The organism is Kingella negevensis, assembly GCF_030177895.1.
Taxonomy (GTDB): Bacteria; Pseudomonadota; Gammaproteobacteria; order Burkholderiales; family Neisseriaceae; genus Kingella_C; species Kingella_C negevensis.
This window is the reverse complement of the sequence record NZ_CP123448.1, coordinates 57672-172539: the sequence shown is the minus strand read 5'-3', so window position 1 is coordinate 172539 and position 114868 is coordinate 57672. Positions and strand designations below refer to the sequence as shown.

Below are 114868 nucleotides of genomic sequence, written 5' to 3'. Positions count from 1 at the left end.
GTGATGCGTGCCATGGGCGAAGCAGGTGGTTTCCAAGTGGAATTTTCCCACAAACCTTGGGATAGCTTGTTCCCATCATTGGCAAATAGCGACGTGGACGCGTTAATTGCCGCAATTACGATTACAGACGAACGCAAAGCAACCGTAAACTTCACAGAGCCATACTACAAAATCACACAAGTGGTAATGGTTCCTCCAAGCAAAACCGTGAACTCTATTGAAGATCTGAAAAAAATGTCAAAAGTAGGCGTGGTAACAGGCAATACTGGCGACTTTGCAGCACAAAAAATCTTTGGCGCGACTAGCTCACAAATCGCACGTTTTGACAGCGCACCAGTAATGATTAAAGAAGTAGAAAACGGCGGCGTGGACGCTGGCATTAGCGACAGCGCAGTGGTTGCATACTACATCAAGAACAATAATAAAACTGATTTTAAAATGCTTGAAGTGCCTGATTTCACAGTTGAAAACTATGGTATCGCTGTCCGAAAAGATGATGAAGCAACATTAAGGTTGCTGAACGACTCGTTGAAAAAAATCCGTGAAAACGGCAAATACGCTGAAATTGAAGCGAAATATTTTGCCAAATAATTCGGTATAAATTCTTTCAGGCTGCCTGAAATATTCACGCAGCCTGAAAACCAAATCTTTTTCGGATAGCTGTGGTTCTTGATTTAAGTTTGTAGCTATCACTTTGCTTCAAATTAAATAAGGAAACAATCATGAATACCAACAAATGGTTAGCCGTATCTTTTGCCACACTTGCGCTTGCAGCTTGTGGTAATCAATCCTCTTCTCAAAACGCCGCTTCAGGCACAAACACGCCCAAAGTTTTAAAAGTCGTTACCAATCCACAATTTGCACCGTTTGATTCGCTCAACGAAAAACAAGAAGTGCAAGGCTTTGACGTGGATTTGATGTACACTTTAGCAGATGCTGGCAATTTCAAAATTGAATACAGCACCAAACCATGGGATAGCTTATTTACCGCCTTAAGCACAGACGATGCGGACATTGTGGCAGGTACAGTAACCATTACTGAAGACCGCAAAAAAACTATGGATTTCTCCGACCCGTATTATCAGGTACGCAAGTGGTTTTGGTTTCACCAAATAAAACCATCGCTTCGCTGGGCGAACTGAAAAACGCGCAAAAATTGTTCGGCGCAACCAGTGAAAAAATCGCACGTTTTGAAAATGTGCCGTTGCTGATGAAAGAAGTGGAAAGCGACGGACTGGACACGTCGATTAGCGATAGTGCAGTGATTGAGCATTACGTTAAAAACAATGGCAACAAAGGTTTCAAAACACTGACCATTCCTGATTTTGCAGTGGAAAACTATGGTTTAGTCGTGAGAAAAGGCGACACGCAAACGCTTGCGTTGCTCAATAGCTCACTGAAGAAAATCCGTGAGAACGGTAAATATGATGAAATTAAATCTAAGTATTTTGCAAATAAATAGCATTTTATTTTAATTTTCAGGCTGCCTTATCTTTTCAGGCTGCCTGAAATTTTTGCAAAAATGGGTAAATATTTTGTTGCAGAATTTCATATATATCAGGTATATTGATGAATTAGCAGACACGGTTTAACCGTGCTTTTCTTTTTCAATTTTTCAGCAAAGGTATTTTATGCAAAACAGCCCACAACAATCAGAAGGATTGCAGCGCAATCTCAAAAATAGGCATTTGCAACTTATCGCCATTGGTGGCGCAATTGGTACAGGTCTATTCATGGGTTCAGGTAAAACAATTAGTTTAGCTGGACCTTCTGTCTTATTAACTTACGTTTTGATTGGTTTTTTCCTGTTTTTCGTGATGCGAGCGATGGGCGAACTGTTGCTTTCAAACTTAGAATACAAATCGTTCACCGATTTCACTTACGATATTTTAGGTCCAGGCGCAGGTTTCTTTGTCGGCTGGACTTACTGGTTTTGCTGGGTAGTCATCGGGATTGCCGATATTGTCGCCATTACAGGCTACGTTCAATTCTGGTGGGCTGATGTACCGCTTTGGTTGCCAGGTCTCGTCTGCATTCTGTTCATGGGTCTGATGAACATGCTGACGGTAAAATCATTCGGCGAAATGGAATTCTGGTTCGCATTGGTTAAAATTTTGGCGATTGTGGGCTTGGTACTCGCAGGCTTGTATTTAATCTTCACAGGCTTTGTTAATCCGAAAACAGGCGTTCAAGCGTCATTCACACACTTGTGGTCGCGCCCTGGCGGTATTTTCCCGCATGGCATTGACGGTTTCTTCTCAGCGTTCCAAATCGCCGTGTTTGCCTTTTTAGGTATTGAATTGGTGGGTACTGCCGCCGCAGAAACACAAGACCCTTACAAAAACTTGCCAGCCGCCATTAACCGCATTCCTGTGCGCATTATGATTTTCTACGTGTTGGCTTTGACCATTATCATGACGGTTACCCCTTGGGACGAAGTAAATCCCAAAGTCAGCCCATTTGTGAACATGTTTACCCTGATTGGTGTGCCAATCGCTGCCAGCTTGATTAACTTGGTGGTACTCAGCTCAGCCATGTCCTCAGCTAACGGTGGTGTGTTCTCAACAGGCCGCATGCTGTACGGTTTGGCGCAAAACCAAGCCGCACCAAAAATCTTTGGCAAACTGAACATTAACGGCGTGCCAGCCCCTGCCCTATTGTTCTCTTGTGCATTGTTGCTGGCAGGTTTGGTTTTGACGTACCAAGAAGGCGATATCATGGAAGTCTTCACGATTGTTACCACAATTTCCAGCATTGGTTTCATTTTCGTGTGGAGCATGATTTTGCTGGCATACATCAAATACTACAAAACGCAGCCTGAACAACACGCGAAATCCACTTACAAAATGCCAGGCGGTGCAGTGATGGCGTGGGTGTGTTTGGGGTTCTTGTTCTTCGCATTGTGCTTATTCTCACGCGATGCGGACACACTCAAAGGCATGCTTTACACCCCAGTTTGGTTTACCATTTTGGCGATTGCTTACTTGTTAAAATTCAAGAAAAAATAATTTTGCACAATAAAAGCAGCCTGAAATTTTTTCAGGCTGCTTTCCTATCACACAGTCATAAATCCCATGTCATTATTATTTGCTACTATTTTCATCATCGAGTCCTTTCGCACACGCCAATTCAGTTGGCTCATCACCAGCTTATTGCTGTGGCTTAGCGCATATGTGTTACTTGCCTACCAGTTTCCGCCCTTTTTGCACTTCACCACTCCCTTGCAACTCAATATCACGCACGCCTTTATCTTTATCAGCAGCCTGATATTTTGGTGCAACCAACTTCATCGCTATACGCCCCAAAAATGGCAATTCAACAGCAGCCAACTGTTAAGCCTGATTGCCCTGTCTAGCCTCATCATGCACATTGTGTATCTGCTGCTCATCGCAATGGTATGGGCGACTTACCCAAACGGCGTGAGTGGCTATCTGGTTGCCAAACTCCTTGAATTTTATATGCTTAACCCAAGCGCATGGTACATCATCACCGCCACGCTAATGCTGATGTTGCACCTGCACAGCAAAATCAATCAAGAACGCAGCAACATCTTCAGCCGTGAACAATTTGAATACGGTATTTTGTTCACGCTATTTATGCAAAGCGGTTACATCATCATGTCTCTCACAAACCCATTCCGTTAAAAGTTTTCAGGCTGCGATGAATATCCATCGCAGCCTGAAAACTTATTTATCGCGATTGCTGCCTGAAACCATGTCAAACAAGAATAAACGACAATCTAAATTACCGTTAAATAATGGAATTTTACGCTTCGGTTTCAAACGCATCAGTTTCGGCATTTCCATATCGCCCGTGAACATACCAGCCGTCCAACCAGCATAATGCTGTTTCAACCACGAACCGAGCTGCGGATAAAGCGCGTGCAACGCCTGCACTTCTGCCAATCGCACCCCATACGGTGGATTGGACACAACCACGCCATTTTCGCCATTCGGGCGCGTGTCTTGCGCGTCTAGTGTGTTGATTTCAATAAACATATCTACTTCTGCCGCTTGCGCGTTTTCTTTGGCGGCGCGTGTCATAAAACGGTCGTTGTCTGACGCGCTAATTTTTGCCAACGGTTTGTCTTTGATTTGCGAACGCGCTTCGGCTTTCAATTTAATCCATAACGCTTTGTCAAAATTCGCTAAATTCTCAAAACCAAAACGGCGATTTAATCCAGCCGCACGGTTCAGCGCAATCAAAGCTGCTTCAATCGCAATCGTGCCACTACCGCAAAATGGGTCTTGAAATGGCTGCGAGCCGTCATAGCCAGCCAGCAACAGCAAACCTGCCGCCAAATTTTCGCGCAATGGGGCTTCGCCTGTGCCTTGGCGGTAGCCGCGTTTGAACAAGGCTTCGCCGCTTGTGTCAATGAAAATGGACACGTTGCGGTCGTCCAAAAAGGCGTGAATGCGGACATTTGGGCGCGCTTTGTCAATGCTTGGGCGTTCGCCGCAATGGTCGCGGAATCGGTCGCATACACCGTCTTTGATTTTTAGCGCAATAAAATCAAGGCTTTTAACGTTAGCGCGTTTGCCTTCCACTTTCACGCGGAATGTTTGATTGACGCTGAACCAGTCTTGCCATTTCAGATTTTTGGCAGCTTTGTAAATGTCGTCTTCGCCGCGATAGGTGGCGCGTGTGAGTTGCAGCAACACGCGGCTGGCGGTGCGCGAATGCAAATTCACACGGTAAACGTGGGCAAGTGTGCCTTTGCACGATACGCCGCCGTCTGTCGGGGTGATGTCGGTGCAGCCTTGTTGTTGTAATTCTTGCGCCAAGATGGGTTCTAAACCGCGTGGGCAAGTGGTGAATAGGGTGTAGGTGGTTGTCATAATTTCTTGTACTTTATTGTTAATTAACTATATTTGATTCCAATTTTGAGATATTCTCCCAAAATACATTACGTATGGAACAGGTAAACGCCTTTTGCATTCCCTTTGTGCAAATCCTAAGAAACTAGTATATAAATAAGCCTAATGCGTTTTCATCATCATTTGCATATAGCTCTTGACCTGGATTAATTATTCCTTTATCTAGAATGCAAACCCTATCAAGTTTATTGTGATTGATATTTAATCTACTTGAAACTGTCATAATTCTCTTATGCTCTGAAATTAAATCCCCTTTTATATCTGATGCATATGAAAATATAATAGCTTTTTGTATTAACTTAACAAAATTATCATTAGGATTTTTATTTCTAGATTTATAATATTTTTTCATAATACTAAGCTCTCACGCAACACAATTTCCCGAAAACTATCAGGCAAACTTTTCGGCGTATGAATATCCACTTCCATGCCCGTCAATTCAATCAATTCGCTGCGAATTGCGCCCAAATCAAACAAAGCCATGCCTTTTTGCGGTTCAATTAAAATATCCAAATCGCTGTTTTCGTTCTCCAAGCCTTGTGCAACCGAACCAAAAACACGCGGATTTTGAGCGCGGTGTTGCAAAATAATACTGTGAATTTGCTGGCGGTGTTGCTGCAAAATTTGGCTAGGTTTCATGTTTTATTCCTTACGGTTTCAGGCAGCCTGAAAAATCAATCGCGATAAGAATCTTCTGTTGCATTAGGCATTAGCACCCAAAGCACTAAGTAAATCAGCATCCCTGGCACGGCAACGCTGGCGCAGGAAATGATGATAAAGAAAATGCGAACCAAAGTGGGCGACCAACCCAAATATTCTGCAACGCCACCCATCACGCCAAATAATAAGCGGTGGCGATATGAGCGGTGTAATTTAACTAATCTTGCCATGTTTCTTTCTCGTGTTTTTTCAGGCTGCCTGAAAATAGTTTGAACTGCTATAATTGTAGCATTTTTTAACAAAGGAATTTTTATGTCTTTCGCGTTTTTCTTCCCAGGACAAGGCTCGCAAAGCCTGAATATGATGAACGGTTTTGACGGCGTTGCCGAAGTCAAAGCCATATTTGACGAAGCGTCTGCCGTGCTGAACCAAGATTTGTGGGCGATGATGAATGGCGATGACGCTGAAATCATCGGTCAAACCGTGAACACACAGCCTTTAATGTTGGCGGCTGGCGTAGCAACTTATCGCGCTTATTTGGCGGCTGGTGGCAAAAAACCATCTGTTGTAGCTGGGCATAGTTTGGGCGAATATTCTGCTTTGGTGGCTTCAGGCAGCCTGAAATTTACGGACGCGGTGAAATTGGTACGTTTGCGAGCAGAATTAATGCAAGCGGCTGTGCCACAAGGCGTGGGCGCAATGGCGGCGATTTTGGGCTTAGACGATGACGTGGTTCGCCAAGTGTGTGCGGACGCGGAGCAAGGTGAAGTGTGCGAAGCGGTAAACTTCAACTCAATCGGTCAAATCGTGATTGCGGGCAACGCGGCTGCGGTGGAACGTGCGATGACAGCAGCAAAAGAAGCAGGCGCAAAACGTGCGTTGCCGTTGCCTGTGTCCGTGCCTTCGCACTGTCGTTTAATGAAATCTGCGGCGGAAAAATTAGCGGTTGCCTTGCAAGAGATTGAGTTCACGCAGCCTGAAATCCGTGTGATTCACAATGCAGATGTGCAAAGTCATGCAGATGCAGCGGCGATTAAAGATGCTTTGGTGCGTCAGTTGTATAGCCCTGTTCGTTGGACGGAAACTGTGCAATTATTGGTACGCGAAGGCGTTACTCAATCTGCCGAATGTGGACCAGGTAAAGTGTTGGCTGGTTTGGCTAAGCGCATTGAAAAAGAAGCGGTTTGTACGGCTTTGATTTCTCAAGAAACTGTGACTGCTTTTATTGAGTCGAATAAATAATGAACCAACCCACTGTTATTCTCGCTACACCCTTTCTTTAAGAACTTGATGTTTGCATTGAAAAAAATTTGCGACAAATGGGCTATAACGTCATATCTTGATTACAAAAAGAGGTGGTGTCCTGAAAAGTGTGCTGTAAAACTAAACAATGCCAAAATGAATATCAAAGAAAGCCAAATCAAAAACTTTCTTGTGATAAAACATACTTTTAGAAAAGCAACACGTTTTTCTAAACGCTCGCCTTACTTTGTGCCGTAAACGACAGTTATTACCCTCAATGCCAACGGTGTGTTGCTTACCAACTAGATGCCATTCTTCATTTGAAAAGACATTTAAAAATGCAGCCCAGTCGTCTGTCGCCATTCTGTCATAGGTTACACGCAACTCTTTCAAACGCCGTTTGAGTGCTCGCGCTGTTGCTAAATCGCGCTTACCCCAAACGTAAGCGACAATTTCGCCACTTTCTCTGTGATAGGCATAGACTAGCCATACTTTATTAGACTTGTTACCGACAAATGTCCAAAACTCGTCTATTTCAAGTGTAGAGTAATGTTTTTGTTTAGGAAATGGCTCAAACTCATGGCGTTTTAAGGCAGCCTGAACTTTGTCTTTGCTGTAACCCGTAATTGCTGCAATATCGCGAATGCCACAACCTCTAACGGTCATTCTCCAAACCTGTTCATCAGCTTTGGAATGACAACCCTTATAGGTAAGGTTATGGTCGCCAATAAAATTACGGCAGCAATCTTTACAAAAATACTTTTGTTTACGATTGCCAGAGTAGCCATTTTTCTTTATATTTTGTCCTTGGCAGCGAGGACATTTCAGAGTTATTTGTATTTTCACACATTCAATAATACTCTGTTTTCGCTGCTTTTTTATTGCTTATTTTTTACAGCACACTTTTCAGGACACCACCTAATATTTTTATTTGGAATGGTCAAAATATAGACGATTTAAGTACATTTTTAACCCTACCCTACCACCCTGCAACACCCGAAATAAAAGGGTATTACTCGTTTAAAATTGGGTTGGTCGTGCCTTCTAGACCACTTCCTCTTCAAATTAAAAGAGAAATAGCATGAGAAAACCACATATTCTTTTAGGAATGCCAAATCATAATAAAATATACGAAATATTATTAGAGAATTTGCTACTCCAACAATTTGAAGTAACACTTATTTTATCTAATACTATCCAGTTTCATTATCCAAATAAATGGGAACATATTAAGACTAAATTTCGTCAAGTTATTTTATGTGACAAATTTGCAAAAGATAAACTATTAACCAAAATTAATCGCAATCACTGCCTATCTGCTTTTGAACATAATATTACTTTTGACTACGCTCTGTTTATTCGAGGAGACTTATTTCATAATGATGTTCTAAAAAAAGCACAGGAAAATAGCCTATATGGTGTATATAACTATCAGTGGGATGGAATGAATCGTTACCCTAATATATGGGATAAATTAGGATTTATAAATAAAATCTATGCATTCGACCCAACAGATATTATTAATCACCCGACTCAATTATTACCCGCGACCAATTTCTATTTTGATCATCCATTTCCTTTACATAACAAAATAGAATACGATTTTTACTTTTTAGGTTCACATATCACAGAAAGAACGCCTGCCATCATTAGCTTCATAGATTATATTCGTGATAAATCTTTAACCTATCACTTTACGCTTGTATGTGCTAATTCCACACAATTTAAGAAAATACAAACACTTTGCCAAAATCAAAATATAAATCTAGAAAAAGAATCATCCACTTTTTCAGAGAACTTAGAATTAGTAAAAAAAGCAAAAATATTATTAGATTTCAAAAATGATATCCACAATGGTTTATCATTCCGCCCATTTGAAGCATTAGGTTATCGCAAAAAGCTAATTACGACACATGCAGATATTGTGAAATACGATTTCTATCACCCAAATAATATATTTGTGTGGGACGGAAAAACTTTTGACGGCATAGACGAATTTCTCGCAGCTCCGTATCACGAATTAGCCCCTGAAATTTATGAAAAATACAGTTTTGGCAACTGGATTCGTTATATTCTGAATATTGAGCCACACCATAAAATAGAATTGCCCAGATAATTTCAGACAGCCTGAAAATTTTTAACACAAGGAGAGTTATATGAACCCCCAAAACCTAACAGGCAAAATCGCCCTAGTAACAGGCGCATCACGCGGTATCGGTGCAGCTATTGCCGACACACTCGCCCAAGCAGGCGCAACCGTGATTGGCACAGCCACCAGCGAAAATGGCGCAGCAGCCATCACAGAACGCCTAACACAATATCAAGGCACAGGTCGCGTATTGAATGCAGCCGTTTCAGGCAGCATTGAAGAACTGATTGCCAGTATTGAAAAAGAGTTCGGCAAACTAGACATTCTAGTAAACAATGCAGGCATCACGCGCGACAATCTGCTCATGCGCATGAAAGAAGAAGAGTGGGACGAAATCATGGATATCAATCTGAAGTCCGTATTCCGTGCCAGCAAATCTGTTATGCGCGGCATGATGAAACAACGCGCAGGTCGCATCATTACCATCACTTCCGTAGTCGGCACAATGGGCAACGCAGGGCAAACCAATTATTCTGCTGCTAAAGCTGCACTGCAAGGTTTCAGCAAATCATTGGCGCGTGAAGTCGGCAGCAGAGGCATTACCGTAAACTGTGTTGCCCCAGGTTTCATTGACACCGACATGACACGTGTGCTGCCTGAAGAAACACGCAAAACCTTTGAAGCACAAACCGCGCTGGGTAAATTTGGCGAAGCGCAAGATATTGCCAACGCCGTATTATTCTTGGCTTCAGACCAAGCCAGCTATATCACAGGTCAAACACTGCATGTAAATGGTGGCATGTTAATGCCATAAAACAAAAAGGGTTAATGAACAAATCATTAACCCCTTTTTTCAGGCTGCGACAAATCACAACCCACTCAATTATTTTTTCAAAGAATCACGAATTTCGCGCAACAACAAAATTTCTTCACTTGGAGTAGGCTCTGCAGGAACTTCTTCCACAGGAGCAGGCGCTTTTTTCAAGCTGTTCAACGCTTTTACCACCACAAAAATCGCGCTGGCTACAATCAAAAAACTGATAACGGTGTTGATAAATGAACCCACATTCATCGTTACCGCACCATCTGCCTTAGCAGCTGCCAAAGTAACATATTCCGCGCCAGCCGTTTTACCTTGTTTCAAAGTCAAGAATAAGTTTGAGAAATCGATACCACCTAAAATAATACCGATTGGTGGCATAATCACATCATCAACCAAAGACTTTACGATACCTGAAAACGCAGTACCCACAACCATACCGACTGCCAAATCAATTACGTTACCACGCATAATAAAATCTTTAAACTCTTGCTTAATAGACATATTGCTTCCTTAAATAAATGTTGTAAAAAAGTTTCAGGCTGCCTGAAACCAAGCGCGGCATAATACAGAGGTTTACATAACCTATCTTTTGTTATTTTTTATTACTTGCAATTCTTCATTATTAATTTTAATTATTATTGCAGCTATGTGAATTTCCCACATATAATGGTTAATTATTGTAAACAAGGACGATAAAATGGCTTTCATCACCAAAAAAACCGTATGGCTCATCACCAGCGCATTACTGGCAACCAGTTCCGCTTGGGCATGCACAGGCGTTTACGTTGGCAAACAACTCACCAAAGACGGCTCAACCATTTTCGGGCGCACGGAAGACTTAGAAACCGACCACAACAAAACGTTTATCGTATTCCCAGCGCACGACAACGCAGCAGGGGCAGTCTTAAAAGATGAATCCACAGGCTTCACGTTCAATCTGCCCAGCCACAGCTATCGCTATACCGCGCTGCCTGACGTAACCCCGAAAGACGGCTTGTATCATGAAGCAGGCACAAACGAATTTGGCGTGATGATGGACGCAACCGTCAGCGTGTATGCCAATGATGCTGTGTTGAAAATCGACCCACTTGTGAAAACAGGCATCACCGAAAGCATTATGACAACTGTGGCTTTGCCCCACGTAAAAACCGCGCGAGAAGGCGTGGAACTTTTGGCGCGTGTGATTGACGAAAAAGGTGCAGGCGAAGCCAACAGCTTAATCATCGCCGACCAAGACGAAACGTGGTACATGGAAATTGTGTCGGGGCATCAATACGCCGCAGTGTTGCTGCCTGAAAATAAATTCATCGTTTTCCCAAATGGCATGCTTTTGGGCGAAGTGGACGTGAGCGACAAGCAAAATGTGATTGCTTCGCCGAAATTGGTTGAAGTAGCGCAAAAAGCAGGCACATTAAAATTGTCGGGCGACAAAATTCGCGTGGCGGATTCGTATGCTGCGCCAATGAAAGACAGCGTGAAATCGCGCTATTGGGCTGGTGTGAAACGACTCAATCCGCAAGCCACTGTGAATCAGCAAAGCACAGAAACGCCATTTTTTCACACCACCAGCAAAAAAATCAGTCTGCAAGATGTGATGGCATTGCAGCGCGACCGCTTTGAAAACACGCAATACATTCCCGATGATTGGGCAAACAAAAAAGACCCGAAAGCCGCAAATGCGTTGTATCCGATTGGCAATAAAAACACGATGGAAGCACATATTTTCCAAGTGAAAAAAGGTATGCCAAAAGACGTGCCCGCCGTGATGTGGTTGAGCGTGGGCAGTCCGTTGGTTTCACCGTATTTGCCGTTTTATAGCAACATTGAGCAAACTGCCGCGCCGTATCAAGTGGCTGATAAAACCTTCAACGCACAGTCTTATTATTGGGTAACGAGCCGCTTATTGGAACGCTTGTTGGCAAATGAAAGCAGCCTGAAAGAGCCGTTGCGTAAAACCGTGAACCGCATTGAGCAGCCATTTATCGCGCAAGCCAATGCGGAAGCGAAACAGCTCAGCGTGTTGCACCGCAAAAATCCTGAGCAAGCCACGAAATGGATAACGCAACGCGCGGAAAACCGTTCGTTGTATTCATTTAAACAATTGCAACGCATAACGGCTGAATTGAAATAAAAAAGTTTTCAGGCTGCAATAATTTAAATTGCAGCCTGAAAACTTATTTGCGCTTACGAGAAACCTTTTTCGGCTGCCCACTTTTAATTTTTACTTTAGCCTTTTTCTTCTTTTCAGGCTGCGCTTTATTGCCAGACTGATTGCGATTTTCAGGCTGTGATTTGTTTTTCTTTTTCGTTTTTTTCGCCGATTTTTCAACCAAATGCAACGCCTCTTTCACCATCACATCAACATTGATTTCAGGCTGCTTTTTGCCACGTTTTTTCGGTTGCGTACCGCCAGTAATCAACACCAAATCAATCTTACTGGTTTCCAAATCCGCACGCGCCACTTTTACCGTTACCATATCACCCATGCCAAATCGCACACCGCCACGCTCGCCCACCATCGCCAACAAATCCGCACGATAATTAAAATAATCCTCACCCAATTCGCTAACGTGAACCATGCCCTCAATATGCACATCGTCCAGCGTAACAAAAATGCCAAAATTCGCCATGTGCGTGATTTTGCCCGTAAAAATTTCGCCAACTTTATCACGCATATAATACGTTTTCAGCCAGCTTTCCACATCGCGGCTCGCGTCATCGGCACGGCGTTCACAATACGAACAATGCACGCCCAACTCCTGCCAACTGCTGACATCATACGTTTTCTTCGCCAAAACCGCCTTAATCGCCCGATGTACCAACAAATCAGGATAACGGCGAATCGGCGAAGTAAAATGCGCGTAATGCTCATACGCCAAACCAAAATGTCCCACATTTTCAGGCTCATACATCGCCTGCTGCATAGAACGCAACAACATCGTTTGCAACAATTCACGGTCGGGACGGTCAGCGATTTTTGCCGCCAACTCCCCATAATGTTTCGGCGTCGGATTATCGCCGCCGCCCAAACTCAAACCCAGCAACGCCAACTGTTCGCGCAACGTCGCCAATTTTTCAGGTGTTGGACCCAAGTGATTGCGATACAGCGCATTGTGCTTGTTTTTCAACAAGAAATCCGCCGCGCACACATTCGCCGCCAACATACATTCCTCAATCAACTTATGCGCGTCATTTCGCACCACAGGCACAATGCGCTCAATTTTACCGTTATCGTCAAAAATCATTTGTGTTTCAACGGTTTCAAATTCCATTGCGCCACGTTTTTGGCGTTTTTGCTGCAACACTTGGAATAATTTGTACAACACGTTCAGGCTGCATGAATATTCATTTTCCGTTTTATTTTCAAGCCATTGCCAAACTTGGTTATACGTCAAACGCCCATGCGATTTCATCACCGCAGGGTAAAACGAATACTCTTTCACATTGCCTGCGTAAGTAATCGTCATGTCGCACACCATGCAAAGCCGCTCAACATCAGGGTTCAGCGAACAAATGCCGTTAGACAAACTTTCAGGCAGCATGGGAATCACACGGCGCGGAAAATACACACTTGTTGCCCGTTCACGCGCATCAAAATCAATCAAATCATCAGGTTGCACATAATGGCTCACGTCCGCAATCGCCACGACTAAACGATAATTGCGCCCCACTTTTTCCGCGTAAACCGCGTCATCAAAATCGCGAGACGTTTCGCCGTCAATCGTAACCAACGGCAAATCACGCAAATCCACCCGATTTTTACGGTCAGCCACGCGAACTTTATCGGGGATTTTCGCCGCCACTTTCAGGCAGCCTGCACTAAATTCATGCGGCAGACGATGTTTCCGCACCGCAATCTCAATTTCCATGCCGCTATCTGCGTAATCGCCTAATACTTCAACGATTTTCGCCACCGCAGGACGATGATTTTCAGGATAACTTTCAATTTCCGCTACCACCACTTGCCCCGATTTCGGCGAAAATTGCGCCACGCTATCAGGCTCTAAAATAATGTTTTGATGCAAACGCTTATCTTCAGGTTCCAGCACCGCCACGCCGCGTTCCAAATAAAAACGCCCCACGACAGATGTTTGCGCCCGTTCCACAATGTCCAAAACCTGACCCTCGCGGCGACCGCGTCTATCCAAACCCAATGGACGCACCGTAACAATATCGCCGTGCATTACGCCGCGCATTTGGCGTTCATACAACACTAAATCGCCGTCGCCAGTCGGTTTCAACGGCACAGCAAAACCAAAGCCGTCCTTATGCGCTTCAATGCGACATTTCACGATGTCCAATTTTTCCGCCACGCATACTAAACCGCGACGGTTAATCAAAATCTGACCGTCTCGCGCCATCGCTTTTAGGCGGCGTTCAAAAAATTCCTGCTCGTGTTCTTCAATGGATAATTTTTCAGACAGCGCTTCCATTTTTTGTGGTACGCCAAGTTCTTCTAATAATTGAATAATCCACTCGCGGCTTGGTAAGGGATTATTGTCGTATTTCGCACGTTCACGCGCCAAATACGGGTCTTTTTCTCGTAAATTCAATTCGTTGATATTTTTCTTTTTAGCCATTCTTGACAATCCTTTTGTAGTATTTATATAATGCAATCTTTCTTGATTGCGACACTTTAACGCAAACACAATAGAAAAGCAAAGCCCAGATGGCGGAATTGGTAGACGCGCTAGTTTCAGGTACTAGTGTCCGTAAGGACGTGGAAGTTCGAGTCTTCTTCTGGGCACCAAACACCCAAATCAACACCCTATTAAGGGTGTTTTTTACGTTCACAGTGCTATGTAACTACTGATTTCAAGCAGCCTGCAATAACAAAAGCGACTGCAACGTCGCTGTTGAATAGATGGCATGGATTAATGAACACGTTCTTGGGAAATTTCCTGCAAAACTTGTTTTAATCTAGGTGTACGCTGAGCTTGTTTTTTGATGCTGTATGCAATGACGGCGTGAGCTGTTTCATCATCATATAGCATATATTCAGCAAACCTGCGACCAGCCTTGCTGTCCAAGAAAATGGCAATGTCACCTAAATGTTTATGTATTTATGTTGAGTGATTTCGCTAATGATAACAACCGCAGTGTCCCAATGGATTGAGTATTTAAGCCTAAGCGTGCGATTGTGCCAAAGAAGCCATATTCAGGATTGTGGGTATTAGGGATATTCATCATCCTGTCTCCATTAATTGATGACTGCATGATGCCTTTGGTTTATGGTAATAGCTAGCGATGAGATTGCTCAATTTGCACAGTTGTAAAAAATCCTGCTTGTAATAAGCAGGATCTGAAACTTTGTTGCACGGTATGAAATAAATAGTAAGTGGGTTTATCTTGCAAAATGTGGGGAGAATTTCGCGCGTGGCATCAGCCTGCGCGGTTTAGCCCGAATGGTTTAGCGCAATCTTTTAATTAAAAATAAGAAAAAAAGCAGCCTGCACTTGGGTTTATGCCCTGTTGCAGGCTGCTTTTTTGCCCCAAAGCGTTAAAAGCGCGGTTAAACGCCTTTGCCAGCAGCCAAATCGAATCAAAACGGCATAATAAACGCTATTTATTGTTGCTTTTTGATGAGGACGCATTATGGCAAAAGCAGCCCGACACCACGGCATTACCACCAAAGAATACACCACAGGCGCACGCGCCATTGACGACATTTCTACCGCCATTATCGGCATGGTTTGCACCGCAGACGATGCCGATAACAGTGTATTCCCACTCAACCGCCCTGTTTTTTACACATCAGCCAACGAAGTTTTGGGTAAAGCAGGCAACACAGGTACGCTCGCCAAATCGCTCGATGCCATCATCGACCAAGCAGACGCGCAAATTGTGATTGTGCGCGTACCACATAGCAATAACGCAAACGAACTCAAAGCCAACATCATCGGCACATCAACAGGCAACACCCACACAGGCATTAAAGCCCTATCACGCGCCAAAGCCACATTGGGCTACACCCCAAAAATCTTGGGTATTCCCGAGTTGGATAGCTTGGACGTATTGAAAGAATTGGTGAGTGTTGCCGAGCGCACACGCGCCTTTGCATATGGCAGCGCAGGCGGTACAGCCGAATTGACCAAAGTAGCAGAATACCGCAAAAACTTTGGCAACCGCGAATTGATGTTGATTGACAACGAATTCATGGCATTTTCCACCGCCACCCAAACCAGCACCACCGCCGCCACCATTGCCCGAATTTTAGGTGCGCGTGCCAAGTTGGATAAACAAATCGGCTGGCACAAATCCATTTCCAACACCGAAATCAACGGCGTAAGCAGCCTGCAATTCTCACGCAGCTTTGATATTTTAGATTCCAACTGCGATGCCAACACCCTGAATAATGCCGATGTAACCACGCTGATTCGTGAAGACGGTTTTCGCGTGTGGGGCAACCGCACCTGCTCCAACGACAAAATAATGGCGTTTGAAGTGGCAACCCGTTCCGCGCAAATCATTCAAGAGACCATTGCCAGCGGCTTTATGTGGGCAATGGACAAACCCATGCACCCGAGCTTAATGGAAGACATCATCATGATGATTAACGCCAAATTAGCCGAATACGTTGCCAAAGGCTACATTTTGGGAGCGCGTGTGTTTGTGGACAAGAGCAAAAATACCAGTCAAACCGTGCAAGCAGGACAGTTCACATTCAGCTACGAATGGACATACGTTCCGCCGTTAGAAAACATGGTGCTTGAGCAATACAACAGCGACACATTCTTTGTGAACTTGGTGGACAAAGTGATTAGCTTTGCCAATAGCTTCAAAGCAGCAACCGTTTAACAACAAGCAGCCTGCACAAAACAAAACGCCGTTAAGCGGGAACTTAACAGCGTTTCTCAATCCATACCGATGAAAGAATGAATAAGCCAAATAGTAACCCCATTAAAATTGACTGTAAAGCGAATTTCAATATGGAAAATTAAGGATACCAAAACAAATGAAAATGCCCAAACAACTCAAAGGTTTCAACCTGTTTACAGACGGTGAAAATCAATACGGCGTGATTGTCGATATTTCGCGCCCTAAAATTTCGCGCAAAACCGAAGACTACACACCTGGTGGCGCAATGGGCGAATTAACCGTTGCCCACGGTTTTGAAAAATTAGAAATGGAAATCACGTCCAAAGGTTATGACGCAGATATGCTCAAAACGATGACCAGCGCGATTAACGGTAAATTATTTCGCTATCAAGGCGCATTGCAAGAAGAAGACGGTACAGGCTATCGCATTTTAAAAGGCGAAGGGCGCGGTCGCATTATTGAAGCCGACCCTGGTACAGACAAACAAGGCGAAGGTGGCGAACACAAGTTCAAAGTTGCCCTGACTTACTGGAAAGAAACGCTAGACGGCGAAGAAATCTTGGAACTGGATTTTATGCAAAACAAAGCCAGCTTTGGCGGCGTGGACGAGCGTAAAGAACTGCGTCAGGCATTGGGCTTGATGTAACCTAACAACCATGCAGCCTGCAATCCAAACAGAAAGAAACACCATGAATCCCACCATTAAAATCAACCCAGACAACACCGTAACCGTAGCCCTGACCAGTGGCACATTTGTTTTGCGCGAACCAATCGGCAAAGACATGGACGGCATGGGGCAAGACTTAATCAAAATTAAACACACCGACACCGTGCAAAAATTGCTATCGCGCATTGCCACGCCGTCTATCACACGCGCAATGTATGGCAAACTCACGCTGCCCGAAACGCAGGCATTGAATGTGGCTATTGATTTTTTTTCAGCGTCCCCGAATGCGAAAGCGGAAATGCATGCTGCTTTGACGGAATTGGGCTACCTATCGGAATCCGATTCCGAGCCAACCAATTTGCTGCAATAATCAGCCAGCAGCCCAATGTGTGGGAAGTCGCTCACACAAAAGAGCTGAAATACTACAACGCCATCGCCGATTGTCTCGCTCAATGCGCGGCAGCTTTTGGCGGTGGCGTTGCCGCATTTGGGGACTACCCACTACTCGCCTTGCTGCGTTGGACGCATCGCGCGGTTTTGGTAACGCACGGAGATGATGAATGAATAAAAAAGCAGCCTGCACAAACAAGCTGCCTAAATCAACCAAAAAAATTAACCCAAATGAATGTCAAACACAACCATGATAAGGGTTGCTAAAAATGCCAAACTTAAAACCAAAGCAACCAAGGCATTCAAAATCATGCCCAATAAAACACCCCAGCCAAAACCAACAATATTTGCGGTGGCAATTTCTTCTGTTAGGGTGGTTTTTTTTGGTGTGTTCATCATCGTTCTCTGGATTCGTACTCAATCATGTATGCGTTTTAGCACAAATACCATATCAGAACAAGGATTAAATAATGGCGCAAGATTTAGTTATGAAAATTATCATGCAAGCGACAGACAAAGCCAGTGCAGCATTTGGGCGCATCAAAGCAGCCAGTAGCGGATTATCGGGCAGCCTGCACGCAACACAAAAAACATTAGCGCAGACCAATGACTCATTAAACAAAATGAAAAGATTTGCCGATTTGCAACAAAAACTCCAAGGTGCAGCAGCCCAAAGCGATAAATTAACACGCGAAATTCATCAGCTTTCACAAGAAATCCAAAAGGCAGGCAAAGCAAGTGAGCAGCAAATTCGGCAAATGGCAAAACTGGAAACCGCATCACAAAAAGCCAGCATGAATCAGCAAAATTTACGCGACCAAAGCCAACGATTGTCTTTTGAATTGCGTAAAGCAGGTGTGAATACACAATATTTTGCTACCGAGCAAGTTCGCTTGCATGATGCCGCAGCCAAAACCACAGCACAACTGGCACGACAACGCGAAGCCTTAATCAAAATAGAAAACGCACGCAGCAGCGCAAAAAAAATGATGTTAATGAGCGCAGGTGCAAAAGGGGTTGGCTGGCTGGCAAAAGACAATGCCGTATCCATGGCAACATCTTTGCAAGGAAGCGTAACCAGTGCCATGAGCGAAGAAGATGCCATGCAAGGCGTGATTCGCCAAGTGGGTAGCCTAAAAAATGCCGATGGCAGTTTAAATCATGCCGAAATCGCCAAAATGCGCCAAGAAATCCAAGCATTAAGCAACGAATTGCCAATGGCAACGGTGGAAATTATCAAAATGTATGCCGCAGGTGCAAAAATGAATGTACCGCGTGAAGAGTTGCGCGGCTATGTAACCGAAGCCGTCAAAGCTGCCAACGCCTTTGAATCGGATAATCCAGAAAAATTAGCCGAAGAATTGGGCAGAATCCGTGCTAATTTCCAGTTGTCCAAACAGGCGGCTAGTGAATTGGTTAATGTATTGAATTATTTAGATGACAATGCACTTGTGTCGGGTGACCAGTTGATTGACTACATGAACCGCGTTTCGGGTAGTATGGGTTTAGCTAAAATGAGCGAAAGACACGTTGCTGCCTTGGGGTCGGCATTGATGAGCGCAGGCACAGAAGCCAGCACCGCAGCCCAAGCGGTTGGCAGCTTAATGACACGTTTGGCAACCGCGCCCGAGACAAAAGAAGTGCGCAATGCCATTAAGGCGATTGGACTGAATGCTCGAGTGGTGCAAAAAGGCATGGTAACCGATGCCCAAGGCACATTAGAAAAAATTGTAGCGGCGGTTAAAAAAATGCCAAAAGAACAGCAAGCAGGTATTTTAAAAGGCTTGGCAGGTGGCGAATACAACCGCGTTTTTGCTGGATTGATTACCGATACCAAAGCGTGGAACGAACAAATCAAACTTGCTACGTCACAAGAAGCCTTGGGCAGTTTGGATAAAGAGTTTGCTATCCGCGTGGAAGCCATGAGCGCAAAATGGGAGATGTTTAAAAACAAATTTTTCAACGCTCAATCAGGCTTTGGGCGTGGCTTATTTGACGGCTTGCAATATGGTATAGATATATTAGGTGGCTTGCTAGAACGCTACAACGCTTGGGCAGCGCAAAATCCGCAACAAGCGACTATGTTATCCAAAATCGCAGCAGGTGCGGTATTGCTAATGGGCGCGGTCGCTGGCTTATCTTTGGCATTTAGCGCAGTGTTGCTGCCCATTGCAGGCGCAAAATTTTTATGGGCAAGTCTATTTGCCAGCATGAGCGGTGGCACAGGTATTTTTACAGCCATTGGCAGCGGCATTCGCATCGTTTCCTCCGCCCTGCTCGGCTTTGGGCATGTCGCCAAGGCATTTTTAGTCAGCAATCCATTTGGTTGGGCGATTCTTGCTGTGTCCTTATTGGCAGCGTTGTATCTCAACTGGGAAAAAGTCAAAAACGCCATTGCATCAGGTTGGGCATGGTTGCGCGGTATTTTGCGCGATAACCCATTGATTGGCGCATTTGCAGGTCCAATCGGCATGATTGCCAGCTTAATCGCCAATTTTGACCGCTTAATTGCCAAAGTGCAGGCTGCTAAACACGCGATTGCCCATTCCAGCTTTGGACAAGCAGCAGCAGGCATTTGGAATAAAGTAAAAAGCGTGGCAGGTTTTTCACGCGGTGGCTACACAGGCGCAGGCGGCGTGAACGAAGCCGCAGGCATTGTCCACAAAGGCGAAGTGGTGTTCAGTCAGCGCGATGTGGCACGTTTTGGCGGCTGGCAAATGGTTGAGCGTCTGCGACAAGGCGGCGCGAATCTGTTAGCCAAAATGGGCGGTTCAAGCAGCCTTAATATGGGTGCAATGGCAGTTCGTGCAGCCGAAAAATTAGGTGGCATATTTTCAGGCAGCGAAAACAAACCCAGCGTATTGCCACGCCCGACCGTGTTTGCACCGCCCCAAATAGCAGGAATGGGCAGCCTGCACATGGGTGGCGACAACATTACCATTCACATTCACGCCACGCCCAATCAAGACCCACGCAGTATCGCAGATTTAGTCTTGCAGAAATTGCAGCAACGCGACCAAGCCAAACGCCGCCGCGCCAACAGCAGTTTTATGGATAAAGACTAAAACCGTAGGGTATGCCACGCGCACCAAACCTTTCAGGCAGCCTGAAAAAACGGTGCGCACGGCACACCCTGCATCAACATAAGGAAACCCAAAAAATGGCACTTGCAACCTTGGGGTTGTTCGTATTTCACATGAACACAATCCCCTTTCAAAACATCAGCCGCAGCCAAACATGGAAACACCCACATCAAAATATCGTTGGCAGCATGCCACCGTCCCAATTCACAGGCAAAGACCCCGATGAAATCAACATCAAAGCCGAATTACGCCCTGAAATCACAGGCGGCGAAAACACCGTTGAATTTGTGCGCCAAATGGCAGACACAGGGCAAGCACACCCCTTAATCATGGGAACAGGTAAGCTAATGGGTAGTTTTGTGATTACCAACATTCAAGAAGACCAAAGTGAGCTGATGTGGGACGGCAAACCGCGCTCAATTTCATTCACCATGACCCTAAAAAAAGTATCCGACCACGCATTCGGCGTGGACGGCGAAGCATTGGGTTTAGCCGTGGGCATGGTGCGCGCACTCGCAGGGGTATGATATGGCTTTTGATTTAGACACGCTCGCCAACACCACCCGAAAAGTCTTTGACCAATTATTTGACGACCAAGGGCGACATCTGACCCCAATCGCAGAACTCACAATCAACGGCAAAACATTTGGCACACAAACCCTATCGCGCATTATCAGCCTAGATTTAACCGACAAGCGCGGCTTTGAAGCAGACGAATTAACCATAGAGCTAGACGACCGCGACGGCGCAATCGCCATACCCAAAATGGGCGACAAAATCACACTCGCGCTGGGTTATGCCGAAACAGGCGTAGTGGATAAAGGCGAATACCTGTTTTCCGAATTTACCCATTCAGGCAGCCCTGATACATTGAGCATTACCGCACGCGCCGCCGACCTCGCCGAAAGCCTAGCTGAGCAAAAAGAAAAATCGTGGCACAAACAAACCCTGCATCAAATCGTGCAAGCCATTGCCACGCAAAACAGCTACACAGGCGAAAAATGCAAAATTGCCGAAAGCTACAAAAACACACGCATTGACCACATAGACCAAACCAATGAAAGCGATGCCAGTTTTTTAAGCCGACTAGCCGAGCAATATGGCGCGATAGCCACCGTAAAACACGGCATTTTTCTGTTCACGCCCGAGGGCGAAGCGCAAACCGTAAACGGCAAGCCCATTCCAGCCTTAACCATTACACGGCAATCGGGCGATAGACACAGCTTTACCTATTCCACCACCGACAGCTACAGCGCCGTTCGCGCGTTTTACACCGACAAAAAAACAGGCAAGCGCAAAGAGGTGGTGGTGGACAAAACCAACGTGCAGCCCGAGCGTAAAACCAACCGCAACGGTAAACAAAAACCGCCCAAAGCCAATGCCAACCGCAAAATTGACACCGCAGGGAAAAAAGTCAAAACCCTGCGCCATTTATATGCCCGCAATTCGAGCGCATGGAGCGGAGCGCGAACCGCATTCAAAAAACTGCAACGTGGCGCAGCACAATTTAGCATTACACTCGCCGCAGGTCGCCCCGATTTATTCCCCGAAACGCCTGTGATTGTGCAAGGCTTCAAGCCCGAAATTGACCGCGAAAAATGGCTCATCACAGAAGTGCAACACCATTTGGACGACGGCGGCTACACATGCAGCCTGAAACTGGAAGCGATGTTGGATTTTGAGGGCGGTGAAGAATAAAAAAGCAGCCTGCATGTGGGTGCAGGCTGCCTTTGGGTTAAATTCTTGGTAAATTTTGGCGAGCATGAACAATCGCCACAATTTCCACTTTATCAGCCAAAACGCGATACAAAATAATATAGTTTGGGTGTGCCACCAATTCGCGCAGTCCTTTCACGCGAGAACTCATAGGAAACATATACGGCATTTGCGCCAGTTGCAAAACAACCGTTTCCAAGCGTTCACGCATTTTAATGGCGGCAGGCAAATTTTCTTGCGCGATATACGCCACAATTTCCAGCAAATCATCAGAAGCGCGAGCATTCCACTCAATCGGCAACATTATTCTTGCCCTTGTTGCGCTGCTTCTAAAATCGCATCTAAACGCGCCATTAACAAATCATGTGGCACATTAGGGCGCGTATCGGCTAGATTATGCGCCACTTTGTCGTTTAGCCATTGATTGTATTTATTTTCTTGCGCTTCATCGGCAAAAATAGAAGTCCAAGGATTAGTAGGATATGCTAACATGATTAACTCCCAATTTTATTGACACAGAAAGGTAACGCTATGACTTATTCTACACAAGAAGACTTAATGCGACTAATGCCACAACGTCGCGCAGCCAGTCAATATTTGCAGCAGCTCACGCAGTCAGACAATGGCGATTCTATCAGCTATGCTTTTTTAGTTATTCCAAAAGACTGGAAGGATAATCCCCCGCCTGAATCTGTTTTAGCAGCTCTTCGCAATAGTGGCTATGAGCTGCATTGGCTAGCCGTGGCAGATTCTGTTCCAGCCATGATGTTGCTGCCAAGCGCAGAGTTTCGTCCGCAAGCATGGCATACAACAAATGAGCGTGAACTTCAAGGCGATTGCCCACACTCGGCTTAATCTCGGTTGTGCCTTCGGCTAATCCTAAGGCCTCGTCTTTGGTTGCCATAATCATAATGAAGATTACCCTTTATCGTTTTTTATATTCAAATTTTCAATGTGTCCGTTGCCTGCATTGGCTTGACCGACATTGCCACCGCTAATGTGAATGGTAGGTTTTGAATACACGATTTCTTCTCCGTGAACGAAACGGCGGATAAACGTGAAAATACAATCTTGCTGCTCGCTGGTTAAGCTATCAAAACCTGTGAGCAGCATTTTTTGTTCTGGGTTTAATTGATTATTTTGAATATCGGTCTGCTGCTCAATTTCATCAACTGGATATTCAAATTTACGCTTTTCTAAATTAGTAAGCAGTTTCACTAAATTAGGATTAGCTTGATGAAATTTGATTTCGCTTATTTCTGCAGTAACTTTCTTTAATAAACAAGCTAACTTGGTTTCAGATTCAGTTAACGGTAAATCTTGATTGCCTAAATCATAACTAAGCATTTCAAGCCAAATTCTATGCTCTTTATCTTTAAGCGTTAATAATTGCTTGGGAGTAGGTTTATGAGAGGCTGGGACACCGTATTTATTACCCTTATTCAAAATCAACCAATCCAAAGAAACCGAACTAATTTGAGCAATTTTTATACACTGCTCCAACGGTAGCGATTTGCGTTTTTTATATCCGCTCATTGCTGCCGTTGTTACGCCCAATTTCTGTGCTAATTCATAATCAGATTTAGCATTCATGGCTTCTTTTGCTCGCTCCAATACTGGAACAATTAAAGTTTTTTCGCTCAAAAGAAAATTCCTAAATAAAACAAAAGTCTAACTTTGAATTAGTTAAATAGCTTACATTTAGTTATTGAATAGCTAATTAAAGGTGGTATGTTATCAACTCTGTCAAAGGCAATATACAAGCAACCTAAACGAAAGAAAGGGCTTCAAACTGAAACCAGTTAATCAATATTTCCGCGCCAAACGCATCGCGCTGCACAATTTATCTGTTTGCGGGATGTTGGCTATTTCTCAATCTTCTGTGAAAGTGGCACATGAGCAATTTAAGAAATTGCGCGTTCTCTGCAAAATATTCTGGATTTTACGCGATGTAGGTGTTAATTGCTTCATCAAATTCTGAGCGTGAATCGTTTAAATATTGGGATTGAAACATTCTGCTCTCACTTATTCACTTGTTTGATATATCTGCAACAATATACAAACAGCATACAAGAGAGGTTATTTTATCATGTCTTCTGAAAATATCAATCGTGCGTCTAATAAAAAAGGCGCGTCTCCTATCGTAAATGTGCGTGTTCCTGTTCAAAACAAGGACATTATTTGCCGAGCGGCTGAATTAAGCGGTATGCCAATCGCTGCTTTTATTCGCATGGCTGCCATAGACCGTGCTTATGAAGTGGTTAAGGCACGCACCGCTGTGTGATGAAGGGGCAAATCATGGATAAAAAGGAATTTCTGAAACAACTCAAAGCTATTTTAAAACCTATCCCTGAAAAAGGGCTGCGCGACAAACTGCAAGCACGGCGTATTGAATGGTTTAAAGAAGGTGATGCTACGCCTGCTCAATTACTTGAATCTGCTCAAATCGAAGCGAGAACTTATCGCTTTTTGCCTGCGGATTATCCGCAAGAACGCGAGCTGTATGAACAAGCATTGCGCGAAGAATATGGCGAATTTTGTGGCATTCGTCTTGATAAATATGGCTACGATACTGCCTTGATTGACCGTATTCAATGGCAAGTTTTTTTACGCGGTGTGCAGTTAATTCGTGGCGAGAGTTTAGACAAAACGGTGCAATCTGAACACCAAAATAATAAGGGGTAAATCATGAATAACCAAATTCAACTGTCTTTGCGTGAAATGGCAAAATCGCCCAACGGTGGTCATGCCACCACGGCTGCTATGCTGGGCTTGACGCTATCGGCGTTGGAAAACCGTTTGTATCAAATTAAGGGGCAGGCGTTGAGCATTGAGCAGGCAATGATTATGCAGCGCATGACCGAACGCACGGATTTTGCCGAAGCGGTGGCGCGCGAAAGCGGTGGCGTGTTTGTGAAGTTGCCTGAACTGGACGCAGCTGCATTGTTGGGCTTGGATATTACCGAAGACTTTTTGCACACGTTCCGCGATGTGGGCTTGCTGTGGGACGAATGGCGCGAAATGACCGAAGACGGCAAATTGGAAAGCGAAGAAAGTGCGCGTTTGTGGCGCAGAGTGCATTTATCGGTTCGCAGGCTGCTTGGTATTGCGGTGCAAAGCGACCGAATTTTTGGAGCAAAGCATGACGAAAATTAAATACAGGGTGGTCATTGATTGCCCTGTTTGCGGTGGTCCTACGGCAATTAAGCGCAGTCAGCGTGTGAGTAATTTATCGCGGCAATATAGTTTGGTGCAATGCGTGAATCCGCTGTGTGGTTGGTCGGGTTGTGGCGTGTTTGAAGTCACGCACACGTTAAGCCAGCCCAGCGCGAAATATCAAAGCAAGCGACTTCCACCCATGGCAAATGGCGATGTATTGAGCGAATTGGATTAGGGGTATGGCAATGGCGGCTGGACTTGATGATGTTCTGGAGGATTTGGACGTTGGGGTGTTGGTGGCGGAAATGTATCGAGTGTGTGACGAAGCAAAAATGAAAAATGCCAAAATTATGCGCAACTTGAATGTGGGTGCAGCAAAACAAGTCAAGGTATCCGAGCCTATTTTGTTTGATGTGTTGCTAAAACCCATGCAGATACAAGCGATTAAGCAGATGCAGGAAATTTTGACACAAATGGCACGTTTGGCACGACAAGCAAACCATTTGGCGGTGCAAAGTGAATTGGCGTGGGCGTTGCCAACTTTGTTTTTGATTGAATTGAGCGACTACGCACATCGCGTGGATAAGTTGTTGAAGTCGTCAGAGCGAACGGCGCGGATGCGTGGTTTGAATGTGGAGCGTGAAGTATGAATCATCCAATCAATGGGGCGATAAATGGCTGTGTGCAGCGCGAAGCGGCGCGGTTGTTTCGCTTGGCAAAATGCTATGGTGAGCAGTCGTTTGATGGCGATGCGATTGCTGCCAACAAGGCGCATGGTTTGTTTGAGCGGTTGCGCGGCATGGAGCAAAAGCAATGTGTCAAAGAGTTTGATGCATACAACGCGAAATTGATGCAGAAATTGAATTTAAATCAACCAAACAATGATATGGAGTAACAACATGGGATTTTTGACTTGGGCTTTATTAGTGGTAACGGTGGCATTGGTGGCGGTAGTGCTGTTTGTGGTGGGGTTTGTGGCAGGTCGTTTGCATTGCAGACGCGATTTGCGCCGCACAAGCTGCTTGGTGGTGAGTGGCGAGTTGTTTAAAACGGTGGCAGGACAAATGGAGCGCGAGCCATGAAACATTGCTATATCCGTAAAGTGGCGAACATGTTGTGGTTGGCGGTGTTTTTGGCATTGGCAGCCTGCACAGGGCAAACGCAGCAACGTACGGCATACGGCAATAAACGCGGTGTGTATGTGATTAAAGATAGCGACACAGGGCGCGAATTTGTGGGTATTAGTGGGGTGGGCATTGCCGAATTGGGCAGTCATGCCAACCCGAGTGTAAAACGTGAAGTAGAGCAATAGGAGCAGTCAAATGGCGGTGGTGGCAAGCAAAAAAACGCAATCGGCAAGCCGATTTTTGCAGCAAAATCAAGTCAGCAATTTATACCCAAAGGTAGAAGATTTGCTGAGCTTGGCAATGCAGCAGCGTTTGGATAGCTTGCCCAATTATTTTGCCCAAGTGGCGCGTGCAGGCTGGTTGAGCCGTGCCGACAAGTTACGCAATCCCGATGCGCTGAAATTGACTTATAACGTGAATAACGTGTTTAGCGTTTGGGAGGCGGACGACTGGCTGGATAATTTGTTGCGTCCGTTTGAGCAGCATAATTTGCCATTGGATTTGAATGCCAGCGATGATGAAATTGTGCAACTGGCAGAAAACACCGCCAAACGCTTTGAACAAGGCATTGTGTACTACGGCTGGGATTTGGATACACAGCGCGAAAAGGCACAAGCGTTGGGTGTGGATTGGTTTATGCGCTTTGCCAAGCAAATTGAGCTTGGTTTTTTTGACGCGATTTCGCTGCGTTTGCGTGATGCGCGTTGGTGGAAACGGCATTTTAGACGTGTGTTTATGCGCCGTTTGGAGCATGTGTATCGCGGTCATTGCAATTTGGTTCACGCTAAAAAATGGCTTTATACATCGCGCGACAATGTGCAACGCAGACGGCAGCAAAAAGCGCGTAATGCGGCTGTGCTGGATATGATGTTGATGGTAAATGAATTGGGGCAGGAATTTAAATTGGCGGAGTTGGTTGAAAAATCCAATGCTAATCCTGCGATTCGCCGTGCGGAATTAATGGTGCGGATTGCTGGCTTTGAATCGGTGGCACAGGATTTGGGTCATGCTGGCGAGTTTATGACTTTGACTTGTCCGAGCCGTTTTCATCGCGCACATCGTTTGAGTGGTGCGGAAAACAGTAAATACGATGGCAGCACACCGCGTGATGCGTCGGTTTATTTGAACCGTGTGTGGGCGCGTGTGTTGGCGGAATTGAAGCGCAACGATATTCAGATTTATGGTTTTCGCGTGGTTGAGCCGCACCACGATGGCTGCCCACATTGGCATGGTTTGTTTTTTATGCCAACCGAGCAGCGCGATTTGTTTCGTCGCATTGTGGCAAAACATGGCTGCCGCGATAGCCGCGAAGAATTGGGTTTGCGCTATTTTTTGCGCAAAGGCGAGCGTTTGCAGCACGCGCGTGAAGTGCAGGCTGCTTTGTTGAGCTGCGGCGAAGCGAAGCAATCTTTAAGCGAGATTGCGGCGCGTTTTGCGGTGGAAGATGAATTTTGGAGCAAGGCAAATTGGCGTGTGTTTCACGATGTGAAAGCGCGAGTGGATTTTAAGGCGATTGATTGGAATCGTGGCACGGCTGCTGGCTACATCGCTAAATACATTGCCAAGAATATTGACGGCAAAAATGCGCTGGGGCAGGAAATTGGCGATGATGACGAGAGTTTGATAGGGGAAAGTGCGGCGGCAACGGCGGCTTATGTGGACGCTTGGGCGAGCTTATGGGGCATTCGTCAATTTCAGCAAATTGGTGGGCCGCCTGTGTCGGTGTGGCGTGAATTGCGCCGTGAGTTTGCCGATAAGCAGCCTGATGAAGACAGCGAAATTTTGCGTGCGGCGCGTGCGGCGGATTTGGGCGACTGGGGTAAATTTGTGCAAGTGATGGGCGGTGTGCATGTGAAACGTGCCGACCGTCCTGTGCAGCTGTATAAAGAATTGCCCATGGAATCGGGCGAAGTGGCAAAAAATCGTTATGGTGAGCCGTGCGATAAAGCGATTCGTGGGGTTTTGTGTGCAACAACAGGCGAAATTCGGTTCACGCGCATTCATGAGTGGGTGTTGTGTTTCGATAAAGGTGGCGTAGCCACCCCTTGGACTGGTGTCAATAACTCTACGAATTTGTTGGACGATGAAAAACCGCGTCAAAAATCGGCAAAAAATCCAACCGTGGCAGAAAGTGTGCGCCATGTATTTGGTCCGACTGCGCGTGCAGGTTGGGCAAAACAGCGCGATTTTATACAGGCTGCTTTGGCGCAAGATTCGGAAGTGCCACCAGCGGTACAACGTCAATGGCGCGAAGAAATGTCGGCTTTGGACGAGAGCTTGCGGTTGCCTGAATGGAATGCGGAGCGTTGGTTGGGTTGGGTGCAACATCATGCCGATGAACAGCAAGAATGGGTGCGCCAAGCGCATGAACAGGCGAATCGCGCTAAACAGCAAAGCGAGCAAACGCAAGAATTGCGCGATTATTTGGCGACTTTGCGAAGCATAGGAACGAGTGCATGGGACGCTTCGGGCTTTGGTCGCTATGAGAAAAAAGTGCAGGCTGCTTTGCGTGAACAAAGCCGTGCGCCTGCGGTGCGTCCTGAAAAATTTACCAAGCCAAAACAATACGATAGTTTGGAAAGCGTGTTGCGCGATGCTGCTGCTTTGGAGCAGAAATTGGCGGCGCAATGGGTGGATTGGTTGAATGATTTTTAATCTGCCATATGCTATATCAAAAGGCGGTGCAGGCTGCTTTGGTTGGCATGAAATGGGCTGGAGGTATGATGAATAGCTTGTTTTTGAATAAAGATGAAATGGTGGTTTTGACAGGCAAGGTGCGTGCCAAACCGCAAATTCGGGCATTGGCAGAGCTGCGTATTCCGTTTTTGGTTAATGCGGCTGGTCGTCCGATTGTGGCACGTGCGGCGGTGGAGCGTGTGTTGGGTGCGGTGGTTGTGCCTACGCAGTCGCCTGAATCGATGCGCTGGAAAAGTCATCAAACAGATGGTTAAACTGGCTAAATTGGGGGGGAGCATGGCAAAAAAGCGGTCGTTACCTGCGCGTTTGCGTGAAAAGGTTATGAAAAATGGTAAGGTGTATTATTACTATGATACTTGCCAAAAACCGCGTAAATGGTTGCCATTGGGCGCGGATTTTTACGAAGCGTTAAAGCAATATGCAGATTTGGAGCGTGAATTTAATGTGCAGGAAATGGCGGCACGTGTGAGCGATGTTTTGACTTTTGCTTATGTGACAAAGCGGTATGTGCGCGAAGTGTTGCCGACCAAATCGCTGGCAACGCAAAAGTGTAATTTTCGTGAACTGGATAATTTGTTGTTGTTTTTTGATAAACCGCCTGCGCCTATCAATGCGATTCGCCCTGTTCACATTCGGGAGTATTTGGATTGGCGCAGTAAAGCGGCGAAAACTCGGGCAAATCGTGAAGTGGCGTTGTTTAGCCATATTTTTAATAAGGCGCGTGAATGGGGTTATGCGGATAATGAAAATCCTGTGCGCGGTGTCAAGAAAAATGTGGAAAAAGGGCGCGATGTGTATGTGTCGGACGATATGTTTTGGCGTGTGTTCAATCGTGCAGATAGGCATAGATGAGCGGTCGATTTCGTATAACCAGTTGCGCTATGGCATGGACAAGGCGCGGCGATTGGCTGGGGTGGATAAGGCGGATTTTCAATTTCGGGACTTACGCGCCAAGGCTGGTACGGACAAGGATGAGGAACTGGGGCTAAATGCGGCGCGTGATTTGTTGGGACATAAAAATAGTAATATGACGGTGCAGTATGTGCGGCATCATAAGGGTAAATTGGTGCAACCGACCAAGCTGGATTGGGGCAATTCATTGACGTGATTTTTGGGTGTTTTTGAGAGAAATGTAGAACAGACGAAAAAATGTAGAACGAATCACGCTGTTTTAAAAATAAAGCAACCGCATGAAAAGCTAGATTTCATGCGGTTTTTTGTTTGGTGGGTCGGGTGGGTTTCGAACCCACGACCAAGGGATTATGAGTCCCCTGCTCTAACCCCTGAGCTACCGACCCGTGTTCAGAAAGTTAAGCTGCGCATTATAATAGATTTACAAAAACACAGCAATATCACACAGCACAATTTCAGGCTGCATTCAAACCATTCAATCGCCGCCTGAAAAATTATGGCATTTTCCCAACACATTCACGCAGCCTGAAAACAAAGATTTGCCATTTTCAGGCTGCGTGGATTACACTCTTTAACGTTTCATTTTGAAACGATTTTTTTATTTTATAGACTGGAAAGGACGCAAGATGCGATTTCCCCCTCCTGAAAAATTTTATTGAGCATTTTAACGGCTGCAATGTTAAGTGTGGCAATGCCTGTTTTGGCAAATAATGATGACCAAGGTTTGGCTGCTTATAACCGACAAGATTACACAACTGCATTTAAAATTTGGAGCGAATTAGCTAATCAAGGCAATGCAGCAGCGCAACACAATTTGGGCGTAATGTATGAACAAGGACAAGGCGTAGCGCAAAATTATCAACAAGCCGTTCAATGGTATCAAAAAGTTGCTAATCAAACAGCCGATGAAGATGCTAGAGAAAATGCAAAAGGACATCTGGAAACTTTAAAATAAAAGGGCAAATAACCCCATAAAAGCAGCCTGAAAACAATCCCAGTTCTCAGGCTGCCTTTTTTGCTAAAATACCGCATCTTTCAATCATTCAGGCAGCCTGAAAAACATGAACTACCCCATTCCCAAACCCACCCAAAAAACCTACTGGACAGAACTTTCTTCAGGCAGCATTGCCTACTTACTCGCCCAAAATCTTCCCTCAAACCCACTCAAAATCATCTTAACCCCCGATTCCGAAACCGCCCAACGCCTACAAGCCGAGTGGCAATTTTTCCGCCCCAGCGACACCGCGCTCTATCTCCCCGATTGGGAAACACTCCCCTACGAACACTTTTCGCCACACCAAGACCTTGTTTCCGAACGACTTTCCGTCTTGTGGCAGCTCAAAAACGGCAACGTAAACGCGCTCTTTCTGCCCGTTTCCACCGCCATGCAAAAAGTTGCGCCGACTTCGTTTATTTCGGGACGCACCTTTTGGCTCAAAGTCGGGCAAAATTTAAACGTCGAGCAACTTCGCGCCAATCTCGTGGACGCAGGTTACAGCGCGGTTTCCAACGTGGTGGCGGCTGGCGAATTTGCGGTGCGCGGTGGGATTGTGGATTTGTTTCCAATGGGAAGTGAGTTTCCGTATCGCATTGATTTATTTGATAAAGAGATTGATACGATTAAAACGTTTGACCCCGAAACGCAACGAACAATCCAATCCATTGATGAAATCCGCCTATTGCCAGCGCACGAATTTCCCACCGACAGCAACACGCAAAAGATTTTCCGCAGCCGTTTCCGCGAAGAAATTGACGGCGATTTTGCCAACGCGGTGGTTTATAAATCGGTCGGCAACGGACAATTTGGCGCAGGCGTGGAATATTATTTGCCGCTCTTTTTTGAAAATGGCTGTGTTCAACTATTTGATTATATTGATGATGATGCGATTGTGGTTTGCACGGACGATGTTCACGCCTACGCCAACCGTTTTTGGGGTGATGTGAAATCGCGCTACCAAATGGCGCAGGGCGATTCGCATTATCCGCCGCTTGAACCGCAGCATTTGTTTTTGTCGCCCGACCAATTTGCAGGCTGCCTGAAAAAATTTCCGCAAATTTGGACGCAGCCGTCTGCCGTTCACGATTTGCCGAATGTGGCGGTTAATCGTCAATCGGACGAGCCTTTACGCAATTTAGCGAATTTTGTGAATGGGTTTGACGGCAAAATTTTAGTTTGCGCGGAAAGTTTGGGGCGGCGCGAAACAATGTCGGCGTTTTTCAGGCAGCATGGTTTGGAATTGCAACACGTTGAAAATTGGCGTGAATTTATTTCAACAAGCAGCCTGCAACTTGGGGCGTGTGTCGCGCCTTTGTCGCAAGGTTTCAGGCTGCCTGAAAATATGGCAGTTATTACTGAAAACGATTTATATCAATATGTTAGCAAACCACGCACACGCCGCCGCAAACACGCCAGCGTGTCCGACACCACGTTACGCGATTTGGCAGAAATCAACATCGGCGACCCAGTCGTCCACCAAGAACACGGCATTGCGCGATACATGGGCTTGACTGTATTGGATTTCGGCGACGGCGCAAATGAAATGATGTTGCTGGAATACGCCAACGAAGCGCAACTCTATGTTCCTGTTGCACAATTACATTTAATTAGCCGCTACGCAGGCAACGCCAGCGAAAAAATCGCGCTGCACAAACTCGGCACAAACGCTTGGAGCAAAGCCAAACACAAAGCTGCCGAAAAAGCGCGAGACACCGCCGCCGAATTGCTCAATTTATACGCCCAACGCGCCACGCAGACTGGTTTTAAATTTGAAATCAATGAATTGGATTATCAAGCATTCGCGGACGGTTTCGGCTACGAAGAAACCGAAGACCAAGCCGCCGCCATTTTAGCCGTGATGAAAGATTTGACCCAAGCCAAACCAATGGACAGGCTGATTTGCGGCGATGTCGGTTTCGGCAAAACGGAAGTGGCGTTACGCGCCGCGTTTGTGGCGGTCATGGGCGGCAAACAGGTGGCGGTGCTTGCGCCTACCACGTTGCTGGTTGAACAACACGCGAAGAATTTTGCTGACCGTTTCGCCGATTTTCCTGTAAAAACGGCGGCGTTATCGCGTTTTAACAGCAGTAAGGAGACGAAAGCGACACTTGACGGCATGGCGAATGGCACGGTGGATATTGTGATTGGCACGCATAAATTGGTGCAAGATGATATTGTGTTTAAAAACTTGGGTTTAGTGATTATTGACGAAGAACACCGTTTTGGTGTGCGCCAAAAAGAGCAACTGAAACGACTTCGCGCCAATGTGGATTTGCTAACTTTGACCGCCACGCCGATTCCGCGTACGTTGAGTATGGCGTTGGAGGGCTTGCGTGATTTTTCGCTGATTACGACTGCACCGAGCCGCCGCCTTGCCGTCAAAACATTTGTGAAACCGTTTAGCGAGGGCAGTATTCAGGAAGCCGTTTTGCGTGAATTGAAACGCGGCGGACAAGTTTTTTTCCTGCATAATGAAGTGGATACGATTGAAAATATGCGCGATAAATTGGAAAACTTGCTGCCTGAAGCGCGAATTGGTGTGGCACATGGTCAGTTGCGTGAACGTGAGTTGGAACAAGTGATGCGTGATTTTTTAAATCAAAAATTCAATGTGTTACTCTGTTCCACAATTATTGAAACGGGGATTGACATTCCGAACGCGAACACGATTATTATCAATCGGGCGGATAAATTTGGCTTGGCGCAACTGCACCAACTGCGCGGACGTGTGGGGCGCAGTCATCATCAGGCGTATGCGTATTTGCTCACGCCCGAATTTATCACGAAAGACGCGGAAAAACGCTTGGACGCGATTGCGGCGGCGGACGAATTAGGCGCGGGTTTTGCGCTTGCCATGCAGGATTTGGAAATTCGTGGCGCGGGCGAAATTTTAGGCGAGGGGCAATCGGGCGAGATGATGCAAGTCGGTTTGACGTTGTACACGGAGATGCTAAAACAAGCGGTGCGGGATTTGAAAAAAGGGCGTGTGCCTGATTTGGACGCGCCGTTGGGCGTGAGTACAGAGATTAAATTACACGCGCCTGCGTTGCTGCCTGAAAGTTATTGCCCTGATATTCACGAGCGTTTGGTGTTGTACAAACGCTTGGCGGCTTGCGAAAATATGAATGAAATCAATGCAATTTTTGAAGAATTGGTGGATAGATTCGGGCTGCCTGAAACGCCTGTGAAGACTTTGGTGGACAGTCATCGGCTGCGTTTGGCGGCGAAAGCGTTGGGTGTGGTGTCGGTTGATGTGAATGCGGCGGCGGCAACTTTGACGTTTGGCAAATATATGACGGTTGAGCCAGCACATATTATCGGCTTGATGCAGCGCGAAAAGGGCTGGCGCATGGCTGGGGCAGATAAGTTGCGCGTGGAAATTGACGGCGAGACGGTGGAGCAGAGAGTTGATGCGGTTTCGCGGATTTTTAGATTGTTGGGGAAATGAGTTTTCAGGCAGCCTGAAATCGATTCCCCCACATGAACCTACTCTTCATATGTTCCCGCAACCAATAACGCAGCCCAACCGCCGAGCAGCTTTTCCGCCAACACCCACATCACACCGCGCGTTCTGCTGGCACAAGCCCAAACGCGCGGCGCACCGTTTCCGCTACCGATATTGCATGGGCAGACCACATTTTTGTGATGGAAGAAAAACAGAAATTGCGCCTAAAAGCTGCATTTCCACGCGCTCTACAATACAAATCTCTTATCGTGTTAGACATTCCCGACAACTATCACTACATGGACGCAGAATTGATTAAACTGCTCCAACAAAGCCTGCAAGATTACTTATAATACAACCCCATTCCCTCACACTCAGCCTGAAAACCATGCCAGACAAAACCCATTCCCCAGCCCACGCCGCCCAAACGCTTTTCAACCAAATCGCCCCCGAAGCCGCGTCAATCGTCGCCCCATTTGTGGAACGACTCTTCGCTGCCTTTGCCAATGGCGATACCTTTATCTACATCAGCCCCACCGACAGCGAAACACTCGCCCAAGCCCAGCCCATTGTGGGCAACGACAGCCGCTCCCCCATCGTGCTACACAAAAACCAATTATTCATCGCACGAAACTGGCAATTAGAAAATGACTTAGCCAAACAAATCAAACGCCTATCCACAAACAATTGCATCACGCAGCCTGAAAACCACACTAAACACCTACGCGAATGGTTCAAACTTTCAGGCAGCGAAGACCAACAAGCTGCCGCCGCACTCGCCCTGCAAGAAAACTTCATCTTAATCAGCGGCGGACCTGGCACAGGCAAAACCACCACAGTTGCCAAACTGCTCGGATTACTATGTCAAAATAAAACCTTGCCGCACATCGCCCTAGCCGCACCCACAGGAAAAGCCGCTGCACGTCTATCCGAAGCCTTGCAAAATGCCGTTCATCAAATCCCCAATTTGCCCGAAGCCACCGCCGAACATCTCAATGCATTATCAGGACAAACCGTCCACCGACTGCTCGGCTTAAAACCGCCGCAAATGCAGCCTGAATACCACTCACACAACCGCCTTTCGCTGGATATTGTATTGATTGACGAAGCGTCCATGCTCGACAACCATTTGCTGCTGCAACTGCTGCTCGCCCTACCCGACCATTGCCGCGTGATTTTGCTAGGTGATGCCGACCAATTACCGTCCGTAGGTGCAGGCGCGATTCTTGCTGCCTTGTCGCACAGCAAACCTTTGCAGCCTGAAAACATCGCCCAACTCAACGCCCTGTTACCTGAACGCACCGATTGGCACACGCTCGCGCAGCAACACGCCAAACTCACGCTCAGCCACCGATTTGGCAGCGATAGCGGCATTGGCAACCTAGCGCGCGCCGTTGGCACAGGCAACGCAAACGCGTGGCAAACTTTTGCGCAGTTCCCAGAAGAATTGCACACGCAGCCTGAAAACCCAGTCAAACTCGTCAAACAACTGTATCAAGCGCACAAAAATTACTGGCAAGCCATTGATTCAGGCGATGTTGCCGCAGCGTTTGCCGAACAAGCCAAACTGATGGTTTTAACCGCACTGCGTGACGATGCGGAACAAATCAACACGCTTTATCACCAACTGCTGCAACAACACCGCAATATCGTGCCCAATGAAATTTGGTTTGCAGGGCAAAGCATTATGATTATGCGAAACGCGCCCAACCAAAATCTGTATAACGGCGATATTGGGATTATTATGCAGCCTGAAAATTCAGAAAACTTGTGCGCGTGGTTTCAAAATGGCGATACTTGGCGCAGCGTTCCCCTGTCGCGCTTGCCTGAGTGTGAACCTGCGTTTGCGATTACCACGCACAAAAGTCAAGGTTCGGAATACGAGCAAGTTTGGTTTGTCGCGCCGACACAAGCAGAATTTAGTCGCGCTCTACTCTACACAGCGATTACTCGCGCGAAAAAGCAGTTTGTGTATTGGGGCGGCGAAAGTGGTTTTCAGGCTGCGTGTGGCAATACGGAAAACCGCCGCAGTGCTTTGAAACAGTTTTTAGCTTAAACAAAAAAGCAGCCTGAAATCATTTTCAGGCTGCTTTTTTATTTGCAGGTTTATGCACCAAAACCTGCTGCATTTACGGCTGCTTTGAACGCTGCTTCATCAAAATCATCACCGTGAGTAACGATTACAAAACCACCTTCATGGTTTGCATTAATAAATTTTACGCTTGCTAGGCTACTGGTTTTTTCTACTAAGCGGTCGCCGTCTTCTTTGCTTTTTAGTCCACTTACTGTAATTTTAGATTGTGCCATTGTTTAGCTCCTTGCTGAATTTTGTGTATGAAATAATTTAGTTGGTATACTGTTGTATAAAAGAAACAAAATTGCCTCTCCCCTACCAACTTCGCGCAGTTTGCACATGTTTCATATTTCTGTCTACACTTAAGATAAGAATTACTCTTTTTCTTAACATTATTTATTTTACTGCGTCATTTTTTCCAATAACTTGGTGTAAACAATATCAGAACAGTAAAAATTTCCAATCGACCCAATAACATAACTATTACACAAATCCATTTCTGAAGGTCGTTCAAACCTGCGTAATTATGACTAGGCCCTACTAAACCCAATCCTGGTCCTGCATTGGTAATACATGCGACCATAGATGTCAAGGCGGAAATAAAATCCATGCCTGTTATCATCATAATAAAGGTGAAAAATATGATGGTGGTGCAATAGGCGAAGATGAATGCGGTAATGGACATGGCAACATGGTCTGATAAAGCGCGACCATTAACCTTAACGACATGAATGGCTTTTGGGTGTTGCAATAATGTGGTTTCTCGGAAAAATATTTTAATCAACGCTAATACGCGAACCAGTTTAATTCCGCCACCCATAGAACCTGTGTTTGCTAATACATTGGAAAGTAAAAACATCCATAATGATGCAATCAATGGCCATGTGCCAAAGTCAGCATTAGCGAAGCCACTGGCTAAACCGATGGATACATAATTGAAACTGGTGTACCGAAACGCATCTAATAAAGAGTAGAAACCTTTGTAATATAAATAAAGACTAACGGTGACAATGCTTAAAAATAAAGTGAGTAACATCACGCGTACTTCTTCATCACGCCAGTAATGACGCAAAGTTTTGCCTCTTAATGCGGCAAAATGGTTGGCAAAATTGATGCCGCCTACCAATGTAGCAAACATAATGACCCACTCAATTGCTGGAGAATTGAAAAACGCAATGCTGTCATCATGCGTAGAAAAACCACCCATTGCCAAAGCAGACATGGCGTGACATATCGAGTCAAACCATGTCATCCCTACCCAACGTAAAGCGATAACGGTGAGCAAGGTGCACAATAAATAAAGTTGCCATAATTGTTTGGCTGTTTGTGAAATGCGCGGAGCGGTACGATTGTCTTTGTCTAATCCAGTAATCTCAGCTTTGAATAATTGTGTGCCCCCCACGCCTAACAATGGCAAAATGGCTACGGCTAACACAATAATCCCCATGCCGCCCAGCCAGTTGAGCATGTGTCGCCAGAAATTAAGTGAAGGCGCCAGGTTGTCTAAGCCTGTGATGACTGTTGCGCCTGTTGTCGTCAATCCACTCATAGCTTCAAAAAATGCATCAGTAAACGACATTTCTGGAAAATATAAATAAAAAGGTAAGGCTGCAATACTGGCAAAACCTAGCCATAGCATAAACACTAACGCAAAACCGTCCCTTGAGCGTAACTCTCGTTGATATTTTCGTGTTAGAAACCAAATTCCGCCAAAAATCATCTCAGCAATCACTGCTGTATACAAAAAAATATCAAAGGCAGCATCTTGATACCCATAAGCAACTAAAGTTGGAAAAAGCATCAATAACGCAAAGAACATACCTAGTTTAGATAACACGTGGAAAGTAGGAATAATTTTCTTCATTATTTTCATCATTTTTTAAGTTCAACGCGAAATTTTGCCACAAGGCAATCCGATACATCAAATCAATATCAAAAACCCTTTTTTCTCAAATAAAACTCACTTCCTATATTTTCGCATTTTTATCGTTTAAATCCCGTTTTCAGGCTGCCTAAATTTGCCATTCACCTCCGTTTAGCGATACAATCTATCTGTTTTTCATCTGTATTGAGAGATTCTCATATACAGCGTTATCACAACCTGAAGTTTCACATCAACTTCAATACCTAAACTACTGGAAGGATAGACACAATGTCTCAAACCTATAACGCAGTAAACGATATCGATCCTATCGAAACCAAAGAATGGGTTGATGCAATTCGCTCTGTAGTAGAAAACGAAGGCGCAGACCGCGCACGTTTCCTGTTGGAACAATTATTGGGCACATCAAAAGACCAAGGCGTTAGCGTACCTGTTGGCATCAACACTGCTTATCAAAACACTATCCCAACTAACAAACAAGTTGCCATGCCTGGCGATGCCAACTTGGAACACGCAATCCGTGCTGCTGTTCGCTGGAACAATGCTGCAATGGTTATCAATGCGCAACACAAAGACTTCGGTTTAGGTGGCCACATTGGTTCATTCTTATCTGCAGCTACTTTGTATGATGTGGGTTTCAACCACTTCTGGAAAGCTAAAGGTGATGGTGTTGAAGGCGATATGGTATTCATGCAAGGTCACTCAGCACCTGGCATCTATGCACGTGCATACGTTGAAGGTCGTTTGAGCGACGCCCAATTGGACAACTTGCGTCAAGAAGCATTTGATGATGGTTTGTCTTCTTACCCACACCCTCACTTGATGCCTGATTTCTGGCAATTCCCAACTGTATCTATGGGTCTTGGCCCATTGATGGCGATTTACCAAGCACGTTTCTTGAAATACTTGGATTCTCGTAGTTTGACTAAAACTGCAGGTCGTAAAGTATGGTGCTTCTGCGGTGATGGTGAAATGACAGAACCAGAATCACAAGGTGCTTTGGCTATCGCAGCTCGTGATAAATTGGATAACTTGATTTTCGTTATTAACTGCAACATGCAACGTTTGGACGGCCCTGTAAACGGTAACGGCAAAATCATGCAAGAATACGAAGGTGTATTCCGTGGTGCAGGCTGGAACGTAATCAAAGTAGTTTGGGGCAGCAGCTGGGATGCATTGTTGGCTAAAGACACAACAGGTGCATTGAAAGCTCGCATGGAAGAAATCGTTGATGGCGATTACCAAAACTACCACTCTAAAGACGGTGCATTCATCCGTGAACACATGTTCAACACACCAGAATTGAAAGCATTGGTTGCTGATTTGACAGACGAACAAATCTTCAATTTGGAATTTGGTGGCCACGACCCAGTTAAAGTGTATAACGCTTACTACGAAGCAGTGAACCACGCTAATGGTAAACCAACATTAATCTTGACTAAAACAGTTAAAGGTTACGGCATGGGTGCAGCAGGTGAAGGTCAAAATACCGTTCACCAAGCGAAAAAAATGGACGTTGCTTCTTTGAAACAATTCCGTACTCGCCACAACATCCCTGTAACTGACGAACAAATTGAAGGCGACCACTTGCCATATGTTCGCTTTGCAGAAGGTACGCCAGAATACAACTACTTGCACGGCCAACGTAAAGCATTGGGCGGTTACTTGCCATCTCGTAACCCAACTGATGAAAAATTGCCGGTGCCAGAATTGAGCGCATTCCAAGCACAATTGGATTCAACTGGTGAACGCGAATTGTCTACTACCATGGCATTCGTGCGTATCTTGAATACATTGATTAAAGACAAAGAATTGGGCAAACGCATCGTCCCAATTGTACCTGACGAAAGCCGTACATTTGGTATGGAAGGTATGTTCCGTCAAATCGGTATTTGGAACACCCAAGGCCAGCACTACATGCCGCAAGATAAAGAACAATTGATGTACTACAAAGAATCTGTTGATGGTCAAATCTTGCAAGAAGGTATTAACGAACCAGGTGCATTCTCTTCATGGATTGCTTCTGCGACTTCTTACGCAAACAGCCGCTTTACAACTATTCCATTCTACATCTATTACTCAATGTTTGGTTTCCAACGTATTGGTGACTTAGCATGGGCAGCAGGCGATATGAATGCACGTGGTTTCTTGTTGGGTGGTACTTCAGGTCGTACAACATTGAATGGCGAAGGCTTGCAACACCAAGACGGTCACAGCCACATTCAAGCAGACTTGATTCCAAACTGCCGCACATTTGACCCAACATTCCAATACGAATTGGCAGTGATTATTCAAGACGGTATGCGTCGCATGTACGTTGAACACGAAAACGTGTTCTACTACTTGACAGTAATGAACCAAAACTACGCTCACCCAGCAATGCCAGCTCGTGAAGGTATCCAACAAGACATCTTGCGCGGTATGTACTTGCTGCAAGAAGGTGGCAACAGCGATAAGAAAGTTCAATTGATGGGCTCTGGCGTTATCTTGAACGACGTGATTGCTGCAGCGAAAATGTTGAAAGAAGAATGGGGCGTTGAAGCTGATGTATGGTCTTGCCCATCATTCAACGAATTGCACCGCGACATCATGGAAACTGAACGCTTCAACCGTTTGAACCCAACTGCTGAACAAAAAGTTCCATTTGTTACTCGTCAATTGCAAGGCCACACTGGTCCAGTGATTGCTTCTACTGACTACATCCGCACTTATGCAGACCGTATCCGTCAAGCAATCCCTGCAGGTCAAACATTCACAGTATTGGGTACTGATGGCTTCGGTCGTTCAGACAGCCGTGAAAACTTGCGTAAATTCTTCGAAATCGACCGCTTCCATGTAGTAGTTGCTGCATTGAGCGGCTTGGCTAAAGAAGGCAAAGTTGACGCTACTGTAGTTCAACAAGCAATTGAAAAATACGGTATTGATACCAAACGCGAAGCTAGCTGGAAGCTGTAATTCGCGCTGAATCCAGGCAGTCTGAAAACCTATTTTCCAGGCAGCCTGAAACCCATTTTTCAATTAAATAGACTCATTCAAGGAAAATTCATGAGCATCGTAGAAATTAAAGTCCCAGATATTGGTGGGCACGACAATGTAGACGTGATTGCCGTTGAAGTAAAAGCTGGTGACACAATCGCAGTAGACCAAACTTTGATTACTTTGGAAACTGACAAAGCCACTATGGACGTTCCTGCTGACGCAGCTGGCGTGGTAAAAGAAGTAAAAATCAAAGAGGGAGACAAAGTTTCAGAAGGTTCTGTAATCTTGACAGTAGAAACTGGCGCAGCTGCTACTGAAGCACCTGCACAACCAGCAGCTGCCGCTCCTGCTCCTGCCGCAGCACCTGCTGCAACTGGTGCAGCCCAACCTGTAAACGTTCCAGACATCGGTGGTCACTCAGGCGTTGATGTGATTGCTGTTGAAGTTAAAGTGGGCGACACTGTTGAAGTAGACCAAACTTTGATTACTTTGGAAACTGACAAAGCCACTATGGACGTTCCTAGCACAGTTGCGGGTAAAGTAACTGCTGTTCACGTTAAAGTGGGCGACAAAGTATCTGAAGGCAGCCTGATTATTGAAGTGGCTGGCACAGACACACCTGCTGCTGCCGCTGCTCCAGCTCCTGTTGCACAAGCTGCTGCTCCTGCCGCAGCTCCAGCACCTGCTGCTCAACCAGCTCCTGTTGCTGCTGCCGTTTCTGCTGCAATCAACGAAGCTAGCTTCTCTAAAGCACACGCAGGTCCTTCAACTCGTAAATTGGCGCGCGAATTGGGCGTTGATTTGGGTTCAGTTAAAGGTACTGGTGCAAAAGGTCGCGTAACTGCTGACGACGTTAAAGCATTCGTTAAAGGCGTGATGCAATCTGGCGCAGCAAAATCTTCTGGCGCATCTTTGGGCGGTGGTTTGGACTTGTTGCCATGGCCAAAAGTTGACTTCTCTAAATTCGGTGAAGTTGAAGTTAAAGAGTTGTCTCGCATTAAGAAAATCTCTGGTCAAAACTTGTCTCGTAACTGGGTGATGATTCCTCACGTGACTGTTCACGAAGAAGCAGACATGACAGAGTTGGAAGAATTCCGCAAATCTTTGAACAAAGAATGGGAAAAAGCTGGCGTGAAAGTGTCTCCATTGGCATTCATCATCAAAGCTTCTGTAACAGCATTGAAAGCGTTCCCAGAGTTCAACTCTTCTTTGGACGGCGATAACTTGGTATTGAAAAAATACTACAACATCGGTTTCGCAGCTGACACACCAAACGGCTTGGTAGTACCAGTTATCAAAGACGCAGACAAAAAAGGCTTGAAAGAAATTAGCCAAGAATTGTCTGAATTGAGCAAAAAAGCTCGCGAAGGCAAATTGAAACCTCAAGAAATGCAAGGCGCATGCTTCACCATTTCTAGCTTGGGCGGCATCGGCGGTACTGGTTTTACACCAATCGTTAATGCTCCTGAAGTGGCTATTTTGGGTGTTTGCAAATCTCAAATCAAACCAGTTTGGAATGGTAAAGAATTTGCACCACGCTTGATGTGCCCATTGAGCTTGTCATTTGACCACCGCGTAATCGACGGCGCAGCTGGTATGAAATTCACAGTATTCTTGGCGAACTTGTTGAAAGACTTCCGCCGCGTTTCTCTGTAATTTCAGAATTGTATTGTAACGAAGTAGTAAAAAGGCAGCCTGAAAACATATTTATGTTTTCAGGCTGCCTTTTTTGTGTAAAAAACGGTAAAATACACCTTTTCTCAAATTCCAACAGAAAGACAAAAATGACAGTTAAAACTCGTTTCGCACCCAGCCCAACAGGTTATTTACACATCGGCGGCGTGCGTACCGCATTGTATTCATGGGCATTTGCCAAACACCACGGCGGCGATTTCTTGCTGCGCATTGAAGACACCGACTTAGAACGCTCAACCAAAGAATCAGTAGAAGTAATTTTAAAAGGCATGGAATGGGTTGGCTTGGATGCAAAAAATTCAGACAACATCGTTTACCAAACGCAAAATTTCCCACGCTATAAAGAGCTGATTAAACAATTAGTTGAACAAGGACACGCCTACCCATGCTATTGCAGCAAAGAAGAATTGGCGGAAATGCGTGAACGCGCCGAACGCGAAGGCACGGCAACCTACGACCGCCGTTGGCGACCCGAAGCAGGTAAAACGCTGCCTGAAATTCCTGCTGGCGTTGAACCTGTAATCCGTTTCAAAAACCCATTGGACGGCGTAACCGTTTGGAATGATTTGGTAAAAGGCGAAATCAGCATTCCCAATTCCGCGTTGGACGATTTGATTATTGCGCGTGCAGACGGCACACCAACTTACAATTTCTGCGTAGTCGTGGACGATTTTGACATGGGCATCACGCACGTGATTCGCGGCGACGACCATGTAAACAACACGCCAAAACAAATCAATATTTTCAAAGCATTGGGCGCAAAAATTCCTGAATACGCGCATTTGCCCATGATTTTGAACGAGCAAGGCAAGAAAATTTCCAAACGTAGTGGCGACACGGTAGCCATTACCGAATACGAAGACATGGGAATCCTGCCTGAAGCGCTGCTGAATTACTTGGCGCGTTTGGGTTGGGCACATGGCGATGATGAATTTTTCACGATGAATCAATTTGTTGAGTGGTTTGAATTGGCGCACGTTTCAGCCAGCCCTAGCCGCATGGACAGCAAAAAATTGCTTTGGATTAACGCGGAACACATCAAAGCGACCGACAACGAAAAATTGGGGGAATTGACGCTACCACGTTTGCAAAAACAAGGTGTTACCGTTTCAGGCAGCCTGAAATTGTCAGACGTAATCGCGTTGGTTAAAGACCGCGCTCAAGATTTGAATGCGTTGGCGACTGAATGCGCGTATTTCTATCAAAAAGCGATACCAGCCGAAGCTGACGTGGCGAAACATTGGGACGAAGAAGCCCCAGCGCGCATGCAACGCTTTGCGGAAAAATTGGCAGCGTTGGACACTTGGACAGCGGAAAGCATTCACGATTTGTTCAAACCATTCTGCGATGAAGAAGGGATTAAAATGGGTAAATTGGGTATGCCGTTGCGTTTGGCGGTGTGCGGTACAGCGAAAACACCTTCTGTTGATGCCGTGTTGGCGTTGATGGGTAAAGAAGAAGTATTGAAACGCATGCGCGGTTAATGTTTTTCAGGCTGCTTGATTTCAGGCAGCCTGAAATTTTTTAAGGAGCAACAATGAGTTATTGCACTTTCTGCGCAGAATTGCCCAACAATACCGACAACCCCAACAAAGCCTATCACGACACAGAATACGGCGTACCCCAATCAGACGATAACATATTGTTTGAACGACTGATTTTAGAAATCAATCAAGCAGGTTTAAGCTGGACAACCATTCTGAAAAAACGCGCCCATTTTCAGGCTGCGTATGCACAATTTGACGTAGCGAAAGTTGCTGCGTTTGATGAACACGATATGACCCGTTTACTGAGCGACACAGGCATTATCCGCAACCACCTAAAAATTCAGGCTGCGATTTATAACGCGCAACAAATTTTGCGTTTACAGCAAGAATACGGTAGTTTCAAAGCATGGTTAGACGCACATCACCCACGAGAAAAAGCAGATTGGGTTAAGCTATTCAAAAAGCAATTCAAATTTGTGGGCAATGAAATTGTGGGCGAATTTTTGATGAGTTTGAATTATTTGAGCGGCGCGCATGATGTGGATTGCCCATTTTTCAGGCAGCCTGAAAATATGGTGAATTAAAGACGAAGCAACAACGTCCACCGTGTGCGCGCGGCACATAAGAACGTTAGCAACGCTGTATTATTATTCTAATTCACTATAACTTGAATTTCAGCCCATTACCCTAACCTACCCCATTCCGATAAACCAAACACACAAAAAAACATGAAAACCGATTTTTCAAGACTATACCAACCCATTAAATTCAATAACGGCGTAGAAATCAAAAACCGCCTAGTAGTCGCACCGATGACACACTGCACATCAGACGAAAACGGACACATCACAGACGAAGAACGCAACTACTTGCGCGACCGTTTCAACGGCTTTGGTATGTTCATTTCAGCCTGCGTTTTGGTGCACCCAAGCGGCAAAGCCTTCCACGGGCAGCCTGAAGCGATTGGTGTAGAAGACTTGCCAAGCCTGAGCGAAGTGGCACAAATCGCCAAAGCACAAGGTACAACCGCCATTTTGCAAATTCATCACGGCGGTCATCAATCTATCCCAGCGTTGAACAATGGCGAAATCGTTGCTCCATCAGCCATGAACGGCGCACGCGAATTGACCGACAGCGAAATCCGCGAAATCATCGCAGGTTTTGCCAACGCCGCCGATTTAGCTGTGCAAGCAGGTTATGACGGCGTAGAAATTCACGGCGCAAACGGCTATTTAATCCAACAATTCTATTCAGCCGAAAGCAACCAACGCACAGACGAATGGGGCGGCAGCCGCGAAAACCGCATGAAATTCCCGTTAGCTGTGGTGGATGCCGTTACCGCAGCCGTAGCTAAACACAATCGCCCAGATTTCATCATCGGCTACCGTTTCTCGCCAGAAGAACCAGGTGAAAACGGCTTAACCATGACCGACACATACGCGCTGATTGACGCATTGTTAGAAAAACCACTGCAATATCTGCACGTTTCACTGCACGATTTCTACAACCACGCACGTCGTAGCGCAGATGAAACCAAAACACGCATGGAATTGCTGCACGCACACATTAACGGCAGATTACCATTCATCGGCGTAGGCAATTTGATTACACCAAAACAAATCGCAGATGCCTTTGATACAGGCTGGGCAGACATGGTTGCATTAGGCAAAACCGTGTTGCTGAACCCTGATTTGCTGGACTTGGTGAACAGCGGTCGCGAAGACGAAGTGCACACTGAAATCGACCCTGCGCAAAAAGACCGCTATCGCTATGGCGAATTTTTGTGGAATATCAATATGCAAGGGTCTAACGGTTTCTTGCCTGAATTGAAAAAATAATTTTTCAGGCAGTCTGAAAAACGTGGTTGGATAATTCCAGCCACGTTTTTTTATAACTTTTTGTTTGGTTCAATATAGTTAATTAAAATAAAAATAGGATAGTAACGCATCTGTGAAATTATCATAACTAGGCAAAATTGAACGCATATATTTCTTAATATTTGCCCATAATGACTTTTCAGGTAAATTGGGCAATAGCATAGTTTCAAACCATGCTTCAAAAAAATCGCTGGTCATTGTATTTTGATAAATCATTGGCGCAATTAAATTTTGCCCAATTTGCGCTGCAACTCATGATAAGCGTTGGTATTTTCTACCGCTTATCTTGGTTTTAACAATTTCCCCTTTCGGACTACGAGCATACAGACGAAAGAAATAGGTATCCAATCCTGTTTCATCTAAATAAACAAGCGGGTAGTCAGAAAATTGGGCTAACTGAGCTAAATAATGAGCTACTTTTTCTGGGTCTTGTTCTTTGTAAGTGGTGGTCTTTTTTTACGCGTGATACCTAATTTTTTGAGCGCATAAAAAATAGTTGATGTGGAGCAACTAAACATTTCAGCCCTTTCATAGAGATAAGCATCAGGATTTTGTTCAATATATTGTTTGAGTGCTTGCGTATTTAATCCAAAGGTAAAGCGTATTTCTTGAGATACCATAGGTTTTGGCAACTTTACTTGCATTGTTACATTGCTTGTAACAATTTAATGCTTTTTCTCGTAAATCAATTGAATATGCCATTTTATGCCCTTAAAGATAAAATTAGAATTGTACTATTTTATTTTGAATTTAATATATAATTAAAAATACATAACTATTTGTATTTTAAAAGTTTTAATAAGCTATGCTAAAATTCAAAATTACAGCCTGAAAATATATTCATGAACAAAATTCATCAAGAAAACCAATTTTTCTCGTTTGAAATTCATGCAACACACCGTTATCGTTCAGTTATCTTTTCATGCTGCCTGAAAATCCAACTTATTGATACGAAAGGAAACATCATGACAATTATTTTAGACGGCGGCATGGGTCGCGAATTGCACAGACGTGGCGCACCGTTCAGGCAGCCTGAATGGTCGGCGTTGGCTTTGACCGAAGCTCCTGAAGCGGTACGCGACACGCATTTGGATTTTATCCGTGCTGGGGCGGACATGATTACGAGCAACAGTTACGCGGTTGTGCCGTTTCATATTGGCGAATCGCGTTTTCAAAATGAAGCGGAAGATTTGGCGGCAACGGCTGGAAACTTGGCGCGTGAAGCGGTGGAATTGAGCGGTAAATCGGTTCAAGTGGCTGGGTCGTTACCGCCTTTGTTTGGCTCGTATCGCCCTGATTTGTTTGATGAAACAAAAGCCGATGAATTGGCACAACCGTTGATTTGTGGCTTGTCGCCGTTTGTGGATTTGTGGCTGGCGGAAACGGCGAGCAGCACAGCAGAAGTGAGAAATTGGCGGAAGCAGTTGGGCGATGACACGCATCCGTTTTGGGTGTCGTTTACGCTGGAGGACATGCAGCCGCATGATGAACCTGTTTTGCGTTCGGGCGAATCGGTGCGCGTGGCGGCGCAAGTGGCGCGTGAATTGGGGGCGGCGGCGATGTTGTTTAATTGCAGCCAGCCTGAAGTGATGTTAGCGGCGGTGCAAGCGGCGGCGAACGTGCTTTCAGGCAGCCTGAAAATTGGCTTGTATGCCAATGCGTTTGAGCCTGTGAGCGATGAAATGAATGATGCGAATGACGGTTTGGACGAAATCCGCAAGGACACGACACCGCAGAATTATTTGGCGTGGGCAACTGCTTGGTGCGATGCGGGGGCGGAGATTGTGGGCGGTTGCTGTGGGATTTCGCCTGAGCATATTGGGGTATTGGCGGAGAATTTGAAATAAGTGGTAGGTCGGCTCTCCGAGCAGACATTTTCTAAATTCAGGCTGCCTGAAATGTCGGCTCGGAGAGCCGACCTACACTTGCTGGCGTTTATTTTTGGGGAATGTCGGATTCAAGAATCTGACCTATACATTTTTAAGCTACCTTAATATTAAACAAGTGAGTAAATATGAATAATGATATTACTCTAATCGTAAATAAATTTATACAGACTATGCAAAATGATGAAACTCATCGTTATAGAAGTTTTGATTTTTGTTATACACACTTTTATTTTTCAAAAATCAATCAACATATTGATATAGAAAAAAGTTGTTATATTTTATGGGGATATTTAGCAAGCTGGGGAATGCTACGAGGCTCTAGTTTTTTGCTGCAATACCATAATCCAGCTTATTTGCGACCATTAGTAGAATTTATTTATCAGCAAGATTCGTCTGTATGGGAAATCGATGTCAATAATTACCCTGAAAAATACTCAACAATATTAGAACTCTATAAAAATATTAAAAGTATTTTGATTAAAAACAATGAGCGAGCTTTGACTTTAATTACTAAAATTTTATTAGGTGTATTTGGTATTGTGCCTGCGTATGACACATATTTCACCAAAGCATTCAAAAATATTTCTCAAAATAACTTAAAGCATCATTGTGGTTTTAGTTCATTTAATAAAGATTCATTGCACGTCATTCATCAATTTTATTTACAAAATAAAAATACTATTGATGAATTAAGCCAAGATATTCAATTAATTACTTTTAAAAATACAACAACAGGTTTATTTTATTCAAAAGCTAAAATTATTGATATGTATGGCTTTCAAAAAGGATTTGAACTTTAATTATTAAAAAGTAATTTACCCATTTTCAGGCAGCCTGAAACCCCATTTTCACAACAAAAAAGGAATTTTATGTCTTCCAAATCACAAATCGGCTTAATCGGCTTAACCGCCCTAACCGCCCTAGTCATCAGTTCCATGATTGGCTCGGGCATTTTCAGTTTGCCGCAAAACATGGCGGCGGTCGCTGGCTCGCAAGCCTTGTTAATCGGCTGGCTCATCACAGGTGTAGGGATTATTTTTCTCGGCTTGGCGTTTGGCTGCTTGTCCAAGCTGAAACCTGAATTGGACGGCGGCATTTATACCTACGCCCGAGACGGTTTCGGTAATTTAATGGGCTTTTTCTCGGCGTGGGGGTATTGGCTGTGTACCACGATTGGCATTGTCGGCTATTTGGTGGTGGCGTTTGAAGCGGTGGGCGGTTTTGTGGATTCGCCTGATAGCGTGATTCTTGGGCAGGGCAATACGTTTTGGGCTTTTGTGGGCGAATCGGCGATTGCGTGGCTGATTTATTGGCTGGTGGCTCGTGGGATTAAGGAAGCGGCTGGCGTGAATTTGGTGGCAACGGCGGTTAAAGTGTTTCCGCTGATTGTGTTTATCGGTTTGGCGGCGTATTTTTTCAAATCTGATGTGTTTATGGGCGATTGGTCGGGCGCGAGCATTGCGGCGGATACGTCTGTGATGAGCCAAGTGAAAGACACGATGTTGATTACGCTGTGGGTGTTTACGGGCATTGAAGGGGCAGCGGTGTTGTCCAAACACGCGAAATCTCGTGCGGACATCGGCAAGGCAACGGTGGGCGGAGTGGCGATTACTTTGGCAATGTATGTGGCGATTACACTGCTGGCTCAGGGGATTTTGCCGCGTGCGGAGATTGCGGCGATGGCGAATCCGTCTATGGCTGGCGTGTTGTCGCACATGGTGGGCGATTGGGGTAAGGTGTTGATTTCGTTTTGTTTGATTGTGTCAGTATTGTCGTCTTATTTGAGTTGGACGTTGTACGCAACGGAAATTCCGCATTTGGGGGCGAAAAATGCGGCATTTCCGAAACAGTTTTTGGCGTTGAATGGGAATGAAGTGCCGCATCATTCGTTGCTGTTCACGACTTTGACGGTGCAATTATGTTTGTTTTTGGTGTGGCAGACAGGGAATAGTTATTCGGCGTTGTTGATGATTTCTACGTCTATGATTTTAGTGCCATATTTGCTGATTGGTTTGTATTTGGTTAAATTGGCGTACACGCAGAAATTGTCGGCGAAATATTGGGTAATTGGTGTAATTTCAAGCGTTTATGCGTTTTGGATTGTGTACGCGGCGGGTGTGAATTATTTGTTATTGTCGGTGCTTTTGTATTTGGTGGGGACGGTGTTGTTTTTGTTCTCTCAATGGCAGCAGCGTGGGAAATGGCAATTTACACTGCCTGAAAAAATCGTGTTGGCGATTTTGGCGGTGTTGGCTGTGCCTGCGATTCAGCAATTTGTGGCGAGTTTGAATGGATAATTAGACTTTCAGGCAGCCTGAAAAATAAAAAAAACACGATTAAATCTCAGTTATTTAATCGTGTTTTTTTCATTTCAATTTGAATGCAAAATTTCAAATCAGGCTGCCTGAAACGCTGCCAAAATCTGCTGTCGCATATCACGCCCCAGCTCGTCTTGCTTCACAAGCATAGCAAACACGCCTTTGCCACCGCTTTGAGCTGCCCAATATTCGCCAACCGTGCATTTTTCCTTGCTGTCGTCATTGGATTTGTAGGCTTCGCCTTTATATTCGGCGATAAAAATTCTGCCGTCTTGCAATTCACAAATAAAATCAGGGAAAAATCGGCGATTAGAGAGCGGCAACCAAAATCCACGTTTGCCTAAATCAGGATTGCGAATCCAATATTTAATTTCAGGCAGCATATCCAACAATTTAGCACATTCAAACTCTTCGCCGCTCGCTTTCAAATTTTCAATTTCTGCAAAAAAATGTTTACCAAACTGATATTTGCCTGAATAAAACGGTGGCTGAGGCACATAATTTTCAGGTTTAAATTCATAAGCAAATTCCGCATCAAAACACGCCTGAACATCAGCATTATCCGAAAATAAGGCTTGCTGATAAGAACGGCTTTTCGCTTCGTTCCGGCACACATTCATTTGGCTGTCAATCGCCCGAGCTAAAGCAAATTTATTGCGTAACAAATCCACCAATTGAACATTCGGTTTTGCCAACAAATCATCAACAATCCGCCCCAAAAACAGCAGCATATAATGACGCGGCGTATCGGCGTGTTCAATATGACGGTCAAGCCAATTGACCAAATCACTCGGCTTGGTTTCTAAAAAATCATCAACAAATAAATCACTTAAATTCATCTGCTGATTCGCCGTCTGATAAATGACTTGCTCCTTATCATTCACATCAACCGCAAATTTCAGACTGCCTGAATCGGGAATAAACGCCACTTTTGCAGGATAATTATTGATATTCCAATCCAAAATATTCAGCAGCGTTTGCGGCTCAAATAAATCCAATTCGCCCTGATGCTGAAGACACAATTGCGGAATTTTTGGGAACACTTCGCCGCGTTCGGCAGGCGATTTCGCGATTTCCATTTTTTGCTTGTGAATAGCGATTTTCGTTTCCAACAATTTGCGTTTTTTTCCTATTGCCGTTTTCAGCAATAATTGCTCCGTTTCCGCTTTCAGGCTGCCTGAAATCTGCACGATTGCTGTGCCATCTGCTTGTAGGCTTAAGGTAATTTGTTCACGCTGATTTTCAGGCAGCGAGCTGATGTCGGGCGTTTTATCCAATTCCACCGTGAGTGAAAATGATTTTGTCGGCATCGGCAAATCATCAAATAAATCGCCCAAACCTGTCGGCCGAACCGTCTCCACCATTTTCGCTACTTCAAAATGATTGAAACCCATATCCACCAATTTATCCGTCAAATTATCCGCTGCCTGCCCAAAACGCGATGACAACAAATAAGCGTAAGCCCAATTCAAATCTTCCACCGTGCGGCGTTTCGCATACGGCATACGCAACACACGCCCGAGCAACTGCTCCGCATCTTTCGCAGACGACACATTTTGCAGAGAACAAAACACATAGGCAAACGGACAATCCCAACCTTCTTTCAAGGCTTCCACCGTAATCACAAATTCAATCGGGCAAGTCGGTGACAAAATATCCAAGCCGTCCAATTCCCGTTGCGAACCTGTAACCACCGCGATTTTTTCCGCATCAATATTCAAGCTGCCTGTTAAATAATTTTTCAGCACATCAACCGTAACTGTGCCGCTTTTATTTTCTGCCTGAAACAGCACAATCGGACGAACATAATCCGTTTCATGTTGAGCTTTTGCCGCCAATTCCGTCCGTTGCAACACCGCTGCATCAACCACTTGCTCCCATTCATGATTACTGTGGTCTTCCACAAAAATCGGCAGCTTAATCATCTCTTCCGCTTTCAACGCCGCCGCCCCAACATGAAAAATCACATTGCTGCCGTGATGTTTGTCTTGGCTAGGTGTGGCGGTAAATTCCACAATCGCCGCAGGATTCACACGGCGGAGCGTTTCAAAAGTCAGCGAAGTACGAGCGTTGTGAGCTTCATCAACCAACACCAGCGGACGATACGCCTTGAGTAAATTCGCAAACGAACATTTTGTTTTACCAATAAATTTTTCATGCAAACCCTGTTCTTGGATATCTTGAATTTGCACCGTATCCAAATCACTTTTCACGCTTTCAGGCAGCCTTGTGAAATGCGGCTCTAATTGCTCGTGATGAGCGTAAATTTTGCGACCGTACGTGTCATCAACGCGGAAATTTTGCAGCGTGGAAACCACCACCACCGCTTTATTACCCAAATCCTGCGGACGCAAATTCGCAAATTGAGCCACGTCCAACACCAGCACTTCCCGATTAAATGCACTATCCAACGCCGCACGATAAGCATGATTGCGATTATTCAAGGCTTCCACCGTTTGCGATTTAATTGTGCGGCTCGGCACAAGCCACAACACCACAGGAAAATCACAATCCAAATACTGTTTTGCCGCCAACGAAACCGTTTCTGCCGCCAACAACGTTTTACCGCCGCCCGTTGGGATTCGCACACACACATAAGGGATAGACCACTGATTTTCAGGATTGCGATACGGCATTTCAGGCTGCATTTGAGCGAAAGCGTTTTCAGGCTGCCCCAAATCGCGGCTCAAGGATAAAAATTGCGACAATGCCCCCAAAGCGTCTTTTTGATATTTTTTCAATTCCATGATTTTCCCCTTATTTATCCGTAACGTGATACGGAATTTGCTTAAACGTCATGCGGTTATCCTGCAAGGTTTCATCACTCACGCGACACGCTTCGCCGTACACTACAATATTCAAACCGTCTGCCAAATGTTTTGCCAAATCAGGCAATTCCGCCAAAATTTTGCGTGTCAGCACATTACCAAACGCAGGGCGTTTATCGCCCAAAATGCCATTGTAAAGCAGATAATAAGCCGTGTTGTGATGCACCCCGATGAGTGGCGTTGGCGTTTGTAGAGTGGGTTTTAACCCACCATTTTCAGTTTTATCGCGTGGGTTAAAACCCACCCTACTCGGCTGTTTAGTGCGTAAAAACCAAATATACGCCGCCAAATCCGCAAATTTCACAGCAGCATTGAGCGAACCGTATTCATCAAACAGCGTTTCGCCCAATTCGCAAAAACGGAATGAGCCACCGCCCTGCCAATTCAGGCTGCCTGAAACGCCGCCTTGTTCGCCGTCAATCACTTTTTTCAGGCGTGGCACAACGTGGGTTTTAGCGTGTTCGCCGATTTCAATGCCGATGTAGCGGCGGTTCATTTTGTGGGCAACGGCGGCGGTTGTGCCACTACCGAGAAAGCTATCTAGGACTAAATCGTGTTCGTTGGAGGCGAGTGTCAAAATTCGTTGTAATAAGGCTTCGGGTTTGGGCGTGTCAAAAACTTCATCAGAATTAAATTCTTTGGTTTCTTTTTTTGCGTTTTGATTGTGTCCGACTTCGGTGTATTTCCAAATGGTTAAAGCAGTAACTCCATCTTTAACTTCGGAAAGAAATTTTTTAACACGCGGAACATTATCCCCATTTTTACCAAACCAAATGCGATTATCATCAACTAATTTTTGAAAAGCGGCTTTATTTGTTTGCCAACATCTACCTTTTGCAGGATTTATAATTTTTCCTGATGGTGTTGTAATTGGATAATCGTATTCAGAATTATAGGTTTTGACGGAAAAATCACTACTTGTCCACAAACCGCGTGGGTCGTTATCAAGATTTTTATAAGATGAAAGTGCTTCTGCTGAACGTGGTAATAAATTAGGTCGCCATTTTTCTTTATTCTTGGCGTAGCAGAGAATATGGTCGTGATTGTCGCTTAACCATTTGGCATCGTTTTGCGGAGAAAATTTCTTTTCCCAAATAGCATTCGCCACAAAATTATTCCGCCCAAAAATTTCATCACACATCACTTTGCAATAATGGCTTTCGTTGTCATCAAGCGTAATCCAAATGCTGCCGTCTTCCGCCAATAATTCGCGCAACAATTCCAAGCGCGGATACATCATATTCAGCCACAAGCTGTGTTCCAAATTGTCATCATAATGAGAAAACGCCGAACCCGTGTTATACGGTGGGTCAATAAAAATACATTTGACACTGCCTGAATAAAACGGCAGCAGAGATTTCAAAGCGTCCAAATTGTCGCCTTGAATGATGAGATTATCTGTAGATATTTGATTTTTAATTAAATCTTCTGTATAATTGGCTGGCTGGCTGGCTGGCTGGCTGGCTGGCTGGCTGGCTGGCTGGCTGGCTGGCTGGCTGGCTGGCTGGCTGGCTGGCTGTGCTATAAGAATATTCAGCATTTTCAATCAATAAGCGATAAGGGCTTTTGCTCGCCGCTTTTATCGCATCTGCTTTGTTGTTCCAATCCAAAATAGGCATATCGCAAATTCCGTGTTTTTCAAAAAATAGAATTTTAGCATTTTCAGGCTGCCTGAAAACTAAAAAGCAGCCTGAAAACCATTTTTCAGGCTGCTTTCTTTTATTAGACTTCCTGCAAAACCGTTGTAGGTCGGGCAGGCTTGCCCGACATCTTTCACGATAGGCACGGATTCGTCGGGCTACCAGCCCGACCTACGGCAATCTTTTTTAGTTTCGCAGCAAGTCTATTTAAACAACAACATCAACAACAAAATCCCAGCAATCACCGCCAACCAAAAATTCTGCCGTTTCTGGCTCTGAATCAAATGCAGCGTCGCCAAGCGCATTTCATCTTGTTTTTTCTCGTCCACCAGCGCAGCGATTTTGCGCGGTAAACTCGGTAAAATTTCCGCCCAATCAGGAGCTTCGTGTTTCAAATTAGTAACCAGCGCACGAACGCCAATTTGCGAATCCATCCACTTCACTAAAAATGGTTTTGCCGTTTGCCACAAATCCAGTTCAGGGTCGAGCTGTCGCCCCAAACCCTCAATATTCAACAGCGTTTTTTGCAACAACACTAACTGCGGCTGAATTTCCACATTAAATCTGCGGCTCGTTTCAAACAAACGCATCAGCACCAAGCCAAACGAAATCTGCGACAACGGTTTATTGAAAATCGGCTCACATACCGCGCGCACCGCCGCTTCCAATTCTTCCGCACGCGTATCCGCAGGCACCCAACCGCTCTCAATATGCGCCGTCGCCACGCGATGATAATCCCGATTGAAAAACGCCAAAAAGTTAATCGCCAGATAACGCTTATCGTATTCCGTCAGGCTGCCGACAATACCAAAATCCAGCGCGATATAACGCCCGTCTGGCGCAACCAAAATATTGCCAGGGTGCATATCCGCATGGAAAAAACCATTGGTAAATACTTGAGTGAAAAAGATTTCCACGCCATAACGTGCCAACTGTTTCAAATCGATGCCATTGTTTTTCAGGCTGCCAATATCTGAAATCGGCATGCCATTCATCCACTCAATCGTCAGCACTTCGCGGCTGCAATAATCAAAAAACACGCGCGGCACAATCAATTTATCGCTGTGTTCAAAATCACGATAAAGCTGACTCGCGTTCGCCGCTTCACGCATTAAATCCAGTTCATCGTGCAAATATTTATCAAATTCTGCGACGACTTCGCGCGGTTTCAAACGCTTGCCATCCGCAAACAGCCGCTCAATCCAAGTGGCGCAAAATCGCATCAACGCCAAATCTTGCTCAATCACGCCTTGCAAATTTGGCCGCAACACTTTCACCGCCACTTCTTCGCCACTAAACAAACGCGCCCGATGAACCTGCGCAATCGACGCACTCGCCACAGGCGCAGCCTGAAACTCCGCATACAATTCGCCAATCGGTCCACCCAAAGATTGCTCAATTTGCTGGCGCGACAAATCCGCATCAAACGGTGGCACTTTATCTTGCAGCTTCGCCAATTCCGCCGCGTAATCCGCAGGCAACAAATCAGGGCGCGTAGATAAAACCTGCCCCAATTTCACAAAAATCGGGCCAAGGCTTTCCAACGCCAAACGCAAACGCACAGGCAACGGTTCAGCCACAAACTGGTGTGATTTAGGCAGCACGTGAAACAGCTTTTTCGCCCACGCGGGACGAATGTGCGGCAAAACCATGTCCGCCAAACCATAGCGATACAGCGTTTTAAGGATAACTGTGGAGCGAGAAAACCATTTCATAATCAATCTATCTGTTTAATTTTGATGACCGCATATTATAAATGATTTCAGGCTGCCTGAAATTCACAAATCCCTTATAATCCGCGTTTTAAATTGTTTCCCGAAAAAGGCAGCCTGAAAAAATGTTACTCGCGCTTTCATTGCAAGACTTTGTTATCGTTGAAAAACTCAATCTCAATTTCCAAAACGGATTTACCGTGCTAACAGGTGAAACAGGCGCAGGCAAATCCATTACGTTGGACGCGCTCGCCTTGTTGCTGGGCGACAAAGCAGATTACAGCCAAGTGCGAAATGGTGCGAAAGAAGCGCAACTTTCCGCGCTGTTTGACGTGTCGGAAATGCCTGATTTACAAGCGGAATTGCGCGAACAAGGTTTGTTGGACAACGACAGCACAGAATTATCCATTCGCCGAATCATTGACGCGAAAGGCAAAAGCCGCAGTTTTATCAATAATCAAGCAGCGACTTTGGCGCAACTGAAACAAATTGGTTCACAACTGATTGATATTCATGGACAAAACGCGCACCATTCGCTTAATCAAGAAACGGCGCAACGGCAATTATTGGACGCATTTTCAGGCAGCCTGAACTTGGTTGAACAGACAAAAGCAGATTATCAGGCGTGGCAAAATGCGAAACGCGCTTTGTTAGACGCGCAAACGCAAGCGGAAAATTTAGCGATTGAGCGCGAGCGTTTGGAGTGGCAATTCAATGAGTTAGAGCAGCTTGGCTTGGAAACAGGCGAATGGGAAACACTGAATCAATCGCATGACAGTTTGGCGAATGCGGCGGAATTGCTGCAAGCGGCGAGCGAAGCACAAGAGTTGGTTGGCGGCGACAATGGTTTGCAAAAACAAGTATTTAGATGTCAGCGCGTATTGGGGAAATTGGGCGATATTGAGCCGCGTTTTGCGGAAAGTTTGGCGATGTTGGACAGCATTGAAGCGGAATTGAGCGAGATTTTGCACAATGTGGGCGATGTGTTGAGCGATGTGGAAATTAACCCTAACGAGTTGGCAGCAAAGGAAAAACGCATTCAGGAATTGATGTCTATGGCGCGAAAATACCGCGTTGAGCCTGAATTGCTGCCTGAAAAATTGGACGAAATTCAGGCAGCTTTGCACGATTTGGAAGCGGCGGCGGACATTGACGCGCTGCAAAAGGCGGTGGCGCAAACGGAAAATGCGTACATGGAAACGGCGCAAAAATTGTCGGCGGAACGGCATAAGGCGGCGGCGAAATTGTCGGTGGAAACCACGGAGCATATGCAGGGTTTGGCGATGAAAGGAGCGAAATTTCACATTGAATTGCTGCCGTCTAGCCCTGCGGCGCATGGTTTGGAGCAGGTGCGATATCAAGTTGCGGCGAATAAGGGTAGTCAGTTGCGCCCTTTGAATAAGGTGGCTTCGGGTGGCGAGTTGGCGCGAATTAGTTTGTCTATTCAAGTAGTTACAAGTCAATACACTCATGTGCCGACTTTGATTTTTGATGAAGTGGATACGGGCATTGGTGGTGGCGTAGCGGAAACGGTTGGGCGAGCGTTGCGGACGTTGGGCGCGAAACATCAGGTTTTGGCGGTTACGCATTTGCCGCAGGTGGCGGCGTGTGGCGAACATCATTGGCAAGTGGCAAAACACAGCGATGGCGAACAGACAGTTAGTGAAATCAAGGTGTTAGATGAATCGTTGCGCGTGGAAGAATTGGCGCGGATGTTGGGCGGCGAGAAGATTACGGAAACCACTCGAACGCATGCGCGTGAGATGTTGGCAGTGAGTGCATAATGAAAATGCAGCCTGAAAAATGTTTTTCAGGCTGCATTTTTTTACTGTTCTTCAACCGCGCTATTCGTGGACAAATTTTTATAGTGAATTAAATTCCCACACGCTGCCGTCTAAATGGCAACTCAAATAATATTGTGCCCTAGTCGCTTCTAAAGTGGCGGTGTGCCACATCAATTTTTTGGGCTTCGGCAACCACACCAGCGCAACGTAATACGGCGTTTGCTCGGCGGCGTTCACTTCTTGCGCTTTCTGTTGCCACGTCTGCCCAATATCGGCAGCCTGAACAAATTGCACGCTATTTAAGTCAAACAAATATGGCGTTAAGTTTTTGATATGGCTGACATCTTCCGCTTGCGAAGCTGTCCATTTTCCCTGTTCGTAAGTATAAAAAATCAGGCTTTCAGGCTGCGTGGGATTTTGCAACGCCAATTCTATGCGCGGACGTTCGCCGTCAAAAAACGCAATTTGCTGAAACACGCGTAGCGGTTTGCCTTGCCATTCAGGCAGTTGCGCCAAAGATTGCTGCGCGGCTTGCAAAACAGCGCGGTTGCTCAACACTTTTTGCGGCGGTTTTTGCACGATTTTTTCAGGCTGCGATACTTCTGACGCAGCCTGAAAATCAGTTGCATAGGCTTGGGCAATCAGCAATTTCACGGGTGCTGGCGCAGGTTCGTGAAACAGCCACGCTATACATTTCGCCACTATCCACGCCAAAATCATGCGTCTTCTCCTTGCAATAATTGTCGCTCGTAAACGGCTTGCGCCAACGTGCCTGCGTCCACATATTCTAGCTCGCTGCCTAGCGGCATGCCACGCGCTAATCGGCTGACTTTATACGGCTGATCTTTGAATAATTCCGATAAAATATAAGTAGTTGCGTCGCCCTCTGCAGTGAACGATGTGGCGATGATGATTTCTTGCACGGGGCTGCCTGAAAGTCGCGCTACGAGTTTGTCTAGCGCGATGTGGCTCAAATCCATGTTTTGCGTGGGATTGACTTGTCCCATCAGCACAAAATACAGCCCATCATGGCAACGCGCGGCTTCCATGCTGGCGACATCGGCTGGCATGTGAACAATCATTAGGCGCGTGGGGTCGCGTTTGGTGTCGGCGCAAATAGGGCAGGTTTCGCCCTCGCAAAAGGTGTTGCAATGAATGCAGTTATTGACTTGTTTCAGCGCAATATCAAGGGCTTGCAGCAGTTCGGTTGCGCCTTCGCGGTTTTGTTGCAGCAGAACGTGTGCCATGCGTTGCGCAGTTTTTGCGCCAACGTTAGGCAATACGCGCAGGGCTTTGATGAGTTGGGAATAGGCATCTAGGTTTTGTGTGGACATGGTTTCAGGCTGCCTGAAAATGAATGATTGATAAGTTGAGTGGCAATATTGCGAATTTCTGATTCTAAATATAAAACTACTAACCAGTTTTCAGGAATGGATTGAACACCATAAAAAGCACCTGCAATTTGTCCGCAAATAGCAGCAGTTGTGTCAGCATCATCGCCCAAGTTAGCAGCCTGTAAAGCAGCAGAAGCGTAATCATGGCTGTGCCAAAACGCCCATAATGCAGCTTCTAGGCTTTCGATTACATAACCAGAACCACGAATTTCATTTTCTGATTTGCTAATAAATTGCCCTGAAGTAATGTGCTGCAAACAGTCATATTGATTTTTCAGGCTGCCTGAAAGGTTGAATAATTCCGTTTTGGTCATGCCTTGCAACGCGCCTTGTAATAACCGCACAAAATACTGACATGATTGAATACACTCGCGTGAAGCGTGCGTGGTTTGTGAGCTTAACTTCGCATATTCAGTTAGCTTTTCATGGTTGAAATAATACAGGGCAATCGGGGCAATACGCATTAACGAGCCGTTTCCTGAATATCGGCTATCGGTTTTTTCAGAAAAAGGGTTTCCTGAACAGCGAAATTCACTTAATGCAGCAATCGTTTGTTTACCAATACCAAACGCTCGCTTTTTGCTAGAACGATAACCTGTATTCGCCCATAAGCAATAACGGTTCATTTGGTCTAATGCATCAAAATCATTTTCCAACAAACTATCCGCTAAACATAGAGCCATGGAAGTATCATCAGTCCATTGCCCTTTTTGCAAACGGAATTGCCCACCGCCACGCATATCTGTTAAACGTTCAAATTTCCCACGCGGATAAAATTCAACAGTCGTACCCAATGCATCCCCACAGGCTAATCCTAATAAACAGCCTTGCGCTCTTTCTAATAAAGTTATCATTTTCAGGCTGCCTGAAACCAAAAATCACGCTTTTGGCAAGGTAACACCAGTCTGCCCCATATATTTACCATTGCGGTCTTTATACGATGTCTCACACACTTCATCGCTTTCAAAGAACAACACTTGCGCCACGCCCTCGCCTGCGTAAATTTTGGCTGGTAACGGTGTGGTGTTGGAAAATTCCAGCGTTACATAGCCTTCCCATTCAGGCTCAAACGGCGTTACGTTCACAATAATCCCACAACGCGCATAGGTAGATTTGCCCAAGCAAACGGTTAAAACATTGCGCGGAATGCGGAAATATTCTACTGTGCGCGCCAATGCAAACGAGTTTGGCGGAATAATGCAGCAATCGTCTTCTACGGTAACAAAGTTTTTTGGGTCAAAGTTTTTTGGGTCAACAATCGTGCTGTTGATGTTGGTGAAAATCTTAAATTCATTCGCGCAACGGATGTCGTAACCATAGCTTGACGTGCCGTAGGAAATGATTTTTTGACCGTTCATTTCTTTGATTTGGTTCGGTTCAAACGGCTCAATCATGCCGTGCTGTTCTGCCATTTGGCGAATCCATTTATCTGATTTAATACTCATTTTGTTTCCTTGTTTTAAAAATTTTTTGTTTTCAGGCAGCCTGAAACTTTTGTTCAGCCGCCAGAAAAATCTCTGCTATATCTTGTGGCAAAATTGCCAATGCTTGCTCTAGCAACGCAGCTAGAATGCCGTAAAACGCTTCTGCAATCGCGCCCGTAATCGCTGCCAATGTATCCGTATCGCCACCCAGCGATACCGCTAAACGAATGGCGTGTTCAAAATCATCGCTTTCTAAAAATGCTATAATCGCTTGTGGTACAGTGCTTTGACAGCTTTCGTTAAAACGATAACTCGGGCGAATTTCATCGCACGTTTCGCTTAAATCATAGCCAAATTACTGTGTGATATTTTGGCGAATATCGGCTTTGCTTACGCCTGTTCTTGCCCAAAAAACCGCTGCTGCCACTGCTTGTGCGCCTTTAATGCCATCGGCGTGGTTGTGCGTGATTTCTACGGATTTTTTCGCGTAAATCAGCGTTTCTTCCAGCGTATCAAACGCCCAACCCACCGCTGAAACGCGCATTGCCGAGCCGTTGCCCCAGCTATTGTAAGGTTCAGGATTGGTTTCGTGTATTCAAATGCCAAAACGTCCGCCATACGCGCCCATTGGATTGGGATAACGCAAACACCTGTTTTGCAAAAATTTCGCCCAATGGTTAGGACAACCTTGCAGCACCCAATCGGTTACTGCCACCGAGCAAACGGTGTCATCTGTGAAATCACAAGATGAATGAAACAACTAAAATCTGTGCTTTTGTGGTTATCAAACTCAAATCGTGAACCCACAATATCGCCAATCGCCGCACCTAATATTTTTGTTCTCCTATCTATTTTCAGGCTGCCTGAAATTTCTGAATAAACGCCGCAATATCTGGCGACATTATCCATTCCATGTTTTCAATAATTTTTTCTTCTGACCAGTTCCACCACGCAATTTTTTGCATTTGCTCACGCTGCTCCGCGTCTTCAATGCGGAAACGAATGTGTTTGGCTGGATTACCACCCACAATAGAATAAGGCTCAACGTCTTTATTCACCAACGAATTAGCGGCAATAATCGCCCCATCGCCAATAGTTACCCCCGATAAAATCACAGCGTTTTCGCCAATCCACACATCATTCCCTACTGTTATCGCACCTTTTGCAAAATGGTCGTAAACAGAGGTGTTCTCTTGATAAAACCACCTCAGAGAATAAAAAGGATACGTACTCACCAAGTCTATTCGGTGGTTGGCATTGATAAATTTCACATTGCCCGCAATGGAACAATAATCGCCGATTTTCACTTTAGAAGAGTAGTACAAATCCACAAATATAGGTTTTCCATAAGTGTGCGCGCCCACCTCCAGCCAACCCTGCTCCACAATCTCCGCATGAGTAAACTGCGTTTTATATTCAAACAAATCGCTTTTATTTGGAAAGCACTCTATGCGTAAACGAATATTGCCACCCCACACTTCACCCGCCAAAATCGTTGAATGGCGCGTTTGCTCTTGCACCACAAAGCGCGAAGTAACATTTCTATTGAGAGACAACAAAACCAAATATTCACCATCAACCGCCCAAAATCGCTCGTTATCATGCCCTTGAGAGCCGAACAAATCCTGAATAGCTCCGTTTTCAAGCAAGCGGAAAAATCGCTTATAACTACCGTCTTCCCAAGAAAAAACGCAATATTGACCCGCAAAATCCATTTTATTTCCTTATCAGGCAGCCCGAAAACCACATTATTCCTGCCAACCGCCCAAGCAGCCCACCAATTCCATAATCATCGTGGATACGCTCTGCGCCATCAAAATCTGCGAAGCAAATGCCAAACTTGCCGTGTCATCGCCGTGCTGTTCCGCTTCTTCCTGCAAAACGTCCAAATACTGAATCCGTTTCAGCGAAAAATCTTCCGTCAGAACAAACGCAATTTGCTCGCGCCAAACCAAACCCAGTTGCGTACACGTTTTGCCATTTTTAACGTGCTGAACCACCTCGTCCACCGTCAAATCCTGTTTCGCGATTTTCACCGTTGGCACAACATCGCCCGTGCCTTTCAATTCACACGAATCGTCCAACTCAAAGCCGCCCTCACACGCGCCGCGCAGCAGCCAATCTGTCATCAGGCTGCTGGGCGATTGCTTCGTTTGTGGCAAACGCGCGTCCATACCACCCAACGCCTCACGCAGTTTTGCCAACGCATTTTCTGCTTTCGTGCCTGCGCCGTTTACCAACATAAAGCCATGTTTCGTATCGCAAACCATTTGCGTGCGACTGGTCTTCACAAACGCGCGTGGCAACAAGTCATCTGTAATTTGCTCTTTCAATTCCTGCTTTTCTTTGCGCCCAACATTTCGCGCTTCTGCAGCCTGAATATCTGCCACTTTCTCGTCCAAAATATCGCGTACCACTGCCGCAGGCAGCACTTTCTCCGCTTTTTTCAGCGACACCGACCAAGTGAAATCCGCAGGAAACACCAGCTCTGGCGAAAACCCATGCGGTGGCGCGAAGCCTTCGCTGAACCAGTCTAACCCTGTTACAGGCGCAAATTCAGCTTCTGCCAATTTGTCTGCCAGCGTTTCTATTTCAGGCTGTGTTTCGGTGTTAATCGGGTAAAAAGTTATTTGTTTGAACCACATTTTTTGTCGCTTTTCGTTTCTGCAAAGTTCGCTATTATAAGTTATGCGAACGGATTATTCACGCAGCCTGAAAAACTTGTTTCAGGCTGCGTGAAATTTTATTTGTCAATACGTATTCAGATGATTTGCAAAACAATGGTAACAAATGCATATTTACGTTAAAATTAAATTTGTTTAGTAAACCTATGGAACGCAATATGATTCATATTAAAAAAGGTTTGGATTTGCCTATTGCTGGCAAACCAGACCAAACCGCTATCCATGCAGGTAACACCGTTAGCCAAGTCGCTATTTTAGGCGAAGAATACATTGGCATGCGCCCAAGTATGAAAGTGCAAGAAGGCGACGTTGTCAAAAAAGGGCAAGTGTTATTTGTTGATAAGAAAAACGAAGGCGTGGTGTTTACTGCGCCTGCGGCTGGCAAAGTGGTTGCCATCAATCGCGGCGAAAAACGCGTGCTGCAATCGGTTGTCATTGAATTGCAAGGCAATGAACAAATCACGTTCAAAGCGTTTTCAGGCAGCGATTGGGATAATTTAACCAACGAGCAAGCGCGTGAAAACTTGGTGCAATCTGGCTTGTGGACTGCGTTCCGCACACGCCCGTTTAGCAAAATTCCTGCAATTAACGGCAATCCAAAAGCGATTTTTGTGACCGCAATGGACACCAATCCTTTGGCGACAGACCCTGCGTTGATTATTCAAGAACGCAGCGAAGATTTTGCGCGCGGTTTAACCGCTATCAGCAAACTGACTGAAAACAAAGTTCACGTGTGCAAAGCCCCAAACGCAAACGTGCCAACAGTAAGCGCAAGCAATGTTGAAGTGCATGAATTTGGTGGCGTACATCCTGCTGGTTTGGTGGGTACGCACATTCATTTTATTGAACCTGTGAGCTTGCAAAAAACCGTTTGGCACATTGGTTATCAAGATGTGATTGCGATTGGTCATTTATTTGCCACTGGCGAATTGGACAACACACGCGTGATTTCGTTGGCAGGCCCACAAGTGGAACAGCCACGCGTGATTCGCACAGTTTTGGGCGCAAAAGTGTCTGAATTGACTTCAGGCAGCCTGAAAAATACAGAAAACCGTGTGATTTCAGGTTCTGTGTTGAATGGCGCGATTGCAAGCGGTGCTCACGATTATTTGGGACGTTACCACAATCAAATTTCTGTGATTGAAGAAGGTCGCGCTAAAGAATTTTTGGGCTTTGTTGCGCCTTATGCGGATAAGTTTTCAGTTACGCGCACCACTGTTGGGCATTTCCTGAAAAACAAATTGTTCAATTTCACTACGGCGGTACACGGTGGCAAACGCGGCATGGTGCCAATCGGTACTTATGAACGTGTGATGCCTTTGGATATTTTGCCAACCTTGTTGCTGCGCGATTTAATCGTGGGTGATACGGACAGCGCACACGCATTGGGCTGCTTGGAATTAGATGAAGAAGATTTGGCGTTGTGCAGCTTTGTTTGCCCAGGTAAATATGAATATGGCTCGTTGTTGCGCAATGTGTTGAACACGATTGAGAAAGAGGGTTAAACGTGGGATTAAAAAATCTTTTAGAAAAAATAGAACCGCAGTTTCATCAAGGTGGTAAATACGAAAAATGGTTTCCGCTGTTTGAAGCGGTTGCCAGTATTTTATACACTCAGGGTCATGTAACGCGCCAAGCGGCACACGTTCGCGATGCGTTGGATTCTAAACGCATGATGACTTTAGTGTGGTTGGCTCTGTTCCCTGCCCTATTCTGGGGCATGTATAACGTGGGCAATCAGTCCATCTTGGCGTTGAACCACGGTGGTGATTTAATCGCGCAAAATGTGGCAAGCAACTGGCATTATGCTTTGGCAAATATGTTGAGGATTGACTTAACGTCTTCGGCTGGCATCATCAGCAAAATGCTGCTGGGTGCACTGTTTGTTGTGCCGATTTATGCGACTGTGTTTATTGTCGGCGGTTTCTGGGAAGTACTGTTTGCGATTGTGCGTAAACATGAAATCAATGAAGGTTTCTTTGTAACTTCTATCTTGTTCACGCTGATTGTTCCACCTACTTTGCCTTTGTGGCAAACCGCTTTGGGCATTACGTTTGGCGTAGTAATCGCCAAAGAGGTGTTTGGTGGCACAGGCAAAAACTTTATGAATCCTGCTTTAGCTGGACGTGCATTCTTGTTTTTCTCTTATCCTGCCAATATGACGGGCGATAAAGTGTGGACGGCGGTTGATGGTTTTTCAGGTGCAACAGCGTTATCACAATGGTCTAGCGGTGGTGGCGTGGCTTCTTTGAAACACGCGGTAACAGGCGAGCCTATCACTTGGATGGACGCTTTCTTAGGCAACATGACTGGCTCAATCGGCGAAGTTTCTACTTTGGCTTTGTTGATTGGCGGCGCGATTATCGTGTTTGCGCGTGTGGCTTCTTGGCGCATTATCTTGGGCGTAATGCTGGGCATGGTGGCAACTTCAACCTTGTTTAACATGATTGGTTCTGAAACCAACGCGATGTTCTCAATGCCTTGGTATTGGCACTTTGTGTTAGGCGGTTTTGCGATTGGTATGCTGTTTATGGCAACTGACCCTGTTTCCGCTTCGTTTACCGATACAGGCAAATGGTGGTATGGCGCATTGATTGGCGTGATGTGTGTGCTGATTCGTGTGGTCAATCCAGCCTATCCTGAAGGCATGATGTTAGCGATTTTGTTTGCTAACTTGTTTGCCCCAATTTTTGATAACTTAGTGGTTCGCGCCAATATCAAACGGAGAAAAGCACGTCATGGCTAAATTTGATAAAGACAGTTTTGGCGGCACAATGGCAGTGGTTTTAGCGGTTAGCTTGGTCTGTTCCGTTATTGTGGCTGGTTCTGCCATTGGTCTGAAACCGACTCAAAACGAAAAGAAATTGCTGGATAAGCAAAAAAATATTTTGGCAGCCGCAGGTTTGCTTTCAGGCAGCAATGCTGATGTGAAAACTTTATACGCCGAACGTGTTGAGCCACGCGTGGTGGATTTAGCAACAGGCGATTATGTGGAAGGTTTAAAAGACTTTGACGCTCGCACCGCAGCTAAAGACCCTGAACAAAGCGTTGCCATTCCCAAAGAGCAAGACACAGCAACCATTCAACGCCGTGCCAAATACGCAGAAGTGTATTTAATCAAAGACACTTCAGGCAAATTGGAACAAATCGTTTTGCCGATGCATGGTAGTGGCTTGTGGTCAATCATGTACGGTTTTGTGGCAGTGAAAGCCGATGGCAACACCATCAACGGTATCACTTACTACGAACAAGGTGAAACGGCTGGTTTGGGTGGCGAAATTGCTAACCCATTGTGGCAAAAAAACTTTGTTGGCAAAAAACTGTATAACGAAAAAGGCGAAGTGGCGATTAAAGTAGCCAAAAACGCTTCAGCAGACCAAGAGCATGGCGTGGACGGCTTATCAGGCGCAACCATGACCACAAAAGGCGTAAATGGTTCATTCCATTACTGGTTTAGCGAAAATGGTTATGCCCCATATTTGAACAAAATCAAGGCAGGAGCGAAATAATGGCAGATACAAAACGCTTAAAACACTTATTCTTTTCCCCTTTCATTGAAAACAACCCAGTGGCATTGCAAGTGTTAGGGATTTGTTCTTCATTGGCAGTAACCACCAAGCTGCAAACAGCTGTGGTGATGGGGATTTCGGTGGCATTGGTAACCGCTTTTTCAAGCTGCTGCATTTCCGCCATTCGCAACTACATTCCCAACAGCATTCGTATTATCGTGCAAATGGCGATTATCGCTTCGTTGGTAACCGTGGTTGACCAAGTTTTGCAAGCTTATGCTTTTGATTTATCAAAACAACTGTCCGTATTCGTTGGCTTGATTATTACCAACTGTATCGTGATGGGTCGTGCAGAAGCTTTCGCCATGAAAGAGCCGCCATTAGAAAGTTTTGTGGACGGTTTGGGCAATGGTTTGGGCTACGGCATGATGTTGGTTATCATCGCAACCATTCGCGAATTTATCGGTTCAGGCAAATTGTTTGGCATTGAAATCATGCAAACCGTGCAAAACGGCGGCTGGTATCAAGCCAACGGTTTATTCCTGATTGCACCTAGCGCATTCTTCATCATTGGTTTACTGGTGTGGGCATTGCGCACTTGGAAACCAGAACAAGCGGAGAAATAACATGCAAAACTTGTTAAGTATTTTCATCAAAGCCGTGTTCATTGAAAATATGGCATTATCGTTTTTCTTGGGCATGTGTACTTTCCTCGCCGTTTCCAAGAAAATTTCTACCGCATTTGGCTTGGGCGTTGCCGTAACTTTCGTGTTAGCGATTTCCGTTCCAGCCAACCAATTAGTGTACTCTTTGCTTAAAGACAGCGCGTTGGTAAAAGGCGTAGATTTAACCTTTCTGAAATACATTACATTCATCGGTGTGATTGCCGCATTGGTGCAAATTTTGGAAATGATTTTGGACAAATTTGTCCCTGCCCTATACAACGCACTGGGGATTTTCCTGCCACTGATTACCGTGAACTGCGCGATTTTCGGTGCTGTGTCTTTCATGGTGCAACGTGATTACAACTTTGTAGAATCCATCGTTTACGGCACAGGCGCAGGTTTAGGCTGGATGTTGGCGATTGTGGCTATGGCAGGTATCACAGAAAAACTGAAATACGCTGATGTACCCAAAGGTTTGCGCGGTTTAGGCATTACCTTTATCAGCGGTGGCTTAATGGCATTAGGTTTTATGTCATTCTCAGGCATTCAGTTATAACCTTTTCAGGTTGCATTTTTCAGGCAACCTAAAAACCCCAAGATTGGAGAACATTTTAATGGATATCATCTTAGGTATCGTGATGTTTACCGTCATTATCGTGATTTTGGCACTGATGATTTTATTTGCCAAATCCAAGTTAGTGAATTCGGGCGACATCACAATCAATATCAACGGCGACCCAGAAAAATCCATCACGCTTCCAGCAGGTGGCAAATTACTCGGCGCATTAGCCAGCAAAGGCATCTTTGTATCATCAGCTTGCGGCGGTGGTGGTTCATGCGGACAGTGTCGCGTGAAAGTGAAAAGTGGTGGCGGCGATATTCTGCCAACCGAGTTATCACACATCAGCAAACGCGAAGCAGCAGAAGGTTGCCGTTTGTCTTGCCAAGTAAACGTGAAAAACAGCATGGACATCGTGTTGCCAGACGAAGTGTTTGGCGTGAAAAAATGGGAATGCACCGTTATTTCAAACGACAACAAAGCCACGTTTATTAAAGAGCTAAAATTAGCCATTCCAGAAGGCGAAGAAGTCCCATTCCGTGCAGGTGGCTACATTCAAATTGAAGCCAAACCACACACCGTGAGCTACAAAGACTATGATATTCCCAAAGAATATCACGAAGACTGGGACAAATTTAACCTGTGGCGTTACGTTTCAACCGTTGAAGAGCCGATTGTTCGCGCCTACTCAATGGCTTCTTACCCAGAAGAAAAAGGCATTATCATGCTGAACGTGCGTATTGCCACGCCGCCTCCAAGAAACCCAGATGTCGCACCAGGTCAAATGTCCTCTTACATTTGGTCATTAAAAGCTGGCGACAAAGTAACCATTTCAGGTCCATTTGGCGAATTTTTTGCCAAAGACACAGACGCAGAAATGGTCTTCATTGGCGGTGGTGCAGGTATGGCACCAATGCGTTCACACATTTTTGACCAGCTCAAGCGCCTCAAAACCAAACGCAAAATCAGCTTCTGGTACGGCGCACGTTCCAAACGCGAAATGTTCTACACCGAAGATTTTGACCAACTGGCAGCTGAAAACGAGAATTTTGAATGGCACGTTGCCCTGTCCGACCCACAACCCGATGATAATTGGGACGGTTACACAGGCTTCATTCACAACGTGTTATACGAAAACTATCTGAAAAATCACGAAGCACCAGAAGACTGCGAATTTTACATGTGTGGTCCTCCAGTGATGAATGCCGCAGTGATTAAAATGCTGAAAGATTTAGGCGTTGAAGACGAGAATATCTTATTAGACGATTTCGGCGGTTAAGTTATGAAAGGGAAATACACATTCAGGCAACCTGAAAGTATTTCCCTATTTTTTTCAGGCTGAAAGTTTTGTAAAACCAAGAAATCTTTATTTGGTAGGGACAAGGTTTATCCTTGTTTAATTTTAACTTGCTGAAAATTTTAATTTTTCTGAAACGTGAAAAAGGACAGAGATTAACCCCGTTACCGTTAGCAATAGCCGAATCACAGGCAGAAGCACCAGCGTAGGCGTGTATTTAGACGCAGAAAGCGGCCACAACACCTTCACAGGCAACACCATTAGCAACAATGAATTTTTCTACCGCATTTATCGCGGCAAGTTGCCATCAATCTGGTTGGGCGCACGAGATGGCAACCGCAGCTATTGCTCACTAGACGCAGACTACAACTTCGGTAGCGGTCAAAGCGACAAAGATTTTGCCAACGGTAACGTGATTGAAAACAACAAAATCCGCCGCCTATCACCAAGCAAAATGATTCATGATAACGGCGAAAATAATCGCATCAGCAACAACAAAACCGTATAATTTCCAATCTAACGCAGCCTGAAAATCATTCTTCAAGCTCCCAACTTAGTTCACACGGTAAAACAACATGATACTCAAAAAAATCCTACCCTTTTTGTTTAGCGCAGCCGTTTTAACCGCCTGCCACTCCGAGCAAAAAAACGAAATGGCGACTCTAAGCGGCAAAACCATGGGGACGACCTACACCGTCAAATACATCGTTCCCCAAAACAACAAACTGCCTAACAGCGCACAAGTGCAGCAAGAACTGGACAGCTTACTCAAAGAAGTCAATCGCCAAATGTCCACCTACCAAAACAACTCGGAAATCAGCCAATTCAACCAGCGCAAAGCCAGCCAAGGTGAAATGCCGATTGCCGATGATTTCGCCGCCGTAGTCGCCGAGTCCATTCGCTTGAACAAAGTAACCGAAGGCGCGCTGGACGTAACCGTTGGGCCGTTCGTTAATTTATGGGGCTTCGGGCCAGACAAAACCATTCGCCAAGCCCCCACGCAAGAGCAACTCAACGCCGCACGCAATTTAGTTGGCCTAGACAAACTCATTTTCAAGCAGCCTGAAAGTGGCAAAAAAGCCCAACTAGGCAAAACCATAGACGGCGTATATTTAGACCTATCCGCGATTGCCAAAGGTTTTGGCGTGGACAAATTAGCCGACTATTTTGAACAACATCACGTTGAAAATTATCTGGTAGAAATTGGCGGCGAATTGCGCGGCAAAGGCAAAAACCTGCAAGGCGAAACATGGCGCGTCGGGATTGAACAACCCAATATCGCGCAAAATCAAAATAGCCAAGTGGTTGTGTCACTACACAACAAAGCCCTTGCTACTTCAGGCGATTACCGCAATTTCCACATGGACGACAAAGGCAATCGCTTGTCGCACATCATCAACCCGAAAACGGAGCAACCAATCAGCCACAATCTCGCGTCTATCAGCGTGGTTGCCGATACCACGATGACGGCGGACGGCTTGGCAACAGGCTTATATGTTTTGGGTGAAAAAGAAGCACTACGCTTGGCAGAACAACAAAATTTGGCTATTTTCCTGATTATTAAGACAGAAGATGGTTTTGAGACTAGAATGTCATCGGCATTTAAATCTCTAATTAATTAATGAAAGGACTAAAAATGTTGAAATTAGTTTTGATTACTATGGGCTTTTTTCTGGTTGTGATTTTGGGTATGGCTTTGGGCTATATATTCCGCAAAGAAACCATTAAAGGCAGTTGCGGCGGCATTTCTGCATTAGGCATGAAAAAAATGTGCGATTGCGAAACACCTTGCGATACGCGTAAAGCCCAAATGGAAAAAGAAACACAAAGCTCATAAACAAAAAGCAGCCTGAAAACTTTCAGGCTGCTTTTTATTGATAGGGGCAAGGTTTATCCTTATCCAATCTTTAATTTTCTGAAACGTAAAAAAGGACAGGGATAAACCCCAGACCTGACAAGTCCTAAAATTTGGTAATTTTTAATACTTTAAACAACTTCATTTGTAGGGTGTGTGCAGTATGCACGCACCAAATTTTGAAAATTTTTAACCAATTTTAAAAGTGGTGCGTGAACAAGTTCACACACCCTACAAAAGAAGTTGTCAGGTCTAGGGATAAATCCTGTCCCTACCAAGAAAAAAGTTTTCAGGCTGCAATTAAACAACCAATTCTTCTTTCTCTACTTTCTGTTTTACCACATTGCTGCGGTTCAATCCAAACATCAACAACAACGGACTGGCTACCAACACCGAAGAATAAATACCAAACACGATACCAATCGTCAGCGCAGTGGCAAAGCCGTGCAATGCCGCACCACCAAACACCAGCATAGAAATCACCATCGCTTCAGTTGAACCGTGCGTAATCACGGTACGACCCATTGTGGCAGTAATCGCATTGTCAATCACTTCAGGCACACTATGGTTACGCATTGAGCCTTTTTGGAAGTTTTCACGAATACGGTCAAAAACCACCACTGATTCGTTCACGGAATAACCCAACACCGCCAACACGCCTGCCAACACTGTCAGCGAAAATTCCCAGCGGAAAAAGGCGAAACAGCCCAAAATAATCACAATATCGTGCATATTCGCAATAATCGCGGAAACCGCAAAACGCCATTCAAAGCGCATCGCCACGTAAATGATAATCCCAACTACCACCATACCCAGCGCAGTTAAACCATTGCTTACCAATTCATCGCCCACCGCAGGACCAATATATTCCACTTGGCGCAGCGATACATCAGGGCGTTCTTTCTTCAGCACGTCCAACACTTGGTTAGACAGCTGCGCTGAAGACAAGGTTTTGCTGTTCGGCAAACGAATCATAATGTGCTTATTCGTACCCAATGCTTGCACTTGGATTTCGCCCATTTTCAGGCTGTCCAAATTGTGGCGCACTTGGTTCAAATCCGCACCTTGTTGGTTGTATTCCACTTCCATCAGCGTGCCGCCTGTAAACTCTACAGACAAATTCAGTCCGCGTGTAAACAGGAAGAACACCGCCAAAATAAATGTTACCAACGAGATAAATGTTGTGAGCTTACCATAGCTCATGAATGGAATATCGCGTTTAAAATGAAATAGTTCCATGTTTTACTCCTTTACTGCAACCGATGTTTCAGGTGCGTCCAAAACGGCTGGCACTTTGATACCGATAGACAAGTGTTTGAGTTTACGGCGATTACCATACCACAAGTTCACCATGGCACGAGAAACCACCACTGATGAATAAATGGAAGTGATGATACCCAAGCAATGCACAATCGCAAAACCTTTCACAGGGCCTGAACCAAAAATCAGCAAAGCAATACCAGCAATCAATGACGTTAAGTTCGAGTCCAAAATGGTATCCCACGCATGGTCGTAACCCTCTTTAATCGCCACTTGCGCTTTCTTGCCTTCGCGCAATTCATCGCGAATACGCTCGTTAATCAACACGTTCGAGTCAATCGCCATACCCAGCGTTAATGCCATTGCGGCAATACCGGGAAGAGTCAGCGTGGCTTGCAGTGCAGATAAAATCGAGAACAAGAACAACAAATTAGCTGCCAAAGCAATCGTTGAGAAAATACCAAACAAGCGATAGTAGAAAATCATGAAAATCGCTACCGTACCAAAACCCCAAACGGTTGAATTGATACCTTTGGTGATGTTTTCCGCGCCCAAAGATGGACCAATTGTGCGCTCTTCCACAATTTGCATCGGCGCAGCCAACGAACCTGCACGCAACAGCAACGCCACGTCATTGGCTTCTGCTGCACTTTGCATGCCTGTAATTTGTACGCGACCGCCTGTGATTGGCTCGTTAATGCGCGGCGCGGTTACCACTTCTGATTTACCTTGGTCAATCAGAATCATCGCCATGATTTTGCCTTTATTGGCTGCCGTCAAATCCGCGAAAATGGTAGAACCTGTACCATCCAACGATAAGTTTACACTTGGGCGATTGGTTTGCGGTTCAAAACCCGCTTGCGCCGCGTTGATGTTATCGCCAGTCAGCTCCACTTGTTTGCTGACCAGATAGCGACCACCGTTATTGTCTTTCAACAATTCGTAACCGTCTGGCACATTGCCGTTATTGGCTTGGTTCATCAACGCTGGGTCTGTGCTGACCATGCGCACTTCCAAAGTGGCAGTACGACCAATAATGTCTTTCGCTTTAGCGGTGTCCGTCATCCCTGGTAATTGCACCACAATACGGTCTGCGCCCGCTTGTTGAATGACGGGTTCTGATGTACCCAATTCGTTCACACGATTGTGCAGCGTATTGATATTTTGTTTCACTGCATCGGTGCGAATTTGTTGCATCAGTGCATCAGGCAAGGTAATGGTTACATTATTGCCCTCAGCCGTCAGCGTTGCGCCTTCCATGATTTTTTGCAATTCAGGATAGGCTTTTTGCAAATCGCTCGCGTCTTGGAATGGAATGACTAAGCTGCTGCCGTTTTTCTTGATTTCACCAGAACGAATTTTCAGGCTGCGTAACTGACGACGCGCATCGCCAGCGTAGCGGTCTAATGTTTTGTCCAACGCTGCTTTCATGTCCACTTGCATCGTGAAGTGAACGCCGCCGCGCAAGTCCAAACCCAAGAACATTGGCTGTGCGCCCATTTTTTCTAACCATTGTGGACTATTAGAAATTTGGTTTTGCGCCACAATGTAGCCCTCGCCCAAGGTGCTATCAATCACGTCTCGCGCAGAAATTTTGTTGGCATCTGATACGCGCACTTTCAGGCTGCTGCCTGAAATAAACATGCCGTCGTGTTGAATATTGGCTTTTTGCAACGCTTCGGCAACGCGTTTTTCCGTTTCTTCATTGATTGCCAATGATTGACGGTTAGTAGAAATTTGGATTGCTGGAGTTACGCCGTATAGATTGGGCAGCGTGTAAATCATCGCCAGCACAATCGTGAATAAAATCAGCAGGTTTTTCCAAAGGGGATAACGGTTCATGGTAAACCTTTTAGTTTAAAAAAATAAAAAAATTACTCTGCGCTGTGTTCCGCAGCCGCTTCAGCTTTAGCCGCAATCGCGTTGCGTTCCACTTCCACGTTCAAACCTTTTGCCAATTCGATTGTGAAAATGGTTTCACCTGTTTTCACGACACGACCATAAAAGCCTGACATCAGCAAAACGCGGTCGCCTTTTTTCAGGCTGCTAATCATGACCTGACGTTCTTTTTCACGCTTTTGTTGCGGACGAATCATCATGAAATACATCACCGCAAAAATCAAAATCATCGGCATGAAATTCATCCAAGCCGCAGGTTGCTGAGCCGCTTCGCCTGCCGCGTGTGCAAATTCAATCATCTTGTTTCCTTTACAATAAATAAGCAAAAGGCGAATTTTAGCAGAAATGGTTTCAGGCTGCCTGAAAAACAAAAAAGCAGCCTGAAAAAGTTTTCAGGCTGCTTTTGAAGGGTTACTGAATCAGTTTTGAAATTTCTTTGAAATGCGGATGTTTTGCATCTTTCAGCAACATAAACAACAAACTTTCAATATTGCTGACCGTCGCGCCAGCCGCTTGAATTTGCTGCAAGCCATTCACCTTATTTTCCGCCGTGCGAGAAGTCGCACATTCTTGCGGCACAAACACGTTCAGCCTAGCAGCGCGCATATCCAACACCGTTTGCAGCATGCAAATATGGATTTCGCAACCAATCAAAATCACATTTTCAGGCTGCTTTTTGCAGACAATCGCTTGCACCTCTTCCGTCCACGCAGAGAACTGCGTTTTGGCAAACACAGGCACATCTTTCGTAATCAGCGCAATATCAGGCACGGTCGTGCCTAAACCTTTGGGATATTGCTCCGTAATCACAAGCGGCAAACCCAAAATATTCGCGCCCGTAATCATGCGGCGACACGCTGCCACAAATTCGCTACCTTGGTGCAACGCTGGCAACAATCGTTCTTGAATATCCACCACTAAAACCAAAGTATTTTCAGTTGATAACATATGATTTCCGTTTCGTGTTTTCAGGCAGCCTGAAAATTACTGACTCAATTTCGCCACGCATTGCGTATCGCGCTGCGTAAACGCCTGTTCACCACCCAATAAATTCAATTGCTCTTGCGGCGAAATTTTCGCAAACGACTGAATCTGTTGCGCAGACAATTTCTGCAACGGCTCGTCCCACATGCAGACACAATACTGCGCGACCAGTTTACCGTCCGTATCTTTCAGGCTGCGTTTGGCCAAATCCTGTTGCCATTTATCTGCAAACGGCACGTTTTTGATACAGCTTTCCACAATTGCCGCTTTCGCCTTTGGCTTGCTCATGCCGCACTGGCTCATAAAGAACAGCGCGACAAACAGCAGCGCAATCACGCGCAACCAAATCACAACCGTGCGATGTTTTTTAGACGCTTTCGCCGTTTCAGGCTGAGATGTTTCTTGACTATCCATGCAAACTTTCATGCGAAATATAAAAATAAGATTTAACTTATTATTTTTAAACATTATTCCAAATCATTGTTTTAATAGATACCGTAAAAAATACCGCTATAATGATTTTTATGGAAAATTAAAAAAGAGTTGATGACAATATTACGAGATTTTTATTGCCGTTGCAAAATCATTTATCACACAACAAAACGTAGCCTGAAAATGCCACAAAAACATTTTCAGGCTACGTTTAATCACCCATTTCTAAAAAATTCCTTCATTTCCATTGCGCGGCGATTAGCCAATCCTTGAATTACACGCCCACCAGCCTTGTTATACAACGCAAACGCCTTGCATGCTGCCTGATATTTTTGCTGATTGAGCAAGCGGCAAATGCTTGACTTCGCAAACGCGCCAACACCAATGTTGTAGCACAAACTCACACACGCGTTTAATTGCGATTGTGTTAGTACTACTTTCACGGCGTTTTTGACACCGTTTTCATACGTCAAAACTTGATTAGCAAATTCCGAACGGATTTCATCATCACTCAAAAAATCCCCCATTTTCACCGCTTGCCCAGCACGTTCACCCAAAGTATAGCGTGTCAAACCAATGCCGATTGTGGGAATTTTCACGCTATCCAAATAAGCGTGATTACGTTTACCTTCCAGCCGTGCAATCAAATCAAAGCCTACATCGTCAACGTGCAAATCCTCTTTTACCACACGTGCGACCACTTCCGCAGCCGTTTCTTTCAGCATTTCAGCCATACTCATTCCTTCCCATTTTCCAAAACCTGTTTAACCGACTGATACATTTGCACCGCCGCACGCTGCTTTTCCGCACAGTCTTTATATTTGCCCACCGTATCCACCGCCCAAAAAATAACCGTCTCCCCACGCGTATCAGCCAACTCATTCAACGACTCACATTCACGCGACACATTCAACGGCATTTCAGGCAGCCTGAAATCAACGCTTTTTGATGAATGCGTTAAGTTCGCGCAAGCCGTCAGCGTTAAGGCAATCACGCTGATACACATCACTTGCAGCAATCGCTTCCATTTTTTCATAGACTTCCCCAACTGTTCACGGTTATCTGCTTGCGCCACCACCAACGAAGCCACCGCAGAATCCACCTGATTTTGCACACGGTAACTTTGTCGTAACGAAGACTGCAAACGCACACGCTCCACTTCCAACTCTGCCACTTGAGAACCCATAATCGGAATCATGCTCACAGGTTGCAACAAGTTAAACTTCACTTCATCGCCCAAGCCTTTGCCCAAGTCCTGACAGCGCACAATTGGCATGTGTGCCGTAGTTTGCAGACGCAATGTTGCTTCTGCACCACTTGTCCCTTGTGGCATTTTACCTGCTAAGCGGTTCAATGTACTGTTACGCTGCATGTGCATCGTAAACAAGCCAGCCGCTTGTACTGTCATATTATCTTTATTGCCATAAGTGGCGTTTGTTTTAGCCATGTATCACACTCCTATAGGCTGTTTAAAAAAATATCAACTTGTCCAGGCGTCATATTTGACAACCTTTCCACCAACTGCGCAGGAGGTAAAGCCGCCAACGCTTCATTACCCGAAACAGCTTGCGTTCGCCCAGCAGGAATATCAGACAACGTATTTGGCACATTCGCCTTACCTTTATCAGCCGCAGCACTTTCCGCTTTCGCCGTTTCAGGCTGCGTGATTTCAGGTTTTGCCGTAGCCTGTTTAAAGCTCGTCAGCACATCAATCACTTCTTGCGCCGTGCCTTGTTTCAGCACTTGCTCAATCGCCACACGCATAAAACTAGGCTGCGCTTGCACCCAGTTAGACAATTCATTGCCAGCCGCAATTTTGTCCGCGTCAGGGTGTGCCGCCAAAATCGCCGCAAAGTGTTCTTTCTCTGCCGTTTCCTGTTCGCGCTGTTGCAAAGGCGATAACGCCTGATTCAAACGCTCATCAACCGACTTAAAGCGTTCATCAACCGATTTCATCACACGGGTTTCCACCTTCAAGTCAATCAGTTTCTGAATCCCTGTAGCCAATTCCTTTTCCGAAAAATCGCCAAACAACGCCGCCAATTCTTCTTCAGACAAACCACTTTCCGCTGCCAAATTTGCTGCCGCTTCAGGCAACTTATCCGCCACAGACGGCGGTTCAGTTTCCACTTTCGGCTGTGCTTGCGCCTGTTGCCACTGCGCCATTTGCGCTTTCAACGCTGCCACTTCATCACGCAACGCCTGATTTTCATCAATCACAGGAGGCGTTTCAGGCTGCTTTTTAGATTCAACTTGCGTCGTTTCTTCTGTTACAGATTCAGCCGCTTGTTCATCTGCTGTTTCTTCAGGCGCATTCATATCATCAAGTAATTCAGTTATTTCCGCACCGTTCATCATATCCAGCAAACTTACCGCATTTGCAGGGCTTAATTCCCCACCCAACTGCGCCACAAAATCATTCGGGTCCACACATTCCCTTTCATCAAAAAACCGCTCTCGCGTACAAAACCCATTATCAAGAAAGCACAAGTAAAAAGAAAACCTTACACACCAAACAAAAAAACCATACCCAAAAAAGGTATGGTTTTTCTTAAACAACACTTCAGGCAGCCTGAATATTTTTGCGATGTTCAATCATCTGCTTTGTCAATTCCGCAATACGCGCCTGACGTTCTTTCAACTTCGCCGCTTTCGCAGGCACAGACAAACTATTGTCCTTACGAATATGCGCCATATCCGATTTAATTTCACGGATTTCATAGCCTACCTTACGCTCATACGAACCTTGCAGTTTATCTGCACTATCGCCACGCAGCTTCACGCCCACCGCACCCAAAAGCGCACGGTTCAAGTCCTTATCTTCACCGCGATACGTTTTGCCCGTGTAACCCATTTTTTCTAAAGCGTCCGACAAAGCCGTGCCTTCAAATTGGTTTTTCAAGCCGTCTAAAACATTATTTGTGTGATACGAAAATGGCACACCCACGCTTGCAGGCAACCATTGTGCAGCCACCCATTTCGCCCGAATCGCCGCCTTTTCACTATCACTCATATAATCCTTAACCAACTCTTCGCCGCTAAACGTATCTTTATTAAACATCAATGCCGCCATATGGTTAATCGCAGGACCATTCGGCACAAGCCAGTTGGGCAAGTTCAAGCCCCCCATTCTGTTGCCCGTATCCGCAAAATCGCCCAAAGGCAAGAAGCGATAAATATCCAAGAAGACAGGTTTACCGTCATCATTCCACGGCATGCGAATTAACTTCGGCGTACCAAACGAAGTATAGCCTTGCTGATATTCAGGCATATATTCACGTTCCTTGTCTTCATCGCCAGCATCTCCCAATAAATTATCTACCGCTTTTTCTTGCCCCAAGCGACTCAAAGCAGCCGAGCCAGCCTCCACCAAATCCCAAAAACACCTGAAATTTTACCATTTCAGGTGTTTTCTTTTTTAACCAAAACAAAACGCAGCCTGAAAACCCTAAAAACCAGTTAAAATACACCCTTTTACCCATTTTCAGAAATCACCATGAATCAAACCCAACTCAACCACACCGCTGCCGTTCTCGCCAAAATTCTGACATTCAACGACCCAGCCGATGTGGTTTTATCTAATTATTTACGTAACAACCGCAAACTTGGACGCGCCGACCGCCACGAAATTGCGGAAACCGCATTCGCCGCCATTCGCCATTACCAAAAAATCGCCGCCGCCATTCGCCGCCCACACGTCCAAGCGCGAAAAGCCGCATTAGCCGCGCTCGTTTTGGGACGTAGCGTGAACATTTCTCAAATCGAAGAATTATTGAACGAAGAAGACGGCAAAAAAGAATTTTTAAGCAGCCTGAAAGCGCGAAAAGCTGAATTTTTAGGCAGCCTGAATACTGCAACCGAATTGCCCGAATGGCTGATTGACGTGCTGAAAACGCATTGGTCAGACGAAGAAATTTTAGCGTTCGGGCGCAGCGTGACACAACCTGCGCCGCTAGACGTGCGCGTGAATACGCTCAACGGCAAACGCGACAAAATTTTGGCGCAACTGCAAACCGAATTCCCAAACGCCATCGCCACGCCATTCGCACCAAACGGCATTCGTTTCCCCAATAAACCTGCGCTGAACAAGCACCCATTATTTTTGGACGGCACAATTGAAGTGCAAGATGAAGGCAGCCAATTATTAGCGCAACTCGTGGGCGCGAAACGTGGCGAAATGGTGGTGGATTTTTGTGCAGGCGCAGGCGGCAAAACGCTGGCAATCGGCGCACAAATGGCAAATAAAGGGCGCATTTACGCATTCGATATCGCCGAAAAACGCCTTGCCAACCTGAAACCGCGCATGACACGCGCAGGCTTGACCAATATCCACCCCGAAAAAATCAGCAATGAACACGACCCACGCATTGCACGATTGAATGGCAAAGCTGACCGCGTGTTGGTCGATGCGCCATGTTCGGGCTTGGGGACGTTGCGCCGTAATCCCGATTTGAAATATCGCCAATCACCTGAAACACTGGCGAATTTGTTGAAGCAGCAGCAAAGTATTTTTCAGGCTGCCTCGCAATTAGTGAAATCGGGCGGACGTTTGGTGTACGCAACGTGCAGTATTTTGCCTGAAGAAAATGAAATGCAAGTGGCTGAATTTTTGAAAAATAATTCGGATTTTGAATTGGTAAATTGCGCGGAATTGTTGGCAGCGCAAAAGATTGATTTGGATACGGGCGAATTTTTGAGAATGAACACCGCCGAACACAACACAGACGGTTTCTTCGCCGCCGTGTTGCAACGCAAATAATATGAACGCAGCCTGAAAGATTTTTCACTTTCAGGCTGCGTTTTTATGTAAAATTCTGTTAGGTAATTTTGCCCCATTTCCAGAGAAATAAAATAAACTTTTCGCAATCTGTAAAATGGTTGAAAGACGATTTATGCAGTGGCTGGAAACCGTTTGAATTATTTTGTGGCTGACAGCGTTTTTGGCGGCGAAATGAATACAGTGCTTTACGTTTACCTGCCGTCCCAATTCATCGGCTATTTTGTATGGAAAGAAAATATGCAGAAAGACGGCGGTAGTGATGTGGTGAAAGCGAAAAAACTCAGCGCGAAAGGCTGGGGGATTTTGCTGGTTACACTGGCGGTTAGTACGTTTGTGTTTGTGCAAGCCTTACGCGCGGCAGGCGGCAGTTCCACTGGCTTGGACAGCATGACGACGATGATTACCGTTGCGGAACAGCTTTTGATTATTTTGCATTATCGTGAACAATGGCTGCTGTGGATTGCACTGAATATTCTGTCGATTATTTTGTGGGCGGAAAATTCAGCGATGTATTTGATGTACGGCGCGTATTTGCTCAATTCTTCGTATGGTTTTTATAACTGGACCAAGTTGCAACAAAACGCAGCCTGAAAATAGTTGGCTAAAATTTCAATGATACTGCGTTGCCAACGCCCTCATGTACTATTCGTACACGTCGGGCGTTGTCGCCTTATCTCATTTTCATTTTAACCAACTAAACCGTAGGGTGGGTAACTTGTTACCCTCCATTTTTAACCCGATAAACAAAAATGGTGCGCAACCAGTTGCACACCCTACCATTCTGAAAGTAAACAAGAATGACAAGATTTGCCACCAACAAAACCCTAGAACACGCCGAGCGCATTATGCTCGTTTCCGTGATGTTGTCCGATAGCTACACAGGCGCGAACGAAACCCGTGAACGCGCGTTTCAGGCTGCCTGTGCCGAAGCCGCGGAATTGGTACGCGCCACGGGCGGCGATTTGGTGTGCAGCGAAACCGCAAAACGCGACAAAGCGCACACGGCGTTGTTTGTTGGCACAGGCAAAGCGGAAGAATTGGCAGATTTGGTGCAGCACCATAATATTGAACTGGTTGTTTTTAATCATGAATTATCGCCCACGCAAGAGCGTAATTTAGAAAAAGCCTTGCAATGCCGTGTTTTAGACCGCGTGGGTTTGATTTTGGCGATTTTCGCGCAACGAGCGCAATCGCAAGAAGGCAAGTTGCAAGTAGAATTGGCGCAGTTGAGTCATTTATCGAGCCGATTAGTGCGCGGTTATGGGCATTTGCAAAGTCAAAAAGGCGGCATTGGTTTGAAAGGGCCAGGCGAAACGCAGTTGGAAACCGACCGCCGTTTGATTCAAACGAAAATCACGGCGCTGAAAAAGCAGTTGGCGAATGTGAAGAAACAACGCGAAACGCGCCGCAAATCGCGTCTTTCAGGCAGCCTGAAAACGTTTGCGATTGTGGGTTACACAAATGCGGGCAAATCCACGCTGTTTAATCGTTTGACCAAAGCTGATGTGTTGGCGAGAGACCAACTTTTTGCGACTTTAGACACAACGGCGCGGCGTTTGTATCTGAACCCTAAAAAGACGGTGATTTTGACGGACACAGTGGGTTTTGTGCAGGATTTACCACATAAATTGGTTTCAGCATTTTCGGCGACGCTGGAAGAAACGGCGTTGGCTGATGTGTTGCTGCACGTGGTGGATGCGAGCGACCCTGAGTTTGAACGCAAAATTCAGAACGTGAATGATGTGTTGGCGGAAATTAAGGCGGATAAATTGCCGCAGATTTTGGTGTATAACAAGATTGATTTGCTGCCTGAAAATGAACAGCTTTCAGGCTGCCTGAAAAATAATCTGAGCGATGTGGTGGCGGTGCGCGTGTCGTCCACAAAGAGTTTAGGGCTTGATGATTTGCGTGCGGCTTTGGCGGAAATATAAAAAAAGCAGCCTGAAAATAAGTTTTCAGGCTGCTTTTATAGTTGATGCAATTATTTTTTAAGACAAGGCAACAACGCCCGCTGTGTACGAATAGTACATAAAGACGGTAGCAACGCAGTATTACAAAGATAAGGGCATTAACTATTAGAACTGCGCTTGCAATCTTAGCCAAACTTGCCGTGCGGGTTCGTTTACGCGCGTGGTGCGTAAACCTGCGCTTGGGTGTCCGCCTTTGCTCACGAATTCGGAATAGGTTTTGTTGAATACGTTATCCACGCCTGCTTGAACGGTCATTTGTTTGTTCACGCGCCAACCTGCGTTCAGCGATAACACGCCAAAACCTGCGGATTCGCCGATGTCTAAGCTGGCGATGTTGCCATAACCTGTGTGATAGCGGTTTTGCTTAGCAACGACGCGCCACAATGCGCCTGCGCTGTATTTGCCGTTATCCCAATTCAGGCTGGTTTTCCATTCTAGCGGTGGGGTTTGCGCTAGGGATTTGTTGTCGGTTTTGTTTTTGCCGTGGGTATAGGCAAGACTGCTGCTGACGTTCCAGTCGGGTAAGAAGCGATAAGTGAGTTCAGCTTCGCCGCCGTATCGAGTGGCATCAATGTTTCGGGTTCGGTTTTTGCCTTTTAAGATGAAATCGTTGATTTTGCTGCCAAATAACGAGATTGAGCCTTCTAGTTTTTCGCTTTTCCAAATCGCGCCCACGTCGATTTGATTATTGCGTTCAGGTTTTAAGGTGTCGGCGGCTTCGCGTTCCCAAAAATCGGGCGATCGTTCGGCAATGCCGATGCCTGCGTAATATTTTGTTTTGCCTACTTTTTGTTCTAGACGAATGAAACCTGAATCCAGTTTGTATTTTTGTTCACGCAACAGGCTGAATTCTTCGTCAGTTTTGTATTCGGGGTAATCGTAAACGGCGATTACTTGGTCGTGGCGATAGCCTGCGATTAAATTTTGTGTGTCAGTACGTTGCCAGTTGGCTTCGGCAAATCCGCCCCATTGTTTGAAGTTTTGGCTGGGTTCGTAGGCTTTTTCTTTGTAATTGACGCCTCTGCGTGCGCTGTGTTTGTCGCGCATGTAATCGATACCAGCCTGAAGATTGATGTTGCCAAAATCAAAGGTATTTTTGAAGTGGGCGGTATCGGTTTCGCGTTTTGGGTTGCCTAATCGTTTATCCATAGTGGCTGAACGCAGGCTGAAATTGTCCATCACGTGGTCTACTTCGCTGCGCCCGTAACGTAATTCGGTTTCTGTCCACCAGTCGGTTAGGTTGCGTTGGGTGGCGCGAATGTTCCACGCATCGCGGTCGAATTTGCTGCCGTCCATCATGCGGTCGGCGTATGCGGCTTCGCCTCGGCTGCGCTCGTAGGTAGAGGCGATGTCGGTGTTAGTAGTGGGCGTGATGCCGAGTTGCAGCATTTGGCTGTTGCGTTCAAAGGCAGAATGGACTCGGTTGCCGTCGCCGTCTTTGTAGTCATCGGATTTGTTGTAGGTTGCGCTGAATCGTGCATAGCCCAAATCGTTACCTACGCTGCCATCTGCCATTAGGTCATGCCGACCAAAGCTGCCGAGGGTGTAGGCGGCGTTGAAGTTGGTTTTTTTGTCGGTAAACTGGGGATTTTTGCGGACAAAGCGCACGGAGCCTGTTACCAAACCCATGCCTTGTGTTACGGTTTGTGGTCCTTTGGTTACGATGACTTTGTCGTAAATGGTGGGGAAAATGTAGGCGGTGGGTGGGTCCATGCGTCCGCCGCAACCGCCATAAATAAATTGTTCATCTGCTTGAATGGCTAAGCGTGAACCGCCTAAGCCGCGAAACAGTGGGTCGCCTGAGCTACCGCCTTTTCGGATAATGCTCATGTTGGAAACGGATTTCAGCAAGCCTGCGCCGTCACTGGCGGGCAAGGGTTGAATGGCGGTTTTGGTGTTGAATTGCACTACGCCTGCTTTTTTCTGTGGCGCGGCGGTTACGATGATAGGCTCGAGTTTTTGGGTTTCAATTGTCGGCTCTGCGTAGACGAAAGCTGATAATGCACCTAGAACGGCGATGTGAATAGTTCTCTTCATGGTTTTGCTCCTACTTTGTTTGTCGTTAAATTTTGTTATATGGTAACAATACTGTGAATTTTATGTAAAGATTGGTTACTTGATGAAAGTCAAAGAGTGTGCAAATTATAAAAAAGCAGCCTGAAATTATTTTTCAGGCTGCTTTTTGTTATTTGTCATTATGTTTCTCAAACTGCGCTTTATCCCACAACAATCGCACATCAAAAAAATACGCCGACAGCATCGTCAAAATCACCACCAAACAAAAATAAATCGCGGCAGGACCAGGCGTAACACGCGCGATATTTGTGTGGAACGTCGTCATCATGATAATAATCACAAAAATATCAATCATCGACCAGCGCCCTACTGCTTCCGTTAAACGATATTGCACCGAGAGTTTTTCAATCGGCAAAAGCAGCCTGAAACGCGCACTAAACAGCAACACCAGCATGGACACAATTTTCAGCGTTGGCACGGCAATACTCGCGCTGAAAATAATCGCCGCAATGAATTTATCGCCATCGTTCCACATGTAAACAATGCCGCTCATAATCGTGCTGATTCCTTGCTCCATAGGGTTTTGCGAAATCATAATCGGCAGAAAGTTGGCAGGCAGATACAAAATCATCGCCGCCAGCAAAAGCTGAAACGAAATTTTCAGGCTGTGTGGACGGCGGTCAAACAATTCTGAATCGCACACGCCACAAGCTGTTTCGCTGCGCGGACGAAAATACAGGCAACGCGTGCAGCAAATCGTATCATCGGCAGCCTGAAACAAAGTTTGATTATTGTGATATTTGTGGACTTGGTAATACATCCAATGCGTGGGCATACCCACCGATGTTCGCAGCAGCAAAATCGCCAAAAATGGCATTAACCAAAACGCATAACCAAACGAAATCGATGCCACAGCCTGAATTTTAATGTTCGCCACCAGCATGGAAATGAAAAACACGTCCACCATAATCCACTGCCGCAACCGCGTAATCATACGCATCGCTGTGAGCATATACGGTTGGCGTTTTTCACGTAGCAAGCCACTGTAAACATAAATACTCAGCAGCAGAAAAATCACGGGCGCACCAAATGTTAGCGCAAACATCGTCAGCCCCAAAAAACCCCAGTCTGCCAACAGCAATTCATAGAGCATTTTCGGCAAGGTAAGCTGTGTAAACATGCCTGTCATGTGAACCGTGATAAACGGTAAACTGTACACAAATCCCATCAATATCAGCGCGCCCATCGCACATGCTAAAACAATCGGATAAGGCTCAGGCTCAATGCGTACCAAATGATGATGGCAGCGCGGACAAGACGCTTCTTGCCCCTGTCGCAGCTTGGGAATTTCCGTCCGCAAACCGCATTCGGGGCAATCCACCGTATGCGCAGGCAAGGTTGCCGTGGGCGTGTAAAACTTATTCCACTTGCGCGTGAAATGGCGGTAAACAAAACGATTCATCAACCGCATTATTGCCCCACAATTTCAAACATGCGCCCGATTTTGTCCCATTGCGAACGCTCTTCTTTCAACGCCGCTTTAGTTAAAGGATTGTGCTTCAACCAATCGTGGTTAATTCGCAGCGAATAATGTTTATCGTTCGCATGGTATTGCAGCAGCGTGTGAACAGGCAGTTCAATCGGCAAACGTGAACGGCAAAACAGCACCGCCAAACGCAAAGCCAGCACCGCATGCCAACGCATAGCTTGTTCGCCCATGCTATCTGCCATTTTCTTCAAATCGCCGCGCTGCCCCAATGCCAGCAGCGACAACAATTCTTGCTCAGAGCGCGAAAACCCTGGCATATCCGCTTGCGCCAAAATATACGCGCTGTGTTTGTGATACGCCGTGTGTGCAATATCAATCCCAATTTCATGCAACGCCGCCGCCCAACGCACATAGTTTGACCAATACGCCAACTCTTGCACCGTTGCCGTTTGCGCCAAACTTTTCAAAAATTGCGCCGCCACATGCGCCACGCGCGCAGCCTGATTTTTGCTGACGTGATAACGCTCTTGGAATTGCAACACCGTTTCTTCACGCAAATCTTCCGTTAAACTGCGCCCCACCATTTCAAAGAACACGCCATCACGCAAAGCTGCTTCGTTGAACGCCATGCCCGAAATATCCAGTTCTTCAAACGCCGCCATCATCACCGCCAAACCGCCAACAAACACTTCCACGCGGTCAGGTTTCAGTCCTTCCAATTTCGCTTTTTTTGCCGACCCAGCTTCAATCAATTTGTGCGACAACACGCGCATCGCGTCCAACGTAATGCGTCCACCCATGTTTTCGCCTTCAATCACATTGGCAATCGCTTTCGCAGAACCCGAAGTCCCCAAAGCCACGTCCCAGCCTTGCGCTTTATACGCCTTGCTGATGCGCTGAATTTCGCTACGCGCCACGTTAATCGCAGCCTGAAAATTTTTCGCCGTGATTTTGTCTTCAAAAAAACGCATGGAATACGTGACGCAGCCCAACGGCAGACTTTCTGTGTGAGTCGGCTGCAACGTGCTGCCCAAAATAAATTCCGTTGAGCTGCCGCCAATATCAATCACCAGCAACTTCTGCCCATTAGATGGGAACGTGTGAATCACGCCTGTGTAAATCAAACGCGCTTCTTCACGCCCTGCAATCACTTCAATCGGGAAACCCAACGCTGCTTCTGCTTTTGGCAAAAATTCATGGATATTTTTTGCCACGCGGAACGTGTTAGTCGCCACCGCGCGCACGTTTTCAGGTGCAAAACCGCGCAAGCGCTCACCAAACTGCGCCAAGCATTCCAAAGCGCGTTGTTGCGCCTGTTCATCTAGCATTTTGTTTTCATCTAAACCACTGGCTAGGCGCACCATTTGTTTAATGTTTTCAATTATTTGTGGTTGATTATTATTGTTTTGACAGATTTGCAGACGAAAACTATTTGAGCCTAAGTCCACCGAAGCGAGCATGGGAAGTGTATTCATCTTTATGTTCCTTATTACACATAGTTGATTAAAATTGCAATGATACTGCGTTGCCAACGCCCTTATGTGCTATGCGCACACGGCGCACGTTGTCGCCTTGTCTTATTTGTATTTTAATCAACTATAACTCAGGCAGCCTGAAAACCACTTTTCAGGCTGCCTGAAAATACTTACTTAACCGTTTCTAATACAATTTTCGCCACATTATCTGCGCTATGCGGCATTGCCAAAGTTCGTGCGTTTTGCGCCCAAACCAAGCATTTTTCACGCGTCAACCCGCCAATGATTTGCGCCAATTTATTCGCGTCCAGTTGCGATTGCGGCAGCAATAAACCTGCTTCCGCCGACACTATATAACGCGCATTTGCCGTTTGATGGTCGTCCACCGCGTGTGGGAATGGCACAAGCAATGCGCCCACGCCAGCCACCGTCAATTCCGCAATCGTCAGCGCGCCAGCACGGCAAATCAGCAAATCGCTTTCACGATAAACCGCCGTCATATCATGCACAAATTCCACGCATTCCGCTTGCACACCAGTCGCTTGATACGCAGCCTGAAGCGCTTGCAAATTGCCGCGCCCCGATTGGTGCATCACTTGCGGGCGTTGGTTTTCAGGCAGCAAAGCCAATGCTTCAGGCACAATTTGGTTCAACACTTGCGCGCCCAAACTGCCACCCACCACAGAAATTTTCAGGCTGCCTGAACGCTCTGCAAAACGTGCTTCAGGTATAGGCAAAGCCGTGATTTCAGCGCGAACAGGGTTGCCCACCAAACCGTCAGGATATTGCGGAAACGCTTTTGGGAACGCATACATTACACGCGCCGCCCATTTTGCCAAGCGTTTGTTTGCCATGCCAGCCACCGCGTTTTGCTCATGCACAAAAATCGGCAAGCCCAACATTTTCGCTGCCATACCGCCAGGGAACGTAACAAAACCACCAAAGCCAATCACCGCACTGATATTGTGCTTGCGGATAATCTCTTTCGCAGCCTGAACGCATTTGAACAACATAAATGGCAAGGTCAATTTACGCAACAAGCCTTTACCGCGCACACCTTTCATCGCAATCAGTTCCAACAGGATATTGTGCTGCGGCACAAGTCGCTCTTCCATGCTGCCCACGCTACCGAGCCAAACCACTTCATGCCCTTGCGCGCGCAAAGATTCAGCCACTGCCAACGCAGGGAAAATGTGTCCGCCCGTACCGCCTGCCATCAATAAAAATGTTTTACTCATAGTCTTCAATCTCTCTTTGTTTTCGCTTATCGCGTGGGTCTGCCACACAATAGCCGCGCATTTTGCGGCGATTTTCATAATCCACGCGCAGCAGCATGGTAAACGCAATCAGCATAATCACCAACGATGAACCACCATAAGACACCAGTGGCAAAGTCAAACCTTTGTTTGGCAGCAAGCTAATGTTCACACCAATATTGATGAAACTTTGCGCCGCCACCCAAACGCCAATCCCAACCGCAATAAACGAGTTGAAATGCAATTCCAAATCACGTGCTTGTTTGCCGATAGAAAACGCGCGCCAAATAATCCAAACATACACAAACACCAACGCCGCCACCGTAATTAAGCCCAATTCTTCGCCGATCACAGCCAAAATAAAGTCGGTATGCGCTTCGGGCAAGAAACCGCGTTTGAAAATCGCATTGCCCAAACCTTCGCCAAACAAGCCGCCGCGCTCCATAGACAGCAATGAACCCAAGCCTTGATAACCCGTTCCCGTTGGGTCTTTCCACGGCTGCCACATCACGCTAATACGGCGCATACGGAACTCAGACGACACAATCACCAGCACCACCGTTGCCAGCGACACGGAAACTGCACCCAAAAACCAACGAATCGGCATATTCGCCAAAAACAGCAAGCACAGGAAAATCCCCAAAATCACCATCACCGAACCCAAGTCGCGCGTCAGCAGCACAAAACCTGCGCCCACCGCAATCGGAATCCCCACCATTAACACGCGGTTAAAGTCGTGCAACACGTCCACTTTGCGCTTGAAAAAATCCGCCATATAAATAATGGTAATCAGCTTGAACATTTCGCTGGGCTGCACTTTCACACCCAACGGCGTATTCAGCCACCGCCGCGCCCCGTTCACTTCTTCGCCCACAAACGGCAGCACCACCAGCACCAGCAAAATCCCAATCAGCAGATATTTTGTCCACCTTTGCCACCGCCACATTGGCACGCGCATCAGCACATAAGCCATCGACAAGCCAAACAGCGCGTATTCCAGTTGCTTAATCAAAAACGCCGAACGGTTATCAAAACGATACAACCCAGCCTGTGCGCCTGAAGCGGAATACACCATCACCAAACCAAAACACAGCAAACACAGCAGCAGCCACACGAAGGTTTTATCGTAAGTGTCGCCATTTTTGAGCAGATTACGGTCTAGGATTTTTTCAATTAACGTGGTTTGTTTGGAGGACATGCGTGGGTATTTGGACAACGAAAACGGTTTCATAAAATTCTGTTTATTATTTTTCAGGCTGCGCTTATTTGTTGCAGCCTGAAAGGTTATTTCAAGTTAAAAAAAGGGGTTATATTGTAGCATTTATTTGAACAGACGTTTGCAGCCTGAAAACATATATTCACGTTTTCAGGCTGCGTTTTAATAACGTTCCACAAAATAATCGTAGGTCGGGCAGGCTTGCCCGACAAATAGTTAAATTTCAGCAAAATGTCGGGCTACCAGCCACGACCTACAATTAAGTTTTCAGGCTGCATCACAAATCATTAAACGCCTGCACAAACACTTCCGAGCGGTGCGCGTAACCCTTAAACATATCAAAGCTTGCGCAAGCAGGACTCAGCAACACAATCTCGCCCGATTCCGCCGCCGCATAAGCCTGTTGAACCGCTTGTTGCAGCGTTTCGCAGAAAATCAATTCCACGCCGCAATTCGCCAAATCCGCCGCCACTTTTTGCGCGTCCACGCCAATCAAGTAAACCGCTTTCGCCTTGCCGCGCAACACATCGTTCAATGGCGTGAAATCTTGCCCCTTGCCCATGCCGCCAGCAATCAACGCCAATTTTTGTTTCAGCCCAGCAATCGCCGCCACAGTCGCGCCCACGTTTGTGCCTTTGCTGTCGTCAATAAAAATCACGCCATTTTTCTCGCCGATTTTCTCCACGCGGTGCGGCAAGCCTTTAAACGTGCGGACGTGTTGCAACAACTGAGCGCGTTCCAGCCCAATGCTTTCACATAACGCCAACGCCGCCAACACATTCGCGGTGTTATGGCTACCTTGCAACGGAATATCGCTTTCGCTCATCAAATCAACATCTTGATTTTTCAGGCTGCCTGAAACTGTGTCTAAATAATAATCGCTGCGTTGTTTCAAAGAAAAATGGCAAACCTTGTGTCCATCGCGTTTCATGGCTGAACTAAACGGGTCGTCCGCATTCAAGACTTGCGTCGCGCCGCCATTGAAAATCATGTCTTTGGTACGCGCGTAATCCAGCAAATCATCGTAGCGGTCTAAGTGGTCTTCGGATACGTTTAAGCACGCTGCAGCGGTTGCGTTCAGTTGCGGCGTGGTCTCCAGTTGAAAGCTGGACAGTTCCAACACCCAAATATCGGCCGGTTTACCGCCACGTTCCAGCCATGCTTCTAAAACGGGCGTGCCGATGTTTCCTGCCACTACGGTATCCAAGCCGCTTTTTTCGCACAAATGCCCAACTAAACTGGTTACGGTTGTTTTGCCGTTACTGCCTGTGATAGCGATGATTTTGTCGCTTTGGTCGCGCAGCAAATCGGACAGAATGGCAACATCGCCAATCACTTCGCCACCACGCGCTTCAAATTCGCGGATTTCAGGCTGCCGACGGGTAATCCCTGGGCTAATCACTAATACGTCGCGGTCTGCCAATGCGGTTTTCAGGCTGCCTGAAAGAATGGGAAAATTGGGAAATTGTTGTTTTAACTCGGTTTCTCGTTCTATAGATAAATTTGCATCGTATGCAGCGGCGGTTGCGCCAATGTATTGGCAGTAGCGCAAAACGGAAATGCCTGTGCCACCCATGCCTGCGACTAGAATTTTTTTGTTTTGTAGGTTCATGTTTTTGCTTTCTTTTTGTGTTTTCAGGCTGCCTGAAAATTAGTGTACGGTTGTTTTTTCTTCAAAATGTATGATTCGTGGTTCGCCTGTTGGCTCGTCTTCATGCAAAATGGGTTCGTTTTCAGGCTGCGATGTTTCAGGTTCTGAAGCGGTTTCGTCTTCTTCTGGCGGATTATCGTCCTGCGATTGTTCGGGCGAAACGGGTTTTACTTGATTGAGCGTGAGCGGCTCGCTGATTTGCGGATAATCGGCGTTGTCATTATTGCCGTCTGCCACAGAAACAATCTGCACCACAATTTTGCGCTTGCTGGCTTGCGCGACTTGTTCGCTTTGCCACGCCTCGCCTTGCACGGGGATTTCAATCATCAGTTTTTCGCTGGGGTACAACGCGCCGTTTAATAGAACGGGTGAACCAATGATTTGCGCGACTGGTTCATGCGAGCCGTCCAAAAATAAATTTAGGCTAACGTAAACGGCAGTTGCTGGAAATGTGCCTTGATTGTTGAGCAGCAAGCGCACACGCGTTTCGCCGTTGTTGTAAATAAAATCGCCTGCGTTAATCACCACATCTTGCCCTGTGCTATTGCCTGTGTTTTCAAAGGGTGATGAAGCCATGGGTTCGGGGATAGGTTCATTTGTGGCTAGCGGTTTTTCAGGCTGCCTTGGAGCGCGTTCTACATCGTGGATTTTTGCGGCACTTGCGCTGGTCTGCTGGATAAAGAACCACGCACCTACGCTTAGTCCTGCAAATAAACTGATGGTCGCTGCCCAAAATATGATTTTTAACGGGGTGAGTTTTGCCATAAAAAGCCTCGTTTATTGTGAATATTTTTCAGGCTGCATTTTAGCAAAAAAATAAATTGGCAGCCTGAAAATGAAATACTTTTCAGGCTGCCTAAAAGCGAGTAAAATTGCGCAAATTTTTTCATGCACGTTTCCCTATTTATTTTCACGAAACGTGTCCCGATAAACCTTTATAGGAGCATTCATCATCGCACAGCAAGAACGCGAAGCACGAATCAATGGCGAAATCACCGCTAAAGAAGTGCGCTTAATCAGTGGCGACGGCGAGCAACTCGGCGTTGTGAGCATAAAAGAAGCCTTGTCAATGGCTGAAGAACAAGACGTGGATTTGGTAGAGATTTCCCCTACTGCCAAGCCGCCTGTTTGCAAACTCATGGATTTTGGTAAATACAAATACGAGCAATCCAAAAAACGTGACGAAGCGAAGAAAAAACAAAAACAAGTTCAAATCAAAGAAATCAAGTTCCGCCCAGGAACTGATGACGGCGATTACAACATCAAAATGCGTAAAGTCCGCGAATTTTTGGCAGATGGCGACAAAGTGAAAATCACTTTGCGTTTCCGCGGTCGCGAAATGGCGCACCAACAATTAGGCGCACAATTATTGGAACGCGTAAAAGCGGATTTGGTGGAAGAAGGTCAAGTTGAGCAATTCCCTAAATTAGAAGGTCGCCAAATGGTGATGATGATTGCGCCGAAGAAAAAATAATTGTATAATCTCGCGCTTTCCTGATTAGCCGCATCAGGAAAGCGTTATTTTAGCGGCATAAAACCGTGGTTTCGGGTTTCAAGCATTGTTCTGCAATCTCCCGATGCCTTATCTTATAAATTTAATGGAGTTTTCCCATGCCTAAAATGAAAACCAAGTCTAGCGCGAAAAAACGCTTTAAAGTACTGGGTAACGGTGGTGTAAAACGTGGTCATGCTTACAAAAGCCACATCTTAACCAAAAAAACCACTAAAACTAAACGTCAACTGCGCGGTACCGCTATGGTTAATCAACGCGATATGTTGTCAGTTGCTAAAATGTTACCTTACGCTTAAAGGAGTTAAATTATGCCACGCGTAAAACGCGGTGTTACCGCTCGTGCTCGTCACAAAAAAGTAATTGCGTTAGCTACAGGCTACCGCGGTCGTCGTAAAAACGTCTATCGTATCGCTAAACAAGCGGTGATGAAAGCTGGTCAATATGCATACCGTGACCGCCGTCAACGCAAACGTCAATTCCGTCAATTGTGGATTGCTCGTATCAATGCAGGTGCTCGTCAAAATGGTTTGTCTTACAGCAAATTCATGAATGGCTTGAAACGCGCTGCTATTGAATTAGACCGCAAAGTATTGGCTGATTTGGCTGTATTTGATAAAGCTGCATTTGCTCAATTGGTTGAAAAAGCAAAAGCTGCTTTGGCTTAATCCCATTTACATTTAAAAGAACAAGGAAATCTGTTAAATAGATTTCCTTGTTTTTCGTTTTCAGGCTGCATTTGTTTATGAAATTAACCACTCCCCCACTCTCGCCCAAAGTAATTGCACAATTAGCGGATTTGAATATTCACACATTAGCAGATTTACAAGCTACCAATCCTTGCTACGCATTTTTGCTACTGAAACAATCAGGCTTAAGCGTAACCAAAAGCGTTTTTTGGCAACTGGTTGCTTTATGCAGCCTGAAAAACGTGCAAGATTTAAGCGAACAAGAACGCCAATTTTGGGAACAACAACTGCATGAAATGCCGCCTGTTGCTATCTTCCCGCCACAAAATGAAATGGTACAATTCATGCAAGCCGCACTTTTTCAGGCTGCGTTGGCGGCGGAATTGGGCGAAGTGCCTGTGGGTGCTATTGTGGTTCATCAAGGCAACATTATTGCTCAAGCACATAATCGTTGCGTGGTGGATTGCAATATCAGCCATCACGCGGAAATTCAGGCTTTGGCAATGGCTGGTCAAGTTTTGGGTAACTATCGCTTGAATGAATGTGATATGTACGTTTCGCTAGAGCCCTGCGCCATGTGTGCCAGCGCAATTATTCAAGCGCGTGTGGCACGTGTGACTTTTGCTGCAAGTGAACCGAAAACAGGCGCAGCTGGCAGCGTGATTGATTTATTCACTAACACCACATTAAACAAACACACCGCTATTTTAGGTGGCGTATTGGCAGAAGAAGCGCAGCAACAGTTGCAAACATTTTTCAGGCTGCGGAGAGAAACGCACGTTTCACATTCTGTCAATAGCAACTTGCAAAAATTAACGTAATTTAGCGCGATTACCCTAGTTATCTTGTCGGGAAAGTGTATAATAAAACCCTTGTCAAACGATTTGTGTTGGCAAAAACCGACAATAATAAGAAAGGACACATCAGATGAACAACGCTTTTGCATTACCTATACTGAGTGGACATGGCAGCTTAGAGCAATACATTCACACTGTGAACAACATTCCTATGCTGACTTTAGAAGAAGAAACTTCTTTAGCAAACCGCCAATTACGTGGCGATTTGGAAGCTGCAAAACAACTAATTTTATCGCATTTGCGCGTAGTGGTTTCCATTGCTCGCGGTTATGACGGCTATGGTTTAAACCAAGCTGACTTGATTCAAGAAGGCAATATCGGTTTGATGAAAGCCGTTAAACGCTTTGAACCGACTCACGGGGCGCGTTTGTTCTCGTTTGCGGTGCATTGGATTAAAGCAGAAATTCACGAATTTATTTTGCGCAACTGGCGTTTGGTTCGCATTGCAACCACTAAACCGCAGCGTAAATTGTTCTTCAATTTACGCAGCATGCGCAAAAGTTTGAGCGCGTTAAGCCCAAAAGAAGCACAAGATATTGCTGATGATTTAGGTGTGAAATTATCTGAAGTCATGGAAATGGAACAGCGCATGACAGGGCATGATGTGGCTTTGTTGGCAGAAAATTCAGATGATGACGACAATAATTTTGCGCCGATTGATTGGTTGAGCGATACTGATAGCGAACCTAGTCAACAGTTAGCAAAAAAAGCACATTACGCACTGCAAACAGACGGTTTGCAAAATGCGTTAGCTCAGTTAGATGACCGCAGTCGCCGCATTGTGGAAACGCGCTGGTTACAAGATGATGGCGGTTTAACTTTGCATGAATTGGCGGCTGAATATGGCGTTTCTGCCGAGCGTATTCGCCAAATTGAAAATAAAGCCATACAAAAATTACGCGGATTTTTGACGCACAAAGAAGATGATTTAGTAGAAGCATAAAAAAAGCAGCCTGAAAGTTTCAGGCTGCTTTTTTGTATTAACGAATTTTCAAAGTAGATAAACCAATCAACACCAACACAATGGTAATAATCCAAAAACGAACAACGACTTGCGTTTCTTTCCAACCCTTTTGTTCATAGTGATGATGAATTGGTGCCATCAAGAAAATGCGTTTTTTGGTTTTTTTGTACCAACCCACTTGCAGCATCACGCTCAACGCTTCCACCACAAACAAGCCGCCCATAATCACCAATACAAATTCCTGACGAATAATCACAGCCACTGTACCCAAAGCTGCGCCCAACGCCAACGCACCCACGTCGCCCATAAATACTTGCGCAGGATACGCGTTAAACCACAAAAAGCCCAAACACGCACCACACATCGCTGCACAGAAAATCATCACTTCATTCGCGCCAGCCACATAAGGCAACTGCAAATATTGCGAAAACTGCGCATGCCCTGTCGCATAAGCAAAAATAGCCAAGCCGCCAGCCACTAAAACCACAGGGAACGCCGCCAATCCGTCCAAACCGTCCGTTAAATTCACGGCGTTAGATGTACCGACAATCGTCAAATAAGTCAAAATAATGAAGCCAATCACACCCAATGGCAGCGCAATTTGTTTAAAAAATGGCACAATCAAAATATTATTTGCATCACTTTTCGCTAAGAAAAACAACGCCAAACCTGAAAATAAAGCCACTGCAGACTGCCAAACCATTTTGAATTTTGCTGACACGCCGTTTGGGGCTTTGTAAACCACTTTGCGCCAATCATCATAAAAACCCAGCGCACCTGTTGCCAGTAAAACCACCAACAAAATCCAAATATACGGATTTGCCAAATGACTCCAAAGCAGCGTAGAAACCGTAATCGCCGTTAAAATCAGCGAACCGCCCATTGTTGGCGTGCCATTTTTGACTAAATGCGTTTGCGGTCCATCGGTACGCACAGCCTGCCCTACTTTCAACGCGGTTAATTTACGAATGGTCCACGGACCCAACAACAAACTGAACGCCAAAGCGGTCAATGCTGCCATCACAGCACGAAAAGTGGTGTATTGAAAAACATTAAACGCGGTTTCCCAAGATTGTAAATACTTGGCAAGTAAGATAAGCATTTGTACTTCCTTGATTTTTATAATGAACAAGTTTTCAGGCAGCCTGAAAGCAAAAAACGGTTATTTTATCAGATTTTCAACCACTTCTTCCATTTTCATAAAACGCGAACCTTTGACCAACACGCTCGCATTTTCAGGCAAATCATGCACCAATGACAAAATCAACGGGTCTTTATCGACAAACCACAAACCGTCCGCGCCAAATTTTTCAGCTGCCTGAACGCTGTTTTCGCCAACAAAATACGCCATTTTAATACCCAAATTTTTCGCGTAAATGCCGATTTCTTCGTGCATTTTTGGGGCTTCATCTTCGCCCAATTCACCCATGTCGCCCATGATGAAAATGCGCGGTGCAGGCAATTTCGCCAACACGTCCAACGCTGCTTTCATGCTGTCAGGGTTCGCGTTATAAGTGTCGTCCAACACGGTTGCATTGCGCAAACCGCGTTTCAGTTGCAAACGTCCTTTAATATTGCTGAAATTCGCAAAACCACGCGCAATTTCTGTCAATTTCACGCCACCAGCCAACGCCAACGCGCTCGCACCGCAAGCATTGCTCACATTGTGTTTGCCAGCCACAGGCAACTGAATAGCTTGCGTTTCGCCTTGATAAACCAAATCAAAAGAACTGCTTAACGGTTCAAGCGTAATATTTTCCGCGTGAACATCGCCCGATTCCACGCCAAACGTCATTTGCTTAAATGCAGTCGTTGCTGCCTGAAAAATTGGCAAATTCGTATCTTCACACGGCAAAATCGCCACGCCATCCGCTTGCAAGCCTTGATAAATTTCACTTTTGGCGCAAGCAATATCATCTACGCCATTGAATCCACAACCGATATGCGCGCGCATTGCATTGTTCACATACGCCACATTCGGCTGCGCAAGTTGCGTCAATAACGCCAATTCGCCAAAATGGTTCATGCCCATTTCAATCACAGCATAACGATGATTTTCGCGTAAATTCAATAATGTAAGCGGTAAACCAATGTGATTATTGAAATTGCCAGCCGTTGCTAACACCGCGTCCACGCCGTAAGTTTCGCGCAAAATGCCAGCCAGCATTTCTTTGACGGTCGTTTTGCCGCTTGAACCTGTGATGCCGTACACAAACGGATTGATGTGTTTGCGCCACGCGGCGGCGAGTATTTGCAGCGCGGTGAGCGTGTCCGCCACTTTCAGGCAGCCTGAAAAATTCGCGTAATCTTCACGTGATACCAACGCAATCGCGCCTGTTTCCAAAACTTGCGGAACGAATTTGTGCGCGTCGTGGTTTTCGCCAATCAACGCGACAAATAAATCGCCTGATTGTGCTTGGCGGCTGTCGGTAATCACGCGGTTGATGGTTTGGTTATTGTGTGGTTTGGGTAAATTTAAGGTTTTACAAATAAAGTTCAAATCTAGGTTTTTCATTGTTATTTCTCGTTTTCCAAGCAATCTAATCAATACGCGAATCTTTACTGCGTTTCTCCTTGCATAAATCCTTTACCAATGCCAGCATCAGAATATTTTTCACGCAACGCGCGAATATCAATATGTTGCTGCCACAGGGTTAATAAATCGCGTTCTAATTCCACTTGATTGGCTAATAAATCTTGTGTGCTAACGGCATACTCATAAAAACAACCTTTTTTATCAGGTACTTCATCAAGCTGCAGCACAATTGCCCAATTTTCAACCACATATAAATCTGTTAATTCATGCCAAGTCACCGATTACTGAACCAAATCGTTTTCAGGCAATAATTCTGCCAAAAAGTGAATCCCTTTATTGTCAGCACGAATAAACCAATCTTTTTTTTGATTTTCAGGCTGCCTGAAAAAACTTTTCCACCATGGTTGTTTGAGTTGATAACGCCATTCTTTCACGATTTATTTCCTTTCTAACGCCAATTGAGCAATCTCAAAATCTGAAAAATGATGTTTCACGCCCTGAACATCTTGATACGTTTCGTGCCCTTTGCCTGCAATCAAAATAATATCGTGAACGCTCGCTTGGCTAATCGCTTGTTCTATCGCTAATTTTCTATCCACTTCCGCCAACGCTGCATTTGGCACAGCTGGCAAAATGTCGGCGATAATCGCGTCAGGTTCTTCCATGCGCGGATTGTCGCTGGTAACAACCACTTTGTCCGCGCCCTGTGCCGCTACCGCACCCATTAACGGACGTTTGCCACGGTCGCGGTTGCCGCCACAGCCAAACACGCACCAAAGCTGGCTTTCAGGCTGCTGAATTTCGCGCAAAGTGGACAATGCTTTTTCCAGCGCGTCAGGTGTGTGGGCGTAGTCCACAACCACTAACGGCTTGTTTTCAATGATAATACAGTCCATGCGCCCTGTGGCTGGGCGGATTTGCGCCAACGCGTTTAAGGCTGCCTGAAAATCATAGCCTTCCGCGCACAATGCGCCCAACGCGGCGGCGAAATTTTGCGCGTTAAATCGTCCGAGCAAGCGCGTTTGTACGCTGCCATTGCCCCAAGGTGTTTGCAAACCAATTTTCATGCCTTGCGTATTCGCGACAAATTCTGTGATTTTGATGTCGGCGTGTTCGTTGAAACCGTAGGAATAGGTTTTCAGGCTGCCTGAATAGTGTTGTTTTAATTCGGAAATGAGTTTTGCGCCAAATTCATCATCACTATTGATAATGGCATTTTGCAAGCCTTGCCAGTGGAATAATCGGGCTTTGGTTGCGCCGTATTCTTCCATGGTTTTGTGATAGTCCAAGTGGTCGCGCGTTAGGTTGGTGAAAATGGCGGTTGAAAAGGGCACGCCGTTTACGCGATATTGGTGCAATCCGTGGCTGGATACTTCCATTGTGACGTGTTTTGCACCGTCTTGGCGGTATTGGCGCAACAGGGTTTGTACGGAAACGGGGTCTGGCGTGGTGTGCGTGGTTTCTTGCAATGCGCCCCAGTAGCCGTTGCCAACTGTGCCGATAATGGCACAAGCGTTTTTTTTCTCCAAACTATCAATAGCTTGTGCGATCCATTGTGTGATGGATGTTTTGCCGTTTGTGCCTGTTACGCCAATCACGTCTAATGGGTTTTCGGTGTTGCCATACGCTGTGGCGGCTAACATGCCTGCGCGTTGGCGCAATTTAGCAATGGGTTGATTGGGTACTTGCCATTCAGGCTGCCATGCAAAATCGCCGTCTGCGTCCCAGTAAACAAATGCTGCACCGTGGTTGATGGCAGCCTGAATGTAGGTTCTGCCATCTGCATATTCGCCTTGGCATGCGACAAAGGTGTCACCTGTGCGTATTTGGCGGCTGTCGGCTGTTAGGTGTTCGGTTTCACTTGGGAAATGTTTAAGCGTTGGGAGTTCTGTTTGTTTGGGTGCGGCGATTTTGCTAAACATTTTGGTTAATCCTTTGTATTGATGTTTGAATTATTTTTCAGGCTGCCTAAAATTATCCGTATATTTTACGTAAACGACCTTTATCATGCAAAACGCACAACAAAGGTCTGTTTTATTATCGTGTAGCTACTTTTTCAGGCTGCGTTTCGTTAATATCAGTTTCGGTTACATAAGTAGGTTTTACGCCTAAAATTTTCAAACCACCACCCATGATTTCACGGAATGCTGGACCTGCCACTGTACCACCGTAGTAACCATTTCCGCTTGGTTCATCAATGGTTACAGCCACAATCAAGCGCGGATTTTCTGCTGGCGCAAAGCCCACAAAGCTGGCACGGTATTTGCCTTCATATTTACCGTCTTCTGCTTTTCGTGCTGTACCCGTTTTGGCTGCAACGTCAAAGCCTGGTACTGCGCCTGCCTGACCTGTACCACCTTTTTTGGTAATACTCATCATCATTTCGCGCATTTGACGTGCAGTGTCTGGTTTGATGATTTGCGTGCCTTCTGGGCGTTGAGTTTGTTTGAAAATGGTAGCTGGCATCAATTTGCCGTCCGTTGTGAAAATGGTGTATGCCTGCGCCATTTGCAACAAATTCACGGTAATCGCGTAGCCATAAGACATCACAGCGCGGTCTAGCTTGGACCATTGTGAAGCTGGTTTAATCGCTGCGCTTTGTTCGCCGCTCACACCCGACTTGGTTTTGCTACCAAATCCCACTTTTCTGAATTGCTGATACAACTCATCAGGTGAATACATCGCTGCGATTTTGCTTGTACCCACGTTAGACGATTTTTGCAAAATGCCTTCAGTGCTTAATGAAGGATAGCTGTGTGGGTCTTTAATCGTTTTACCTGACACTTCATAAGGCGAAGTATTAAACCAAGTATGGCGATTAATTTTGCCATCATCTAATGCTTTAGAAACCACAAAAGGTTTTATCACCGAACCAGGTTCCAGCGTTACACCCACTGCAAAATTACGCAAACTGTCTTCAGGATAAGCCTGATAAAAGTTTGCATCATAATCAGGCAAACTGCTCATCGCCAAAATTTCGCCCGTTTGCGCATCTAAAACCACCGCGCCGCCTGCTTTCGCATTAAAGTGTTTTAGCGTGGCGACTAACTGGTCGTGTGCCAACTGCTGAATGGAACTATCAACCGATAAAACTAATGTTTCCCCTGGTTGTGCCACCACATTATCAGGCGAATCAATCAATTCAACGATATTTTGATGGCGGTCGCGCAGAACCACTTGTTGCCCATCTTTACCTTTCAACGCTTCGTCTTGAGTGCGTTCAATCCCTTCCAAGCCTTTGCCTTCGCTATTGGCAAATCCCACAATATGCGAGAACAAGTTACCCGTTGGATAAGTGCGCTCAGTACGGTTTTCAAAACGCAAGGTGGGGATTTTTAAAGCCTTAAGCTGGTCAGCTTCATCTAAAGACAATTCTGCTTTAAATTTTACATACTGGCTTGAAGTATCTTGCAATTTTTGACGAACTTCTTTTTCAGGCAGCTTCAGAATTTTAGCCAATTTTGCAAACTGTTCATCGCTCACAATTTTCCAGTTCACGCTATCGCCAGCGCGTTTTGGTGTGTAAATAGCGCGCGGATTGAACGTAGCAATTTTCAAATAACGGCTTGCTGCCAAAATAGTGCCATTGCGGTCAGTAATCATGCCACGCAGCGCAGGTTCACGAATACTACGCACCACGCGGTCGTTACCAAACTTGCTTAATTCGTTGCGGTGATTAGCTTGAACCATAAAACTATAGCCAACCAAAACAAAAAACGCCCCACCAATAGCTACTAAAAGCCATGACAAGCGTTTATTGTTTTCCACCACCAGCCGCGTTTTTTCTTCTTTTTTTGCCATGTACGGCTTATATTCATTACGAATCAGCATATTATTTCTTTAAAAAACTACTATGGTTAATGCACTTATCTTTTAATATTGCGTTGCCAACGCCCTTATGTACTAGATGTACACGGCGGTCGCTGTCGCCTTATTATTAAAAAATAATTGCATCAACTACTAGGTTAAAATCTCAAAGCAACAGTTTCTTCAGGTTTCGGCTCGTGCATTTTCATTCTAGTCGCCGCTTCCATCACTTGTTTTTTATCAGAATACTTCGTTTGCTCATAAAGCAATTCCGCCCGTTCCTGATTCAAGCGAATTTCCTCTTCCTGCCCTTTACCATATAAATGCGTTTGCCGCTTAATGCCCATGCGTAAATCCGTCACATAAAGCGCAGACATCGTAACCGCAATCAACAAAATCAAATTAAATTTAGAAAACGTCATCTTTCCACTTACTTTCAGGCAGCCTGAAATTTAAATTCGCCACTCGTTCGCTCCGCCAGACGCAACACCGCAGAACGCGCTCGTAGGTTTGCCGCCAATTCCGCTTCACTTGCCTTAATCGCCTTGCCAATTGCCAACAAAGGCGGTTGCGGCAAATCCGCTTCACGAACCGCCGCCCATTTCGGCAGCGGCGCATGCGTAGAATATTGGCGGATAAACTGCTTCACAATCCTATCTTCCAAAGAATGGAACGAAATCACAGACAAGCGCCCACCCACATTCAAACGCGAGACAACTTGCGGCAAGACCTCCTTGACCTCGTCCAATTCGCGGTTAATAAAGATGCGAATGGCTTGGAAGGTGCGCGTAGCAGGGTCTTGTCCACGCTCACGAGTACGGACGCATTGCGCCGCGATTTGCGCCAACTGGTGGGTTGTATTGATGGGAGTTTTACCGCGTTGCGCGACAATGGCACGCGCAATCTGGCGACTAAACCGCTCTTCACCATAATTTTTAATTACCTCGTGTATTTCCAATTCATCAGCCACCGCCAACCATTCTGCCGCCGACTGACCGCGAGTGGTATCCATACGCATATCCAAAGGCGCGTCAAAACGGAAACTAAACCCGCGCGATGCGTCATCAATTTGCGGCGAAGAAATGCCCAAATCAAACAACGCACCATCAATTTTTTCAATATTCAAATCATCTAACGCAGCCTGAAAAGTCGCAAAGCCATTGTGAACCACGCTCACACGCTTATCATTTGCTGCCAACTCCTGCGCCACAGCAATCGCCTGAGGGTCTTTATCAAACACCACCAAACGCCCTGCTTCGCCCAGTTTTGACAAAATTAAACGCGAATGCCCACCTCGCCCAAACGTGCCGTCCACATAAACGCCATTGGGCTGAATATTCAGTCCATCAACCGCTTCATGCAGCAAAACAGTAATATGTTCAAAAGTTTGGTTCGTCATAATTGCAAATCAGTTTGGCTCAAATCAAAATCAAGTTCATCAGGGTCAATGGACAACGCGGCTTCTGTTTTTGCCAGTTTTTGTTCGCGTCCCCACAATTCCAAACGGTTCACGCGCCCAACCAGCATCACATCTTTATCAAAATTCACTAAACGCCGCAGATTGGCAGGCAACAGCACACGCCCTGCCCCGTCCAATTCCAACGTATCCGCATTATGCAACAACAAATTTTGATAAAGCTGCAAATTCGGCTTGCCTTTCACATTCAACGCAAGCAGTTGGCGTTCCACTTTTTCCCACTCACATTCAGGATACACCAGCAAACGGTCGCGGCTATCCAAAGTCGCCACCAGCGTATTTTCAGCAAATTCACGCGACAAAACATCACGGAACTTGGCAGGAATTGCCAACCGTCCTTTGTTGTCTATCGTTAATTCATGTGAACCGCGAAACATATTGCAGCCTGAAAAATAAGGTTAGAAAAATCAGAAAACGACACTTCGCACCACTTTCCACCACAACCCGACACTATAATAGAAAAACGCGTTTACATCAAACCACCAAAACGCAGCAAAACATCTGATTTAAACGAAAATTTTGTAAAAATGCAGCCTGAAAAATCATAATTCAGCCATGAAATTGCGTTTCAGTTATTGAATAATTAAAAATATTAAATAAAACAAATAGAAACCAAATTTGCTTATTTTGTAAGCAAATTTTTCCGACCATTTTCAGGCTGCACCTTTTACACAATTTAACCCGTATCACACACGCAAAAAGCAGCCTGAAAACTGATTTTCAGGCTGCTTTTTGTTACTCAATCAAATAAAATCACCCCACAACGTCTGCATTGCCGCAATCGCCGCCAAACTTGCTGTTTCCGTCCGCAGAACGCGTTTACCCAACGTAACTGCTTGAAAACCCACATCAAACGCCGCTTGCTCTTCCGCAACCGTCCAGCCACCTTCAGGACCAATCATCAAATGCACTTTTTCAGGCGCAGGCGCGATATTGCTCAGCGTGGTTGCGCGATTGAGGCTCATCAGCAAATGCAATTCATCGGGCGAAACTTGTCGCAAATAATCGCGCAAACTGATAATCGGCTGCACCACTGGCACAATATTTCGCCCACTTTGTTCGCAAGCGGAAATCACAATTTCTTGCCAACGCTGCACGCGCTTGTCCGCTCGCTCGCCCGACAATCGCACCACGCAGCGTTCGCTCAAAATCGGCTGAATGCTTGCCACACCCAATTCCACGCTTTTTTGCAGCGTGAAATCCATGCGATCGCCGCTGGAAATGGCTTGCACCAGCGTGATGTTTAGCTTGCTTTCGTGATTGGCGGCGGCAATTTCGGTTATGCGGCAAGTGGCTTGCCGTTTGCCCACTTCGGTTAATTCGGCGTGGTATTCGTTGCCATCGCCATTGAATAGCGTGAGTGCGTCGCCAGCATTGAGGCGCAAAACGTGAACGTGGCGGACGATGTTTTCAGGCAGCGAATAGTCGCTATAGTCGGTTAAGGTGTCGGTTAAATAAAATCGTGGCATTTTGTTTGATAAGGGAAAGTGTTAATATAATTACTTTATATTTTAACAAAATTCTACCGATGAAACCGATTGAAATGCTTGAAATGGCGGTTCGTGATGTTGCGGAGCGTGAAATTATGCCTTATTTTTTGAAAACGGCTTATTCGCACAAGGCGGACTGCAGCGTGCTTTCTCAGGCGGATTTGGCGGCGCAACAGGCGTTGGTTTTCAGGCTGCGTGAGATTATTGATGTGCCTGTTTTGGGCGAGGAAATGGCGGCTGATGTGCAGTTGCGTTTGTGGCGTGATTCGGCGGACGGTTTGTGGGTGATTGACCCGATTGATGGGACGAATAATTTTGTGAATGGAATTCCGCATTTTGCGGTTTCGGCGGCGTTTGTGCAGCAGAGTCGCACGCAAATGGGGTTGGTGTTTAATCCTGTGAGTGGCGAATGTTTTTCGGCGGTACGTGGCTTTGGGGCGTTTTTGAATGGCGAAAAGTTGCCGTTGCGCCGTGTGCCAAAAAAGCTGCGTGAAGCGATTGCTGGCGTGGATATGAAACGACTGCGCTCGGCGAAATTAGCCAGCAGCATTCATCATTTTGCGCCTTTTGGAACTTCGCGCTGTTTGGGTAGCAGTACGCTGGATTGGTGTTATTTGGCAGCGGGTCGCTATGATATTTATATTCACGGCGGACAAAATTTTTGGGATTACGCGGCTGGGGCGTTGATTTTTGAGGAGTCAGGTGGCTTGCTGACGACGCTGGAGGGCGATGATTTTTGGAGTGGTTTACATACGTTTAAACGCTCTGTGATTGCGGCTGGGCTGCCTGAATTGTTTGAGAGTTGGGTGGGTTGGATTCGGAAAAATCAGTGAATGTTTTTCAGGCTGCGTTTTGTATTGAAATGCAGCCTGAAAAAGGTTATTGCACATACCAAATGCTAGAATAAAACCGTTTATCTCTTTGTTCAAAAACGCTGACACTAGCAGGGATTTTGCCAACAAGATAGGTGATATATCAGCCAGTTGCGCTGTTTTCAAAAAACACGCTAACAGAATCTGCAAATTTCTGCGCTTTTTCGTCCCACAATGAATAATTGCCTTGATAAATTAAACGTGAAGCATAGCCTGTATTAGATGGTGAGAAAATGTACTGGCAGCCAAACTGATTATTGGGCGCAGGTTTCAACTGCTTCATCATTTTGGCAATATCAGGGGTTACATCTTCCAGCGTTAGCCCATGTTCCGCAGCAGAGGCTTCTGTGGGATATTCTTTTTTCATCTCTGCCAATTTGAAATTTTCATAGGCTTTGAGCATGGAAAGCGAAGTTAATAACATTACTTTTGCACCATCGTCAGAATAGTCGTACGTCAAAATCACGCAATCATTTTTGGGATACTGCGTAGCAAGCGGCAAATAAACCACGCTACTTTCGCCCATTTCGGGTTCTTTACTCTGATATTTTGGCGTGAAAAATTTATCCCAATCTGCTTGCTGCCATTTTTTCATAGGGAATGACTGGCACATTTTTAGGCTGTGGCGCAGATGTATTTTCAGGCTGGCAAGCCGTTAAAAATATCGCTAAGAACAAAAAAGAATGAATCATTTTCATCATATTGCTCCCACAAAAACAATTCAGGCAGCCTAAAAAAACTAATTCGTTTTCAGGCTGCCTGTTTATTTTTAACTCAATTTCGCTTTAACCAAATCCTGCACCGCAGTCGGATTGGCCTTGCCTTTGCTGGCTTTCATCACTTGACCGACAATCGCATTCAACGCTTTTTCGTTGCCCGATTTGTATTGTTCAACCGCTTTCGCGTTGTTCGCCAATACTTCATCAACCATTGCTTCAATCGCGCCTGTGTCCGTGATTTGAACTAAACCATGTTTTTCAATGATTTGCTCAATCGTGGCATCGGGTTCAGCCCACATCGCTTCAAACGCTTTTTTCGCCAATTTGCTGCTCAACGTGCCGTCCGCGATTTTGCCAACCAACGCCGCCAAACGTGCTGCTGTAATTGGGCTTTGCGCCAACTCTAAACCTTCTTTGTTTAAAGTTGCTGCCAATTCACCATTCATCCAGTTGGCAACCAATTTGCCTTGATTGCTCGCGCTCGCCGCTTCCGTGAAAAAAGCAGCCTGCACACGCGAACCCGTCAGCAAACGCGCATCGTATTCGCTCACGCCAAATTCATTCACAAAACGCACCGCCATTTCTTTTGGTAATTCAGGCATTTGCGCTTTGGCTTTTTCCATTTGCGCGTCCGAAATGATGACTGGCAACAAATCAGGGTCGGGGAAATAGCGATAATCGTGCGCGTCTTCTTTCAGGCGCATCACGCGCGTTTCGCCTTTGTCAGGGTCAAACAACATGGTTGCTTGTTGCACCTTGCCGCCGTCTTCCAAAATCTCAATTTGAGCTTCCACTTCGTAATTAATCGCTTGCTCCAAGAAACGGAATGAGTTTAAGTTCTTGATTTCACGGCGTGTACCAAATTCCGCTTGACCTTTTGGGCGTACCGACACATTCGCATCCACACGGAACGAACCTTCCGCCATATTGCCATCGCAAATATCCAACCAAGTTACCAAACCGTGCAAGGCTTTCGCATAGGCAACTGCTTCTGCCGCCGAACGCATTTCAGGCTCGGAAACCACTTCCAACAAAGGCGTACCTGCGCGGTTCAAGTCAATCCCAGTCGCGCCGTTTAAGCCCTCGTGAACGGATTTACCTGCGTCTTCTTCCATGTGGGCGCGAGTTACGTTAATCATTTTCACGTCATTGCCAACCACGATTTCTAATTGACCATGTTCCACGATTGGCAAATCTAACTGGCTGATTTGATAGCCTTTTGGTAAATCTGGGTAGAAATAATTTTTGCGGTCAAACACATTTTTTTGATTGATTTTCGCGTTCAGAGCCAAGCCCAATTTAATCGCCTTTTCCACGACTTCGCGGTTCATTACAGGCAACACGCCAGGTAAAGCGCATTCTACAACGCTGGCGTGAGCATTCGGTTCTGCGCCAAAAGCAGTGCTTGCACCGCTAAAAATTTTGGATTTGGTGTTGAGTTGAACGTGGATTTCTAATCCGATTACGGTTTCCCAAGTCATTGTTTTGTCTTTCTTTTGTATTTTAAAAGTTTTAAGAAATGGTGTTTCAGGCTGCCTTCATTCGCTTATTCAATTCTTGAATCACAACGCTGCTGTTTGTGCCAAACGAAATGCCATCATTGCTTTGTATCATGCGTTCCAAATTCAGGTAAATGTGTTCGCCTTGTTGCGTGGTTATGATGATGCCGATGTCTTTATCATATCTTCTTCTGTTATCTGCACGCTCAACATACCAATGCACTGCTTTGGCTATATCTGTATATTTCAGGCTGCCTGAGAAAGGGTAAACGCAAAAATGTACGTCATCATTGTCTAAATAAATAAATTCAGATGGATTGCGCCAATACCAATATATTTCACTGCTCATTTTATGTAGGATATAAACAAGTAAAGCGACAAATGCTGCTAATAATAACCAAGATTCACCAATAGGTAAAAGCCACACAAAATAAGCTACCAATAAGGTTACGGCTAAACTCGCTGCCCCAAAAATCAACCAACTGATTCTGTGATTTTTAAATTGCCATTGTTGCACAGGAAAATTCATTTTATTCCCCCATTAATTTTCAGGCTGCCTATGTGATAGCGTATGAAAATACACTATAGTCAATGCCCTTATCTTTTAATACAGCGTTATCAATGGAATTGAGAACTTTTGGAACCAAGCAAAAGTCATTTACGTAAGTTTAACGGCATTCCCAAAGAGCATTTTGAGCTGTATTTAAAGGCGTGCGAATGGTGTTTTAACAACAGTGAGATAAAAGTTAAAATTTCCGTTTTAAAACAATTAGTAAAATCGAGTTTATCCTAGTCATCTAGGACAGCCCCAAAAATAATTGCATCAACTATATTTTTTTCAGGCTGCCTTTATATAAAAAAGCAGCCTGAAAATGGTGTGCATATTATAACAGCCCTATCGATGTTCTTTCTATCGTTAGGGCTGTTTTTATTCGCGAAATTACTGATTAGCAACCAACTGTTGCAACGCTTCAGCCAATTCTTCATCGCGGAACGGTTTGTTCAAGAAACCGCGCGCGCCGTAGCTCAATGCCAGCAAACCTGTGTATTCGTCAGACAATGCAGAAATCACGAGAATATTTACGTTTGGGTCAAGCGTCATCAAAGACTGCACGCATTCCAAGCCGTCCATTCCTGGCATGGTAATGTCCATGGTTACAAATTGTGGGCGTGTTTTTCTGAATTGTTCCACAGCTTCGTTGCCGTTTGATGCGGTAGCGACGACTTCAAATTGAATGTCGCTGCCTGCTAAGCCGCGTTCGATGCGGTTACGAATCACGTTAGAATCATCAACAATCATTAATCTATACATACTGATTCTCCTTATAAATCAATTACAAAACGTGTGAACTGTTTTGAAACGGTGTGTACTTTAAATTTAGCGTGCAATTGGTTAATGCGTTCTTTCACAATATCCATGCCCACGCCACGACCTGCGTCTTCATCGGAATGGGTGTGCGTGGTGAAGCCTGGTTCAAAAATCAGTTGCAACAAGCGAGAATGCTCCCACGCTGCCAATTCTTGTTCGCTGGCTAAACCCATTTGGGCGGCTTTGGCGCGAATCAGCTCAAAGTCCAAACCTTTGCCGTCATCTTCCACAATCAGGCGCACATTGCCGCTGTTTTGTTCGACAAACAATTTCACTGTGCCTTCGCGTGATTTAGACAAAGCAGCACGTTCTTCAGGCTGCTCGATGCCGTGTACCACTGAGTTACGCAGCAATTGAATCAGCACATCTTTCCACGCTTGCAATTTGTCTGGGTGTTGGTCAAAGTATTCCATGCCACGCGCATCTAATGCGGCGATTTTGTTGTGGCGACTGGCAATTTCTTGCACAAATTTTTCAAATAATGGGGCAATGCCTGTTTGCGCCGCAGAAGTTTTTTGTGAACCTGTGGCTTCTGAAGGCTGCATTTTACTGTGCCATTCACGCGCTTGCAGTACCAAAGTCAGCAAGCCTTCTAAATCGACTACAGCACCTAAGAAATCGTTACCCGCCAAGCGGTCTTTATCCATCAATTTTTTAACAGCATCTTCAAACACTTCTGCTTTGCTGACGATTAGTTTTAGTTTCAGGGCAGACGCTTCGCCTTTAATCCCGTGAATATCGCGCGCAATGCTTTTGGCTTTTTCGCGCAAGTCGTATTCATTGTTTTCAGGCTGCTTCAGAGTGGTGTTGATGTCGTTCAGTGTTTGTACTGCGCCGCGCAAGAACGCTGCCATCATGCTGTAATCTGCGTTCATCAAGTGGCTAATCATTTCCGCTTGTTGGTTGGCTTGTTCTTGTTCGCGTTGCAATTGTTCTTCCAAACGTGCTGCGTCGGTAATATCGCGCACGCTGACCAGCACTTTGCTAATGGCGTTGTCTTTCACCACGCGTGAGAAGTTGAATGCTAAGGTGCGTGGTTCTTCATTATTATTTTGCACTTCCACGCGGCGCAATGGGTTCAAACCTGCAATCAGTTTTTCCACCACTCGCGCGTTGTAAAGCTGTTCTACAAACAATTTCAATGCGTTGCGTTTTTTGTCAGATGTGAGCATGTCGCTCGCCATTTCGAAGAAGTTGTTACCTGCTACGCGTTGTTGCCCCAAAATTTCTTCCAAAGCGCGTGAGTGTTGATGACCCACGTTCATGTCTTTGTCCAACAAGAACAAACCTTCTGATACTGAGTCCAAAATATCGCGCGTTTCTTGACGAGCTTTTTCCAGCACCACATCGGCTTTTTGCATTTGGCGAATGAAATAGAACACGAACACGCCAAAGAATGCCACCAGCAAGCCTACACCAGCCATTTGAATGTAACGTTCTTCACGCGCGGTTTGACGATAATCGTCGGTAAGCGATACCACCATGTTATCGACTGCGGTATAGACATTTTCTTGTTGTGCAGCAGCGAAATCAGACAAGGCTTGATAATCGGCATTTTCTTGCCCCAAGATTTGTAGCTGTTGCTGATAAGTTGCCCACAATTTTTTGACTTCTTCGTATTGTGCCAATGTTTTAGGGTTGTCGATTGGGTACACAGTGGCTTCTTTTTCACCTGCTGCGTCAAACTTACCGCCCACTTTAATCAAATCGAACATTTTATTGACTTGTTCGTTGGCGAATTTTACGGATTTGATGCTTTCATCAAGCGTTTTTTGATGCAATTGTGCGTTTCGCAAACGGTGAATATTTAAGCCTACGTCATACGTATAGTCACTCAGCTCACCGATGGCGTTGATTTGCATGTTCAAACGCGATTCTTTTACAGATAGTCGATAGTTTGTAACCAACACAATGCTAATCCGCACCAAAAATATACCCACGGCAAGCGTAATCGCGCGATATTTACCGCCGCCTTGTTTTACTTCAGACATGATTTCTACTCCAAATTATCCTGATTATAGATTTATGTAATGCTTGATTATATCTGTCAAAATTTCTATTAACTTGATGTAAAACAATAGCATTTTATTTACTCAGCCATAAATCACTCGTTAATGACTTAAGTCAAACAAAATTTGCAAAGAACATTTGTTGCTGATTTTTTCAGTTTGAAGATAGAAATGCAGCCTGAAAGATAATTTTAGGCTGCATTTTTCAGGCTGCAATTATTTCCTTAACCGCAATGCATTCCAAACCACCAACAACGAACTCGCACTCATCCCAATCGCCGCCATCCACGGCGTAACATGCCCCAGCACTGCCAACGGCACAACTGCCACGTTATACACCAGCCCCCAAAGCAAATTCTGCCGAATCACATTCTGCGTTCTGCGCGACTGATTCAACATCATCGGCAACGCGGTCAATTCATCGTTCAGCAACACAATATCCGCGCCGTCTCGCGCCACGTCCGCACTACCAGCCACCGCCGCCGACACATTCGCTGCTGCCAATACAGGCGCATCGTTAATCCCATCGCCCAGCATAAACACGCATTTGCCCTGCCCTTGCAATCGCTGCACATACGCCAATTTGTCTTCAGGCGATGCCGCCGCGCAACGGTTCGCAATCCCCAATTCGTCCGCCAACTGATTGACCGCCGCCGCGTTATCGCCACTCAACAAATGCACGGCGATATTTTCGCGCTGCAAATGCTGAATAATCGCCGCCGCGTCCGTTTTCACTTGGTCGCGCAGCAAAAAGGCAGCCTGAAAACCTGTTTGATTGCCCAATGCAATCACGCTGCCTTTTTCGCTCAATGCTGCCAATTTTTCAGGCAGCGTTCCTGCGATTTCTGCGACAAAATCAGGTTTACCGATTGACCAAATTTGCGTGTCGCCGTTCAACGTAATTTGCGCGGAAACGCCGTTGCCAATCTTGTTGATTTTATTTTGAATCTGAATGCTGCCTGAAAATTCATTCGCCAAACCCAACACAGCTCGTGCAATCGGGTGTTCAGAATGCTGCTCCAATAATTGCACCACCGCCACCAGTTCCGCCGTTTTCAGGCTGCCTGAAAAAATCTGCGTTTCCACAATGGATAATTGCCCAGTCGTCAGCGTACCAGTCTTATCCAAAACCGCATCGCTAACCTGCGCCAGCGTTTCCAGCGCATGACCACGCGCCACCAACACGCCGCCATTTGCCAATTTGCCCATGCTCGCCGCCAACGCCGCAGGGGTCGCCAACGACAACGCGCACGGACAAGTAATCACAAGCAACGCCACGATAATCCACACCGCTTGCAAAATATCCGCGAAATACCACCACGCGAAAAAAGTCGGAATCGCCAACACAATTTGCGCCAACGTAAACGCGCCAGCATATTTTTCAGCCAGCACCGCCAAACGCGGTTTTTGTGCCAATGCACGGTCAAGCAGTTTCACGATGTGCGCCAATCGTGTTTGGTTGCCAACTTGTTTTGCTTGGATAATCAAGGGACTGCCAACATTCAGCGTCCCAGCCGTAACCGTGCTGCCTGAAAATTTGGCAATCGGCACGGATTCGCCAGTTAACATCGCTTCGTTAATTTCACTTTCGCCACGCAACACGGTGCCGTCCACAGGCACAATTTCGCCAGCGCGAACCAAAATCACATCGTCAATTTTCAACGAAACCACCGCCGCTTCTTCGCTGGTTTCATCGGGAAAATGGCGCAACTGATGACAAAACGCTGGCACAAGTTTAACCAAACGCTCCGCCGCATCGCCTGCTTTTCGCCGCGCCGATTGCTCCATAAATCGCCCAATCAGCAAAAAAAACACCAGCATGGCAATGCTTTCAAAATACAAGCCCTGCCCCGAACCGTGATACAACGCGCCCAATCCTGCGATAAACGTCAGCGTAATCGCCATCGCAATCGGCGTATCCATGCCTGTGCGTTTGTTGCGAAAATCACGCCACGCGCCCATGTAAAACGGTTGCGCGGAATAAAACATGGTCGGCAGCACCATTAAAAAGCCACCCCAATGCAAAATCGTCAAATATTGCGATTCAATGTCGCCATACAAATAAGTGGGCAACGCAAACATCATCGTTTGCATACTCGCCAGCCCTGCAATCGCTAGACGGATTAACATTTGCTTGCGCTCGCGTGTGGTTTGCGCTTCTAATTTTTGCGAATCATAAGGCGCGGCGGAATAGCCTGTTTGCTGAATCAAGCGCAAAATGCCCGATAGCTGAATTTGCGAATCGTCCCAACGCACACGCACGCGCTGAGTGCTGTAATTCAATTCCGCGCGCACAATGCCAGCGCAACGCAATAATCGTTGTTCAATCAACCAAGTACACGCCGCGCAAGTGATGCCGCTCAACATCAACATGGCTTCTTTTTCGT

The 114868-nt window shown here is 45.7% G+C and carries 114 protein-coding genes, 2 tRNA genes and 5 pseudogenes (2 of these 121 only partly in view); 61 read left to right on the top strand and 60 right to left on the bottom strand.

The genetic code is table 11. The features are described from left to right. The 4 genes and pseudogenes from QEO93_RS00890 to QEO93_RS00875 form a co-directional block, all read left to right on the top strand. Window positions 1–591, top strand: partial view of a basic amino acid ABC transporter substrate-binding protein gene (locus QEO93_RS00890; RefSeq protein WP_032137473.1) — the 3' portion only. 228 nt of this gene lie to the left of the window's left edge; only the last 591 of its 819 coding nucleotides appear in the window; the start codon falls outside the window, past its left edge; its stop codon occupies window positions 589–591. Between the two features lie 131 nt (window positions 592–722). Next, window positions 723–1462: pseudogene (locus QEO93_RS00885) on the top strand (transporter substrate-binding domain-containing protein). A gap of 169 nt (window positions 1463–1631) precedes the next feature. Next, a complete protein-coding gene (locus tag QEO93_RS00880; RefSeq protein ID WP_032137474.1) occupies window positions 1632–3008 on the top strand; it encodes an amino acid permease in 1377 nt (458 codons plus the stop codon). A gap of 66 nt (window positions 3009–3074) precedes the next feature. Next, window positions 3075–3644 (top strand): hypothetical protein, encoded by a 570-nt coding sequence (locus tag QEO93_RS00875; RefSeq protein WP_032137475.1) that lies wholly within the window; start codon window positions 3075–3077, stop codon window positions 3642–3644. 42 nt (window positions 3645–3686) lie between these two features. Here the strand turns inward: QEO93_RS00875 and QEO93_RS00870 are convergent, their stop codons facing one another. From QEO93_RS00870 to QEO93_RS00855, 4 genes are all read right to left on the bottom strand, one after another. After that, window positions 3687–4838, bottom strand: a complete 1152-nt coding sequence (locus QEO93_RS00870; RefSeq protein WP_032137476.1) for a THUMP domain-containing class I SAM-dependent RNA methyltransferase — start codon at window positions 4836–4838, stop codon at window positions 3687–3689. Between the two features lie 124 nt (window positions 4839–4962). Then, window positions 4963–5229, bottom strand: coding sequence for a hypothetical protein (locus QEO93_RS00865; protein ID WP_032137477.1), 267 nt, complete (start codon window positions 5227–5229; stop codon window positions 4963–4965). Then, a complete protein-coding gene (locus tag QEO93_RS00860) occupies window positions 5226–5516 on the bottom strand; it encodes a nucleotidyltransferase family protein (protein ID WP_032137478.1) in 291 nt (96 codons plus the stop codon). Before QEO93_RS00860 ends, QEO93_RS00865 begins: the two co-directional genes overlap by 4 nt. A gap of 35 nt (window positions 5517–5551) precedes the next feature. Continuing rightward, a complete protein-coding gene (locus QEO93_RS00855) occupies window positions 5552–5767 on the bottom strand; it encodes a PspC domain-containing protein (RefSeq protein WP_085815474.1) in 216 nt (71 codons plus the stop codon). 82 nt (window positions 5768–5849) lie between these two features. Here QEO93_RS00855 and fabD point away from each other — a divergent pair, with 82 nt between their 5' ends. After that, complete coding sequence (fabD, locus tag QEO93_RS00850; RefSeq protein ID WP_032137480.1) at window positions 5850–6779, top strand: ACP S-malonyltransferase; 930 nt, start codon at window positions 5850–5852, stop codon at window positions 6777–6779. A 141-nt stretch (window positions 6780–6920) separates the two neighbouring features. Here the strand turns inward: fabD and QEO93_RS00845 are convergent, their stop codons facing one another. Then, window positions 6921–7625, bottom strand: a complete 705-nt coding sequence (locus QEO93_RS00845; RefSeq protein WP_284627564.1) for an IS1 family transposase — start codon at window positions 7623–7625, stop codon at window positions 6921–6923. Window positions 7626–7860: 235 nt separating this feature from the next. Here QEO93_RS00845 and QEO93_RS00840 point away from each other — a divergent pair, with 235 nt between their 5' ends. Beyond that, complete coding sequence (locus QEO93_RS00840; RefSeq protein ID WP_032137582.1) at window positions 7861–8895, top strand: WaaS/CpsH family glycosyltransferase; 1035 nt, start codon at window positions 7861–7863, stop codon at window positions 8893–8895. A 40-nt stretch (window positions 8896–8935) separates the two neighbouring features. Continuing rightward, window positions 8936–9682, top strand: a complete 747-nt coding sequence (gene fabG / locus QEO93_RS00835; protein WP_032137581.1) for a 3-oxoacyl-ACP reductase FabG — start codon at window positions 8936–8938, stop codon at window positions 9680–9682. Between the two features lie 69 nt (window positions 9683–9751). On the opposite strand, the gene mscL is transcribed toward fabG, so the two are convergent. Next, entirely contained in the window at window positions 9752–10192 is a 441-nt protein-coding gene (mscL, locus tag QEO93_RS00830) for a large conductance mechanosensitive channel protein MscL (RefSeq protein ID WP_032137580.1), read from the bottom strand. A 196-nt stretch (window positions 10193–10388) separates the two neighbouring features. Between mscL and QEO93_RS00825 the strand changes: the two genes are divergently transcribed. Continuing rightward, the gene (locus QEO93_RS00825; protein WP_044250302.1) at window positions 10389–11822 is read left to right on the top strand and encodes a C69 family dipeptidase; all 1434 of its coding nucleotides are present in this window, start codon (window positions 10389–10391) and stop codon (window positions 11820–11822) included. A 43-nt stretch (window positions 11823–11865) separates the two neighbouring features. Here QEO93_RS00825 and rnr read toward each other — a convergent pair whose 3' ends face one another. Further along, window positions 11866–14271 carry a ribonuclease R gene (rnr, locus tag QEO93_RS00820; protein ID WP_044250299.1) on the bottom strand — a complete coding sequence of 802 codons (2406 nt, stop codon included), beginning with the start codon at window positions 14269–14271 and terminating at the stop codon, window positions 11866–11868. 83 nt (window positions 14272–14354) lie between these two features. Here rnr and QEO93_RS00815 point away from each other — a divergent pair. Then, window positions 14355–14441: transfer RNA gene (locus QEO93_RS00815), tRNA-Leu, on the top strand. Window positions 14442–14746: 305 nt separating this feature from the next. Here the strand turns inward: QEO93_RS00815 and QEO93_RS00810 are convergent. Beyond that, window positions 14747–14878 (bottom strand): hypothetical protein, encoded by a 132-nt coding sequence (locus QEO93_RS00810; protein ID WP_280642254.1) that lies wholly within the window; start codon window positions 14876–14878, stop codon window positions 14747–14749. 408 nt (window positions 14879–15286) lie between these two features. Here QEO93_RS00810 and QEO93_RS00805 point away from each other — a divergent pair, with 408 nt between their 5' ends. The 4 genes from QEO93_RS00805 (at window position 15287) to QEO93_RS00790 (ending at window position 17741) form a co-directional block, all read left to right on the top strand. Then, window positions 15287–16489: a phage tail sheath subtilisin-like domain-containing protein gene (locus QEO93_RS00805; RefSeq protein WP_032137578.1), complete on the top strand. Its 1203-nt coding sequence runs from the start codon at window positions 15287–15289 to the stop codon at window positions 16487–16489. 157 nt (window positions 16490–16646) lie between these two features. Beyond that, entirely contained in the window at window positions 16647–17156 is a 510-nt protein-coding gene (locus tag QEO93_RS00800) for a phage major tail tube protein (RefSeq protein ID WP_032137577.1), read from the top strand. Between the two features lie 43 nt (window positions 17157–17199). Further along, entirely contained in the window at window positions 17200–17547 is a 348-nt protein-coding gene (locus tag QEO93_RS00795; RefSeq protein ID WP_032137595.1) for a hypothetical protein, read from the top strand. 17 nt (window positions 17548–17564) lie between these two features. Next, complete coding sequence (locus tag QEO93_RS00790) at window positions 17565–17741, top strand: hypothetical protein (RefSeq protein WP_179184645.1); 177 nt, start codon at window positions 17565–17567, stop codon at window positions 17739–17741. Between the two features lie 48 nt (window positions 17742–17789). Here the strand turns inward: QEO93_RS00790 and QEO93_RS00785 are convergent, their stop codons facing one another. Then, window positions 17790–17963, bottom strand: a complete 174-nt coding sequence (locus tag QEO93_RS00785; RefSeq protein WP_157686329.1) for a hypothetical protein — start codon at window positions 17961–17963, stop codon at window positions 17790–17792. Window positions 17964–18037: 74 nt separating this feature from the next. On the opposite strand from QEO93_RS00785, the gene QEO93_RS00780 reads away from it, so the two are divergent. The 3 genes from QEO93_RS00780 (at window position 18038) to QEO93_RS00770 (ending at window position 22348) form a co-directional block, all read left to right on the top strand. Further along, window positions 18038–20632, top strand: a complete 2595-nt coding sequence (locus QEO93_RS00780) for a phage tail tape measure protein (protein ID WP_052368780.1) — start codon at window positions 18038–18040, stop codon at window positions 20630–20632. A 95-nt stretch (window positions 20633–20727) separates the two neighbouring features. Further along, on the top strand, window positions 20728–21177 hold the full coding sequence (locus tag QEO93_RS00775) for a phage tail protein (protein WP_032137593.1): 450 nt from the start codon (window positions 20728–20730) through the stop codon (window positions 21175–21177). A 1-nt stretch (window position 21178) separates the two neighbouring features. Then, a complete protein-coding gene (locus QEO93_RS00770) occupies window positions 21179–22348 on the top strand; it encodes a contractile injection system protein, VgrG/Pvc8 family (protein ID WP_032137576.1) in 1170 nt (389 codons plus the stop codon). Window positions 22349–22385: 37 nt separating this feature from the next. On the opposite strand, the gene QEO93_RS00765 is transcribed toward QEO93_RS00770, so the two are convergent. Then, the gene (locus QEO93_RS00765; protein WP_032137575.1) at window positions 22386–22670 is read right to left on the bottom strand and encodes a type II toxin-antitoxin system RelE/ParE family toxin; all 285 of its coding nucleotides are present in this window, start codon (window positions 22668–22670) and stop codon (window positions 22386–22388) included. Continuing rightward, window positions 22670–22858 carry a type II toxin-antitoxin system RelB family antitoxin gene (gene relB, locus QEO93_RS00760; protein WP_032137574.1) on the bottom strand — a complete coding sequence of 63 codons (189 nt, stop codon included), beginning with the start codon at window positions 22856–22858 and terminating at the stop codon, window positions 22670–22672. The genes QEO93_RS00765 and relB overlap by 1 nt, the downstream gene beginning before the upstream one ends. 39 nt (window positions 22859–22897) lie before the next feature. Between relB and QEO93_RS00755 the strand changes: the two genes are divergently transcribed. Then, on the top strand, window positions 22898–23221 hold the full coding sequence (locus QEO93_RS00755; protein ID WP_032137573.1) for a hypothetical protein: 324 nt from the start codon (window positions 22898–22900) through the stop codon (window positions 23219–23221). A gap of 63 nt (window positions 23222–23284) precedes the next feature. Here the strand turns inward: QEO93_RS00755 and QEO93_RS00750 are convergent, their stop codons facing one another. Next, window positions 23285–24010 (bottom strand): helix-turn-helix domain-containing protein, encoded by a 726-nt coding sequence (locus QEO93_RS00750; protein WP_085815473.1) that lies wholly within the window; start codon window positions 24008–24010, stop codon window positions 23285–23287. Between the two features lie 445 nt (window positions 24011–24455). On the opposite strand from QEO93_RS00750, the gene QEO93_RS00745 reads away from it, so the two are divergent. The 12 genes from QEO93_RS00745 to QEO93_RS00690 are packed head-to-tail and all read left to right on the top strand — an operon-like array spanning window position 24456 to window position 30457. Beyond that, entirely contained in the window at window positions 24456–24650 is a 195-nt protein-coding gene (locus QEO93_RS00745) for a type II toxin -antitoxin system TacA 1-like antitoxin (RefSeq protein WP_032137572.1), read from the top strand. A 14-nt stretch (window positions 24651–24664) separates the two neighbouring features. Then, window positions 24665–25051: a hypothetical protein gene (locus tag QEO93_RS00740; RefSeq protein ID WP_143445729.1), complete on the top strand. Its 387-nt coding sequence runs from the start codon at window positions 24665–24667 to the stop codon at window positions 25049–25051. A gap of 3 nt (window positions 25052–25054) precedes the next feature. Then, window positions 25055–25522, top strand: coding sequence for a YmfL family putative regulatory protein (locus tag QEO93_RS00735; RefSeq protein WP_032137570.1), 468 nt, complete (start codon window positions 25055–25057; stop codon window positions 25520–25522). Next, complete coding sequence (locus QEO93_RS00730; RefSeq protein WP_032137569.1) at window positions 25509–25760, top strand: ogr/Delta-like zinc finger family protein; 252 nt, start codon at window positions 25509–25511, stop codon at window positions 25758–25760. Before QEO93_RS00735 ends, QEO93_RS00730 begins: the two co-directional genes overlap by 14 nt. Window positions 25761–25764: 4 nt before the next feature. After that, complete coding sequence (locus QEO93_RS00725) at window positions 25765–26175, top strand: hypothetical protein (RefSeq protein WP_032137568.1); 411 nt, start codon at window positions 25765–25767, stop codon at window positions 26173–26175. Further along, window positions 26172–26420, top strand: coding sequence for a hypothetical protein (locus tag QEO93_RS00720; RefSeq protein ID WP_032137567.1), 249 nt, complete (start codon window positions 26172–26174; stop codon window positions 26418–26420). The genes QEO93_RS00725 and QEO93_RS00720 overlap by 4 nt, the downstream gene beginning before the upstream one ends. Next, the gene (locus QEO93_RS00715; protein WP_143445728.1) at window positions 26407–26607 is read left to right on the top strand and encodes a hypothetical protein; all 201 of its coding nucleotides are present in this window, start codon (window positions 26407–26409) and stop codon (window positions 26605–26607) included. Before QEO93_RS00720 ends, QEO93_RS00715 begins: the two co-directional genes overlap by 14 nt. Next, entirely contained in the window at window positions 26604–26837 is a 234-nt protein-coding gene (locus QEO93_RS00710; protein ID WP_032137565.1) for a GIY-YIG nuclease family protein, read from the top strand. The genes QEO93_RS00715 and QEO93_RS00710 overlap by 4 nt, the downstream gene beginning before the upstream one ends. 10 nt (window positions 26838–26847) lie before the next feature. Continuing rightward, window positions 26848–29307: a replication endonuclease gene (locus tag QEO93_RS00705; protein WP_245190664.1), complete on the top strand. Its 2460-nt coding sequence runs from the start codon at window positions 26848–26850 to the stop codon at window positions 29305–29307. Between the two features lie 8 nt (window positions 29308–29315). Continuing rightward, window positions 29316–29603, top strand: a complete 288-nt coding sequence (locus QEO93_RS00700) for a DUF4224 domain-containing protein (RefSeq protein WP_003789673.1) — start codon at window positions 29316–29318, stop codon at window positions 29601–29603. Window positions 29604–29625: 22 nt separating this feature from the next. Then, a complete protein-coding gene (locus QEO93_RS00695) occupies window positions 29626–30201 on the top strand; it encodes a hypothetical protein (protein ID WP_245190663.1) in 576 nt (191 codons plus the stop codon). Beyond that, window positions 30182–30457 (top strand): tyrosine-type recombinase/integrase, encoded by a 276-nt coding sequence (locus QEO93_RS00690; protein ID WP_245190662.1) that lies wholly within the window; start codon window positions 30182–30184, stop codon window positions 30455–30457. Before QEO93_RS00695 ends, QEO93_RS00690 begins: the two co-directional genes overlap by 20 nt. A 114-nt stretch (window positions 30458–30571) precedes the next feature. Here QEO93_RS00690 and QEO93_RS00685 read toward each other — a convergent pair. Then, a tRNA-Ile gene (locus tag QEO93_RS00685) sits at window positions 30572–30647 on the bottom strand. A gap of 269 nt (window positions 30648–30916) precedes the next feature. On the opposite strand from QEO93_RS00685, the gene QEO93_RS00680 reads away from it, so the two are divergent. Next, the gene (locus tag QEO93_RS00680) at window positions 30917–31216 is read left to right on the top strand and encodes a tetratricopeptide repeat protein (RefSeq protein WP_052368773.1); all 300 of its coding nucleotides are present in this window, start codon (window positions 30917–30919) and stop codon (window positions 31214–31216) included. A gap of 106 nt (window positions 31217–31322) precedes the next feature. Further along, window positions 31323–34706, top strand: a complete 3384-nt coding sequence (mfd, locus tag QEO93_RS00675; protein WP_032137564.1) for a transcription-repair coupling factor — start codon at window positions 31323–31325, stop codon at window positions 34704–34706. 38 nt (window positions 34707–34744) lie between these two features. On the opposite strand, the gene QEO93_RS00670 is transcribed toward mfd, so the two are convergent. Continuing rightward, window positions 34745–34894, bottom strand: a complete 150-nt coding sequence (locus tag QEO93_RS00670; protein WP_209434862.1) for a hypothetical protein — start codon at window positions 34892–34894, stop codon at window positions 34745–34747. 9 nt (window positions 34895–34903) lie between these two features. Here QEO93_RS00670 and QEO93_RS00665 point away from each other — a divergent pair, with 9 nt between their 5' ends. Further along, window positions 34904–35056, top strand: a complete 153-nt coding sequence (locus QEO93_RS00665; protein ID WP_209434861.1) for a phosphotyrosine protein phosphatase — start codon at window positions 34904–34906, stop codon at window positions 35054–35056. Between the two features lie 35 nt (window positions 35057–35091). Further along, window positions 35092–36759, top strand: a complete 1668-nt coding sequence (gene recD, locus QEO93_RS00660) for an exodeoxyribonuclease V subunit alpha (RefSeq protein ID WP_032137563.1) — start codon at window positions 35092–35094, stop codon at window positions 36757–36759. Window positions 36760–36809: 50 nt separating this feature from the next. Here the strand turns inward: recD and QEO93_RS00655 are convergent, their stop codons facing one another. Together QEO93_RS00655 and QEO93_RS00650 are read right to left on the bottom strand one after the other, a co-directional pair. Beyond that, the gene (locus QEO93_RS00655; protein ID WP_085815472.1) at window positions 36810–37010 is read right to left on the bottom strand and encodes a hypothetical protein; all 201 of its coding nucleotides are present in this window, start codon (window positions 37008–37010) and stop codon (window positions 36810–36812) included. 176 nt (window positions 37011–37186) lie between these two features. Continuing rightward, window positions 37187–38641: a TrkH family potassium uptake protein gene (locus tag QEO93_RS00650; protein WP_032137561.1), complete on the bottom strand. Its 1455-nt coding sequence runs from the start codon at window positions 38639–38641 to the stop codon at window positions 37187–37189. Between the two features lie 288 nt (window positions 38642–38929). Here QEO93_RS00650 and aceE point away from each other — a divergent pair, with 288 nt between their 5' ends. The 5 genes from aceE (at window position 38930) to QEO93_RS00625 (ending at window position 46658) form a co-directional block, all read left to right on the top strand. Then, window positions 38930–41614, top strand: a complete 2685-nt coding sequence (gene aceE, locus QEO93_RS00645) for a pyruvate dehydrogenase (acetyl-transferring), homodimeric type (RefSeq protein ID WP_032137560.1) — start codon at window positions 38930–38932, stop codon at window positions 41612–41614. Between the two features lie 90 nt (window positions 41615–41704). After that, the gene (aceF, locus tag QEO93_RS00640) at window positions 41705–43294 is read left to right on the top strand and encodes a dihydrolipoyllysine-residue acetyltransferase (RefSeq protein ID WP_032137559.1); all 1590 of its coding nucleotides are present in this window, start codon (window positions 41705–41707) and stop codon (window positions 43292–43294) included. A gap of 128 nt (window positions 43295–43422) precedes the next feature. Next, window positions 43423–44817, top strand: a complete 1395-nt coding sequence (gene gltX, locus QEO93_RS00635) for a glutamate--tRNA ligase (RefSeq protein ID WP_032137558.1) — start codon at window positions 43423–43425, stop codon at window positions 44815–44817. 53 nt (window positions 44818–44870) lie between these two features. Continuing rightward, on the top strand, window positions 44871–45404 hold the full coding sequence (locus tag QEO93_RS00630; protein WP_032137557.1) for a DNA-3-methyladenine glycosylase I: 534 nt from the start codon (window positions 44871–44873) through the stop codon (window positions 45402–45404). Between the two features lie 144 nt (window positions 45405–45548). Then, window positions 45549–46658, top strand: a complete 1110-nt coding sequence (locus QEO93_RS00625; protein ID WP_032137556.1) for an NADH-dependent flavin oxidoreductase — start codon at window positions 45549–45551, stop codon at window positions 46656–46658. 78 nt (window positions 46659–46736) lie between these two features. Here the strand turns inward: QEO93_RS00625 and QEO93_RS00620 are convergent. Then, window positions 46737–47399 (bottom strand): annotated as a pseudogene (locus QEO93_RS00620) (IS630 transposase-related protein). Window positions 47400–47539: 140 nt separating this feature from the next. On the opposite strand from QEO93_RS00620, the gene QEO93_RS00615 reads away from it, so the two are divergent. The 3 genes from QEO93_RS00615 to QEO93_RS00605 all read left to right on the top strand — a co-directional run bounded on the left by QEO93_RS00615 (window position 47540) and on the right by QEO93_RS00605 (window position 50883). Then, entirely contained in the window at window positions 47540–48544 is a 1005-nt protein-coding gene (locus QEO93_RS00615) for a homocysteine S-methyltransferase family protein (protein ID WP_284627601.1), read from the top strand. Between the two features lie 167 nt (window positions 48545–48711). Continuing rightward, the gene (locus QEO93_RS00610) at window positions 48712–49386 is read left to right on the top strand and encodes a hypothetical protein (RefSeq protein WP_032137555.1); all 675 of its coding nucleotides are present in this window, start codon (window positions 48712–48714) and stop codon (window positions 49384–49386) included. A 69-nt stretch (window positions 49387–49455) separates the two neighbouring features. After that, entirely contained in the window at window positions 49456–50883 is a 1428-nt protein-coding gene (locus QEO93_RS00605; RefSeq protein WP_032137554.1) for a basic amino acid/polyamine antiporter, read from the top strand. Window positions 50884–50981: 98 nt separating this feature from the next. Here the strand turns inward: QEO93_RS00605 and QEO93_RS00600 are convergent, their stop codons facing one another. The 3 genes and pseudogenes from QEO93_RS00600 to ubiB form a co-directional block, all read right to left on the bottom strand. Further along, window positions 50982–53651 carry a DEAD/DEAH box helicase gene (locus tag QEO93_RS00600; protein ID WP_209434860.1) on the bottom strand — a complete coding sequence of 890 codons (2670 nt, stop codon included), beginning with the start codon at window positions 53649–53651 and terminating at the stop codon, window positions 50982–50984. 427 nt (window positions 53652–54078) lie between these two features. Next, a pseudogene (locus tag QEO93_RS00595) lies at window positions 54079–55272 on the bottom strand (DNA methyltransferase); the annotation flags it as partial. Between the two features lie 303 nt (window positions 55273–55575). Next, window positions 55576–57087, bottom strand: a complete 1512-nt coding sequence (gene ubiB, locus QEO93_RS00590) for a ubiquinone biosynthesis regulatory protein kinase UbiB (protein ID WP_032137551.1) — start codon at window positions 57085–57087, stop codon at window positions 55576–55578. 122 nt (window positions 57088–57209) lie between these two features. On the opposite strand from ubiB, the gene recN reads away from it, so the two are divergent. Beyond that, on the top strand, window positions 57210–58868 hold the full coding sequence (recN, locus tag QEO93_RS00585) for a DNA repair protein RecN (RefSeq protein ID WP_032137550.1): 1659 nt from the start codon (window positions 57210–57212) through the stop codon (window positions 58866–58868). 78 nt (window positions 58869–58946) lie between these two features. On the opposite strand, the gene QEO93_RS00580 is transcribed toward recN, so the two are convergent. The 8 genes and pseudogenes from QEO93_RS00580 to QEO93_RS00550 all read right to left on the bottom strand — a co-directional run bounded on the left by QEO93_RS00580 (window position 58947) and on the right by QEO93_RS00550 (window position 64331). After that, entirely contained in the window at window positions 58947–59588 is a 642-nt protein-coding gene (locus QEO93_RS00580) for a hypothetical protein (RefSeq protein WP_032137549.1), read from the bottom strand. Beyond that, window positions 59585–60202: a recombination mediator RecR gene (gene recR / locus QEO93_RS00575; protein WP_032137548.1), complete on the bottom strand. Its 618-nt coding sequence runs from the start codon at window positions 60200–60202 to the stop codon at window positions 59585–59587. The genes QEO93_RS00580 and recR overlap by 4 nt, the downstream gene beginning before the upstream one ends. Then, window positions 60184–61116, bottom strand: coding sequence for an ADP-ribosylglycohydrolase family protein (locus QEO93_RS00570; RefSeq protein ID WP_032137547.1), 933 nt, complete (start codon window positions 61114–61116; stop codon window positions 60184–60186). Before QEO93_RS00570 ends, recR begins: the two co-directional genes overlap by 19 nt. A gap of 24 nt (window positions 61117–61140) precedes the next feature. After that, a complete protein-coding gene (dcd, locus tag QEO93_RS00565; protein ID WP_032137546.1) occupies window positions 61141–61707 on the bottom strand; it encodes a dCTP deaminase in 567 nt (188 codons plus the stop codon). Window positions 61708–61738: 31 nt separating this feature from the next. Next, a pseudogene (locus QEO93_RS11645) lies at window positions 61739–62230 on the bottom strand (ADP-ribosylglycohydrolase family protein). Between the two features lie 51 nt (window positions 62231–62281). Further along, complete coding sequence (locus QEO93_RS11640) at window positions 62282–62446, bottom strand: hypothetical protein (RefSeq protein WP_425337440.1); 165 nt, start codon at window positions 62444–62446, stop codon at window positions 62282–62284. A 94-nt stretch (window positions 62447–62540) separates the two neighbouring features. After that, complete coding sequence (locus QEO93_RS00555) at window positions 62541–63401, bottom strand: CatB-related O-acetyltransferase (protein WP_052368783.1); 861 nt, start codon at window positions 63399–63401, stop codon at window positions 62541–62543. A gap of 33 nt (window positions 63402–63434) precedes the next feature. Then, complete coding sequence (locus tag QEO93_RS00550; protein ID WP_032137544.1) at window positions 63435–64331, bottom strand: recombination-associated protein RdgC; 897 nt, start codon at window positions 64329–64331, stop codon at window positions 63435–63437. Between the two features lie 197 nt (window positions 64332–64528). Here QEO93_RS00550 and QEO93_RS00545 point away from each other — a divergent pair, with 197 nt between their 5' ends. From QEO93_RS00545 to nqrM, 9 genes are all read left to right on the top strand, one after another. Next, window positions 64529–65875, top strand: coding sequence for a Na(+)-translocating NADH-quinone reductase subunit A (locus QEO93_RS00545; protein ID WP_032137586.1), 1347 nt, complete (start codon window positions 64529–64531; stop codon window positions 65873–65875). Between the two features lie 2 nt (window positions 65876–65877). After that, window positions 65878–67116, top strand: a complete 1239-nt coding sequence (locus QEO93_RS00540; RefSeq protein WP_032137543.1) for an NADH:ubiquinone reductase (Na(+)-transporting) subunit B — start codon at window positions 65878–65880, stop codon at window positions 67114–67116. Further along, entirely contained in the window at window positions 67109–67879 is a 771-nt protein-coding gene (locus tag QEO93_RS00535; protein WP_032137542.1) for a Na(+)-translocating NADH-quinone reductase subunit C, read from the top strand. Before QEO93_RS00540 ends, QEO93_RS00535 begins: the two co-directional genes overlap by 8 nt. After that, window positions 67879–68505, top strand: a complete 627-nt coding sequence (locus QEO93_RS00530) for an NADH:ubiquinone reductase (Na(+)-transporting) subunit D (protein WP_032137541.1) — start codon at window positions 67879–67881, stop codon at window positions 68503–68505. Before QEO93_RS00535 ends, QEO93_RS00530 begins: the two co-directional genes overlap by 1 nt. Window position 68506: 1 nt before the next feature. Further along, on the top strand, window positions 68507–69100 hold the full coding sequence (nqrE, locus tag QEO93_RS00525) for an NADH:ubiquinone reductase (Na(+)-transporting) subunit E (protein WP_032137540.1): 594 nt from the start codon (window positions 68507–68509) through the stop codon (window positions 69098–69100). A gap of 58 nt (window positions 69101–69158) precedes the next feature. Then, window positions 69159–70382: an NADH:ubiquinone reductase (Na(+)-transporting) subunit F gene (nqrF, locus tag QEO93_RS00520; RefSeq protein WP_032137539.1), complete on the top strand. Its 1224-nt coding sequence runs from the start codon at window positions 69159–69161 to the stop codon at window positions 70380–70382. A gap of 229 nt (window positions 70383–70611) precedes the next feature. Then, window positions 70612–70908 carry a hypothetical protein gene (locus tag QEO93_RS00515; RefSeq protein ID WP_032137538.1) on the top strand — a complete coding sequence of 99 codons (297 nt, stop codon included), beginning with the start codon at window positions 70612–70614 and terminating at the stop codon, window positions 70906–70908. Window positions 70909–70975: 67 nt separating this feature from the next. Then, complete coding sequence (locus QEO93_RS00510; protein WP_032137537.1) at window positions 70976–72022, top strand: FAD:protein FMN transferase; 1047 nt, start codon at window positions 70976–70978, stop codon at window positions 72020–72022. Window positions 72023–72039: 17 nt separating this feature from the next. Next, entirely contained in the window at window positions 72040–72237 is a 198-nt protein-coding gene (gene nqrM, locus QEO93_RS00505) for a (Na+)-NQR maturation NqrM (RefSeq protein WP_032137585.1), read from the top strand. A 318-nt stretch (window positions 72238–72555) separates the two neighbouring features. Here the strand turns inward: nqrM and secF are convergent, their stop codons facing one another. The 9 genes from secF to QEO93_RS00460 all read right to left on the bottom strand — a co-directional run bounded on the left by secF (window position 72556) and on the right by QEO93_RS00460 (window position 80200). After that, window positions 72556–73494 carry a protein translocase subunit SecF gene (secF, locus tag QEO93_RS00500; RefSeq protein WP_032137536.1) on the bottom strand — a complete coding sequence of 313 codons (939 nt, stop codon included), beginning with the start codon at window positions 73492–73494 and terminating at the stop codon, window positions 72556–72558. Window positions 73495–73497: 3 nt separating this feature from the next. Continuing rightward, window positions 73498–75357 carry a protein translocase subunit SecD gene (secD, locus tag QEO93_RS00495; RefSeq protein ID WP_032137535.1) on the bottom strand — a complete coding sequence of 620 codons (1860 nt, stop codon included), beginning with the start codon at window positions 75355–75357 and terminating at the stop codon, window positions 73498–73500. A gap of 32 nt (window positions 75358–75389) precedes the next feature. Further along, the gene (gene yajC, locus QEO93_RS00490; protein WP_032137584.1) at window positions 75390–75713 is read right to left on the bottom strand and encodes a preprotein translocase subunit YajC; all 324 of its coding nucleotides are present in this window, start codon (window positions 75711–75713) and stop codon (window positions 75390–75392) included. A gap of 112 nt (window positions 75714–75825) precedes the next feature. Then, entirely contained in the window at window positions 75826–76362 is a 537-nt protein-coding gene (locus QEO93_RS00485; protein ID WP_085815469.1) for an isochorismatase family protein, read from the bottom strand. Between the two features lie 36 nt (window positions 76363–76398). Next, window positions 76399–76812 (bottom strand): hypothetical protein, encoded by a 414-nt coding sequence (locus QEO93_RS00480; RefSeq protein WP_245190660.1) that lies wholly within the window; start codon window positions 76810–76812, stop codon window positions 76399–76401. Between the two features lie 233 nt (window positions 76813–77045). After that, the gene (locus tag QEO93_RS00475; protein ID WP_245832162.1) at window positions 77046–77564 is read right to left on the bottom strand and encodes a lysozyme; all 519 of its coding nucleotides are present in this window, start codon (window positions 77562–77564) and stop codon (window positions 77046–77048) included. A gap of 2 nt (window positions 77565–77566) precedes the next feature. Beyond that, window positions 77567–78277 (bottom strand): phage capsid family protein, encoded by a 711-nt coding sequence (locus QEO93_RS00470; protein WP_085815468.1) that lies wholly within the window; start codon window positions 78275–78277, stop codon window positions 77567–77569. Between the two features lie 11 nt (window positions 78278–78288). Next, complete coding sequence (locus tag QEO93_RS00465) at window positions 78289–79260, bottom strand: hypothetical protein (protein WP_085815467.1); 972 nt, start codon at window positions 79258–79260, stop codon at window positions 78289–78291. Between the two features lie 133 nt (window positions 79261–79393). Continuing rightward, complete coding sequence (locus QEO93_RS00460) at window positions 79394–80200, bottom strand: hypothetical protein (protein ID WP_143445727.1); 807 nt, start codon at window positions 80198–80200, stop codon at window positions 79394–79396. 126 nt (window positions 80201–80326) lie between these two features. On the opposite strand from QEO93_RS00460, the gene QEO93_RS00455 reads away from it, so the two are divergent. The 3 genes from QEO93_RS00455 (at window position 80327) to hflX (ending at window position 83541) form a co-directional block, all read left to right on the top strand. Then, entirely contained in the window at window positions 80327–81589 is a 1263-nt protein-coding gene (locus QEO93_RS00455; protein ID WP_032137895.1) for an RsmB/NOP family class I SAM-dependent RNA methyltransferase, read from the top strand. A 192-nt stretch (window positions 81590–81781) separates the two neighbouring features. Continuing rightward, entirely contained in the window at window positions 81782–82201 is a 420-nt protein-coding gene (gene pnuC, locus QEO93_RS00450) for a nicotinamide riboside transporter PnuC (protein WP_081907039.1), read from the top strand. Window positions 82202–82407: 206 nt separating this feature from the next. After that, window positions 82408–83541: a GTPase HflX gene (gene hflX / locus QEO93_RS00445; protein WP_085815464.1), complete on the top strand. Its 1134-nt coding sequence runs from the start codon at window positions 82408–82410 to the stop codon at window positions 83539–83541. Window positions 83542–83685: 144 nt separating this feature from the next. On the opposite strand, the gene QEO93_RS00440 is transcribed toward hflX, so the two are convergent. The 7 genes from QEO93_RS00440 to QEO93_RS00410 all read right to left on the bottom strand — a co-directional run bounded on the left by QEO93_RS00440 (window position 83686) and on the right by QEO93_RS00410 (window position 93448). Next, entirely contained in the window at window positions 83686–85617 is a 1932-nt protein-coding gene (locus QEO93_RS00440; protein ID WP_032137897.1) for a TonB-dependent copper receptor, read from the bottom strand. A 148-nt stretch (window positions 85618–85765) separates the two neighbouring features. Beyond that, window positions 85766–87058, bottom strand: a complete 1293-nt coding sequence (locus tag QEO93_RS00435; protein ID WP_245190683.1) for a paraquat-inducible protein A — start codon at window positions 87056–87058, stop codon at window positions 85766–85768. An 8-nt stretch (window positions 87059–87066) separates the two neighbouring features. Further along, a complete protein-coding gene (gene ppx, locus QEO93_RS00430) occupies window positions 87067–88560 on the bottom strand; it encodes an exopolyphosphatase (RefSeq protein WP_032137899.1) in 1494 nt (497 codons plus the stop codon). 170 nt (window positions 88561–88730) lie between these two features. After that, a complete protein-coding gene (murG, locus tag QEO93_RS00425; protein ID WP_032137900.1) occupies window positions 88731–89798 on the bottom strand; it encodes an undecaprenyldiphospho-muramoylpentapeptide beta-N-acetylglucosaminyltransferase in 1068 nt (355 codons plus the stop codon). Further along, window positions 89791–91047 carry a putative lipid II flippase FtsW gene (gene ftsW, locus QEO93_RS00420; RefSeq protein WP_052368838.1) on the bottom strand — a complete coding sequence of 419 codons (1257 nt, stop codon included), beginning with the start codon at window positions 91045–91047 and terminating at the stop codon, window positions 89791–89793. Before ftsW ends, murG begins: the two co-directional genes overlap by 8 nt. Before the next feature lie 262 nt (window positions 91048–91309). Then, window positions 91310–92644 (bottom strand): UDP-N-acetylmuramoyl-L-alanine--D-glutamate ligase, encoded by a 1335-nt coding sequence (gene murD / locus QEO93_RS00415; RefSeq protein WP_032137901.1) that lies wholly within the window; start codon window positions 92642–92644, stop codon window positions 91310–91312. 39 nt (window positions 92645–92683) lie between these two features. Next, window positions 92684–93448, bottom strand: coding sequence for a flagellar basal body-associated FliL family protein (locus tag QEO93_RS00410; protein WP_032137902.1), 765 nt, complete (start codon window positions 93446–93448; stop codon window positions 92684–92686). 187 nt (window positions 93449–93635) lie between these two features. Here QEO93_RS00410 and infC point away from each other — a divergent pair, with 187 nt between their 5' ends. The 5 genes from infC (at window position 93636) to rpoH (ending at window position 96682) form a co-directional block, all read left to right on the top strand. Next, window positions 93636–94157, top strand: coding sequence for a translation initiation factor IF-3 (infC, locus tag QEO93_RS00405; protein ID WP_089152858.1), 522 nt, complete (start codon window positions 93636–93638; stop codon window positions 94155–94157). Between the two features lie 137 nt (window positions 94158–94294). Next, on the top strand, window positions 94295–94492 hold the full coding sequence (gene rpmI / locus QEO93_RS00400; protein ID WP_032137904.1) for a 50S ribosomal protein L35: 198 nt from the start codon (window positions 94295–94297) through the stop codon (window positions 94490–94492). Window positions 94493–94504: 12 nt separating this feature from the next. Beyond that, complete coding sequence (gene rplT / locus QEO93_RS00395) at window positions 94505–94861, top strand: 50S ribosomal protein L20 (RefSeq protein ID WP_002641006.1); 357 nt, start codon at window positions 94505–94507, stop codon at window positions 94859–94861. A gap of 77 nt (window positions 94862–94938) precedes the next feature. Further along, window positions 94939–95703: a tRNA adenosine(34) deaminase TadA gene (gene tadA / locus QEO93_RS00390; RefSeq protein WP_044250464.1), complete on the top strand. Its 765-nt coding sequence runs from the start codon at window positions 94939–94941 to the stop codon at window positions 95701–95703. A 106-nt stretch (window positions 95704–95809) separates the two neighbouring features. Continuing rightward, complete coding sequence (rpoH, locus tag QEO93_RS00385) at window positions 95810–96682, top strand: RNA polymerase sigma factor RpoH (RefSeq protein ID WP_032137905.1); 873 nt, start codon at window positions 95810–95812, stop codon at window positions 96680–96682. A gap of 37 nt (window positions 96683–96719) precedes the next feature. On the opposite strand, the gene mraY is transcribed toward rpoH, so the two are convergent. The 10 genes from mraY to QEO93_RS00335 form a co-directional block, all read right to left on the bottom strand. Further along, entirely contained in the window at window positions 96720–97805 is a 1086-nt protein-coding gene (mraY, locus tag QEO93_RS00380; protein WP_032137906.1) for a phospho-N-acetylmuramoyl-pentapeptide-transferase, read from the bottom strand. Window positions 97806–97865: 60 nt separating this feature from the next. Continuing rightward, window positions 97866–99218 carry a UDP-N-acetylmuramoyl-tripeptide--D-alanyl-D-alanine ligase gene (locus tag QEO93_RS00375; RefSeq protein WP_032137907.1) on the bottom strand — a complete coding sequence of 451 codons (1353 nt, stop codon included), beginning with the start codon at window positions 99216–99218 and terminating at the stop codon, window positions 97866–97868. 44 nt (window positions 99219–99262) lie between these two features. Beyond that, a complete protein-coding gene (locus QEO93_RS00370) occupies window positions 99263–99517 on the bottom strand; it encodes a hypothetical protein (protein ID WP_032137908.1) in 255 nt (84 codons plus the stop codon). Between the two features lie 3 nt (window positions 99518–99520). Further along, window positions 99521–99673, bottom strand: coding sequence for a hypothetical protein (locus QEO93_RS00365; protein ID WP_157686375.1), 153 nt, complete (start codon window positions 99671–99673; stop codon window positions 99521–99523). Window positions 99674–99676: 3 nt separating this feature from the next. Continuing rightward, window positions 99677–101161 (bottom strand): UDP-N-acetylmuramoyl-L-alanyl-D-glutamate--2,6-diaminopimelate ligase, encoded by a 1485-nt coding sequence (locus tag QEO93_RS00360; RefSeq protein WP_032137909.1) that lies wholly within the window; start codon window positions 101159–101161, stop codon window positions 99677–99679. A 115-nt stretch (window positions 101162–101276) separates the two neighbouring features. Further along, complete coding sequence (locus QEO93_RS00355; RefSeq protein ID WP_044250468.1) at window positions 101277–103070, bottom strand: peptidoglycan D,D-transpeptidase FtsI family protein; 1794 nt, start codon at window positions 103068–103070, stop codon at window positions 101277–101279. Window positions 103071–103204: 134 nt separating this feature from the next. Beyond that, window positions 103205–103468: a cell division protein FtsL gene (locus tag QEO93_RS00350; protein WP_032137910.1), complete on the bottom strand. Its 264-nt coding sequence runs from the start codon at window positions 103466–103468 to the stop codon at window positions 103205–103207. Between the two features lie 14 nt (window positions 103469–103482). Then, entirely contained in the window at window positions 103483–104445 is a 963-nt protein-coding gene (gene rsmH / locus QEO93_RS00345) for a 16S rRNA (cytosine(1402)-N(4))-methyltransferase RsmH (protein ID WP_032137911.1), read from the bottom strand. After that, entirely contained in the window at window positions 104442–104900 is a 459-nt protein-coding gene (mraZ, locus tag QEO93_RS00340) for a division/cell wall cluster transcriptional repressor MraZ (protein WP_032137912.1), read from the bottom strand. The genes rsmH and mraZ overlap by 4 nt, the downstream gene beginning before the upstream one ends. A 366-nt stretch (window positions 104901–105266) precedes the next feature. After that, window positions 105267–105992, bottom strand: a complete 726-nt coding sequence (locus tag QEO93_RS00335) for a 16S rRNA (uracil(1498)-N(3))-methyltransferase (RefSeq protein WP_032137913.1) — start codon at window positions 105990–105992, stop codon at window positions 105267–105269. A gap of 59 nt (window positions 105993–106051) precedes the next feature. On the opposite strand from QEO93_RS00335, the gene QEO93_RS00330 reads away from it, so the two are divergent. Beyond that, window positions 106052–106846, top strand: coding sequence for an inositol monophosphatase family protein (locus tag QEO93_RS00330; RefSeq protein ID WP_032137914.1), 795 nt, complete (start codon window positions 106052–106054; stop codon window positions 106844–106846). 142 nt (window positions 106847–106988) lie between these two features. Here the strand turns inward: QEO93_RS00330 and QEO93_RS00325 are convergent, their stop codons facing one another. The 3 genes from QEO93_RS00325 to QEO93_RS00315 all read right to left on the bottom strand — a co-directional run bounded on the left by QEO93_RS00325 (window position 106989) and on the right by QEO93_RS00315 (window position 109632). Further along, window positions 106989–107480, bottom strand: a complete 492-nt coding sequence (locus tag QEO93_RS00325; RefSeq protein WP_032137915.1) for a hypothetical protein — start codon at window positions 107478–107480, stop codon at window positions 106989–106991. A gap of 174 nt (window positions 107481–107654) precedes the next feature. Next, a complete protein-coding gene (gatB, locus tag QEO93_RS00320; protein ID WP_032137916.1) occupies window positions 107655–109085 on the bottom strand; it encodes an Asp-tRNA(Asn)/Glu-tRNA(Gln) amidotransferase subunit GatB in 1431 nt (476 codons plus the stop codon). A gap of 46 nt (window positions 109086–109131) precedes the next feature. Further along, a complete protein-coding gene (locus QEO93_RS00315; protein WP_245190684.1) occupies window positions 109132–109632 on the bottom strand; it encodes a hypothetical protein in 501 nt (166 codons plus the stop codon). An 88-nt stretch (window positions 109633–109720) separates the two neighbouring features. Between QEO93_RS00315 and QEO93_RS00310 the strand changes: the two are divergent. Then, window positions 109721–109896 (top strand): annotated as a pseudogene (locus tag QEO93_RS00310) (IS1595 family transposase); the annotation flags it as partial. A gap of 147 nt (window positions 109897–110043) precedes the next feature. On the opposite strand, the gene QEO93_RS00305 reads toward QEO93_RS00310, so the two are convergent. From QEO93_RS00305 to QEO93_RS00295, 3 genes are all read right to left on the bottom strand, one after another. Further along, complete coding sequence (locus QEO93_RS00305; protein WP_032137917.1) at window positions 110044–110415, bottom strand: response regulator; 372 nt, start codon at window positions 110413–110415, stop codon at window positions 110044–110046. Between the two features lie 11 nt (window positions 110416–110426). Then, entirely contained in the window at window positions 110427–112463 is a 2037-nt protein-coding gene (locus QEO93_RS00300) for an ATP-binding protein (RefSeq protein ID WP_052368841.1), read from the bottom strand. Window positions 112464–112697: 234 nt separating this feature from the next. Continuing rightward, window positions 112698–114868: the 3' portion of a heavy metal translocating P-type ATPase gene (locus QEO93_RS00295; protein ID WP_085815463.1), read on the bottom strand. 268 nt of this gene lie beyond the right edge of the window; the window shows 2171 of its 2439 coding nt (coding positions 269–2439); the start codon falls outside the window, past its right edge — the gene reads right to left on this strand; it ends in the stop codon at window positions 112698–112700.

What these genes read in the sequence shown, in the direction of transcription:
- tadA (WP_044250464.1), top strand. Translation starts at nt 94,939, where the DNA reads ATGAAATTAACCACTCCCCCACTCTCGCCCAAAGTAATTGCACAATTA.
- QEO93_RS00665 (WP_209434861.1), top strand. Translation starts at nt 34,904, where the DNA reads ATGGAAGAAAAACAGAAATTGCGCCTAAAAGCTGCATTTCCACGCGCT.
- QEO93_RS00865 (WP_032137477.1), bottom strand. Translation starts at nt 5,229, where the DNA reads ATGAAAAAATATTATAAATCTAGAAATAAAAATCCTAATGATAATTTT.
- relB (WP_032137574.1), bottom strand. Translation starts at nt 22,858, where the DNA reads ATGTTAGCATATCCTACTAATCCTTGGACTTCTATTTTTGCCGATGAA.
- gltX (WP_032137558.1), top strand. Translation starts at nt 43,423, where the DNA reads ATGACAGTTAAAACTCGTTTCGCACCCAGCCCAACAGGTTATTTACAC.
- QEO93_RS00300 (WP_052368841.1), bottom strand. Translation starts at nt 112,463, where the DNA reads ATGTCTGAAGTAAAACAAGGCGGCGGTAAATATCGCGCGATTACGCTT.
- QEO93_RS00855 (WP_085815474.1), bottom strand. Translation starts at nt 5,767, where the DNA reads ATGGCAAGATTAGTTAAATTACACCGCTCATATCGCCACCGCTTATTA.
- QEO93_RS00695 (WP_245190663.1), top strand. Translation starts at nt 29,626, where the DNA reads ATGGCAAAAAAGCGGTCGTTACCTGCGCGTTTGCGTGAAAAGGTTATG.
- QEO93_RS00375 (WP_032137907.1), bottom strand. Translation starts at nt 99,218, where the DNA reads ATGAAAAACCTAGATTTGAACTTTATTTGTAAAACCTTAAATTTACCC.
- nqrE (WP_032137540.1), top strand. Translation starts at nt 68,507, where the DNA reads ATGCAAAACTTGTTAAGTATTTTCATCAAAGCCGTGTTCATTGAAAAT.
- QEO93_RS00880 (WP_032137474.1), top strand. Translation starts at nt 1,632, where the DNA reads ATGCAAAACAGCCCACAACAATCAGAAGGATTGCAGCGCAATCTCAAA.
- rsmH (WP_032137911.1), bottom strand. Translation starts at nt 104,445, where the DNA reads ATGACGAACCAAACTTTTGAACATATTACTGTTTTGCTGCATGAAGCG.
- QEO93_RS00770 (WP_032137576.1), top strand. Translation starts at nt 21,179, where the DNA reads ATGGCTTTTGATTTAGACACGCTCGCCAACACCACCCGAAAAGTCTTT.
- QEO93_RS00325 (WP_032137915.1), bottom strand. Translation starts at nt 107,480, where the DNA reads ATGAAAAAATGGCAGCAAGCAGATTGGGATAAATTTTTCACGCCAAAA.
- yajC (WP_032137584.1), bottom strand. Translation starts at nt 75,713, where the DNA reads ATGATTGAATTTGCACACGCGGCAGGCGAAGCGGCTCAGCAACCTGCG.
- QEO93_RS00780 (WP_052368780.1), top strand. Translation starts at nt 18,038, where the DNA reads ATGGCGCAAGATTTAGTTATGAAAATTATCATGCAAGCGACAGACAAA.
- QEO93_RS00550 (WP_032137544.1), bottom strand. Translation starts at nt 64,331, where the DNA reads ATGTGGTTCAAACAAATAACTTTTTACCCGATTAACACCGAAACACAG.
- QEO93_RS00735 (WP_032137570.1), top strand. Translation starts at nt 25,055, where the DNA reads ATGAATAACCAAATTCAACTGTCTTTGCGTGAAATGGCAAAATCGCCC.
- murG (WP_032137900.1), bottom strand. Translation starts at nt 89,798, where the DNA reads ATGAGTAAAACATTTTTATTGATGGCAGGCGGTACGGGCGGACACATT.
- fabG (WP_032137581.1), top strand. Translation starts at nt 8,936, where the DNA reads ATGAACCCCCAAAACCTAACAGGCAAAATCGCCCTAGTAACAGGCGCA.
- QEO93_RS00305 (WP_032137917.1), bottom strand. Translation starts at nt 110,415, where the DNA reads ATGTATAGATTAATGATTGTTGATGATTCTAACGTGATTCGTAACCGC.
- gatB (WP_032137916.1), bottom strand. Translation starts at nt 109,085, where the DNA reads ATGACTTGGGAAACCGTAATCGGATTAGAAATCCACGTTCAACTCAAC.
- QEO93_RS00730 (WP_032137569.1), top strand. Translation starts at nt 25,509, where the DNA reads ATGACGAAAATTAAATACAGGGTGGTCATTGATTGCCCTGTTTGCGGT.
- mraY (WP_032137906.1), bottom strand. Translation starts at nt 97,805, where the DNA reads ATGCTTATCTTACTTGCCAAGTATTTACAATCTTGGGAAACCGCGTTT.
- QEO93_RS00535 (WP_032137542.1), top strand. Translation starts at nt 67,109, where the DNA reads ATGGCTAAATTTGATAAAGACAGTTTTGGCGGCACAATGGCAGTGGTT.
- QEO93_RS00555 (WP_052368783.1), bottom strand. Translation starts at nt 63,401, where the DNA reads ATGGATTTTGCGGGTCAATATTGCGTTTTTTCTTGGGAAGACGGTAGT.
- murD (WP_032137901.1), bottom strand. Translation starts at nt 92,644, where the DNA reads ATGAACCTACAAAACAAAAAAATTCTAGTCGCAGGCATGGGTGGCACA.
- QEO93_RS00410 (WP_032137902.1), bottom strand. Translation starts at nt 93,448, where the DNA reads ATGGCAAAACTCACCCCGTTAAAAATCATATTTTGGGCAGCGACCATC.
- QEO93_RS00765 (WP_032137575.1), bottom strand. Translation starts at nt 22,670, where the DNA reads ATGTTGCCGATTGAGTGGAATGCTCGCGCTTCTGATGATTTGCTGGAA.
- QEO93_RS00615 (WP_284627601.1), top strand. Translation starts at nt 47,540, where the DNA reads ATGAACAAAATTCATCAAGAAAACCAATTTTTCTCGTTTGAAATTCAT.
- rpoH (WP_032137905.1), top strand. Translation starts at nt 95,810, where the DNA reads ATGAACAACGCTTTTGCATTACCTATACTGAGTGGACATGGCAGCTTA.
- QEO93_RS00600 (WP_209434860.1), bottom strand. Translation starts at nt 53,651, where the DNA reads ATGGAATTGAAAAAATATCAAAAAGACGCTTTGGGGGCATTGTCGCAA.
- QEO93_RS00840 (WP_032137582.1), top strand. Translation starts at nt 7,861, where the DNA reads ATGAGAAAACCACATATTCTTTTAGGAATGCCAAATCATAATAAAATA.
- dcd (WP_032137546.1), bottom strand. Translation starts at nt 61,707, where the DNA reads ATGAGTATTAAATCAGATAAATGGATTCGCCAAATGGCAGAACAGCAC.
- mfd (WP_032137564.1), top strand. Translation starts at nt 31,323, where the DNA reads ATGAACTACCCCATTCCCAAACCCACCCAAAAAACCTACTGGACAGAA.
- QEO93_RS00435 (WP_245190683.1), bottom strand. Translation starts at nt 87,058, where the DNA reads ATGAATCGTTTTGTTTACCGCCATTTCACGCGCAAGTGGAATAAGTTT.
- QEO93_RS00475 (WP_245832162.1), bottom strand. Translation starts at nt 77,564, where the DNA reads ATGGCTGAAATGCTGAAAGAAACGGCTGCGGAAGTGGTCGCACGTGTG.
- QEO93_RS00800 (WP_032137577.1), top strand. Translation starts at nt 16,647, where the DNA reads ATGAAAATGCCCAAACAACTCAAAGGTTTCAACCTGTTTACAGACGGT.
- QEO93_RS00510 (WP_032137537.1), top strand. Translation starts at nt 70,976, where the DNA reads ATGATACTCAAAAAAATCCTACCCTTTTTGTTTAGCGCAGCCGTTTTA.
- QEO93_RS00315 (WP_245190684.1), bottom strand. Translation starts at nt 109,632, where the DNA reads ATGAATTTTCCTGTGCAACAATGGCAATTTAAAAATCACAGAATCAGT.
- nqrF (WP_032137539.1), top strand. Translation starts at nt 69,159, where the DNA reads ATGGATATCATCTTAGGTATCGTGATGTTTACCGTCATTATCGTGATT.
- QEO93_RS00605 (WP_032137554.1), top strand. Translation starts at nt 49,456, where the DNA reads ATGTCTTCCAAATCACAAATCGGCTTAATCGGCTTAACCGCCCTAACC.
- ubiB (WP_032137551.1), bottom strand. Translation starts at nt 57,087, where the DNA reads ATGAAATGGTTTTCTCGCTCCACAGTTATCCTTAAAACGCTGTATCGC.
- recR (WP_032137548.1), bottom strand. Translation starts at nt 60,202, where the DNA reads ATGTCCACACAAAACCTAGATGCCTATTCCCAACTCATCAAAGCCCTG.
- QEO93_RS00875 (WP_032137475.1), top strand. Translation starts at nt 3,075, where the DNA reads ATGTCATTATTATTTGCTACTATTTTCATCATCGAGTCCTTTCGCACA.
- QEO93_RS00860 (WP_032137478.1), bottom strand. Translation starts at nt 5,516, where the DNA reads ATGAAACCTAGCCAAATTTTGCAGCAACACCGCCAGCAAATTCACAGT.
- QEO93_RS00740 (WP_143445729.1), top strand. Translation starts at nt 24,665, where the DNA reads ATGGATAAAAAGGAATTTCTGAAACAACTCAAAGCTATTTTAAAACCT.
- aceF (WP_032137559.1), top strand. Translation starts at nt 41,705, where the DNA reads ATGAGCATCGTAGAAATTAAAGTCCCAGATATTGGTGGGCACGACAAT.
- QEO93_RS00625 (WP_032137556.1), top strand. Translation starts at nt 45,549, where the DNA reads ATGAAAACCGATTTTTCAAGACTATACCAACCCATTAAATTCAATAAC.
- recD (WP_032137563.1), top strand. Translation starts at nt 35,092, where the DNA reads ATGCCAGACAAAACCCATTCCCCAGCCCACGCCGCCCAAACGCTTTTC.
- QEO93_RS00545 (WP_032137586.1), top strand. Translation starts at nt 64,529, where the DNA reads ATGATTCATATTAAAAAAGGTTTGGATTTGCCTATTGCTGGCAAACCA.
- QEO93_RS00470 (WP_085815468.1), bottom strand. Translation starts at nt 78,277, where the DNA reads ATGGCTAAAACAAACGCCACTTATGGCAATAAAGATAATATGACAGTA.
- QEO93_RS00485 (WP_085815469.1), bottom strand. Translation starts at nt 76,362, where the DNA reads ATGTTATCAACTGAAAATACTTTGGTTTTAGTGGTGGATATTCAAGAA.
- QEO93_RS00355 (WP_044250468.1), bottom strand. Translation starts at nt 103,070, where the DNA reads ATGCTGATTCGTAATGAATATAAGCCGTACATGGCAAAAAAAGAAGAA.
- QEO93_RS00795 (WP_032137595.1), top strand. Translation starts at nt 17,200, where the DNA reads ATGAATCCCACCATTAAAATCAACCCAGACAACACCGTAACCGTAGCC.
- QEO93_RS00725 (WP_032137568.1), top strand. Translation starts at nt 25,765, where the DNA reads ATGGCAATGGCGGCTGGACTTGATGATGTTCTGGAGGATTTGGACGTT.
- QEO93_RS00335 (WP_032137913.1), bottom strand. Translation starts at nt 105,992, where the DNA reads ATGCCACGATTTTATTTAACCGACACCTTAACCGACTATAGCGACTAT.
- mscL (WP_032137580.1), bottom strand. Translation starts at nt 10,192, where the DNA reads ATGTCTATTAAGCAAGAGTTTAAAGATTTTATTATGCGTGGTAACGTA.
- mraZ (WP_032137912.1), bottom strand. Translation starts at nt 104,900, where the DNA reads ATGTTTCGCGGTTCACATGAATTAACGATAGACAACAAAGGACGGTTG.
- QEO93_RS00650 (WP_032137561.1), bottom strand. Translation starts at nt 38,641, where the DNA reads ATGAAGAAAATTATTCCTACTTTCCACGTGTTATCTAAACTAGGTATG.
- ppx (WP_032137899.1), bottom strand. Translation starts at nt 88,560, where the DNA reads ATGAATACACTTCCCATGCTCGCTTCGGTGGACTTAGGCTCAAATAGT.
- QEO93_RS00785 (WP_157686329.1), bottom strand. Translation starts at nt 17,963, where the DNA reads ATGAACACACCAAAAAAAACCACCCTAACAGAAGAAATTGCCACCGCA.
- QEO93_RS00715 (WP_143445728.1), top strand. Translation starts at nt 26,407, where the DNA reads ATGATATGGAGTAACAACATGGGATTTTTGACTTGGGCTTTATTAGTG.
- secF (WP_032137536.1), bottom strand. Translation starts at nt 73,494, where the DNA reads ATGGAACTATTTCATTTTAAACGCGATATTCCATTCATGAGCTATGGT.
- QEO93_RS00350 (WP_032137910.1), bottom strand. Translation starts at nt 103,468, where the DNA reads ATGACGTTTTCTAAATTTAATTTGATTTTGTTGATTGCGGTTACGATG.
- QEO93_RS00655 (WP_085815472.1), bottom strand. Translation starts at nt 37,010, where the DNA reads ATGGCACAATCTAAAATTACAGTAAGTGGACTAAAAAGCAAAGAAGAC.
- QEO93_RS00700 (WP_003789673.1), top strand. Translation starts at nt 29,316, where the DNA reads ATGCTATATCAAAAGGCGGTGCAGGCTGCTTTGGTTGGCATGAAATGG.
- ftsW (WP_052368838.1), bottom strand. Translation starts at nt 91,047, where the DNA reads ATGAAACCGTTTTCGTTGTCCAAATACCCACGCATGTCCTCCAAACAA.
- rpmI (WP_032137904.1), top strand. Translation starts at nt 94,295, where the DNA reads ATGCCTAAAATGAAAACCAAGTCTAGCGCGAAAAAACGCTTTAAAGTA.
- QEO93_RS00610 (WP_032137555.1), top strand. Translation starts at nt 48,712, where the DNA reads ATGAATAATGATATTACTCTAATCGTAAATAAATTTATACAGACTATG.
- secD (WP_032137535.1), bottom strand. Translation starts at nt 75,357, where the DNA reads ATGAACCGTTATCCCCTTTGGAAAAACCTGCTGATTTTATTCACGATT.
- aceE (WP_032137560.1), top strand. Translation starts at nt 38,930, where the DNA reads ATGTCTCAAACCTATAACGCAGTAAACGATATCGATCCTATCGAAACC.
- QEO93_RS00710 (WP_032137565.1), top strand. Translation starts at nt 26,604, where the DNA reads ATGAAACATTGCTATATCCGTAAAGTGGCGAACATGTTGTGGTTGGCG.
- recN (WP_032137550.1), top strand. Translation starts at nt 57,210, where the DNA reads ATGTTACTCGCGCTTTCATTGCAAGACTTTGTTATCGTTGAAAAACTC.
- QEO93_RS00480 (WP_245190660.1), bottom strand. Translation starts at nt 76,812, where the DNA reads ATGGATAGTCAAGAAACATCTCAGCCTGAAACGGCGAAAGCGTCTAAA.
- QEO93_RS00745 (WP_032137572.1), top strand. Translation starts at nt 24,456, where the DNA reads ATGTCTTCTGAAAATATCAATCGTGCGTCTAATAAAAAAGGCGCGTCT.
- QEO93_RS00360 (WP_032137909.1), bottom strand. Translation starts at nt 101,161, where the DNA reads ATGTTTAGCAAAATCGCCGCACCCAAACAAACAGAACTCCCAACGCTT.
- QEO93_RS00530 (WP_032137541.1), top strand. Translation starts at nt 67,879, where the DNA reads ATGGCAGATACAAAACGCTTAAAACACTTATTCTTTTCCCCTTTCATT.
- QEO93_RS00330 (WP_032137914.1), top strand. Translation starts at nt 106,052, where the DNA reads ATGAAACCGATTGAAATGCTTGAAATGGCGGTTCGTGATGTTGCGGAG.
- QEO93_RS00455 (WP_032137895.1), top strand. Translation starts at nt 80,327, where the DNA reads ATGAATCAAACCCAACTCAACCACACCGCTGCCGTTCTCGCCAAAATT.
- QEO93_RS00570 (WP_032137547.1), bottom strand. Translation starts at nt 61,116, where the DNA reads ATGATAACTTTATTAGAAAGAGCGCAAGGCTGTTTATTAGGATTAGCC.
- rnr (WP_044250299.1), bottom strand. Translation starts at nt 14,271, where the DNA reads ATGGCTAAAAAGAAAAATATCAACGAATTGAATTTACGAGAAAAAGAC.
- QEO93_RS00720 (WP_032137567.1), top strand. Translation starts at nt 26,172, where the DNA reads ATGAATCATCCAATCAATGGGGCGATAAATGGCTGTGTGCAGCGCGAA.
- fabD (WP_032137480.1), top strand. Translation starts at nt 5,850, where the DNA reads ATGTCTTTCGCGTTTTTCTTCCCAGGACAAGGCTCGCAAAGCCTGAAT.
- QEO93_RS00630 (WP_032137557.1), top strand. Translation starts at nt 44,871, where the DNA reads ATGAGTTATTGCACTTTCTGCGCAGAATTGCCCAACAATACCGACAAC.
- QEO93_RS00825 (WP_044250302.1), top strand. Translation starts at nt 10,389, where the DNA reads ATGGCTTTCATCACCAAAAAAACCGTATGGCTCATCACCAGCGCATTA.
- QEO93_RS00580 (WP_032137549.1), bottom strand. Translation starts at nt 59,588, where the DNA reads ATGATTTTGGCGTGGATAGTGGCGAAATGTATAGCGTGGCTGTTTCAC.
- QEO93_RS00775 (WP_032137593.1), top strand. Translation starts at nt 20,728, where the DNA reads ATGGCACTTGCAACCTTGGGGTTGTTCGTATTTCACATGAACACAATC.
- QEO93_RS00805 (WP_032137578.1), top strand. Translation starts at nt 15,287, where the DNA reads ATGGCAAAAGCAGCCCGACACCACGGCATTACCACCAAAGAATACACC.
- QEO93_RS00810 (WP_280642254.1), bottom strand. Translation starts at nt 14,878, where the DNA reads ATGAATATCCCTAATACCCACAATCCTGAATATGGCTTCTTTGGCACA.
- pnuC (WP_081907039.1), top strand. Translation starts at nt 81,782, where the DNA reads ATGAATACAGTGCTTTACGTTTACCTGCCGTCCCAATTCATCGGCTAT.
- QEO93_RS00755 (WP_032137573.1), top strand. Translation starts at nt 22,898, where the DNA reads ATGACTTATTCTACACAAGAAGACTTAATGCGACTAATGCCACAACGT.
- hflX (WP_085815464.1), top strand. Translation starts at nt 82,408, where the DNA reads ATGACAAGATTTGCCACCAACAAAACCCTAGAACACGCCGAGCGCATT.
- rplT (WP_002641006.1), top strand. Translation starts at nt 94,505, where the DNA reads ATGCCACGCGTAAAACGCGGTGTTACCGCTCGTGCTCGTCACAAAAAA.
- QEO93_RS00870 (WP_032137476.1), bottom strand. Translation starts at nt 4,838, where the DNA reads ATGACAACCACCTACACCCTATTCACCACTTGCCCACGCGGTTTAGAA.
- QEO93_RS00440 (WP_032137897.1), bottom strand. Translation starts at nt 85,617, where the DNA reads ATGAAGAGAACTATTCACATCGCCGTTCTAGGTGCATTATCAGCTTTC.
- QEO93_RS00705 (WP_245190664.1), top strand. Translation starts at nt 26,848, where the DNA reads ATGGCGGTGGTGGCAAGCAAAAAAACGCAATCGGCAAGCCGATTTTTG.